Here is a 110,903-nt window from a genome sequence, read left to right as displayed (position 1 = left end):
TAAAAAGAATATTCAACGGAACAAACCGAAGCAGAAGCCTACAATTATCAAATAAAGAAACAAAACTCAAAAATACAATCCACAACATCTATCGATCAACTCAAATTCAATAAAAATGAGGATTTCTACAAAGCCAAAATAATAAAATTACATCCTATTTTTTAATGAGATTTATTTCATAGTTAACGAACAAATATTACTTGTCAAATGCTCTCACACTAACAAAATATCTATGAAATACTAAAGTAAACATTAAGATGACAAACATTGGGGAAATTAATTATTATTTACAAAAGTCTCCAATAAAAATATCAAAAAATATATAATAAAAAACTCCAAAAGTCTCCAATAAAAATATCAAAAAATATATAATAAAAAACTCCAAAAGTATATAATAAAAATATCAAAAAGTCTCCAATAAAATAATAAGTTGATTGAAATGGAAAGAAAATACTTAAAGCGTTACATGGATGATGATTTAGAAAGATACCTTAGAATGATTGGTGCAGTATTAATAGTTGGGCCAAAATGGTGTGGAAAAACTACAACTGCAGAAAGACATGCCAAAAGTGTGATAAAATTACAAGACCCTAAACGAAAAGAAACATATAAAATATGGGCAGAATTTGATCCTAACAGATTATTAGAAGGTAATAAACCTAAACTAATTGATGAATGGCAGATGGCACCTATTCTATGGGATGCAGTCCGAAATAGTGTTGATGAAATAGGTGGTGAAGGATTATACATCCTAACAGGTTCAACTGTAGTTGATGAATCAAAAATAATGCATTCAGGCACTGGAAGAATACACAGAGTCCTAATGAGACCAATGAGCCTATATGAAAGTCTAGAATCAAATGGTAAGATATCATTAATGGAATTATTCGATAATCCTAATTTAGATATTAATGGAATAACTTCTGATTTGACAATTGACAAGTTAATATTTGCTGCATGCAGAGGCGGATGGCCAGAATCTGTTGTGAAAAAAGATAAAGAAGCACAATTATTTGTTGCCAAATCATATGTTCAAAATATATGTAATACAGATATTTCCGCAATTGATGGAGTTAAAAGAAATCCTGATAAAGTAAGAAGCCTCCTAAAATCCCTTGCAAGAAATAATTCAACACTCGTTAATGATAAAACAATAATGGCAGACATTAATGTAAATGAAAAAATAAGTAATGGAACATATTACTCTTATATCAAAGCATTGAAAGACTTATTCGTCATAGAAGAGATAAAAGGATGGTCCCCAGACATCAAATCAAAAACTTCCATGAGATCAAGAAACAAAAAAATATTTATAGACCCTTCAATCGCAATTGCCTCATTAAAAATGAGTCCTGAATCATGTGCTGATGATTTATTATTATTTGGATTTTTATTTGAAAACCTCTGCATTAGGGATTTAAGCATTTATACAAGTCCCCTAGATGGAAATATATATTACTACCATGACAAATCAGATATTGAAATTGACTGCGTAGTACATTTAAATGATAATAGATATGCATTAATTGAATGTAAATTAGGTAGTGAAAAAATTGATGAAGGTGCAAAAAACTTATTGAAAATCAACAAATTAATAGAAAAAAATTATAAACTAAATAATCCAAGTTTTTTAGCTGTTTTAACGGGAGGAGAAGTTGCATATACTCGCCCAGATGGTGTTAAAGTAATTCCGATAGGATGTCTAAAACAATAATCATTGCCTAAATTAATTTCTGTTGATAATCAATATAACATTGCTCATTGACATCAACAACACATCATCTTTAACTTCCCCAATCAGCAATGGGAATTAGGATTATGCAATTTATGATTATATCATACAAACAATGAATAAAATCAAAATTTAATAATTTAGCCAACACTCAAAGCATTAAAAAAAAAAGCAAATGAGAGATGGCCTCTCATTGTTTTTTAATATTATTGTTTTTTATCCGCAGCGTTATAATTAACATAGCTGCTAACACGATGGCTAATCCATACATTACGGTTGCCATTGCATTCTGAATAATTATATCTGCAGTATTCACAACAATACTATCTTGTCCCTCTATAGTGTCTAATTTTTGGAAGTAGTCATAGACCTCCTGATGGAATTGTTCATCTCCTGAATAATCAGGCGCATAGGTATCGACTGCAGTACTAATACCGCCCATAACTCCAAGAATTAGAATTATTCCAATGATTGCTGTACCCAATGAGGAACCTAATGTCTCACCAGTTGTAATAATACCAGATGCATTATTTTGGCCTTCAGCAGGAACATCGAATAATGCAACATCCGCTGCTAAAGCCATCATAAAACCAATACCTGTCCCAAGTAAAAACTGCCCAGGAATTAAATCCAGCATATTTACATTTAATTTAAATTGATAACTTAAAATCAAACATCCTACAATAGATATTATACATCCTATTGCCATGAGTGTCTTGTGATTCAGTTTTCCTATTAGATTTGGAGCGGTCAATGAAAAAATAAACAAAGCCATAACAAATGGAAGTGAAGCCAAACCAGTATCGAATGGATTTAACTGCAATACACTTTGGAAAAACAGAACCATTACAAAAAATGTTCCTGATATTACAATATTATATAATAACTTAATAGATGTACCTATACGCAAATTTTTGTCTCTAAATAATTCAACATCAAGCAATGGCACCTTGCCTGACCTTTTTCTTTTGAGTTCAAACCATATAAAGATTGCTAAGACTATCAATCCCAAAATTATCTCAATTATGCTGGTAGCAACATCATTAGTCAGAGTCAAAATACCAAGCACAAGCAAAAGAAGACATATACCGGAAAATATAGCACCAATAATATCAAGATCGCTTTTAGATTCAGTAGGCTTAAAATCAGGTATTTTATTTTGCATTACTAAAATAAATAAAATGAATATTAATTCAAATGCGAAAGTGTATCTCCAGCTGAAAAAAGTTGTAATAAGCCCACCAAGGAGCGGAGCTAAAATATCTGCAAGTCCTGCCATTACCCCGAGAGTTGCCAAAGCAATTGTACGCTTTCTGCCGGAATATATTCCGCTTATTATTGAAACTATGGCAGGCAGCATTAATGCCGCAGCAACACCTTTAATCGCTGCCCATCCGACAAAAAACATTGTAACACTTGAACTTAATACTGCAGCAAATATTCCTATACCAAAAAGTGCAGCACCAATTACAAACAGTTTCTTTTTACCAACTATGTCCTGAAGTTTGGTACTGAACAGTATAAACGCAGCAGTGATAAGAGTACAAAACGACACAATCATTTGAATAGTACTAACATCAGCATTCAAATCAACAACAATTCGAGAAATGCTAACATTCATGAAGAAAGAGTCCAACACTATAATAAATGAAGCACAAGCCACAACTATTAACGGAAACCACGAATTTTCGTTAGCCTTTTCATTCATACTTATTAATCCTCCAACATATTATCTTAAAAAATATTTTAACATTCAAACTTAAACATGAACTTAATTTTATATTTGCTTTCCAAACGATTAAATTTTTGGATGGAATTTTTACATAATACTGCAAGAACACCACAATTCTGTAAGATTGATTTTCAAATGCATTCTATGAACATCAAATATCAAAGGCCTAACTAAAAACTACATCAATCTAGTTTGAGCATCAATATAGCTAGGTTCATTAACTTCTTTTACAACATCCCCATCTTTAACATCCCCAATCAGCAAGGGTGAATCAGGATTATGAAGCCTGAAATTCATTTTAACAGACTTAGTCGAGAAATTTGCATAACAGTATTTGCATCCATGAAGGCAAGTGTTATATGCTCCAATATCCCTTCCGAATATGCAATCACAATCTCGAATTCTGTATTTTCCCTTAGGAATCTTTAAATTATTCCCAATTGCCTTTTCAATAACTTGCTTGGTCATGCATCCGGATGAGTCAAATCCAAACTGGTCAAGCAATGTTCCTTCAACACATGTTTTCATTTGGATATCATATTTTTTAGCTATTCTAGAAAACTCATCACCAATTATTAGCCGCTCTTCAGTTGTAACCTCACAAGCATCCGGAAAATTCCTTAAAACCTTTGCATATAAATCAATGAAACTAATTGTGCAGTCATTAGTGAAATCTGACAATGGGGATGCCAACTCTTCAAACATATCAATATGAAAATCCAAATCATACTTTTCGGTTATGAAAATCGGATCATATCTCCAAGAGACTTTATTAACTCCCAAAGTTTGTGAAAGTTCCTTAAACGATTTTATAACCCTTTTAAAACTAGGAACATTGCGTTCAATGTCCTTTCCGTAAGGCGTTATCGTAACAAACCAAAACTGATTGAAATCATTTAATTTATCCAAATTCCTAAGTAACGGCTTTGGATTTTTAGTGCAAAAGCACAAGCAGTCGACAATCTTGGAGTCCAATGGATACCTATAGATATCCTCATTATAGGGATTTCTAGTGCAGACAAAACCCTCATCTATTCTATTTAAAAACCAGTCACTAAAAAAAGCGGGAATGTCAGTTCTTGAGCCTGTATTAATTATCATGAAAAAAAAGAAAAAGTAAAAGAGATTTATAAATCTCTTCCGAAAATATGCACTGCTGCAGTACCTCCGGTACCTCCAATGTTGTGAGTCATACCGATTTCTGCACCATCCACTTGACGTCCGCCGGCTTCCCCTCTAAGCTGCCATACGATTTCAGCAGCCTGGGCAATGCCTGTAGCACCCAATGGGTGTCCACGTGCCTTGAGACCACCTGATGAGTTAATTGGGAAATCACCATCGATTTCTGTTTGACCTTCTTCAATAGCAATTCCGCCCTTACCTTTCTCAACAAAGCCCAAGTCTTCAACTGCCAAAAGTCCGTTGATTGAAAAACAGTCATGCACTTCTGTCACGTCAATGTCTTTTATGTCTACTCCTGCCATTTCATAAGCCTTTCTGGAAGCTACTTTGGTGGATTCAATGGTGGTAATGTCTTTTCTATCATGTAATGTTAATGTTCCAGAAGCCTGTGCAGAAGCTCTTACATAAATTGGAGTGTCTGTGTATTCCTTGGCCTTTTCAGCAGGCACCATCACAATGGCTGCTGCCCCATCAGTGACTGGAGAACAATCGAGCAATGTCAATGGGTCTGCCACCATGGTTGAATTTATAACTTTGTCCACTGTGATTTCAAATGGGAACTGCGCATTTGGGTTTTTGGATGCGTTCTTGTGGTTTACAACTGAAAATTGCGCCAGCTGCTCACGGGTAGTGCCGTATTCATGCATGTGCCTTTTTGCAATCATTGCATATAATGACGGGAATGTAGCCCCTTGCTGTGCTTCCCATTCCTGGTCTGAAGCGGTGGCAATAGCCGGAGTGGCATCGACAACATCTGTCATTTTTTCAACACCTGCAGAAATCACCACATCATGAAAACCGGATGCGACTGCCATGATTCCCTGCCTTAGGGCCAATCCACCGGAAGCGCAGGCAGCTTCAACCCTTGTGGTTGGAACCGGATTAAGACCCACGTGGTCGGAAATAAGTGCGGCAATGTGTTCCTGTTCTACGAATAGTCCTGAAGACATGTTCCCCACAAACATCGCTTCAATATCATTACCATCAATTTCAGCATCAACCAAAGCTTTTATACCTGCTTCAGCAATCAAATCCCTAAATGAAGAATCCCATAATTCACCAAATTTGGTTTGTGAAACTCCTATAATCGCAACATCTCTCATATTTAAGCCCCCTTACATTTTAATTTTGCCCTTGAATTTAGCATAAACAGCATAATCAACGTATGTCTTATCATCGATTATTTCCTGTGTTTTTGGAGCCAATTCTCTACGTTCGACAATTTCATCTTTTACTGTTATTGTAAATCCGTCACTTCCCGCACCTGATCCGTATGAGATGACAAATATTTTATCTCCAGGATTAGCGACATCCAGAATATTGGACAATGCCAAAGGCACAGCGCCGGAATAAGTGTTTCCAATATTAGGAGTTAAAAGACCCTGTTTTATCTGTTCGGATGTGAATCCTAATTTTTTACCAGCCCTTAGGTAAAACTTACCGTTAGGTTGGTGGAAACAAGCGTAATCATAATCTTCAGGTTTTGAATCAGTTTCATCAAACAGCATTTTGGCCGCACTTAAAACATGCTTGAAGTAAGCAGGCTCTCCTGTAAAACGGCCTCCATGAGACGGATAGTCCTGACCTTCCCTTCTGTAGAAGTCAGGAGTGTCTGTTGTGAAACTGCATGTGTGATCTATATCAGCTATTGTGTTGTCCTTACCTATTACATAAGCTGCACCGCCTGCAGATGCAGTGTATTCAAGAGCATCTCCAGGTGCACCCTGTGAAGTATCAGCACCAATAGCCAATCCATATTCTATCATTCCAGACTCGACAAGACCCATATTCATTTGAATTCCTGCTGTTCCTGCCTTACAGGCGAATTCCAAATCGGCAGCAGTCAATTTTGGAGTTGCGCAAACAGCTTCGGCAACAATGGAAGCTGTTGGCTTTACTGCATAAGGATGTGATTCGGAACCAACATAAACAGCACCTATCTTGCTTGGGTCAATTTGAGCTCTTGCTAGAGCATATCTAGCAGCAGTAACTGCAATAGTTGCAGTATCTTCATCAGCAGAAGGAACGGATTTTTCATTAACAACCAATCCATTTGACAAAGCCACAGGGTCATCACCCCATACCTTTGCAATTTCCTCTACCTTAATTCTATATGATGGCACATGTGCCCCATATCCTACTATTCCTACCATTAAATCACCTTAAATAATAATCTTGAAAGACATTAAAAATTAATTTAATTATTACTATTATCTATTTATTATTATATAAAATTAACTAAAAAATAGCTATTTTTTAAACAAAATAAGAATTTTAAAAAAAGTATTTTTTGCAAATGCAGTTGCCGGGATTCGAACCCGGGTTGTAGGCTTGGAAGGCCCAAGTAATAACCAGACTATACCACAACTGCAAAAAAGTGCGGCGTCCGGGATTTGAACCCGGGTCGCTAACGTGGCAGGCTAGAGTCTTAACCAGGCTGGACTAACACCGCATAAAAACTAACAACAAATTAACTTATGTTTTAATATTATATAAAGTTTTGCATTATCTTCCAATTATCTGTTTAATTATCAATTTGTCATCCTGATCAACTGTTCTGATTAATAGAATAACAGCAAAGTAGACCACTATTGAAACCGGCATTGCAACCCACATATTCAAATTGAGGACATATAAAACAATTCCCAAAACACCTGATGCAACACATATTTTAATGACATCGAAAACAAGATGCCTGTCCGGAAGCTGGTTGATCTTTCTGAGCATGTAGAATTCCAATATCAATATTAGAATTTCACTCAAAACAGTCGCAACGGAAGCCCCATAAACATCATATTTAGGTATTAAAACCATATTCAGGCAAATGTTGAAAATGGCCGCTGCTGTATAGATTTTTGTTACTGAATACTCCTTGTGAGATGCATTTAAAACCATTGAACATGCCCCATTGATAAACAGGAAACAGACTGTCCAAATCAATATCTTTAAAACACCACCTGCCTCAATATATTCAGCGCCGTAAATCGCAATGATGTCATAGCCGTAAAATATAGTGAAAACGGCAATCGGTATCGTGATTAATGACAAGTATTTGATAGATTTGACAAAACTGAAATTCAACAGATTTTTTTCATCGACAAACATCTTACTCATGACCGGGAAAATTACAGAAGTGTAGATTGTATAAAACAATGATAGGACCGTGATTAGCTTATATGCTGAGTTATAAAGCCCTGTTGCATAAGTTGTTGAAAATTGGGTAATCATGACCAAGTCAATTGAGTAGTATATTGTATAAAACATTCCAGTTAAAGCAAATGGAAGGCCCGCTTTTAATAAAACTTTATAAAATTTAAAATCAAAAGACAGATTCGGCCTGACAGTATACTTTTCAAGAGCATAAATCTCATAAAGCAAGGCAATGAAGTTGGCAAAAATATAAGCAAAAACTATTCCCATCAATGCAAAGTCTGTGAATGTAACCAAAATAATGAATATCAATGTCAGGACATTTAGGACCGTATTGGTGATTGCCTGATATTTCATCTTCTCGTGTGCCTGGAATGAAGAAAACAGGACAGCATGATAAGACTTGATTAGATTTTCAAAAGCAACCAACAAACAGATTATGATTAGCTTACTTTCCCATCCAAGAACTAATAATGCAATGTATACCGCCGTAATATACAAAACAGAAAGGAACAGCTTTAAAGAAACTGCATTGTCCATATACAAATGTTCATTTTCAAAATCCGTGGAAATGGCTCGAACAAGATAAGTTGGAAGACCAAAATCAATTATAATACCAAAAAGTGCAGCAAAAGAAACTGCAGCACCAAAGGCACCATAATCAGAAGGACCCAAATACCATGCTGTGACAATTGTCCAGACAAATGCACAGACGCTGGCTATGATTTGGGAAACCATCATCCAACCCATATTTGCAAATGCAGTTCTAACCTTATTAGCCATATTATTACCTTAAACTTTTCTAGCTAAAATACATATCCAATCATTATCTTCATCAACATAAGCTTTAAAATCTTTAAAACCTGTTTTTTCAAGAGATTCCTTCAAGACATCTTCGGAGTATATTTTCATGTCAAGAAGTTCTACCAAATCATCATATTTTTCCATTTCACCTTCTCTGTAAACCGCTTCATTACAGAAAAATACCAATCCATCTTTTTTAAGAACCCTATTGACTTCTTTTAAATCATTGATAAAATCCGGCCAGAAGTATATTGTTTCAAAACCTGTCACAATATCAAATGTTTCGTCGTAAAACGGCATGTCTGAAACAGAACCCTGCAATACATTGACAATACCCTCATCAATATACTGCTTGTTTAGATTCTGGGACTTTTCAACGCTGACTTCAGAATAGTCAATGCCCACAACTCTGCCGTTTTGGGAAATTTGGCTTGCAAAGCGCTGAATGTTCCTTCCACCACCACAACCGACATCCAATATTTTGCTGTCTTCATCAATATCAAAATGACTCACACCCCATTGGGCCATCGCCTCATGGGATTCGTTCATCCTGTCCAATATCTGATGACCTAATTCGCCAACAGGCTTTCTTGCATTTTTAATAAGCTCCTTATCTTCAATGTGATGGCCTGTATCAACCTTATCATTTTCACCCATAATATCACTTTTTCATTCCTTTACGTGTTTTGATGGCCTGTCCAGTCTGGAACTGCTCTATTTCACAGGCGCTTAAAAGAGATTTACCATAAGCAAGCAATTGATCTTCCTCAGATACAATCAGAACTTCATCCTTTGCCCGTATATTTTCATCACATTCAGTGACGAATTTGCAGAATACGCTTTTTCCATCGAGTGCAAAAGGCACGGAGTCCTCGTTTACAACAACCCTATTTTGAGGATAAGGCATTGCATTGTGAAGTCTTTTTGCACCTTCTTTTGATAAAATCAAATAAGAATCGGATGCCCTCATGTTTACAATCAACACTTTTCCGTCATATATATGTCTGATTTTTCCTGTCTTTTTACTTTTCTCTATGTTAATGTTGCCTGTAAATAATGCATCGCCTGCTCCAGCACCAAACTGGTAGTCTGCAATGGCCTTGACTTTTTTAATGTCATCCTTTTTGAACCTGATTTCATCTGAACATTTGCATTTGTTGTAAAGACCAATTTCCAAGTCCTTGACAACCCTTGAATGGATGAGGACCTGTTCATAGTACTCTGCAAATTCTGAAATGAAATCTTCCAAAAATTCAATGCCATCCACATCACGGGTTTTAGGAGCATCATTTTGACTTAATGGATAAACTTCATCAATCTCTAGAGGAATCAATCCGAATGGAATATCTAAAACCATAAAATCAGTGTTTTCCAAATCCAGCTCTTGTTGTGCGCCATAAATAAAGAATTCACCTAATTTGCCTGAAACAAATTTTGAGTAAGGCTTTCTTGTAGGCGGCAAAATCACCAAATCCCTTTTTTTAGGCATTTCCCTTAACTTTTGCATATGCCTTAAGACTTCCGCCCTGCACAATGACTCAGGACCAGTGTAGAAAAACGCTGACTTTTTACTCCTTGGATCATATTTTTCCAAATCTTTGGAGTAATTTCCAAGCTGCCTTACGGCTTCAAGAAGTGAAGGATGAGCACGGCAACGCTCTTCAACAAGCTCCATTAGATTTCCATCATAAATGGCCTGCCTGATTAACCTCAACTCTGCAAATGACACATGCAAGTTATGTTGAGCAATTAAATCCCTTCTTTTCTCTTTTGGCATTGTTCTTAGGTCCTCTGGAGTGTATTTGGTACATACTTCACATGAACACGGCATTTCCTGCAGGTTTTCCAATTTATAGGTGCCTCTTGTTGACAATAACCTGTCATCTTCCGCATATAGAATATAAGCTGCTGAATCAAAAAGGTCGCAGCCCATTGCAACACAGAGTGCAAAAATCATAGGATGGCCAGCTCCCATCAAATGGCGGGGAACGGTATCCGATAGCTCAGACATTGAATTCATCACGACATCAACCAAATCCTTATAGTGATATGACTCCATCAAAGGAACAACTGCACCTATAGGATACAAATCAGCATCAAGCTTTGACAGCTCACGTGCACATTCACGCCTTAAATCCAGATAAGTTGAACCCTGAACTACTGAATTTAAAAGCATTTCCATATTTTGCTCTTTTTTAAATTCAACTGCTTCTTTTGCACGTTCCAATGTAATTTCCAAATCTTTTTCTGCTTTTTCCCTCTCAACAAAAGGAGCTGTTGGAATGTCCAGGCTTGTTCCGATATCAGTTTTGATCAATTCCTGAAATTCGATTACCTCTTTGTTTGTAATTTCAACATCACCGTAAACGGACAACTGAAAAGACCCAGAATCGGTCATGATAGGGCCATCAAAGTGAATCAATTCATGCAATCCTTTCTCAACAGCCTCTTTTTTTAGCTCATCATCCTTGTAAATCAAGTATGCATTGGTAATTACAATATCCGCACCGTATTTGCCAACATCGATTGCCTGTTTACGCGGATGAATGACCGGCATTAAAGCTGGAGTTTTAACATCACCATGTTTAGTTTTTAAAACACCAACCCGCCCCATATTATCTTTAGCTTTAATTTCAAACATTTATTTAACCTTAATTAATTAATTTAATTGAACTTAATGATTCATTAAAAACTAGATTATATTAAGTTCGCATCAAAAATTACCTCCAACGAATTCCTTGGAGTTTAACAATATCTAAATAAACATTAAATTAGAAATTATATAAATCTTGCTCAACCTGAAAATTAAAAATTAAATTAACATGTTGAAAATTAGTTTTCGTGTGAAATTTTAACTAAATCGAAAAATGAAAATATAATGTTAATTTATAACAAATAAAATCCAAAAATTAAACCTAGATAAAATGACTTACGAGAATGATGCAAGAATAATCAATGATGACATATTTGATTTAATAAACCAATGTTTCGATGAAGAAAAAAGTAGTCGAAATAATGAAAGCAGACTTAATTTTTTTGACACTTACAACAATTACTTCGTTTTAACTGATGATGGATCTTATTCTATTAATTCAAAAGAAATAAATCACAAAGTTGAAACATTACATACATCTACAGGTGCAATAAGCGAGTCGTTTGAGAAGTTTATCAAACCGATGAAATTCAACTATGATGCGGACATTGCAATTTTGGACATTTGTGCAGGAATAGGTTACAACACATCAGCCGCCATTGCGGATTTCATGAAAAATGGCAACGATTCAAAATTGACTGTTGATATGGTGGAAATATCCAAGGCAACACTTGCCTGTGGACTTTTGGTTCCATCACCCATCAAAGAGCATGACATCACCAAAAAAGCCATTGAAGAGGAGCTCATTAGACAGGATTATGCAACCTTGAGTTTGGAAACCTGTGAAATTCCAGAAAACATCAATATCAACGTTTACATTGAAGATGCAAGACAGACCGTTCAGAAACTGAAAGACAATAGCTATGATGCAATTTTTCTAGATCCGTTCAGCCAGAACATGGCTCCCGAACTGTTTTCAGTCGAATTTTTCAGGGAATTCAGACGAGTGATTAAATATGACGGCATCATAGCAACTTACACATCTTCCGCTCCTGTAAGAGCAGGGTTTATAGAAGCGGATTTCTACATTGGCCAAGGCCCGATATTTGGAAGAAAGCAGGGTGGAACACTGGCCAGTCCAAATCCATTGATGCTTGATACATCCCTTCCGAAAAATGATGAGATAAGAATCGCCCTGTCTGATGTAGGAATTCCATTCAGGGACATCAATTTGAACAGTACCAGCGAGCATATTCTAGATGAAAGAACAGAAGAAAGGCATGAAGCTCGCCACAACACTAAAATTTCATCTGCAGTCAAAACACCGATATTTCTGGCTTGTGAAATGGATGATGAAAAACTGAAAAGGCGTGTCGAGCGCAACCTGGCCAAGATGAACATTCCATCAACAACATCACCCGAAGCGGAATATATCGTTGAATGCGAAACTGATTACTCAAAAAAACAGGATATTGAAAACAATTCCAGAACTAGAATCCTAGAGATGGAAAAAAGATTAAAAAAAGTAAAAACAGGAAATTATGGAGATACATAAGTTCCGCTTTTTAAAGTGTAAGCATCCGCTTTACTGCAAGAGTGAGTACCGGTAACAACAGTCAAATCGCCACCAGTTCCTCCATGATTGTGTCCAAATACGGACCAGTCACTGTCACATTTTGCACATAGCACTGCTCCTTCAGCGCTACTGCCCTCTTTTTTACCTGTTGCAGGGAAAACGCCATAATTTGCAGTTTCACTGCCTGCCCAGAAAATGCTCCAGTAAAGCTCATGGCTGCCACAGTATGGGCAAGTTCTATTGAATTCTGTTGCATAGAAAGTGTAGCCATATGTGTAATATTCACCCGCAGCGGAAGCCCTTCCAATAGCTAAAATGGTTAATCCGTCCTCTGAAACACCATATTGATTATATGATTTTCCAGTATCTAATGGATAAACGGTTATTGTCTTATTTAATATGAAACCGCTAGCCAAATCTTTACAAGTAACCACATATGTACCCACATCAAGATTGAACTCAAGAGTTGCAGCGCCATTGGAATTGGTCCTGACTTTATGAGTCACATTATTGAGCGTAATTTCCATATCCTTATTTTTCGCAAGGCTTCCATCCGAATTCAAGAGAGTTGCGGTAAATACTGAAGTCCTATTTGATGCTGCATAGGCATCACTTGCTTTAATGGAAGCGCATTTAACAACAACTGAAGTATATATTGAGGATTTGGTATAAGGATCATAAGACTTGAAACTGTATGTTCCAGCACTCAATTTGAAATTGACGCTGGCGATACCGTTTGCATCTGTTTTAGCAACCTTTTTTACCCCATTAATATAGACATGCACATTTGCGTTTTTCACCAATTTATCGTCTTTGTAAAGCTTAACTTTGAATGTTGATGTTTCATCTGAAAATACAGTCATCTTTTCTGCCTCCATGGTTGGTGAAATCTTAACTGTATTGACTGCTTTTTCTCCTGTCTGCGGATTTATTGAATACATCTTAAAGGTGGTTGGCTTTGAAATAATCTTTAAGGTCGCAACACCTTTGGAATTTGTCTTAGCTGTAAAGTAGTTTCCATGCGCATAAAATTTGACATATTTATTGGCTAAAACCTTACCGTTCTTGCCATAAAATGTAGCTGAAAATACTTTGGAACTCAAATAATGTTTTGAAACGTCAGATGCAATAACGGATGTCTTGATTGTGATGTTTCGAGAAACCTTGTATCCATTCGGATGGACAATGTCAATTTTATAAGTTCCTACTTTCAAATCAACGCTTAAGCTTGCCACTCCTTTAGAATTGGTTTTCTTGGTATATGTCTTGCCATTCAATATAAATTTAACGTTAGTATTTTTCAACGGATTTCCTTTATTGTTTAAAAAAGTGGCGGTGAACTGATTGGTATTCTTATATATCTTAGTTAGATCATTTGCCTTTATTGTGGAAACTACTTTTACCGTATTAGAGTTAAAAGCATTCTCATAAGATGCAGAAATAGTATAGCTGCCCGCATCTAAATTCAAAGGAAGTGTAGCCTTACCGTTTGCATCAGTAGTTTTTGTATAATCCAATCCGTTGACGTTAAAATTAACAGAAGCTCCCTTTACGGGCTTATTGTCTTGAGTTAGAACAACATTATAATCATATCCGCTGTAGTATGTTTTTACATTACTGCTAGTCAGCGTATAATTGGAATCAGAATCAGCAGTTAAAGTATCCCCATCTACAGAAATTGAGTTGGCACTTCCCGAAGGAGGCTCCTCATCAACTTCTCCAGCAAGCATGTCATCAGTTGAATTTACATCTGCTGCAGAAACTGCAGAAATTGATAACATGAATACTAGAGTTATTAAAAATAAACTCATTTTTTTATCAAACATAAGTTAACCCCATTTAACCGTTTGTGATAATAACTTATTTTACTTTATGTATAAAAAGCTTTTGATTTTTGAAAAAAGTACAAATAGATTTAATTTGGTTAAAATAAACATTTATAAGTTTATAAATACTTTAAAAAGATTAAATTTATTGAAATTGATAACAAAAGAAAATTTTCAAATGAAATTCAAATTTTTATAATTAATAAAAGCCAACTAAACATCCATTTAATTAGTAATACTAGTTTATAATAACAAAAGATTTAGTTAAATGCGAATAATAACAATAGGATTTAAAGTTGAAAACAAATAAAAAGCTAACTAAAATAGCTTAAAACAAGATTTAAAGCAGAAATAATAAAAAAATAGAAATTGTAAAAAAAGGTTGAAAACACCTTATTCTACAGTTACGCATTTTGCCAAATTCTTAGGCTTGTCAGGGTCATGACCCTTTTCAAGAGTAATGTAATAGGCAATCAATTGCAATGGCACCACATAAACCAAAGGTGCAATGATTTCTTTAACATTATCATTTATGCCAATGACCGCATCAACTTTACTTTTAAGTGACTCGTCATTTTTTGAACCGATGGCCAATACATTTGCCCCACGGGATTTGACCTCTTCCAGATTACTCATGGTTTTTCTGTAATTGTCTCCAGGAGGTATTATTACAACGACAGGGATTCCTTCATCTATCAAAGCCAAAGGACCGTGCTTTAGCTCACCAGCAGCATATCCTTCACCATGAATGTAAGTGATTTCCTTAAGCTTCAGGGCTCCCTCAAGAGCTGTTGGGTAGGAATATCCCCTTCCCAAATAGAAAAAGTCACGGGCATAGTTGTATCTTTTGGAAAGCTCTTTGATGTATTCGACATCTTCCAAAGTCTCATCGATGAAATCAGGCACATTATCAAGTTCCTTTAGCAATTCAATGTTTTTGGAAAGCAATGCTGCAAATAAATAGATTGAAGTCAGTTGTGCCACATATGTTTTTGTTGCTGCAACTCCAATTTCAGGGCCTGCTTGGGTCTGAATAACATAATCCGCCCTCCTTGTGATGGATGATCCTGCAACATTAATGATTCCTAAAGTCTTTGATGTCTGATTGGCCACATCCAAAGCCTTAAGTGAATCTGCGGTTTCACCGGATTGTGATATGAAAATGACTAATGTTTTGTCATCCAAAGTATTTGCGGAATATTTGAACTCCGAAGCGAGAATCACATCGGTTGGAATTCCTGCAAGGGATTCTATCAAGTATTTGCCTGTCAGTGATGCATGATAAGAGGTTCCGCATGCAACAAAACAGATTCTTTGAATATCATCAATATCATCGATAATTTCCTGAATGTTGTCTTTTTGAGTCAATGTATTTCTAACGGCAGTGGCCTGTTCATTGATTTCCTTTATCATGAAATGATCATAGCCTTCTTTTTCAGCCATTTCAGGAGTCCAGTTAATGGTTTCGATTTCCTTGTTAACAACATTATCGAATTCATCGTGAACAATGACTCCTTCCTTGTCCACAATCACTATTTCTCCCTTTTCAGGATAGATTATGTCCTTTGCATATTTTAAAATCGCGGGAGAATCAGATGCTAAATAATAGCCGTCTTCACCAAGTCCTACTATCAATGGAGAGTCCTTACGAGTTGCGACAATCTTGTTTGGTTCGTTTATACTGATTGCAGCAATTGCATATGCTCCCTCGATTATTTCAATTGTTTTCCTGACTGCATGTTCAAGGTCGAATTTTTCAGCCATGAATTTTTGAATCAAGTGAGGGATTACCTCAGTGTCTGTATCAGACTTGAATACATGCCCTTCGAGAGTTAACTTTTCCTTAATTTCAAGATAATTTTCAATGATACCATTGTGAACTACAGCAACGGTATTCTCTTCATCAACATGAGGGTGCGCATTCAGCTTAGAAGGGTCACCATGGGTTGCCCAACGAACGTGAGCTATTCCAAAATTACCTGGCATGTCTGTTAAATCCAAACTTCTGTTCACTTCATCTATTTTTCCCTTATCCTTTTTGATGTGGATTTTTCCATCTGAAAATGTCGCAAGACCTATCGAATCATAACCCCTATATTCCAATTTAGAAATACAGTCAAAAAGAATAGGCGCTACATCCTCATCATCTTTCAATATACAACCTACAATTCCACACATCTAATCACCTTGATAATCATAAATGTCCTTATAAAGCTTTACAACATCCCCAATAATTAAAATAGCAGGAGTGTTGATTTTTTTATCCGAAATATCACGCAATGTACCGAAAACTATATTTTCATCAGGCAATGTTCCGCTTTCAATGGCACAAACCGGAGTGTCGGCTGAGCGATATTTCATAATTTCAGCAGTGTTCTCCTTGATATTTCCAATTCCCATTAAAATAATTAATGTATCTGCAGTATAGTCCCAATGAACTTGACTTTCTGCTTTTGTTGGGTCCTCATGACCAGTTACAACAGTGAGTGATGTTGCAACTGCCCTGTGAGTTACAGGTAGCCCTAGTGAAGTCGGCGCTCCAATAGCTGAAGTCACTCCAGGAATTACTTCAAATTTGATATCATGTTCCATTAAAGCCAATATCTCTTCACCGCCACGACCAAAGACAAAAGGATCTCCTCCTTTAAGCCTTACAACATTTTCATGGCTTTTAGCCTGCTCGATGATTAATTCATTGATTTCATCCTGTGTCTTATAATGTTCGCCCGCTTTTTTACCGACATATATTCTTTCTGCACTATCGGGTGCATGGGCCAATATTTCCTCATTAGCCAAATAATCATACAAAACGACATCAGCCTTGTTCAATGCCTTTACAGCTTTAAGTGTTATTAAATCAGCATCCCCCGGACCTGCACCAATTAAATAAACTACCATCCAAATCACTTATAAAAATCCTTTAAAGAAGTTTAAACCATCATCAGAACCAAACAAGTCTTCACAGGCTCTTTCAGGATGAGGCATCATTGCACACACCAAACCAGATTCATCGCATACGCTTGTGATAGCTTCCATAGAACCGTTAGGGTTTTTGCCTTCAAACTGCAAAACGATTTGATCCTGGTCTTTCAACAAATCAATGTCTTCTGTGTAAAATCTTCCTTCAGCATGAGCGATAGGAAGAGCGATTGTTTGATTTGTTTTGAATGCCTTTGTAAATGGAGTCCTTGAAGTTGCAACCTTCAAATCAACCCATTCGCAATTGAATTTGGGATATTCATTAGTGATGAAAATGCCTGGAACAAGACCTATTTCCCCTAAAATTTGAGCCCCGTTACAGATTCCTAAAACTGGTTTTTCTTCTTTTACAAGTTCTTTTATCCCATCAATTACTGGAGTAATGGAAGCCATTGCGCCTGCTCTCAAGTAATCCCCATATGAAAATCCACCAGGAATAACAATGCCGTCATAGTCTGTTAACTTTTCCTCGCTCCACCAAATGTATTCTGGAGTGAGGCCCGCTAGCTCAATAGCCTGTGCAACATCCCTGTCACAATTAGTTCCCGGAAATCTGATTACGCCAATTTTCATTTTCTCACCTTATTTGCCGCAAGCCATGTTTTGCGGAATGACATTGATTTTATAATCATGAATTACCGGATTACAAAGTAATCTTTCACACATGTCAATTACATTTTCCCTGATTACTTCCCTGTCTTCCCCTTCCATTTGGAATTTGATAATCTCAACAGTCTTAACATTGTTTACATCATAACCAAGCAATTCAAGGGACCTTTCAATGGTTGTTGCTTCAGGGTTTAACATACCGCTTTTAAGAGAAATTTTTACTTCAATATCAAATAACATCTAAATCACCTTCTCATCATCTGGAATAATTCTATTATATACTTCTACATAAGCAGCCATCACTTCATCATCTTTTCCTTTTCTGAATAACTCCTTATCCAACATGTCGAGGGTTTCGCTATCCCATAATCTGCATCCATCAGGAGATATTTCATCACCTAAAAGAATGTTTCCATCCTTATCCTTACCGAACTCGACTTTAAAATCAACCAGGATTATTCCAGCATCGGCAAGGAATTCTGTTAAGACTTCATTGATTTTCAAAGCCTTTTCAACTAGAATGTCAACTTCCTTTTGGGTAGCTATTCCTAATGCATCGATAAGAGAACGATTGAGCATTGGATCATGATATTCATCATCCTTATAATCCATTTGAACGATTGGAGGGTCTAATTTAGTACCATTTGCAATCGGATATTTGCGGACTAAGCTGCCTGTGGCAATGTTGCGAACAATCACTTCAATCGGAATCATTTCAAGTTTCTTTGCAAGCATGACGTTAGGTTCCGGAAGGTCAATGAATTGGGTCTCAACGCCGTTTTCCTCTAAAACCTTGAAAATTTTTGCAGAAATTACAGCATTGTAAGCTCCTTTATTGTTCATCACTTCCTTTCTTGCACCATCGCCTGCAGTCATGTCATCCCTAAACTCAATAATGACCTCATCATCATTTTCAGTGGTGAAGACACTTTTTACTTTTCCAGAATTAATTAACTCTTTTTTGTCCATGATATCAACAAAATTATTAAATTATTATATTATAATTTTTGATTAAAATATTATATAAAAGTAGTTAAAAAAAGAGCTGTTTTTACAATTCATTAATATATTTCACATCACTTTGTGTCTGTCCAAACTTCATGCCATTCAAGGAGCCGTTCGGAAGCACGGACATTATGATGACAGGATAGTCATCACCCGGTTTTATAAACATCTGGTGAGTGACATTCTGACGTGTTGTGACTTCAATTTTATACTCCTTGCCTGTTTTTGAGAAATCACCATCCAAAAAGACCTCGTTGAACGTTTGATTTGACAAATAATCTGGAAATTCTTCAATTATTTTAAAATGTTCTAATAAATCTTTAAAAATCATGTTTATCCATTCCATGTATCCTAAACTGCATTACAATAAAGCTTGCAATATTTCAATTCATTTAAGCTTTCTTTTAGTATATGAAAATGAGCGTTGAAATACTTTTCTATTAATTTATATATCAAAAAAATCAATATTATAAATTATGAATATGAAAGATACCGTGATACTTCTCATGTTTTTATTATGTATTTTAGGTTTAATTGCTGGGGTTTATTATAGCGAAAGTATTGAGCCTACCTTAAAAACAAACAACAGTAACGGAGTTCATCAAGATTCAAACAATACAACCAACAGTAGTGTAGTTCATCATGATTCAAACAAAACAAACACCACTCAATTAAATCAGCAAAATAATGAATTTAATTTTGATAATTTTTTACCTAAACTAATACCTATTTTCCAAAATCATAAATAGTTATATTATATTTTTATATCTAATTTATGTAATATAACTAAAAAAAATGTTTTAAGGTTAGAACATGCCTAACCATTTTAAAAAAAAATATTATTCAACAATGAAAAATTTATATTGTGTTTCTGTATGATCGCTTAAATCTTTAAATATGTCATCTGAAAAAATATTATTGCAATTCAATTTTTTAAAAACCTCAATGTATTCATCTTCAGTTCTGTAAATAGCACTATAATCTGATTCCAAACCTTCAGAATAGAAATCCTTAAGAGTCAGTCTTGTTTCCATACATGAAATTGGTTCCATTGCAAATATTTTCATGTTTTCAGAACCTATCTTATTGACTTCCTCCATTATCTTTCCAATGTCTCCATCATTAATGTACATCAGAAATCCACTGAAAATAACTACATCAAAAGGGGGTTCAATCAATAGCTCATCAACTTTAATATCAGTGGCTGACATTACCTGGAACTTACAGTTACCATAATTTTGTGAATTATTAGCTATTTCAATGAGATCTTCCGAGAAATCAAGGCCTAAAAATGACTCACACTTATCATGTAATGCCTCAGCCCATCTGCCGATTCCGCAGCCGATTTCAATGACTTTCTTGCCAGCAATGTCAATGTTTTCGAACAATAATTTTTTCTCTTCCTTGTGCCTTTGTTCGGAATTCTCCTTATCTTGGAATAATACAATAGATAAATCACTATCAAACTCTTTATTTGCTCTTTTATTGAAGAAATCTTTTACTTTATCTGTATTGATATCTTCCTTATCTCCATATAATCTAGACATAATCTCTCCACCGAATGTTTTTAATAACCTATATACTATGATATTGACCATTAAAATTATTTAAATATTGTTGATAAAGATAATTTACAATAAACTTATCAAATTAATATTCACCAAAATCTATTTCATTTAAAACATGCGCAACCCGTTCTTCTTCAGGAGGAAGTTGCATATAATCACCATAAATAGGATTTAAAGTATTGAAATCATTATTAGGAATGTAACTATTTAGATTTTCAAATTTAATTTTTTTTGGAGGTTTATAATCATCTTTTTTAAAAGTTACCCTTTCCATCAAGGTTAAATCAGTGACATATTCTCCACTACTACTTTCATATTTTCTAAATAACCTAGATAATTTTTTTTGGAAATAACCGGGAGTAATATTAATTAGATTTAATAAATTATGTGCGCAATTTAAAATAAAATTCATTCCTTTTGAATAATTATCAAATTTCAAAACAGAAATAGAATATAATCTTGCTAGATAATAACATCTTTGAATAAATAATTTTCGTTTAAACTTATTATCTGGCAAATTATCCAAAATAAATAAATCTATATGAATCCCCAATTTAAAAGATACCTGTTCATCCCAATACTCTGCCCAATATGTATCATTCAAGGACATTCTACCAAATTGAAAGAAATATTCACTATTATATCTTGAATCAAAAATTGTATATTTTTCATTAGGATTATCTTCCATTACATTTAGAAATTTTTCATAGTCTTTCCTAAACAAAAGCACATCAACATCATCATCCCAAGGAATGAAACCCTGATGTCTAATTGCACCAATTTGGGTTCCATAGATTAGATAATATTCAATATCATTTTCATCACAAATTTTTGAAAAATCACTCAAAATCATTAATTCAACATCTTTAATATGTTGAAGATTATCCCCATCACCCATCTTATCGCCAATGTCAGTATTTCTTAATACTATTTACATCATTATTTTCAAAATCTTCCATTATCTTGCAAATTGCTTTTGAAACTTCAAAATCTATGTATGCATTACTTTTTCCAATTTCAATCGATTTTGCAAATGCCACAAGCTCATATCTTATTCCTTCACCATCTAACTGGTAGAAATACTTTTTATTGTCTTCTTGGTTTTCATACCTTAACTCAAAATAATCTGTTTTCCACCATGGAGCAGGAACATAAGCATACCCCTCAGAACCTGAGATTATTAATTCTCCTTCGGATTTTACGCCATTTGCAACTTTAATTGATGCAACAGCATTTTCATATTGAAAATCAATTTTTGTAAATAAATCAAAATTTGGTTTATCTTCTAAAATTAATGAGTTAATTGATTTATTCTTATAATCAGTGCCTAAAATTTGGAAAATCGGTAAAAGTGCTGTTGGCGCCCATGCTGTGATACTACTCCAAGAATTATCATCATACTCCCTTAAACTTGTACATGTTGCATCAATAGAGTAAACGTCACCAATTTTTCCACCTTTAAGCAACAACAACAATCTATTATATGCAGTAGAGTAAGCAGTTTTAATTGAGTCCATCAATATTAAATCATTTTTAAAAGCTAAATTTTCAAGTTCAATATACTCTCCCTTTTTTAATGCAAAAGGAGATTCGCATAAAACATGTTTACCTTTATTTAATGCTTTTTTAATTTGTGCATAATGTTTAGTAGGATGAGAAACAATATAAACTGCATCAACAAGGTTTAACAATTCATCATAATCCTCAGCAAATGTTAAATCATCGTTTTCATAGCATTTCCTTTCCTCTTCATTATCCATTAGAATTGCATTTACTCCAATTCCATTAACAAATTTAGATTCATCATAAAATTTTTTCAAGATATTTCCTTCACCAACAAGACCTAAATTAACACTTCTGTTCTTGGATCTGATATCCGAACTTGAAACACCTTCAGTCCTATCAAGATAAACCACATCACAATATTCTTTAAGATAATCAAAGTGTCCAACCCAATCAGACCCGACAGTGAAAATATCTACTTCAAATCTTTTTATATCATCAATTTTCTGGCCTTCATATTCTTCAATGACAATTTCATCGGCCAACCCTGTTGCTCTTACAGATTCTATTCTTTCCATCAATGATTGTTTTACATTGATTTTACCTCTTTGCTTGTCAAAATCATCTGCAGTAACACCAACAATCAAATAATCCCCTAATTCCTTTGCTCGTTCCAGCAATCTTTGATGTCCATAATGGAACAAATCATATGTCCCATATGTTATAACCTTAATCATGAAGTATACCTCGTTTTTCTAAATCATGTAACGCATCGATTAATTTATCATTATCATCAATTGTTAAATCACCAATATGCCCCACTCTAAACATTTTATCTTTAATATCTCCACCATTTGGATTTACCCAAATATTATACTCTAATTTTAATTTATCCACAATCACAGAAGCATTTTCACTTTTACAAAAGATTGCAGTAACTGAATTGGATAGAGATTCTGTTTTAATCTCCAATGGCAAATCAGAAATCCTATCTCTAAAATCTTCAGCTAGACTTTTTATCCTTTCAACCTCCGATTCTACACCACCTTGAGATTCGATTTCTTTTAGTCTTTGATTAATTTGCAATAATATACCTACTGCAGGAGTAAATGGAGTTTGACCCCTTTCACCATTTTTTAACATGTCTTTTATGTCAAAATACATTGATTTGACTTGATTATCTTCAACCCTTTTTAAAGCATTGGGGCCCAAAACAATAATAGAAACACCCGGAGGGCAAGCCAAAGCTTTTTGAGAACCTGTAATGACAACATCGATGTTTTGTTCTTGCATGTTTAATGGATTGGCCAAAAATGAGCTAATAGCATCAACAACCAAGAAAATGTTATTTTCTTTGCAAAAATCACTTATCAAATCCAAATTATAATATACTCCGGAGCTAGTCTCACAAATGTTAACTAAAAATCCAGTATATCCTTTATCTGAATATGAATCAAGAATTTCTTTTGTAATATCACTTCCAAAATCGAGTTTTATCTCATCGTTTGCAATATTGTGAATATTACATAAATCAACAAATCTCTGACCAAAACCCCCTCCATTAACAATTAAAACCTTATCATTCTCATCAAAGACATTCATAACCGTGGTTTCCATAGAAGCGGTGCCAGATCCAGTAATGAATACTACTCTTGAATCATCACTAGAATATACAAACTCTTTCATCAGTTCTTCATTTTCAATCATTACTTTTGAAAATTCATCGTTTCTAAAATAAGGAGTCTGTTCACCTCCAATTTTTCTAACAGACTCACTACTCATTACAGGACCAACAGTGAAATTTAACATAAAATGACTTCCTTAATACATTAAAAAAAAATTTATATTATTTTATATAGATATATTCTAAAAAAAGAAATATTTAAAAATTTCCAATAATAATTTAAATTATTAAAATTTAATTTAATCAATAAAACGAAAAATAGAAGGAACATAATATGATTAAATCAAAACGATACGATGACGAAACATTGAAACATTTACAACAAGTCGAAATGAAACTTTTTAAATATTTCATTGAAGTTTGTGAAGAACACGATTTAACCTATTTTATGTATGCCGGGAGTTTGCTTGGAACTATAAGACATCAAGGATTCATTCCATGGGATGACGATATTGATGTAATCATGTTTAGAGAAGACTTTGAAAAATTAAATAAGATTTTTGAAAAGAACATTGATGAAAAATATGGATTTTTTAATGTTTTAAATGAGGAAACATACCATTATACCTGGGGAAGATTAACGCTAAAAAATACTCTTTTTAAGGAATGGTGGGCTGACCAAGTTGATTATACGCCAAACATCTTCCTTGATATTTTTATTTTGGATAATGTTCCAAATAACAAATTTAAAAAGTTCATCCATAGATGGACATGTTTTTCATTAAACCAGTTAACAATGTATTCCATACTTAAATTTAAAAACAATTCTAAAATAAAAGAACTAGTTCAACAGACAATATATTATACATTAAAGATAATTCCTATCTCACCATCCACAATAAAGAAAAAATGCGTGAAATCATTTTCCAAATACCAATATGAAAACTGTGAAGAGGTATGCGATTTCCCATCCGAAAATTTGATGCCCATTTCTTTTAAAACCGATTGGTTGCCTATAAAAAAAGCAAAATTCGAAGATTTAGAAGTGAACATACCTAATAATTATGATAAGATATTAAGGATGGATTTTAACAATTACATGGAGTTACCTCCAGAAGAATCCAGATTTAATCCTGCTCCAGAGGAAATTGATTTTGGAAAATACTAAAAATAGAAAAATGTATCCCACTACATCATTTAATACATTTATTTAGAAGCATGTGAATTTTTAAAAATAGCTTCTGCTAAGGTAATATCAAAAGGACGAGTTATTTTAAAATTACCTTGATCACCCCGAAATAACTTCACATCCGCATTTCTTAAATAGAAAAGCATCATTGCCTCATCTAATTTAGCAATTTCATCCTCAGATAAATCTGTGTAAATTTCTAAGAATTTATCAATATTAAATGATTGCGGAGTTTGTGCATGAAGTAGATATTTCCTTAATGGAATATCAGTGAGTTTTCCTTTTTCTTTAGATTCAAATATAACATCTGTAGCAGGTATTACTGCACTAGCCGCACCAACTTCAATTGCATATTTAATACTGTCTTCAATTAGTTTTTCAGATACAAATATCCTTGATGCATCATGAGTTACTAAAATAGAATCTTTTTCGCAATTTTGGTCTTTCATATACTTAATAGAATTCAAAATGGTTCCATTACGAGTTAAGCCACCTTCAATAACTACAAGTTTATCATTTTTTGGGAAATGTTCCTCAATTAATTCTTTTGTTTCACCAATAAACTCTTTTGGAGAGGAAACAATAATCTTATCAAATTTTGCAACATTTAAGAATTTTTCTACTGAATGAACAAGGATAGGTTTATTATTAATATAAACAAATTGTTTAGGTTTCCCTTGTTCTAATCTAGTTCCTATTCCTCCCGCTAACATGGCTGCGCAAATCATTAAACATCCCCCTTATAATTTATCCCAAAACTTTACAAATGCTTTTTTTGGATTAATTCTATTAATAATTACATCATAAGTAAAATCAACTGTTGCACAATCAATATTATATTGTTCGCATAATTCTTTCATTATAATGATTGTGTTTTTTCCTTCAAAAAGAACTCCTGATTCCTTCTCGTCAATAACAATTTTTTGACCATATAAAACGCCTAAAGTATGATTTCTACTTACATTTAAAGTTGAAGCTGTAATAATATCTCCAAAACCGCAGTAATCATCAACAGTACTGCGATTCCCACCAAATTTTTCAATTAAATCTTTTGTTTCATTATAAGTTTTTGTAAATACTGAAAAACGTGCATTATCATTTATTTTCATTCCTTCACAAATCCCTTGTGAAATTGCAATTACATTCTTAATAACACCACAATATTCTACGCCAATCACATCATCACTCGCAGAAACTTTGAATTTAGAAGTGGACAATGCTTTATTAACTTTTTCAAGGTATTCTTTATTTTTACATGCAACAGATGCGGAAGAGAATGTCCGTTCAACCATTTCAGAAGCAATATTGGGTCCAGACAACACTGCAGCAGACCTGCCAATTTCTTCTTCAATAACCTCACTCATTCTTTTTTGAGATCCTTTTTCCAAACCTTTTGCTGTATTAACAAGAACACAATCATCAGAAATAATATCCTTTAAATTACGGGAAACTTCCCTAATCGTAGATGAAGGTAATGTTAAAAAGATTAATTCAGCATCTTTTAACTCTTTTAAATCATTAATAGCAATAATATTTTCTTCTAAACGAATATTTGGAAAATAATCCCTATTAAAATGAGTTTTATTTATTGAATTAACAATTTCTTCCCGCCTAGCATATAATAAAACATTTTGAGTATTTTCACAAATAGTTTGGGAAATAGCTGTTCCCATAGCACCTGCACCAACAACACCGATATTCGAAAACATAATTTATAATTTGATTTTTAAAATATAAAAACTAATACTCCCCAAAATCTAGAATTTCAGGAGCTGCATTATACCTATCTTCCTTTGGAGGAACTTTCATATAATCCCCATAAATCTGAGTTAGAATTTTATCATAATTTTTTGGAATTTTAACTTCAAAATCTTCAAATTTAGCTTTGATTGCGGGTTCAAAATCATCTCTTTGATAAGGCATATATCCTGCTAGATTAAAACAATCCACAACTCTTTCAGTTTTTTTATTGTTAAAAAAAGTCATTTCTTTTGTGAGTAATTTCTTCCAAGTTCTACGATTTATTGGGATAAAATTTAAAATATCATAAACTGCATGATGCAATTTAGTTCTAAATTTAGTGTACATATCCACCTTAATACATGAATTAATAACAAATTGGTAAAAAAAGATATATCCATAATGATGCAATTTGCCTAAAAAGTCACTTTTAGGAATATTATCCAATATAAATAAATCGATATTAATTCCCAGTTCATATTTAACATACGAAGTATACCAACGGCTAAAGGTAGTATTTTTTAGTGAGACTTTTGCAAAGGAGCCAAAGCAATCCTCAATGTAATCCATTTGAATAAGATCGTATTTTTCAGGTAACTCATTGTAGAGGATATCTAACGCTTTATCAAAATCATCTCTAAATAAAATGATATCAATATCATCATCCCAAGGAATAAAACCTTTATGTCTAATGGTTCCTAAAAGAGAACCTCCATACATATAATATTTTAAATTATGTTTATCTAAAATACTTACAACATCTTTGAGAATCATTAATTCAATTTCTTGCAAATGCTTTATTTCTTCATCAGAATACTTTTTAAATTCCCCTACACTCATGAATTTTTATCTATTCAAAATCGTATATAAAGATAAAGGATAAAACACAACTCTAACTTAATTTTTGTTATTTAAAAGATTATACAAGATTAATGAGTTTCAATATAAAAACAAGAAAAATCAACGATGAATGTTAAAGAACAGGATTAAAAAAAATCCCAAATAACATTTACCCCATTGAATTCTACTGTCTAAATCAAACGTAGTTTAGAAAATAGGATTTAAAGCATTATATCAAAAAAAGATATATAAAATATATACACTATATATAATATACACCATAACATGACTTCAATTAGATGAAATATTATAATATTCCATTTGAGAATAATAATTCCACGTTTGAACGATAATCATCTAATTTAAAATAACATAAGAACAGCTATTGAATTACAATTTTAAATAAAAATGGGGAAATAATATGGATTTTAGTAAACTCTATAAAAAATTACCTAAAAAAATTCAAAAATCTGAAACTCTTTTATTATATGGCATGAGACTTGCAAAATTTGCACATTCAAAAAGTAGTCCCAGTTACCCGAAACCAAATGAAATGTCAAATTTTCTAATTAAACATACGAATATAAAAGTTACAGGTACACTTAAAGATGTCCAATCATTATATGTTGAATTATTAAGATTTATTGACAATATATGTAAAAAATATGATATGGAATATTGTTTACTATATGGAACTCTTTTAGGAGGTATTCGTCATAATGGTTTCATACCATGGGACGACGATTGTGATATTTTAATGATGAGATCTGATTACAATAAATTAATTGAGATATTGCCTAAAGAAATTAGCAAACATGAATTCTTTAAAGAAAATTGTACTTTAACTAGATTAATTAATCGTGAAGAAAATTATTATAAAGATTTTCATAGTGCATATGATAAAGAAGTTGGACATGATAAATTTTTTAATCAACCAGGGTTAGGAAGGTCTGCATTTTTACAGTTAGGTTGGTTAAAACCTATGGTAAAATTAGATATATTTCCATTTGACTATATAAAAGAAGAATCAGTAGATTATTATACAAAAAATTACTTAGGCCACAAATATTATCTTAGAAATTTATATTATGAAAAGGATTTCTCTTTTGAAAAAGAATTTAATGAAAGATATGAAAAATTAGGATTAACACCACATAAAACAAATTTCATTGGCGAAGGATTAGATGGATCCTACATCGAAGATGCTGGTGTTATTGATTCCAATGTCATATTCCCTTTGAAAACTACAAAATTTGAAGGATATGAGTTAAAAATTCCAAATAAACCTATAGAATTCCTTAAATTATGGTTCGGGGAAGATTATATGAATATTCCCGATAACATTGTAATGCACCATTATAGTGAATATAACCAAACATTATTTGAAACACAAGAAGAACTAGATTTGGAATTTAAAAAGGTCATTGCTTATTTAAAAGAAATAAATGATAATTTTGAATAAAATTTGTCAGTGAAAAAAAATAGCTTATTATTACCCTGCCCAAAAAAGGAATTTAGATAAATTACAAAGTCGACTAAAATTGATGATTTATTGAATAAAGAACAATGATTAATATAAATAGTAGAAATATAAAAAACTATATTAATCATTAAATTTTATTGTTTATGGCAATAAATAACTCTAAAAAAAGGTTTTGGAGAACAATAAATGGATTATAAGATTAGTGTCATAATTCCAGTTTATAATGCTGAAGAAACATTAAAAACAGCTATTGAATCTGTTATTAATCAAAGCATTGGTTTTGATAATATCGAATTAATCATAGTTAATGATAACTCTAGAGATAATTCAAAAAAGGTCATTGATTCATATTCTGAAAAATATGAAAATATTAATGGAATTCATTTAGAAAAAAATTCAGGATTTCCAGGTAAACCTCGAAACATTGGTATTGACAATGCTCATGCCCCCTATTTAGTATTCTTAGATGCAGATGATGAGTATCTGCCAAATGCATTTGAAATCTACTACAACACAATTACTAAAGAGAAATCTGATTTTGTAATGGCTACTCATTATTGGAATCTTGAAAACGACAAAGTTAAAGTTAATATCTTACATGAAAGTGATGAAGATTATGATTTAATTAACTTTGACCCTTTATTAAATGAGGAAAATTTTAGAAAAACAACTTATTACCATGTGTCTCCTTGGGGAAAAATATTTGACAAAAATGTAATAATGAAAAATAACATTAGATTCCTTGAAGATTCATTATCTGAAGATGCCTATTTCTATTATAAAACGTTAATAAACTCTAAAAAAATTACATTCTTACCAAATGATGCGCTCTACATATATAATATTGCTGATTCAAACGACTCAATTATCCATTCACATAATTTAAAAACTTTCGATGCATTTTTAAAAGGATTTGAAGAAGTATTAAAATTACTTGAAGATGTGCCATTTAAAAAAACACATCCAATTCGAGCAAGTGTTCAAAGCCTGATATTATTATTTTCAAATTTGACTATAAAAGAAAAAAAAGAGAATATTCATAGAGTATATGAACTAGAATCGACCATTAATGAAGAAATTTATTTGCCTTTAAGAGAAGTAAAATTATTAAACGATGAAATCTTAAAGCAGCATTATACTCGTGCAATAATCCTTTCAGAAATATATTCAAAATTATACAACAATAATTTTATAAGAAAATTTTACAGAAAATTCAGATATGCAATCAAACATTTATTACATTTATAAACCTAAATAGATATTATGAAGACTAAAAAAGAGCGAATTTTTTATTATGATTTCTTAAGGGCATTTGCAATAATTGCAGTTATCGTTTGCCATGTGGACCTTTTTTTAGGTCCGCTGACAACTCAAGCCCAAATCATTGGCCAGATGACATTCCATGACCTTGGAAGAGTCGGCGTCCCTATCTTTTTAATGATTAGCGGAGCATTGCTTTTAAATAGGGAATATGACCTCAAGGATTTCTTAAAAAGAAGATTTGCCAGAATCGTTTATCCGTTCATCTTCTGGATCATACTGATAATGGCTCAGCTTTTGTATTTGCATACCAGCCGTGAGGGAATGTGGAACACATTCATTGGACATCCCTCAATAACATGGTATTTCTGGACTCTTATCGGAATTTACCTCTTCATACCAATCATCAACACATTCATAAAAAAATATGGAGAGAAAGGCTGCAAATATTTCCTGGCCATCTGGTTTTTCACAATCATCCTGAAAACATTCAGCTCTTATCCGCTGTTTCCTGATTTCAACCTAGACTGCTTTGCGGGATACGTTGGATATCCCGTCTTGGGCTATTACCTGAATACCAAGGAATTCAGACTGTCCGATAAGAAGATGTGCATTATCGGATTGGTTATGCTAATCATTTCACTGGCCGTATTCGTCTATCTGGATTACCGCAAGATGAGCTACATCTCACTCATCTATTTGAATGTACCTATAGTGTTTATGGGGTCTGGAATGTATCTATTCGTCAGATACCTTGACAGAATCACCTCATTTAAGCACATCAAGGACAATTTCATAGGAAAAATGATCGTTTCGATAAGCATTTGCAGCTACGGAATGTATTTCTCCCATCCAATAATCATAAGAATCCTGGAGTCATTCGAAATCAAATCAAACCTGCTGTTCCCAGTGATGTTTGTCCTGACAATATTCCTGTCATGGCTGCTTCCATATGTCTTCTCAAAAATTCCATACATTAAAAAGGTTTGTGGAGTATAGATTATTCACCTTTTTGCTACATTTTAAGTAGGATATTCAAAAATATTAAATATCACATCTAAGTTACTAGTTTTTATGAACAGGAAAATTTTAATTGCCACTATCGCAATTGTGATAATCATAGGTGCCGGCGTATATGTATTTACAAATGAGTCGTCGCAAACCCGCCAAATAAATATTGATGCAAATGCACTTGAAGACAGAGGAAACCTTGTCGTTGACTCAGAAAGTCTGGATGAAAACAATGGATTTTACCACACGGATGCCAGTGACAATAACTCCATTTTAATTAGAAATGGAGGAAACCTAAAATTAGCTAACTCCATTGTCAACAAAAGCGGAGATACTGCTTCATCTGGTGATGATGCTGACTTTTATGGCATTAACTCAGGCATTCTGGTTAACACAAATGGAACATTAGACATTTCAAATGTGGAAATCATCACAAACTCTGAAGGATCCAACGGCATTTTTGTCACTAATGCCGAAAGCTCTAGCTCCGGCAGTGAAGATTCACAGCAAGAAAATCCTCAAGGACAACCTCCAGAAGCTAATGGGAATGCATCCAACCAAGGCGGTGAAGGAGGACAACCACCTGAAGCACAAGGTTCCGGCGATGGCGGACAAGCCCCCGGAGGTGATGGTGGAAGCCAACCCGGTTCAAGTACAGTTGAAGGAACAACAGAAGCCACCATCAGCAATGTGAAAATAACAACACACTGCGATAAATCAAGGGGTCTTGATGCCACATTTAATGGCAAGATTACCGCTTCATATGTTGTAATCAACACTGATGGGCAAAGCTGTGCTGCTCTTGCAACAGATCGTGGAGAGGGTGAAGTGCATGTGTCAAACTCTGAAATCAACACTGGTGTAAGCGGAGACAGCGGCAGAGGTTCGCCTTTAATCTATTCGACCGGAAACATCACTGTGGAAAATACGCAGGGTACCGCTTACGTGTCACAAATTGCATGCATTGAAGGCAAGAACTCAATAGAGCTTACAAACTGTGACCTTAAGGGTTACGGTGAAGGAAACAGGCAAGATGGAGAGGAATATGTTGATCTGGGCGGAGTGTTCATCTACCAGTCCATGAGCGGAGATTCCGATGTTGGAACATCACTCTTCACCGCCACCGACTCCAAACTAACAATCCCTTCAGAGTCTCCAGTCTACAAAGAAGCTCCGATGTTTCATGTGACAAACACTGCCTGCGTGATTAATCTAGACAATACCGAGTTAAGCTTTGGAAGCGGCATATTTTTAGAGATTGCAGGTCAAAACCAATGGGGAAATGAAGGATCCAACGGCGGAACAGCCGAAGTAAACACAGACAATGAAAACATTGAGGGCGACGTCATCGTTGATTCTATCAGCTGCCTGAATTGGACCATGAAAAACACCGACTTCAAAGGAGCCATCAATTCAACCGGAAACACAACCATTAATGTTGCAGACGGTTCAACATGGACCTTGACCGGTGACTCCACAGTTTCCAATTTAGTCGTTTCAGGAAACATTGACTATGGGGAATACACATTAACCGTTGATGGCAAAACCTATGACAGTTCAAACCCGTTTAAAGAATAGGAAAGAGTGATTTCTTTCCTAATTTTTAATTTTTTAATGAATTCTGATAATCTTATCGACTTTATCAAAATCACTGCCAAAACCAACTAATTATGAATTTTCAATATCTAAATTAATTTTCAGCAATTCTACAATCCCAAATCAATTTTTAAATTAAATCAAATTGACAAACATTATAAACCAATAAAAACAAAATATAATACATTATAAATTAATGAAGGTAATATGAAATGTCAAAACCTGTAGTTGCAATAACAAGGCCAAAGGATAGGGCAAAAAAGGCTTGTGATATTGTTGAAAACCTAGGTGGCGAAGCAATTCTTGCGCCCACACTTGATTTGGAACCAATCAACAGCGAATCCTTAAAGGAATTGGTCGAAAGGAAAGATGAGCTTGACTGGATTGTATTCACATCACCGACAACAATCGTTTCGCTGAACAAATTCTACCCAGAATTTTTAAAGAATTTAGATTGTAAATTGGCCGTTATTGGAAATAAAACTGGGAAACTAGCTGAAAAAAATGGCTTGACTGTTGATTTGATGCCTCGAGATTTTACGGCTGAAGGACTAATCGAAGAGTTTAAAAACCTCAATATTACTGGAAAGACCATTGGAATTCCAAGAACTGCCTCTGCAAGGCCGATTTTGCCCGAAAGTTTAAGGGAACTTGGAAATGAAGTGATTTTAGCCGAAGCATATAAGTCATTATTTCCGATGGATAAAAAAGCGGTCAAAGAGCTTATCGATAAAATCGAAAGCAAAGAAATTGATGCGATTACATTTACAAGCCCTCTGACTGTTGAAACCTTCTTTGAAATAGCTGAAGATAAACAGAAACTAGCTAAACTTTTAAACGACAATTTATTGACAGTCTGTATTGGTCCGATTACTGCAAGGGTTCTGGAAAAATACGATATTGCCTACATTTACCCTGACACTTACACCGTTCCCGACATGATGGAATTATTATTTAAGACATGGAGAGAAGAAAATGAATGATAAGATAAGCATTATTTTGCCAATTTTTAATGTTGGAGACCATCTCAAAGGTGGAATCGACTCTCTTATAAATCAAACTATTGGAAACGAGAATCTGGAAATCATAATGGTCAATGATTGCTCAACTGATGGATCAGGAGACATCATTGATGAGTATGCTGAAAAATACGATTGCTGCGTTGCAATACATCACGAGACAAACAGCGGCGGAGCGCACACCCCCCGCAACACAGGTATTGAAGCATCAACCGGTGACTACATCATGTTTTTAGACCCCGATGACAGATACACCCCTGATGCCTGTGAAACATTATATGATGCGGTTAAAGAATATGACGCTCAAATGGCATTCGGACGCTTCAGGAGAATATTCGAGTATGGAGGATATGTCCAAAAGTCATACTCCCCCTACAAGGACGACCTGGAAAGCACATATCCTGATGAGACCTTTGAGTCTGCAAACTTCCTGGACATCCCCGATGTGGTTTGGGACAATGTCGTTGAAAGAGTTTTATACGGCAAAACATTGGAAGTCACCTACCCTAGAGACAAGCCGCTGGATGTAATCCATGTCGACAATATCGAACAGGAACCTGACCTGTTGAAAATGCAGCCATCCGTATGGTGCAAAATCTACAAAAGGGAATTGATAATGGACAATGACATACGATTCAAGCCATACGTTTCAGGAGATGACATGGCATTTACCCTGGAAGCTCTCCTAAACGCAAAGGGAATCGTGTATCTGAACAATTTCATTTCCTACGACTATTACATTCGTGACTTGCCTAACGACAAGTCAATCACAAATAACGTTAACGTGAGGCTTTTGGATGAACTGATGGAAGCCTACATCTATTGCAGAAAGAAAACCGAAGGATTTTCAAAAGAGGTGCAGACAGTGTCCGTCAATCCTCACCTGCTTCACTGGATGCACACCTGGAAGAATTCCCCTTTTACAAAAGAGGAAAACAAGCTGTTGCTTAAAAAAGTGAATAGGCTTAAAAAAATCCATAAAAGCGACTTGAAAACCAGAATGCTGCTAAGTTCAATGACAACAGCATTAGAGTCCAAAATAATGACTTCAAAGGAGTAAAGACATGTCTGATTATAAATATGTTATCGTTGGAGCTGGACTTTCCGGCCTTACGATAGCCGAAAGAATTGCTAACGAATTGGATGAAGAGGTATTGGTTATCGAAAAGAGAAAGCACATCGGCGGAAACGTCTATGACTTTTATGACGATGGATTATTAATTCAAAAATACGGGCCTCACATCTACCACACCAATGAAAAGAAGGTCCATGATTATCTCTCACAGTTTACCGAATGGAACGACTACGTTCACAGGGTCTTAAGCTACGTGGATGGAAAGCTCGTTCCAATGCCTATCTGCATTGACACCTTGAATGCCCTCTATGACCTTGATTTGGATGAAGAGTCAATGAAGGAGTGGATTGAAGAGCACAAGGAAGACATCGATGAGGTGAAATCATCAGAAGATGTTGTCTTGAAAAATGCCGGCCGTGACATTTACGACAAGCTGTTTAAAAACTATACTGAAAAGCAGTGGGGAACTTCAGCGGCTAATCTGAGCTCCAGCGTCATTTCAAGAATCCCATTCAGATTCAATCACGATGACAGGTACTTTGCAGACACATATCAGGGAATGCCCAAGGAAGGATTTACCAAAATGTGCGAAAACATGATCAAATCAGACAATATACATGTCGGGCTGAATTCAGACTACAAGGACTATATCGACAAGATTGACTATGAGACATTGATATATACCGGCCCTATCGATTACTTTTATGATTACAAATATGGAGAACTTTTATACAGATGTTTAAACTTCGTATATGAAATCTTAGATGAGGATTCATATCAGGATGTTGCGGTTGTCAACTATCCGAATGACCCCTACTTCACAAGGATTACAGAATTCAAAAAACTAACTTGGCAGGAAGTTAAAGACAAGACCGCAATCATGAGAGAATATCCCGGATTCAATGGCGAGAAATGCTATCCTTATCCGACACAGGAATATCTCGACAAGTTCAAATTATACAAAGCGGAAATGGAAAAAGAGGAAAATGTCATCTTTGCCGGAAGACTGGCCAAATACAAATACTACAATATGGACCTAGTCGTTAAAGATGCATTGGAAATCTTTGAAAATCAGATTAAATAGGTGATGATATGATAACTATTTGGCCACAATACTTAGATAAAAACTTAAGCCTTTCCGAAGGCCGCAAGGTCTCAAAGGAATATGCCGTAGCGGATCCTAGCCTTTCAGATATCGAAAGGGCACTGAAAAGACTTGGTTTGCAATACAATATTGATAGAGAAAGAGCATATCCTGGAAAATGGTATGAAAAATCAGGCAGAATCCTTGTTGAATGGGAAGGCACAAAATTGGAATTGCTTAAGGAAGTTAGCCTAAAGATTAAGGAAATTAGAAACTGATTATTATGCAGATACCACCATTAATGCACGAACAGTACTGGAAAGCATGTGAAATCATAGAAAATGCCGAAGACATCAAGATATATTCCCACATTGACTGCGACGGAATCTGTTCAGGTGCAATATTATCAACCACACTTGACAGACAAAATAAGACCCATGAAATCGAATTTGTCAATTTGGATGTCCTGGATGATATCGAACTAAATCATGAGCTTACGATATTTTCCGATTTGGGTTCAGGCCAACGTGTCGACACCAATGCCAAAAAAGGGCAAAAAATCATCATTCTGGACCACCACCCTCCCTTAAGAGACCTTGACTATAATGAGGGCAAAGATTACACTTACCTGGAAATCAACCCAATGCATCATGGAATTGACGGATCATATTACGTTTGCGGCGGAGGACTATGCTATTTTCTTGCAAAAGAATTTGGATATAAGGATTTGAGCTGGATTGGAGTCCTATCAGCCATCGGAGATATGCAGAATACAAAAACAGGCCATTTTGAAGGATTGAATGAAATCATTCAACAGGATGCAATCGATGAAGGTTATCTTGAAGTTACCAAAAATGACATTAACATCTATGGAAGGAACACAAGACCGCTATTCGTCGCCCTTTCCTATTTCAGTGACGTTAAACTGCCAATCACAAACAACACTGCAGAAACCATGGCCATTCTAGAAGAATTGGGAATCGACGAGAAGCACAACAGGAAAACATTGAATGAGCTGACAATGGAAGAGAAAGGAAGGCTTTTCCAAAGGCTTGTTGAGATGATCTCAAAAGTGGTTCCCGGAAAATATGTGAGATACATTCCTCAATTAATAATCGGAGATTCATACACATTTCTCAATGAAGACGAAACCAGCTTTTTAAGGGACGGTTCCGAGTTCTCAACTGCCATGAATGCATGCGGAAGGAACCGTGAAGAAATTGTAGCCATGGAAGTTTTAAAAGGAGATAGGATTGAAGCATTGGACCAGCTTGAAGCAATCAGCAAAACCCACAGATACAACTTGGCCACATCAATATCTAAAATTACTGAAAATGATGAGGCAAACATCATTGAAATGGAAAACCTGCAATATTTTGACGGGACAGGAATCAAACCAGAAATCGTCGGAACAGTAACAGGCATGATTTTAGGACACTGCAACTGGAAAAAGCCAATCATAGGATTTACGCAAACTGATGAACATGGCCTGAAGGTTTCCCTCAGGTGCTCCAGACTGCTTTCATATGACGGAATTCATTTTGGAAGCATTATCCGTGAAATCTCATCGGAAGTCGGAGGAACTGGCGGAGGCCACGCAATGGCATGCGGTGCCTACATTCCACTTGATAAAAAATCAGAATTCATTGAACGATTTAACGAGGAATTAACTGGAAAATTAACAAACTAATATTTATATAAGATAAATTAAAAATATAAAACATATCAATTTAAATTGAGGAATGAATATCATGAAAGCATTTAAAAAAAGAGGTGCGCTTACACATTTTCAAATATTGAGTGAAATATCAAAACAAGACCCTCACCTCAAACAAAAAGATTTGGCTAATACTTTGGGAATTACAATACAGGCTGTTTCAGAAAACATTAAAACTTTAATTGAACAGGGATACATCACATCCAAGGATGGCAGGTCCCCTTATAAAATAACTCAATCAGGCATCGACAAAGTTAAAAAAGATGCTATAAGCTTAAGGAAATATTCAGATTCTGTTTTGGAAACCATGAACCACTATAAAACAATCTGGCCGGCAATTGCCAAAGAAGACCTTAAAAAAGATGAACTTGTTGGTCTTTTTATGGAAGATGGAGTCTTATATGCTCATAAAAAAGAAGAAAATGCAACAGGCATAGTCTTGGAAGATGCTGAAGAAAATATGGATGTTGCCTTAAGCAATCTTACAGGACTTATAGACATGACCGTGGGCGAAGTCACCGTCATTAATGTGCCAACAATCAAAGATGGCGGATCCAAAGCATGCGATTTAGACCTGATTAAAAACGTTTATGATAACGGAACCAACACCGGCGAAGCAATAGATAAGGTTGCCGTTGCAGGAACCGTTTCCCGTGCAGTGGTTAAAAAACTGGGTTTGCCTTTGGATATTGAATATGCCGCACCCCAAGCAACTGCAAATGCAGCACGCAAAGGATTGAATGTGCTTGCAATCTGCGTTGGGGATATGAGCAAGGCATTCACACGCGAACTTGAAAACGAAAAAATCAAATACAACATTATTGATGGCGGGAAATAACTAATTTTCCCTCACTCTCTTTAATAATGCGGCAGCTATTTCTTCACTGCTTAAATCTGAAGATGAATTCTTTTTTATTATTTTAATATATTTTTCCAAATCACCATTCCTAACCGAATTTTTAACCTCATCCATAACCAGATTATTTTTGATATCTTCGATTTCCTCATCTGTCGGGATCCTTTTCTCTTCAATGCCCGTCTTGTTCTGCCTTTTAATGTTATCAAAAGCAGGGATATCCTGAAGAGTAACCAAAGTCAATGCATATCCGGAACCACCTGCTCTAGCGGTTCTTCCAATTCTGTGAATATATGCATCATGATTTTGGGCAACATCATAATTAATTATAAAATCCAGATTCAGGATATCCAAACCACGGGCGGCAACATCCGTTGCAACCAAAAAGTCAACATTACCGTTTCTGAATTTATTCATTACCTTATCCCTTGTCTTTTGGGTCATGTCACCGTGCAAGGCCTGACAGGAATAACCATTCTTTTTTAAATTTTTAAAAACAAAATCAACACCTTTTTTGGTATTGCAGAATATCAATGCTGATTTTATGCCATAAATATCAAATAGCTTGCATAAATCATCAAACTTATGCTCATGGTTAGTTTTAAAAGAGTATTGCTTGATTTTAGGAATGTTTTTCTTTTTGTTTTCAATTTTTATAAATTTTGGATTGTTTTGATAATTTTTAGCTATTTTCCTTATTTCCTGAGGAATTGTCGCTGAGAAAAGTAGTGTTTGCCTCTGGCGAGGAGAAGCATTTAAAATCTGTTCAATATCCTCCCTAAAACCCATGTCAAGCATTTCATCAGCTTCATCCAAAACAACAGTCTCTATCCCAATCAAATCCAGATTGCCCCTTTGGATATGGTCAATTACACGGCCAGGAGTTCCGACAACTATATGAACTCCCTTTTTCAATACCCTGGTTTGTTTTCCAATCGGTTGACCGCCATAAACAGCTAAAACCTTAAGTTTCTTAACATATTTGGCCAGCTTATCAATTTCACCGGCAACCTGCATGCATAATTCCCGTGTCGGGCATAAAACGATAGCTTGAGGAGATTTGTCAGGAATGAAAATCTTTTCAAGAACGGGAATCGAAAAAGCAAAAGTCTTTCCGCTTCCAGTGTGAGCCTGAGCCGTAATGTCCATATTTTTCAGTGCTATTGGAATCGCCTTATTTTGAATTGGAGTCGATTTTTTAAACCCCATCTCACCAATAGCTTTTAGAATGTCATCTGAAATATCAAAATCCTCAAAATTCATCATATTAATATATAAAAAAACAGATATTTAAATCAATTTAGTCTGATAGGTTTTCTGCGGAAATTCATGCAGATACTTAAAAATCTCATTAGGGTTATTCATGATGCTGTTTTGGGAAGTTCTCCTTTTAAAGATATCCATCAATTTTTTATCCCGAGAGGATGGGATTGAATAGCTATTCCCATATTCCCTAATGTATTTCTCTTTTAAGCCAGGGAAATGCTTATCTAAATTTTCATAATAATACTCACGATTGCCCTCTCTGAGAGTCAAGCCCATTCCATAACATATTATGCCCTTAACCTCAGATTCGATGCAATAATCCAGAATGGAATTAATGTTGTCTTCACTGTCATTAATGTAGGGCAAAATTGGACACAGCCACACGACAGTGGGAATCCCCTCTTGATTTAGCCTTTCAAGCACTTCCACACGCCTTGAAGTGGGGCAAACGTTCGGCTCCAAAATGCCGCACAAATCATCATCTGCAGTTGTCAGTGTCATCTGCACGACAGCTTTCGTTTTTTCATTGATTTTTTTAAGCAAATCCAAATCCCTTAAAACCAAGTCGGATTTTGTAATGCAAGTGAATCCGAAACCGTAATCATTAATTAGCTTCAAAGCGTTTCTTACATATTTCAAATTTTTTTCCAATGGAACATATGGGTCTGTCATTGCACCGGTTCCAATCATGGAAGGGGTTCTCTTTTTGAGTTCCTTTTTTAAAAGCTCCAAAGAGTTCTCTTTAACCTCAATATCTTCAAATTCATGATCCATTCCATAGATTTTGCTTCTGGAATCACAGTAGATGCAGCCATGGCTGCAACCCCTATAGAGATTCATCCCATTATTTTTGGACAAGATGCTTTTTGCGGTAGAATAGTGCATGAATCTAGTTTATCGAAATCAATATATAAAAGGCTTCCTAGAGCATATGTTAAGTATTATAAATTACAGATTAAAATCATGCAACAAAAAAACATTACCGGATATGAAACAGAACATGAAATTAAACAACACCCTTCCATCAAAGGCCTTCAAATAATAGACGGCAAAAATAATTTCCCCATTAGTTGGCTCAACCAGCAAGGATATTGCGAATACCAGCTATATCTTGAATACATGAAGGGCATAGAAACTGCACCAACTCCCGAAATGACACACGGCAGTGAAATCCACAACCAGCTTGAAGACATTTTCAAAAAGGATTCGACACCTTCAACCTTTGAAGATGCCGTTGAAGCGTCTAAAGAGACCGCATCCATGTCAAGAGAATGCTTTGTGGTTGCTCCAGAGTTCGGAATCAGAGGATATATCGATGAAATCTGGATGAAACCCGATGAGATTGTCATAATCGATGACAAGCCTGGACGTACACCATACCAATCCACAATGAACCAGGTGAGAGCCTACAGTCTTGCATTCAAAAGCATGACAAATGATAAAAGAAAAATCAAATCGGCACTAAGGGAGCGCGGAACAAGCAACCTATTCTGGATTGAGGTATTCACTCCAGAAATTGAAAAGGAAATCAAATTCACAATCAATAGAATGCACGGCTTGTTTGATGGATCAAAACCGTTTATTCCAACAAAAAATCCGAACAAATGCAACTCCTGCAGGTACAAACGCTACTGTGAACACTACAAAAAAATATAATACAATATAAAACAAAATTTAAATACGACCATAAAATAAGGTGAATAAAATGCCGGCAGAACAAACAAACTTAAAATGTCCAAAATGCGGAGCAGACATACTGGAAGACTCAAAATTCTGCGGAACATGCGGAAGCGATGTTTCAAACATTCCAAAAACCCAAGAATCATCCAAATCAGACAACAAATGTCCAAAATGTGGAGCAGACTTACCAGAAGGTACAAAATTCTGCGGAACATGCGGAAGCGAGGTCACTGCAACTGCAAAAGTCATGACAGCACCTCCAACCAACTCTCAAAGCTATAACTCCACCACTGTCGGAGGAGTAAGATTCAATCTGCCAAATGGGTTTTTCCAAACTTCAAAGGAGGATAACCAATACAGAAAGTCCAGTGGCGCAAACGTATATAAACACATATACCAGAGAAAAGATGAAGTCGTAACCATTGACGTTGCCACATATGAGAATGCCTTCGTTGATGACGAATTCGTTAGAAGAAATGGTGAACGCAATGGAATGAGTAAAACTACCATAAACGGTGTTGAAGTATACATGCAGGAAAAAACAGGCAATGTGACATCATACACACTTATCTACACACAGTTGAACAGATATATTGTTATAACATCAAATTGTGAAGCTGCTAAAGAATTCATAGCCGTTAACACTGCTGCAGATTTCCAAAACCTGCCTCAGGCGCAATATAAAACCCCTCCAAACAAAGGAAAATTACTTTATGGAATAGCGGGTTTAGGAGTTACATTATTGCTCATGTATCGTTCATTAATACACCATAATAACATACTCGTTTTTATATGGATTGCAATCTTATTTATAGACTTTTACTACATATACAGAGCATATAAAGGATCTATTTAATACTATGGTGATTATAGGGTTCGTTGAATACATTAAACAACCCTATTTAAACCTAAATAAATCTTGTTTTTCTTATACACCTTATCCAAAATTTCATTCCATTCATCAACAGTGATATGCCCTTTATTTGGAATCATATTATCAAGTGACGATTCGTTTAGGTTCAAGATATCCGCTAAAACAAATGACAAGGTCCTGCCGGTCAAAGACAAATCATAAGGGTCGTAACCTGTAACGGCCAAAACCCACATATTGTCTTCAGATGAACTATTGTATTCTCTCCTTAATGAATCAAACCAGCTGGCAATTTTTGCACCATCATCAATGGAGATATAGTAGTCTTCACCTGAAAACTCGATATTGGCTTGTGCTTTTTTTATCTTGTCTTCAAGTTCGGGAGACCCAATCTCCAAGTCAAACTCGTTATTTGTGATAGTATCAGACAAATAGTTTTCAATTTCTTTTTTATTTTTAAAAAAACCTAGAGGCTCCAATCTATCCGGATCCCTATCACACAAATCAAAAATCAAGTCCTCATCAACATCACAAATCTCATAGCCATCAAGCTTATGAGACTTATATTCCTTAAAGTCAATGCAATAATTTTCCAAATCTTCCTTATTTAGATACCAAAGGACTTGAACTTTTTTAATCATATTAATCAAAAAAAATAGCCATTTAAGCCATATTAACAACTACAGTTTTTGTTATCTTTCCAAATAATCTATCTGTATTCATAAACCTGCCAATAAGCCAATCAAATAAGATAGGTATCCAATAGATTTTGGTTAAATTTCGAACAATTGCCTGTGGCCAATTAATATGAGCCCCATTTCTAGACCTAACTTCCAAATACATTATTGCCTTACCAATGGTTGCGCCTTTAGTTTTTTCAAGGAATACGAAGTAAACGAATCCTAAAATCGGAGCTATATATGGGAATGCCCCATAAACGTAATTAATATCCAAAGGACTGAATACTAAAGATAATAAAAATGCTAAAATCCACATCACTGCGGAGACAACAAAGAAATCTAAGATATAAGCAATAATTCTTCTTGAGAAAAAACTTACCATTCTATCACCTAACAAACTCTAGGAACTGGATCTGCAATAGGGGCTTCAAGAATTCTTTCACCACCAATAGGAGTGTTTACAACAACATAGTCTCCTTCTACTACTTCTCCAATTATTGCTGCATTTTCACCATATTTTTCGCTTTTAATTGCATCGAGGACTTCTTCAGCCTTATCGGCCTTAACTCCCATCACAACCTTTCCTTCGTTAGCTACTTCAAATGGGTCAATACCTAACATTTCAGATACTGCATGAACCTCTTCCCTAATAGGAATTGCAGTTTGCTCTAAAACAACTCCAACACCTGCTTTTGAAGCCATTTCATTGATGGCATTTGCAAAACCACCACGAGTAGGATCTTTCATAGCAGTAACTCCCCCAACATCTAAAGCTTTCTTGATAATATTCCACATAGGAGCCACATCAGATTTCAAATCAGTGTCAAAACCGAAACCTTCCCTAAATGACATCAAGCTCATACCATGGTCACCCAAACTGCCGGTGACAATAATCTTATCGCCCACTTTTAAAGTTGAATCGCGAATTACTTCTCCTTTTTTGGCAATCCCGACACCAGTGGTTACCATAACAATACCTTCAAGCTTGTCTTGAGGCATCACTTTAGTGTCACCAGTAATTACGGCCACATCAACTTCCTGACAGGTTTCGTTTAAGGATTTCATAATCTTATCCAAATCATCTATAGGAAATCCTTCCTGCATGATTATCGCATTAGAAATAGCCAATGGACGTGCACCCATTACAGAAACATCATTAATGGTTCCTGCTGCAGAAATTCTGCCAATGTCTCCCCCAGGGAAAAATAACGGATCAATAGTATGGCCGTCAGTTGTTACAACAATTTCCCAATCATCGATTGGAATAGATGCTCCATCATCCAATGCATCCAAACTAATACCACCATTTACGCTCTTTTTAGTGATATTATCTAAAACAGTGCTAGCAATCAAATTAGCCATCACTTCACCACCAGCACCATGATTCATACTAATTTTATCGTCTGACATTATATCTCCTAAACAAATTATCAATATAATATCTATGTTAAAACAAGTATATAATTATTAAGTAATACTAAAAAATTTAAAAAAAAAGAGAGTTTAAAGATGAAAATCTTTAAATTAAAATTCCGTTAATAACACCGTCTTGACCTGGTCTGGAGGTCACTTTGGCATTACCTTCAGGAGTTTCCACAATAGCCCCTTTAGTAATGATGTTCCTTCTTACGTAGTTAGGGTTTGCGGTGTTTTCAATTACTCCAAGAATGTCTAAAACTTGGGTTTTACCGTTAGCATCAGTGACGTTGATTTTATCACCAGAAGCTAATCTGAGCTTTTCATTTCCGCCACGGGTTCTGATTTTCCTTAATTTTTTTTCGTCTAATCTGGTTTCAGCAGGGTCTCTGCCTAATTCAGATTTTCTTTTTCCACGGTTTGCAACATTTCTTGCACCGGATGGACTTCTAGTTGATTTTCCTTGAGAAATTGCCATTATTTCACCTAATAAATATAAATTAATAATATAATAATCGCAGTCAATAAGCCTCTTTTCAATTAAAACTATATGCAAGATAATAAATAGCTTAATTTTTGAGAGCAAAAAAGAGCCTTAAAGAATAATGATAATAAAATATTACTTTATCATTATATATAAATGTTTTATTTTTAGCTAAAAATTAGGGAAAATCAGGATTTATTTTTCAAAATAAAATCATCAACCAACTTATCAAAATCTTCCTCAGAAATATCTTCATCAGAAGCCGCCTTTAAAATTTTCTGAATTTCATCTTCGCTAACATCTTCGCCCAGCAAATCTATCAACAATACCCTCAATTCTTCATCATCAATGTAAGCTTCACCATCCATGCCCATGGGGCGAGACTGTTCGTCTTCATCAAAAACATAATAAGGAATCTTTTCCATAAACACACCTAATCAAAATCTGGAAACTCATAATAGACAATTTTATACGGATCATCATTAAAATACCATTCATTTGGTTCTGCAATCTCTTCTTCCTCATCCAATATAAAATCATCGTCGATATCTTCACCTTCAATTTGAATGACAATATTAACCTCTTCACCCAGTGATTCTAAGTCAATACCTAATTCATCAAGATTTATTTCTATTTCATCATCTTCCATTGCACTTTCCGGCAAGACAATAACAATCTCATCTCCCGGTTTAACATTAACATCTCGATTGGTCAAAACATCATCCCCTATTTTTATATTAGGACACTTCACATTTTATTATTAATCTTATTTAAAGTTAGTCAAATAGAAAGTAACTAATAGTTACTATCTATTTTAAAACTGATATTTGGAATTCCATATTTGTTTTTACATCTAATAGAACAAATCTGCAGATTTTCAATGAACATTGTGAAATATAGGCAGATTTTGTCACAATTAATGTCAATTTCAACATTGGAATTTTCCAAAACTTTTTTAGAGATGTTGAACACTTTTGAAGCATTGTTGACTAAAACGGAAGTCGGAATATTGTTTTTGTCTATGCTTAAAAAAATCCCTTCTGAAATGCTGTAATCAGCACAATATCCGTTTTGCCCATCAATTTTACCTACAAATGTATCGTTTACCTCATCATAACTTGATATCAATCTTTGTTTTTCCATGTTATCAACTCCATACATACTATACTTTGAATACAATATATAAAATGTCCTAGAGCATTTGAAAAGTAATATTTGAAGTTTAATAAGTGAATAATACACTATCCAGACAATAAAATTGACTTTGATTAAGAAAAAAGATATAAAGCCATAAAAATAATATATGAACAAGGTGTGAAAATGCAAGAAAGCCCAGAACAATTAGAACTTGAAGCTGAAATTAAAGCACAAGCTCAAAAATTTATTACTTACCTTAACTCAACCCTTCCGGAAAGTATGGAACTGGAATATGAGGGATTTTACAGAAGAGGATTTTTTGTAAGCAAAAAAAGATATGCAGTTATTGAAGATGGAGAAATAATTGCAAAAGGATTGGAATTGGTTAGAAGAGACTGGGCTCCAATTGTTAAAAAAACACAAGAAGAAATTTTAATGGCTATTTTAAAAGAAGGGGATTCTGATAAAGCTATCAAAGCCATAAAGAAAGTTTTAAAAAGGATTAAAAATGGAGAAGTTGACAATAAGGAACTGATTATCCACACACAAATCACCAAGCCGCTTGACCAATACAAACAGGTCGGCCCACATGTCGTTGCTGCAAAAAAAATTGAGGACCATGGCATTAAAGTGACAAGGGGCACCATCATCCAGTACATTATCGTTAAGGGAAAAGGTTCAATTAGCCAAAGAGCGGTTCCTTACGAGTATAGTGATGGATATGCATATGACAAGGATTATTACATCAACAATCAATTGATTCCTGCCGTTGAAAGGATCATGAATGCATTTGGATATTCCAAAAAAGACCTCCAGGACATGGCACGTGGAGAAGTTCAGCAAAGTCTAGATGCATTTTTCTAAAAAAATTTAAATAACTATAAGATTATAATAAGATTTATATGATGAACAATGATGACCGTGTTGTTTTTTTCGATATAGATGGCACATTGCTTGACACCAGCAATTTTGCCGAAACCGCCAGAAAAGCGGCAATTGGAATAATGGTTGATAATGGCCTGCCATTAGATAAGGATGAAGCATACGGTGTTTTAAAAACAATAATTCGTGAAAAAGGATCCAATTACGGCAAACACTTCAATGTATTGACACAGGTTGTTTTAGGCCATGAAGATCCTATGCTCGTAGCGCTTGGAATGACAACATACCACAACGTCAAAATGGCTCTCTTAAGGCCGTTTCCGGAAACACTTGACACATTAATTTACCTTAAAAGCCAAGGATATCGCTTAGCCGTTATTTCAAATGGAATCACAATAAAACAATGGGAAAAACTTATAAGACTTAACATCAACTCATTTTTCGATGCAGTCATAACATCTGAAGAAGTAGGCCGAGAAAAACCCGAAAAACTGATTTATGATGTTGCGCTAAGGAAAATGAACGGAAATCCTGAAAAATCGGTAATGGTTGGAAATAAATTTAAAGCTGATGCATTAGGTGCAGTCAATGCCGGATTAAGTGCAATTTTAGTTAATTCCGATGTTACTGAAGAGGACCGAGAATACATAAAAAAAGAAAAATTGGACATTACCATTATTGAAGATATTGGTGATATTAATACTATTTTATAATCACCAAAATAACTATTTTTTTAAAATTCTAGCTCTAAAGTTACAGGACAGTGATCAGAGCCATAAATGTCAGATAAAATTTCAGCTGCTTTTACATTATCTTTCATCTCTTCATTCACATAAAAGTAATCCAGTCTCCAACCGGCATTTCTTTCACGTGCACGGGTCCTATAACTCCACCATGTAAAGTTATTCTCGCCTTCATCAAACATTCTGAATGTATCAACAAAACCCTCATTTTCAAGCTCATCAAGCCATGCCCTCTCTTCCGGCAGATAACCTGATTTTCCTTCACAATTCTTAGGATTATAAACATCTATCGGATTGTGAGCAATATTATAATCTCCAGTAATTACCAAATTTTTGCCTTGATTTTTAAGCTCCACCAACTGACTCAATAAAGCATTGCAGAAATCAACCTTAAAATCAAGTCTTTTTGCATTCATTCCACTATTCGGGAAATATATGTTGTATAAAATAAAATCAGGATATGTGATTTTTAAGACCCTTCCTTCCCCATCAAGGCCTTCAACTCCAAGGCCTTTGGAAACATCAACAGGCTCTATTTTAGAGTAAGTTCCTACACCACTATATCCTTTCTTTTCAGCTTCATTGAAAAATTGACAAAAACCGTCAACATCAGCTAATTTCTTTGGTATCTTATCCTTATCGGCCCTTACTTCCTGAAAGTTGATAATGTCAGCATCAGTATTTTCGAACCAATCCCAAAATTCATCCTTTTTTGAAACTGCCCTTATGCCGTTTACATTCCAAGAAACAAGCTTAATTGACATTATAATTCGACTCCATTATCAACAGGCAACTCGCGAAGCCATTTGATATCGCTTTTATAAAGCATACGAATATCTTCCACATCATATCTTATCATAGCCAATCTTTCAATACCCAAACCGAAAGCCAAAGCAGGTTGGTTGATTCCAAGAGGTTTCAATACTTCTGGCCTGAACATTCCAGCACCTCCAAGTTCAATCCAACTTTCTTTTTCCTCCAAATAGATTTCGGTTTCAGTAGACAGATAAGTGTAAGGGAAATAAGCAGGTCTGAATCTTACTTCAAAACCTAATTTTTTATAGAACTCCTTTAAGGTTCCTAAAAGATTTTGATAGCTGATTCCTTCATCACATACAAGTCCTTCAACCTGATGGAATTCTGGCAAGTGTTTGTAATCGAAAGTTTCTCTTCTGAATACCCTGCCGACAGAAAACATCTTGATTGGAGGCTCATGTTCAAACAAGTGTTTTGTTGAAATTCCAGTTGTATGAGTTCTTAAAACACTCTGGCGTGCAATGTCCTCACTCCAATCATATTTCCAACCGATTGAACCTGTATCCGCACCGGTTTCATGGGTTTCGGCTGTGAGCCTTACTAATTTTTCATCAGGTAAATCACAGGTTAATGGATTTTTAAGATAAAATGTGTCCTGCATTTCACGGGCAGCATGATCCTGTGGCTGGAAAAGTGAATCAAAGTTCCAGAATGCTGATTCGACAAATTCTCCATTATCCTCTGAAAAGCCCATATTCAAAAAGATTTCTCTTATTTCATCAATGATGACCCTTAAAGGATGTTTTTTACCTGCAAATACTATTGGTGCTTCAGCATTAATGTCATAAGGACGATACTGTAAACTTTTCCATTCTCCATCTTTTAATTGCTGGTGTGTTAATTGAGTGGCCTGCTCCTGAATGGTGAACCCTTCCTTAAGTATGGCTTCACCTTTAGGCAGTAGTTTAAAAGAATGTGAGGTTTCTTTTTTTACGTTTAAAATGTTTTTCCTACCTGTTAACTTTTTAAAACCATCCATTATGTCATCAGTGAAAAGTTTGACTCCATCAACATTAGCCTTGAGGTAGTCCAATGCCTTTTCATCAACATCAATTTTGGATACGAAATCTTTACCAAAATCTGTGATGATTACAGAACCCTTTTCGATTTGAGCCCAATTTTTACGGCGCAACCATCCAATTGCTATATTTGCCTCTTTTTTATCAATGCCCGCTTCCTCAGCCAAGTTTTTCATTTCAATTTGGTCCTTATCGGCTAAAACGTTCAATATCCTACGTTCTGGAAGCCCATGCTCGGCATATTCCAGCCCGTCATCTGTTAAGGAATATGTTTCCTGAACCTTCTTGTCAACTTCAATTATGTCCTTTGATGCAAGAGAACCTGCAGCACTCATGACAGCCTTAATATTCATATCACAATTTTCGGCAATTTCTTCTGGAGTCGCTTCCGGATTGGCCTCCAGCTCTTTTAGAAGTTTCTTTTCATAAATATGTAATTCACTAATGGTTTTTTTAATATCCTCACTCATTTAAACACCATATATTTTAAGATTTAATAATATCATAATATATGTTTGAAATTATTTATAAATATGATGTTAAAATCAAAAAAATAAATTAATTTAATATGATTAAAAAAATATTAATTATGAGTGAAATTAACGAAGCAATCAAATTATTTAAAAATGGTTACAGGTGTTCGCAAGCAGTATTTGCAGCATTTTCACCTAATTTAGGGCTTGAAAAAAAACAAGCTTTAAAAATTGGAGCATGTTTTGGAAGTGGAATGCGAAAAGGAGAAGTTTGTGGAGCGTGCACTGGTGCTTTAATGGCTTTAGGTTTAAAATTTGGTGAAAATAAAGCCAAAAGTGATGAATCCTGTGAAAGATTTTTAGATGAATTTAAAAAAGAAAACGGGTCATACATCTGCAATGAATTACTTAATTGTGATATTACAACACAAGTAGGAGTAAAATTTGCCGTTGAAAACCATTTATTTAAAGAATTTTGCCCAAAAATGGTTGAATCGGCTTCAAAAATTACAAAAGAAATAATTAATGAGGAATAGATTACTATTCCATCAAACACATTATTCAAAATTTGATTTCAGATAGCTAACAAAGATTGATGCTGCTGTCAAATCAGCTGTGGTTCCAGGATTATACTTGTTTTTGAATAGATAATCATCGAATTCCTTAAGTCTTTCGTCAAAATCTGGCTCATCTCTTAAGTTAAGCAAATCCCTTGTCATCATGGAGATTTTCAATGCCTCATCCGAACCATATTTTCTAGAAATCAATGTATCTGGAACCTGTGACAATATTGTAAGGAATGTCAAAACGCAGGCATCATTCTGGGACTTCTCCTGCTTCAGTTCATGGTATGTGGGATAGCCAATTTCAAAAACGGCGGGCATGTCTGAAGTCATCTCGCGGGCCAGCATATCCCATGGAGCGGAGATTTTCAAAACATCAAACATTGTCTGATTGTTGTCCCTCAACTCCTTTTTTGCATTGTCACTGGCCACATCATATTCATCCTGGTCTCCCATTCCTCCGGCATCGGCGATGTTTATCGCATCATACAAATCACATGCATCATCAACAGAAGTTTTAGACATCAGCAACTTAATGTTTTCCCTTATTTCATCAAAATCATCACTTATGGCCGCTGCAACAGCAATAGGGGTTGTCATCATTACAATACCAAGGTTGGTGTTATTCTTAATCCACCTGTCTGTTTCAGCCACTGCCTGCAGGATGTATTTACCCAATTTTGGATTTTCAATATCGACATCCGTGCACGCTTCACGAATGGTGTCACCAATTACAATCCCACTGATTACAAAGTCTTCAAACTCCATATCATCATAATCACGGGTCCTGTGGACATTACCCGGTTTTGGATAACCACTTACTTCCAGTGCAGAAGCGATTTGTGCGATTTTTGCAATTTCAGATGCTTTCATTCTATCAACTCGTTGAAAAGCAGGTAAGGTGCAAAGTTAGTGATAATTAAATCTGCTCCAGCTCTTTTGATTGAAAGCAAAGATTCCAAAATAGCTCTTTCAGTTAAAAATCCTTTTTCGATGGCTGCCATAATCATGGAATATTCTCCACTCACATTATATGCAACAAGAGGCAACATGAACTCATCTCTGACCATGCGTACAACATCCAAGTATGGAAGTGCAGGCTTTACCATCAAAAAGTCGGTTCCCTCAATTACATCAAGTTCACACTCCCTGATTGCTTCTAAGGAATTTCCAGGATCCATCTGATAGGATTTCCTATCGCCCAAATGAGGTGATGAACAGGCCGCAACCCTGAACGGTTCATAAAATGCTGATGCATATTTGGCCGAATAGGACATAATCATTACATTTTCATATCCTTCATCATCCAAGGTTTGCCTGATGGCTCCAACTCTGCCGTCCATCATGTCTGAAGGTGCAACAATGTCTGCTCCAGCTTCCGCATGAGACAAGGCAACCTTTGCAATGTATGGAAGTGATTCATCATTCAATATTTCGATTCCGTCATCAGTATCGTCATTTTCCCTAATCATACCACAATGTCCATGAGAAGTGTACTGGCATAAGCATACGTCACTGATAACAACCAAATTAGTCTCTTTTTTAAGCTTTCTGATGGCTTTTTGAACAATGCCTGTTGCGGAATAATCTGGAGAGGCTATTTCATCCTTTGTTTCTTCTTTCGGTATTCCAAAGACAATAATAGATTTTAAGCCTTTATCTTCAAGTTGCTTTGCAAATTCAACGCCTGCATCAAGAGAATATCTGAACTCACCTGGAAGGGATGAAATTTCTTCCTTTTCCATTTCCTGAAGCTCTTCCTTAAAATAAATCGGATATATCAAATCTTCTTTTTGAAGTTTGGTTTCGCGTACAATATCTCTGATTTTAGCATTTTTCCTTAATCTTCTCATTCTTGTAGTTGGAAATTCCATAATTATCACTTAATAAATAATTTTGATTTTGAAATTATTTAAAATTTTTACTAAATATATATAATTTAAAAAATATATAATGCAATTAGTTATTAAAAAGAGGCTAAAAATGTCAAATTCAATTGGAGAAAAATTTAAAATAACAAGTTTTGGAGCTAGCCACGGAAAAGCTGTTGGAGCCATTGTTGACGGATGTCCAGCCAATCTTGAATTGAGTGCTGAAGATATCCAAAAAGAACTGGATAAAAGAAAACCTGGAACCAGTAGTGTTACCACTCCTAGAAAAGAAGCAGATGAAGTGGAAATACTTTCTGGAATTTTTGAAGGGAAAACTGACGGGACACCTATTGCAGGAGTAATTTTCAATAAAAACCAGCACTCCAAAGATTATTCCATGTTTAAAAACACCCCCCGCCCATCCCATGGAGATTTTGGATGGATGAGCAAATACGGCAACTACGACTACAATGGAGGAGGTCGAGGCAGCGGTAGAATAACTATAGGGCACGTTATCGGAGGAGCAATAGCCAAAAAGCTCTTAGAAACACAAAATATTGAAATCATATCACATGTAGTTCAAATTGGAGACATTAAATCAGAGCCTCAAGATTTTAATACCATTAAAGAAAATGTTGAAAAAAATCCAATTCGCTGCGCTGACCTGAATGCGGCAGAAAAAATGGAAGAGCTCATATTAGATAAAAAACAGCAAGGAGATTCAATTGGCGGGATTGTTGAAACAATAGCTGCTGGAGTTCCAAAAGGTCTTGGAGAGCCTGTCTTTGAAAGGCTTGATGGTGACCTTGCAAGAATTTTAATGAACATCGGTTCTGTCAAGGGCGTTGAAATCGGACTTGGATTTGATGTGGCTAACAAAACCGCATCAGAAATCAACGACGAATACCAAATTGAAAATGGTAATGTCACTACCAAAACGAACAATTCTGGAGGAATTATTGGCGGAATGAGCAATGGAATGCCAATAATTTCAAGAATTGCAGTAAAACCAACGCCATCAATTTCCAAATGTCAAGATTCAGTTAATCTGGAAAAAATGGAAAATGAAAAAATAGAAATCAAAGGAAGGCATGACCCCTGCATCTGTCCAAGAGTGACAGCAGTAGCCGAATCAAGTACTGCAATTATCCTTGCAGACCATATGATTCGCTCAGGATTCATCCATCCAACAAACTTGGAAAAACAGATCTAACGTTTCTTCATGAATGAAACTTCATCAAATTCATTATGCTTAAAAGCCAATTGATAGGAGTTTCTCCTCTCATTTTTAAACATCTTATGATTAGTGCTGTGACTTGGAGAATCCACATCCTTTAGAGAAATAATTCTGAATCTCCTAGGGTTGTTGTAATTTACATTAAAAGACAATCCGTCAAATGCGGCGATAGTCTTAACGCCAGTCTGTTTTGAAATCTTCTTGGCTTCAGTGACAGGATTGTTTGAAATCATTTTTAAACCCAAATGAGTCATTACAGCAACTTTTGGTTTCACTTCATTGATTAAATCTATGAAATCGCGAGTGCACATATGCCCATTGATTGATTTGTTGCCCGGCCTTAAAACACTGGCTATCAAAATATCGGAACCATCATGATACTCATGCAACTCATCGAAGTATCCAGTGTCAGAAGTGTATGAAACTTTAAATCCATTATAATCTATCTGAAAACCAGAGCCAGTTGGGTCACCATGTTCTGTTTTAGTGCCCTTAACCTTAATGTTATCTAATTCAACAGTTTTGCCAGGTTCTAAAAGTACCCTATTAGACTTTGACTGGTGATATTTTGATATGCAAGGACCCCAAGATTCAAAACCATCCAAAACACTTGAACTTCCAAATATAGTTCCGAATTCTCTTGTCATTCCCCTAGTCATGGCTTCAATAAGAATTTCTGCATCATTATAATGATCAGTGTGCGCATGAGTGATGAAAACACCGCTTAAATTACGAGGATCAAAACCGAACTGATAAGACCTCACGAGAGCTCCTGGACCTGGGTCAATATGATAATTTTTTCCACCCAAATTATCAATACGGAATCCCCCTGTCATTCTTCGCTGTGAAATGGCGGAAAATCTTCCACCTCCACTACCTAAAAATGTTATCTTCATTTAAATCCCCGATCACAATGAACATAAAATTATATCGCATTTTAGAGGTGACTTATCTTTTTTAAGGCAAAGGTTCTCATCTTCGATGATAACTTTATCCCCAATTTTAACATCACCATTATCAGTAAACATCAATACATTTTGACCAGGCGCCGCCTTCTGTTTCCAATTTCCATCCATTGCCTGTGTCTTATCATTAAGCTGGACAAAGAGCATGTTTCCATCAACGGAAACAACTTTACCTACTTCACCTTTTTCAATGATTTTATTGGCCATGTCAATTGCGATATTTTGCTGAACTAACTGTTCTGTCAATTCCTGTCTGAATTTAACCAATACCTTAATGTCATTATCAATTGTCACATTAAGGTGTCTTTGAGCTTCGGAAGCATCATATTTAGGCTGTTGAAGCAATGTGTCAAACTTATCACCGACTGTTGGTGTTTTAGAAGCGACTTCGGCCAAAATATCCTCGAATACTTCCCCCATGTATTTCAAACTTTGACTAGCTTTCCATTTTCTTTGAATGAGAGTTTGAGCCAATTGTTTTGCATAATTGTTTCCAAAAATGATTATGCCTTTTTCTCCAGAATTACGTGATTTTGTCTCGGAACCTAATAATTCAACAATTTGATAACCATTAGTTGTTCCGTATATTCTTCTGCGTTTTGTCTCAAAAGTTCCTTTGGTACTTACTTCGCCCCTTACTGTATTTCCAACAATTTTTAATTTGCTGGCATCATCAGTAATTTTGAGAGAAATCCCCAATTCGCCGGCCCTATTTTGAAACTCATCATCATCTTTTATAGTTCCATCATACAATTCTTTTTCTAAAATTTCTAAATTCTTTTTATCACCAAAGTATCCAATCTTTCTTTTATCTCCAGCCATCACACATCCTTTTTTACCTATGTAAGCAATAATTAAGCTCATTAATATTCCCCTAATTAGATATTTTAAAATATCAAAAATTTATTAATTATTATATAATTATATTAATCATCTATTAAATAGTTTAACCGAAAAACTGTTTTAAAAGAAAAAATTATTAAAATCAATTTTTAATTATACCAAATTAAATATTTCAATTAATATAAAAAAGAATAAACAAGCATGGAATTTATTTAATAAGAATTTAGAATGATGTTTAAACAATATATTTAAATATTCAATATAACAATAAATATAATTATAATAATTGTTAATTATTTATCATTATAAATATAAATAATGTTAACAAAAATTATAAGGAGAAAAACTTATGAAAGACCTCGAAAGAATGTTTAAACCTGAATCCGTGGCGGTCATTGGTGCTTCCAATACCCCTGGAAAAGTAGGATACATTATTGTTGATAATCTCATCAATGATGGGTTTGAAGGCGAAATATATCCAGTAAACCCAAAAGGTGGAGAGATTTTAGGTAAAAAAGCATATAAGAACATAACTGAAATTCCTGGAGATGTCGATTTAGCAATCATAACAATTCCTTCCCCATTTGTAAACCCTACCGTTAAAGAATGTGGTGAAAAAGGCGTTGAAAACATGGTAGTAATTACCGCAGGATTTAAGGAAATAGGCGGAGAAGGAGCTAAATTAGAAGCTGAGTTAACAGCACTTGGTGAAGAATACGGAATTAACATTATCGGACCAAACAGTTTAGGAATTACCGATTCCCACACTCCTTTAAATGGATCATTCTCACAGATGATGCCTCCAACAGGAAACATTGCATTCATTTCACAAAGTGGAGCAATGATGGTTGCAATTATTGACTGGAGTGTGACATCAGGTATTGGATTCAGTAAAGTAATTAGTTTAGGTAACAAAGCAGGCGTAAACGAAATTGAATTGTTACAATACTTGGCAGAAGATGATGAAACTGCCGTAATCATCTGTTATCTTGAATCTATCTCAGATGATGAAGACTTTGTAAGAACAATGAGAGAAACAGCTGTTAAAAAACCAATCATTATCCTTAAATCTGGTTCAAGCAGTGCTGGAGCAGAAGCCGCATCATCACATACCGGAGCCCTTGCAGGCAGTGATTTGGCATTTGATACATCATTTAGACAATCTGGAATCATGCGTGTGGAAACTATGGCAGAGTTATTTGACTTAGGTTTAGCATTCTCCAAAGCACCACTTCCAAAAGGAGATAATGTAGCCATTATCACTAATGCAGGTGGTGGAGGAGTACTCACCGTAGATGCAATGGAAAAAGTAGGTTTGCAACTTGTTCAATTTGACGAAGAAACTACAGCAAGACTAAAAGAATGCGTTACAGATGAAGGTAGTGCTAAAAACCCTATTGACGTATTGGGTGATGCACCAGTAAGCAGATACAAAGAATCCTTAGAAATCGTACTTGCAAATGAGGATGTTGACAGTCTAATCATTATGGTTTGTCCTACTGCATCAGCCGACCCTGATGGAATTGCACAGGCAATACTTGAAGAGCGAAAAGAATTTGACAAGCCAATTATCGTTGTAAATATGGGAGGACCATCATTTGAAGCTGCAAATGAAGCTTTAAGAGCAAACGGCGTTCCAACTTATGTATTCCCGGAAACTGCAGTAACCGCACTTGAAGCAATGACAAGATATGCACAATTGCCTGCCAGACAGTATGATGATGTTGTTGAAAAAATCGATGACGTCGATAAGGATGCTGTAAAAGCAATATTCGAAAAAGTAACTGCAGATGGAAGAGACACCTTACTTGGTAGTGAAGCTTACGCTGTAGCTGAAGCATATGGAATCTCAGCAGCACCAATCAAGTTATCAACCAGTGCTGATGAAGCGGCCAAACTTGCCCGTGAAATGGAATTTCCAGTCGTGCTTAAAATCGCATCCGATAAAATTTTACACAAATCAGACATTGGCGGTGTAAAGGTAGGAATCGAAACAGAAGATGAAGCGAAAGCTGCATATGATGAAATCATTGCAAATGCAAAAGCTGCACATCCAGATATCATACCGGACGGCGTGGAAGTTCAAAAGATGATGGATTCCGGCGAAGAAGTGATTGTCGGTATGATCAAAGACAAGCAATTTGGACCGATGATTGCATTCGGTATGGGTGGAATCTATGTAAACCTCATTGAAGACGTGTCCTTCAATTTAGCAAAAGGATTATCCTCACAGGAAATTGATGAGCAAATTGAAAGCACTAAAGTGTCCAAATTACTTGAAGGATACAGAGGAGAAGCACCTTGTGATATAGAAGAAGTTAAAGAAGCTATCAAAAGGGTAGCAAGATTAACTTTAGACTTCCCAGAAATTACCGAGTTAGATATTAACCCAATCTTCGTTTATGAAGAAGGTTCAAGTGCACTCGATATTAAGATCAAATTATAATTTCTCTAATGAGAAATTATCTCTTTTTTTATTTTTTATCCAATTTAATATACTTTCAAAACATTTATATCATAATACTACATAACTTTTATTTATGAAAAATAACTATTGTTATATAAAATTTAAGAACAATGTATTTTTCAGATATATTATTTAATAAACCTTAAAATCAAACATATTAGATATAGTTAACTTGATTTAAATGTTGTCATTGAATATTTAAAGAGGATAGAATGAACCTAGAAGAGAAAATTAATATTGTAAAAGATATTTTAAAGGACAAAAAAGTAGTTATTGGTTTTTCAGGCGGTGCCGATTCTACATTAATAGGGTATCTATCTTCCCAAGTAGCAAAAGACACATTGGCCATAACTATAGATAATCAATTGATGCCGAAAGGATTTGTTGAAAATACTAAAAAACTTGCACAATCATTTGGAATAAAACATGAAATATTCGGAATTGACTTTAATGATTATGAATATTTCCTAAGCAATGATTCAAAAAGGTGCTTCAATTGCAGAAACCTAATGTATTCAAAAATTGAAGAGATTGCCAGTGAAAATGGCTTTGACTTTATTTGCGATGGAAATAACATTAGTGATCTGGTAATTGACAGGCCGGGAATTCTTATAACATATGAAAAGAACTTTAAAACTCCATTCATTGAAGCGAAACTAACTTCCAAAGAGATACACAAATATTTAAATGACAATAATATTCCATACTCCAAATCAACAACTTGCCTTGCAACTAGAATTCCGACAAATATGCAGATTACCCCTGAAAAAATCGAAAGGATCAGCTATTGTGAAAACTATATCTCGGCAAACACTGATTGTGAAATCGTCAAAGTTAGAGATTTAGGAGAACTTGGTATTATTGAAGTAGATAAAGTAAATGAATTATTAATTGATGATAAATATAATAACATTAATGATGAATTAAAAAGCAAAGGATTTGAAAAACTCGCTTTAAATTTATCACAAATCGATGATGATGAAAGCATTGACATCGACTATGAAAACAATTCATTCACATATCAACTTCCATTTACAATAAACCTTGAAAATACAAAAAAACAGCTCAAAGGAGTTATTTTTGATAGTGGAGAAAAAATTGAACTTGAAAATATTTCAATATTTGAAGATGGACTTATTGAAGGTCATGATTTAGAAACTTATGAAATTGCTTTAAACAAATTTATGGAAATATTGCCAAAACTTAGAAGAAATATTTAGGTGAAAAAATGCCAACAAGATACATAGGAGACGGATATTGGGAAATAGCTTCCCGTCAAATGAGCATAGTAACAAGAAGCGAACAAGAAAGATTTAAAGATGCCAAAATCACAGTCATTGGCTGCGGTGGAATTGGTGGGGAAACAATTGAAATGCTTGCAAGAATGGGAATTGGAGAACTTGTTTTAGTTGATAAGGACGCATTTGACTTATCAAATTTAAACAGACAGACTTTAGCTTTGATAACTGATTTGGGCCTTGACAAAAGCGCAGTAGCTAAGGAAAAAGTAAGATTGATAAATCCTTATGTCAATGTCACTACATTCAACGAACATGTGGACCAGACAAACATTGATAAGGTAATTGGAGATTCCAACATCGTTATCGATGCGCTGGACAATGTTCTCACAAGAGTTATCGTATCAAGAGCTGCCAAAGAAAAGGGAATTCCATATATCCACGGTGCAATTCATGGAACTTTAGGCCAAGTTACAGTATTTTTGCCCAACAGCGAAAAGACATATGAAGAAATGTTCAACTTGCCATCATTAGGAAAAGAGCTGAATGAAGAAACATTTGACGCCTTAAAAAATGTAACTTCAGGCGTTCCCCCAGTCATTGGACCTACTCCAAATCTGATTGGTTGTCTTGAAGCGTTTGAAGCTTATAAAATAATTACTGGAGTTGGAAAGGTTACTGTAGCTCCAAAAATATTGACATTTGATTTATTGGATTTAGGTTCATTCTCACTGGATGAACTCTAAACCATCTATTTTTTTAGATTTACTCGTTCCGGAGAAGTATAGACTGTAAATCTATTGTCTCTGACAAAACCGACCATCGTGATATTGCCTGCTCTAGCCACATCAATTCCTGATGATGCAGGTGCGGCATTTGAAATAATTATCGGAATTCCAACACGTATCACCTTTATCAACATGTCCGCAGGCATTCTCCCACTATATGAAATGTATGATTTAGAAAAGTCATAACCTTCTTTTGCGGCCGCTCCGATTACCTTATCAACAGCAACGTGACGGCTGACATCTTCACGTATGATAATGTTATCTTCATATTTTAATTGTGCAACATGGACTCCGGCAGTTTTTTGCCAAATCTTAGCTTCATCGGTTAGGTGTTTAATATCCCTAATAATTTGAGTTGCATCTATATTTAATTCTGAAGTATTGGGTTCGATAGTTTTTAGTTCAGATCTGATTCCTCCGGCATTATCTGAATTTACCCCCTGATATTCAAGCAATCTACATACACAGGCATGTTCACAGTTTCCTTTTCTCTCCTGAACAATGCCATCCTGTTCTAAATCTTCTTCTGGATTGTGGGTGAGTTTTGTTGTGACAAGAACATTTGTTCCATCCAATTTGATGGATTCGATATCAGAATAATCTTTAATTAAACCTTCTCCTAAACAATATCCGATTGCAAAATCTTTCAAATCTTTTGGATAAGTGGAAAACTTTCTTGGAGGCAAATAATCAATAAACAAATAAGTATATTCATCATCAACGCTGTTTTCTTTAATTGTTTTATATTCACCATCTTTCCATTGAATAACATCACTCTGTCTTAGAAATTCCATAAATATCACACAATTAATAATATTAACAATTGTTATATTTAAGTTTATAACAAAAAAATCAAAATTAAAAAAATTAAAAAAAAGAAAGCTCAACAATACGAGCTTTAAATTGAAGAATTATAACAATTCTTTTCTTAAATCGATAGTGTCTTTTAAATCAGGACCAGTTGAAATTATAGTTACTGGAACGCCAGTTTCAGTTTGAATATCTTCAATGAAAGCTTTGGTTTCAGCTGACAATTCACTATAGTCCTGAACACGTGCACAATCGAACAGCCTGTCAACACATGTTAAAGCTATTTGGGTTGCGCCATTGATTCTGCAAGATTCTTTAGCAAGTTCCATATCAAAGTAACCAATACGACGTCTACGTCCAGTTACAACACCATATTCTTCAAGGCCTTTGCTTTCTGCTTCTTCTTGAGTCATTTCAGTTGGGAACGGGCCTTCTCCAACACGGGAAATATAAGACTTGAATACATTAATGACTTCATCGACTTTAGTTGGTCCAACTCCTACATCAGCAGCAAAGGTGGATGCAGTAGTATCTTTACTGGTTACAAACGGATAAGATCCATAATAAAGAGAAAGGGCAAAACCTTGTGACCCTTCGATGAATACATCTTCACCATCATCAATAGCCTCATTTACTGCAAGGGATACGTCAGTGATATAGTCTTCAAGTTCGGGAATGTCACGGGCTAAATCAATTGTTCTCATTACGCGGTCTGAATTTGCCGGTCCGCAGCCAGATCCAGTACTTCCAATTTTTTTAGCCAAATGTTCTGAATTTACATCTCTTTCCATATGATTCGGTGAGATGATTGCACATCTAGGGTCGACGCACATTCTTTCTTTTACATTATACTTTTTTAAATCTTCAAATTCTTTAAATAATACATCTGGATTGACTAAAACTCCTGCTCCTATCATGAGTTTAGCATCAGTATGTACAAAACCTGATGGGGTTAATCTTAAACCATACTTCTCTCCATTAAATTCAACGGAATGCCCTGCATTTGGCCCTACTCCTGCACGAGCAATGATATCTGGCTTATCAGCGTCACAAAGGTAAGTAATACATTTTCCTTTACCTTCATCACCCCATGCTCCACCAACTAAAATACTACAAGTCATTTAATAACTCCTTTAAAATGATTATTTATTGAAAATTTTATAAAATTTCCATAACATTATTATTTTATAGTTTATTATTAAAAAAGCTTTTGCAATACTGTTAAAATCAAATTCCAAAATAATTCATATAATTATAAATATTATATTTAACAGAAATATAATTCATATTAAATTATAAACTTAGGTAATTCACATGCATATTGAAAGACAATATAGAGAATTAGAAGAAATTGAAGAAGTGAGGGTTTATAATGCTGATAAAAACGAAATTTTTAACGATGTTCCCCCCGTTAAGAAACCCAAAAAGCTTCGTTTAAGCAATGTCATGAAACATGTTCCCTCTGACATTAATGTATTCCTACCTCTTGAGGACAGTGACGATTATATTGTTGAAAGAATAGGATGGAACTTGCTTGAAAGATTAAACTTAAAGCAGGAGGATGTTACTGGACGTAAATTTAGCGAAGTTTCACCATTTTATTATGAAATATTTAAAGATTCGCTAAAAGAAGTTTATGAAACCGGAAAAACAAAAGCAATGAGAATCTTTTACTATCGCAGCGATAAAATTCAAACACTTGCAAACATACATATAATCTGCGATGAAGGAGAGCTCTTTGCAATTTCCGATTTGAAAAAAGCAACTTCAGATGCTAAAACTCCTGAAGAGCAGCAAAAGGAAGATGATGAAAACAAAGCAACTTTAATTGAATATTTCTCACAAACCGGAAGCTACTATAAAACTCGCGATGAGTACACTTGGACTCCAGGAATCTACAATATCATTAATCGTTCCAAAGAAGCGGGCGACTCATTTTATAATATCATTTTCGATTTGGTCATTCCAGAAGATAAACCTCTAGTTGAAGAACTGCTTAAAACAATGAGTCCTGAAACAGATACTTATGAAAACATCATTCGTATTAAAACACCCGGGGGTCATATGAAATATTTGGACACATATCTCTACTCTAAATTTGATGAAAACGGTGAAGAGGTAAGCCAATATGGATTATTTAAGGACATCAGTGTTGATTCACACAAACACATGACCAGGCCGGTTGACTTCATGTTGAATGGATTCAATCACAATTCAAAGCTATCCTTGCTTGTGGAACCTTTAAGCAAAAGGTATGAGTTTAGTGAAGGATTTTATAAAATGATTGAAATCCCAAAAAACGAATATATTCACAGTGAAGAAATTCTTGAAAACATAATAGAGACTGATGTTAAAAATGACATCAAAAGGTTAAATGCCGGGGAAATAAATGAAATAAACAAAGTATTTACCTATAAAGTCAATGGAGATGAAGAAAACTTAAAAATATGTGAATTATTTATTGAACGGTTTAAATATGGTAATCAGGAACACAGCATTGGCTTTTTAACTGACATTACACTTTCACGCAGAAAACAACAAGAACTAATAAAATCAAATGCGACTAAAAACATTTTGATTAAAGAAGTTCACCACAGAGTCAAGAATAACCTGCAAGTATTGAACAGTTTTCTAAATCTTGAAAGAAGAGAATACGGAGACAATCCAAATCGTATTTTGGATAATATGCAAGCCCGTTTATCTTCACTTGCGCTACTTCACGAAAAAACATACAACACTGAAGATTTCATTAACATCAACCTTGAAGACTACATGAAAGACCAAGACGAATCCCTACACATGCTATTTAGAGCAAAAGATATCAACTTTACTTCAGATGTTAATCCTGAAATCCATCTTTCAATGGATGTAATTACCCCATTGCTTTTGATAGTTGATGAATTAACCATGAATGCAATCAAACACGCATTCCCCGACCCGGATATGCCTAACAAAACAATATCCAAAAAGATTGATTTTATCGACGATTACATCTGTGAATTGATTCTTAGAGACAATGGAGTCGGACTGAAAGATCCAGATGCATTAATCAACCATAATCTGGGTTGGGAGATAATTAACAGCTTAACAAGACAGATTAATGGAGAACTTGAGATTTTAGACTGTGATGTGGGAACCGGATTCAAAATAATTTTCCCAGTGAATTTTGATCATACCCTTGAATACCACCTTGGAGATAAAGGAGGTGAACTCGAATGAGAATTGAAAAAACATACCGTCAGCTTGAAGGAATTGAAGAAGTCAATATCTATGACATTACAGAGAGCGAGCTGTTCCAGCAGGTCCCTAAGGAATTTGAAGTGCCTTTCACACCTTTTGAAAAAACATTGAAACATTTAAGTAATGACTTGGATATTTTTGTGCCATATGATGATGGTGAAGATTTTATTGTCCATAGATTAGGTCTGAGTGCTCTTATAAGAGGCCATATAGAACAAAACGATGTAGCCGGACGTTTACTTAGTAAAACATCCCCTGGTTTTTATAAAGTTTTAAAAGAACCATTCCAAGAAGTTTATAAAACACATGAAACTAAAAAGATGAGGTTCTATTACCATTTCCATGAAAAATTGGCAAGATTTTCAAATGTTAAAATTATCTACGATATGGACAGAATCGTTTTGATTTCAGACCACAGGGACAATCGTGGAACCAACTTACATGTTTCTGATGATGAAGGATTTGATGAAAAAGCAAATCTAATTGAATACTTCTCTTTAACCGGAAGCTACTATAAAATCAATGACAGATATACTTGGACACAGGGAATCTACAACATAATTAACCGTACAAGAGAAGAAAACGATGAATATTACAATATTGTTTTTGATTTGGTCATTCCAGAAGACAAGCCAATAATTGAAAAAATGCTTAAAGTCATGGACCAAAAAAGAAGCAACTACGAATCGGTTATCCGAATCAAAACCAATGATGGAACATTGAAATATATCGAAGTGAGCCTCTATTCCAAATTCGATGAATATGGCAATTTAATAAATCGTTATGGTTTAATAAAAGATGTGAGTACTGATTCAAGCAGGAAAATGACAAGGCCTGTCGATTTCTTGCTGAAAGGTTTTAAAAACAATAAGAACTTGGCATTGCTTATCGAACCCCTAAACCCTAAACAATATGAATTTTCAGAAGGATTCTATCAGCTCATCGAAATTGAGCCTGAAGACTATCGCCACAGCCGTGAAGTTGTTGACAATATCGTTGAAGAGGATGTTCAATGTAAGCTAAAGGAATTGATTGATGGCGAAGTCGACGATATTGATGTGGCATTCACATATGATGTGGGCGGAGACCCAAACCATCAAAAGATGTGTGAATTGTATATTGAAAGGTTCGAATTCAATTCAGAAACCCACAGTATTGGGTTTTTAACCGATGTTACTCATGAAAAAATTAAACAACACGAATTGATTGAAGCGAATGAACATCAAAAAATATTGATTAAAGAAGTTCACCACAGAGTCAAAAACAACCTGCAAGTTCTTAACAGTTTCTTAAACTTGGAAAAAAGAGCCTATAAAAACAAGCCTAACATAATCATCGACCACATGCAATCCAGGTTGTCTTCACTTGCAATTTTGCATGAAAAAACCTACAATACCACTGACTTTAAGAATATTAACTTAAAAGAGTATATCGTAGACCAAGATAGTCAATTAAGAGGTTTAATTGGTCTAAGAGACGGCATTGAGTTTGTATCTGAAGTTGATGAAGATATAAATCTAACCATCGAAGTCATTACACCATTATTGTTGGTTATTGATGAATTGACCATGAATGCAATCAAACACGCATTCCCAGACAAGAGTGTTCCTAACAAAAAAATATTTAAACAGATTACTAAATTAGATAACTCAACTGGTCAGCTTATTCTCAAGGACAATGGAGTGGGTATAGATGACCCTACAAAAATAACTAAAAATCTGGGATGTGAAATTATCAAAAATCTCACAAAACAACTTGATGGAAAAATCGAATTGATACAACACGAACATGGAACAGGGTATAAATTAACATTCCCATTAGACATGGAACATACCATTGAAGGATGAACTAATGTGACAAGTTAAAATTTAAATAATATGAAACATAAAGAAAATATATTGTAATGGAAGGTATAAAATGAATGAAAGAATTTTAATTGTAGAAGACGAAGCAATAACAGCACTTGATTTGAAATATAGTCTAGAGGAATTAGGTTACGAAATTGTTGATACAGTTGATACTGGCCAAGATGCAATTGATACTGCAGCAGAAAAAGTACCTGATGTCGTATTAATGGATATCAAATTAAAAGGAGACATGGAAGGTATTGAAGCTGCAGAAGTTATTTCAGAATTAAGAATCCCTATAATTTACTTAACTGCAAACACAGACACAGACACATTCGAAAAATCAAATGTTAAAGGATCATATGGATTTGTTTCAAAGCCTTATGACATCAACAAATTAGATAAAACACTTAAAATCACTATTAACAGGGCAAAACTAGAAGAAAAAAGAATTAACGACGCCAGTGGTTTTACAGAATAAATGATTATCTATGACTGAGTTTCAATTAATTGAAGGTAAGCCAAAAATATTTGCTATTAGTGCTCAAAAGGAATTATTGGGCTTTATTCAGGAATATGTCGAAAATTATGACTATGATTTTGTCGGCTCAGCTTCTAAGACAGAAGACATATTTAGAAAAGTCGATGAATTAGAAGCTAATCTAATATTTCTAGATTCAGAAATCCCCAATATAGATTTAATAGAACTCACTGAAGATTTAGAGCTTTTTAATGTTCCAATTATAATCATAGTTGGAGATTTATTCAATGAAACTATTGATAAATTACTGATGAGCAATCCCTATGGCTATTTGCTTAAACCCCTTGATGAAGATGAACTTCAAAGAGCAATGGCAGTAGCCCTTAGGAAACATGAACAAAATATTCAAAACGTTAAGGAAGCCCAATCTAAAGTAAAAGAGAAAAGTACCGAGCTTTTAATTGAAAAATCAGACTCAAGTTTACTTCTTATCTTATGCATTTCATTAATTATAATAGCTGTTCTATCTAGAAATGCTACTTGGCTTCAATGGGTTCTTTTAATCCCAACAGGGGCCATGCTTATTAACTCAATTATCAGTATCAAAAAGCAAAAGATACCAAAACCACACGAAAAGCTTCCTTTTGTAAGTATTTTCATCCCTGCACACAACGAAGAGTACACCATAGGGGAAACCGTCAGAAGCGTTTGTGGTATTGACTATCATGAAGATGATGAACCTCAATACGAATTAATCGTTGTTAATGACGGATCAACTGACAATACCGGAGAGATATTAGCTGATTTGAAAAAGGAATTCCCTCAGGTTAAAATTGTAACAAGACACCCTCCAAGGTCTGGAAAAGGGAAAGGATTTGTTTTAAACGATGCATTAACTTTATCCCGAGGAGAGATAATAGGTGTTTTTGATGCAGATACTCAAATTAAACCCGATTATTTAAAAACTGTTGTTAAATATATTAATGATGACATTGACGGCGTTCAGTCAAGGGTAAAAATGTTCAACAAAAATGAGAATTTTTTAGCTCGTATGCAGCATGTTGAATTTTCTACATTCGGAAATACATTAATTGCTAAAGACAACTTAGGCCACACTGGATTTTTAGGTGGAAATGGCCAGTTTGTTAAAAAACAAGCCATTATTGATTGTGGAAGATGGGACGGATTTGCAGTAACTGAAGACTTGAATTTGGCTATAAAAATAATTCTCCAAGGTGGAAAAATTAGTTATTGTGGAGAATGTGCAGTATATCAAGAAGCAGTTACCAATTGGAGAGCATTTTTTAGACAAAGAACAAGATGGGCTATTGGTAACTTTGAAACCTTATTTGTTTACCTTCCTCAAATTTTAAGGTCAAATATTCCTTTATTCAAAAAGTTCAATGTAATTGAACATATTTCTTTTTACAGTTTTAATTTATTAATCTTTTTTGGATTCGTAATTACTATATTAAATGCAATTTCATGGTTCTTCTTCCATAATGTTACATTGATTAGGATGGAAGCTCCTCTTATTGTAGGAATATTATCTGCAATTGCATTTTTCCCAGGAATGATTTTAGCCCTTTTAAGAGACAAACTGGGTCCTCTTGATTTTATTAAAGACTTAGTTAAATATTATATTTATTGTTTCCACTTAATTCCATTGTTTTTCTTAACAATGCATTCAATGATGACAAGAAAAGAAAGAAAATGGGCAAAAACAGTGCATAAAGGAGGAAAAACTAAATGAGAAAAGAGGACATGGTGCGTGGATTCATTATTGCAGTCTTCATCATATTTATTGCTTTAAACATTAATGGAATTAATAGCTTTTTAAGCTTTCATACAGATAAAACCGCCGAATTCGGACATAGTATAACCGTCGTTCCACAAGCATGGAACACTACTGATGAATTGAACTTGACAAATATGTCCAAGACTCCTCATGCGATTACCAATGAATATGTCTACATTGACCATTGGGATGATTGGCCGGAAGACCATATTACATCAATATCGGAAGCTAAATTCAGGTCCATGGAAGATGGAGGATATAAGGTTCTTAAAAATGAGAACACTACCCTATGTGGATTTGCTGTTTCAAAACAATATTTCTCAAACCCATCAAGAGACACTGATGACAATTGGGACCATATAGGAGTAAATTATGTATTCTCTAAAGAGGATACAAATTATGCAATACAAGTTCATTACTTCACAAGCCAGGATTACAACAACACTACTTTCATAAAAGAGATTGATGACCGTATCGAAGATGACATGTCCAACATTCACAACAATGAATTCAATGGATTCGTATCTGCGATTTGGCATGTTGTTGATATTATAACAAGTAACTTTTCGTAGTGGACAAGTAAACTAAAATAAGAAGGGTTATATTTAATAGATATTTGAAAAATTAATATCTATTAAACTAATTTTTTAATGATAAACTATTTTTTAGGATATTTCAATGGATGATTCTCACACATTGGATCTTTAATAATGAGATTTCTTTTCAATTGATATTTTAAAAAGTAAAGCATCCATTGATTGGATAGCTCTCTAAGAGATGAATCATCTAATTTTTCATATTTGGTAAAGAAATCCATTTGATTCCCGCCAACGACGACGGCTATTTCCTTTGTTTTGATTAACATGAAAAAATCATTGCGAATATTATGGATATTAAAATCATCTACAACAGAAATTGTTTTCTCTTTTTTATAATCATGGAAAAATGTGTTAAGGTATTCAAAATCAATGAATTTAACTTCTTCAATATCAAATAAAACATCTTCACTCAATAACTGATTTTTAAAATCATATTTGGCTAAAAAATCAATATCCCAAATATTATCATAGAAAACTGTGATAAAAGAATCTACAGCAAAGCGAACAGTAAGGAAAAAATTTTCAGTTTCTTTAGGAACTCCCAACTCAACATCGTTAAAATCAAGGTAAACTGAATCTTGAGATATTTCTATAGATGTCCATTTACCTGAATTAATCATTACCTCTCTAATCAATTTTAGTGAACGAGTATTCATTTTAACACCTTCTGTTTATAAAAACTTCATATGCCCCTTCGATTTCATAGTCTTTATCGCCATCAAAGGATTTGTCCCATTTAAAAGGATTAATTTCGATTTGATTATTTACAGTTCCATCCCAGATTATTGAAAAATTTTCTGCTTTAAGATAATCTTCCACAATTTTTCCAATTTCCAGGGCTTTTTCTTCACTATTCTCAAAATCTCCAAAAGTTATTTTTAATTTTTCATCCCATATTGAGTACTCAATATCCTCAAAGGAATAAAAACAAAAACCTTTAGGAGAGAATTTATTATTTTTTAGATGGACATAAAGTTCAAAAGCATCGCCAACTCCTTCATCTAAATCATAACCGCAATTATGAATCGCTACAATATCTTCACTGGCCAATGCTTCGAAAACTCTTTCAAGCCTATTAAAATTAATGTTATCTGAATCATTTAAATAAATATTGCGCTTGGAAAAGTCAATCTCTTCTTCTATAAATTGATCTTCCAATATTTCCCTGATCTCTTCAACATCAAAAAATCCAGATTTAACAAGCAAATCTTTTACGTACTCGATTTCTTCTTCTAAATCCGGATTCATAATATCACTAATCGTCTTCTAAAAGCATTTGAATATGGGTCACGTTTCCTCTTTCAGTGAAGCCGACGATGATTCTGCTTTCTCCGATTTTTGCAACTGCAAAATCGTCATGAGGTTTATATACATATCCTTTGAGTTTTGTATATCCTTCAAATGCGATTTTAGGGTAAACGTTGAAGTTCTTTTGGAAAATTGCATAATTTGTTCTGAATTTTTCAACAGAATCGTTTTCCTTAATTAAATCTGAACTAACGGCTACAAATATGGCCAAATCATCTTCAGATACTGCATAATAACCATCCAAATCTAAAACGGAAGTTGCCACCATTGCAAAATTATGGCAGGTATCTAAATCAGTCATGATGACAGGAGAAGTTAGCTGAGGAATATTGAATTCATCGCCGATGGCCTTCATTTGGCGAGCTGATTGAATGAAACTGTCATCAAACCCTATATCATCATTGTCCCATGCCCATGACCATTGATTTAACTCCTGTGTGAAAAATCCTAAAATTTGTATTGGCAATTCAATGTCATCAAATGTAAGAGTTCCTTTTTCCAAATCCAAATCACCGGTTTTATCGCCGATTAAATCTGATAAATTCTCTTGTTTATCTAAAGCAAGGGCGCCATATTTAGATAAAATTACCTTGAATGTATCTCCATTCTCTATTTGAATTGGTTTTTCAAATTTATCTTTCAAATTACATCACCTAAAATTCTAATTTTGAAATTCTGTCCATGGCTTCCTTAGTATTTTCTAAAGTATTAAATGCAGTTAATCTTAAATATCCTTCTCCACTTGGGCCGAAACCGGAACCTGGAGTTCCTACAACTTTTGCTTCATTTAACAATAAATCGAAAAATGTCCATGAATCCATGTTATTTGGAGTTTTTACCCAGATATAAGGTGAACTTACACCGCCATAAACTTCAAGACCGATATCGGTTAGGCTTTCCCTTATGATTTTTGCGTTTGCCATGTAATAGTCAACGACTTCCTGAATTTGTTTTTTACCCTCTTCAGAGTAGGTTGCTTCAGCAGCCTTTTGCACTGGATAGGATGCACCGTTGAATTTGGTGGTCTGTCTTCTGTTCCATAACGGATTAATGTCCACCTCATTACCTTCGCTATCATATCCTTTTAACTCTTTAGGAACAACAGTATATGCGCAGCGTGTTCCTGTAAATCCTGCGGTTTTTGAATAGCTCTTAAACTCAATAGCCACTTCTTTTGCACCTTCAATTTCATAAATACTGTGAGGAACATTATCTTCATTGATGAATATCTCATAAGCTGCATCGAATAATATAATGGCTTTGTTTTCTTTTGCCCAATCGACAAACACTTTTAATTGGTCTTTAGTAAGGGTAGTTCCTGTAGGGTTGTTTGGATAACATAAATAAATTATATCTACAGGTTCTGATGGAAGTTCCGGAACAAATCCGTTTTCAGCATTGCATTTTATATAAGTTAAACCTTCATACATCCCATCGTCCTTCATTTCTCCAGTTCTTCCGGCCATCACATTTGTATCAACATATACAGTATATACCGGATCGGTCACTGCAATCTTATTATCTATGCCAAATATCTCTTGAATATTACCTGTGTCACATTTTGCACCGTCACTGATAAATACTTCATCTGCATCAAGTGAAATTCCATATTTGTTATAATCATTTTCAATGATGGCTTCAGCTAAAAAGTCATAACCTTGTTCTGGACCATAGCCCATAAAAGTATCTGCATTTCCCATATCATCAACTGCATCCCTAAATGCTTTTACAACAGCGGGAACCAGCGGTTTAGTTACATCTCCAATTCCCATTTTAATAATATCAGCATCAGGGTTTGCTTTTGCGAATTCTGCTTCTCTTCTTGCAATCTCTACAAAAAGATAACTGCTTTTTAATTTTAGATAATTTTCATTAATTTTAACAACCATAATTAATCCTCATAAATATTAATCTAATTTATATTATATTTTAAAAATATATAAATTGAATGTATTCAAAAAAATTGTTATTTTTGGTCAAATTAATAGATTAATTGATTTTTAAAAAAACAGCGCATAAAAAAATTGTATTTATACAAACCATAGTCTTTCAGATAAGATAAACAAAATTTACTAATCCCTTTAATTTAAATGGATAATTAAACAACATATGCTCCATAACTGGAAAACTATGAAAATATTTAAATTAACTTTCTAACATAAATATATTATACTATAAACATAGGATTGAGTTGGGAAAAATGAACGGGATGACAATAATACTTTGGTTAACCATATTTATAATTGGTGCAATTGCAATAATAGCTGTTAAATTGCATTATAGAGGCGACGAATTAGAAGAAGATGAAGAATCAATTATTTCAAAGGATTCTATAGATAGATTTCTCTCAAATAATAAAAATAAAGCATCAAACAAAAATGATACTCCCAAAATAAACACTCGGCAAAATCCAGATTATAGCCTCAACCAAAGAACAGAAGAAGATAATTACGATGTTTATATTCCTAAGGCTGAAGAGAACAGTTATCAGAATATAGAATATGAATCTCAAAATCAAGTACTTATAAATTATGAAAAGGAAGTTAAAAAATTCCAGGAACCAATGAACGAAACTCAGATTGATATTATGACACCTAATAACGACCAAAATAATGAAAAACATGAATTAAAAGATTTATTTACAATTGATGAACTTATCAAAGAATCAAAAAGAAAAGATAGTGAAAGGGAAAAAGAATCTCAAAGAATTAATAAAGAGGAAGAGGATACAACTGAAATCAAAGAGAGTATCCGAAAAAGACAGGAAAATGAAGATTACGAAGATCAACTTATTGAAGAAATCTTGGCTGATGAAGACATAGGAGAAATCCTTAACGGCACACAGGAAGAAGAAAAAGTCGAAACAATCCAAGACATAATTGATAAAGAAGAACCTAAAGAAGAAACAATACCTGATATCATCAATGAAAATGAAGCAGAAGAAACCGTGCAGGATGTTTTGGCTGTTGAGGAAACTAAACCTGCGGATGATGTTGAACCTATCGCAGAGGTAAGTGAAGAAACTGAAATTCCAAAAACAACACAAAAGGATATCCAGGATGCGATTACTACCGCTTCACAGGAGATTGAAGAAGAAAAAATTGAAAGCATATCCGAAAGTGAAGGAATTACAGATGCTTTATTAAATACTGAAGAAGAAATCAAACAACCTACATTAAAATCACCTACTAAAATCGATGAATCTAAAAAAGAGGACATTGAACCACCAGCTGAAGAGGTTGAAAATGACCTTGATTACAGGAAAGATTTAGCTAAAATCACTAATACAATCAAAGGTTCAAGGATTTTCCAAGATGTAAAAGAAAAACTAAGACCGGAACCAGAAGAAGAAACCGACCCTCTTGCCGATTTACAACCAGATTACATCAGAAATGTCAGTGAATTTGAATCTGAATATGAAGATGATTTTGAAGATGAATATGCTCCAATCATCAATGAAACACATGACGAATTTGGTGAATATTACGAACCAAACTATGAAGATTCAATAAGACAAGAAAATACTCGCAAGTTATTTAATAATACTAGAAATTCACTAGAACCTGAGAGGGTAGAACCGAAAATCAATACTATTAAACCTAAACCTGCTAGAGACAGTCTTAAAATGCAACTCAACAATAATGATGTTGTACTCAAAAAGGGAGATGAAATCATATTCAGACATGATGGAGAAACTTACTCCAGTCAAGTCTATGCAATCAATGGTGATGAAATCTCTGTAAGATACAGACGTAAAAACATTAAAATTAAACCAGAAGACGTGAAAAAGATATATTAAATATCTTTTTTACCAAACACCACATAACTTATTTTAAAAAAAGAAAGAAGAATTATTCTTCTTTATTTAATCTATAGCTACCGTTTTCAACTATATATTTTGGAACAATGATTTTTAGGGAACGAATTATGTTTAAATAAAAATCATCCAATTCCCTATCCGCATAAGGATATGTATATTCAAAAATGTACAGATTGTCATCCTGCACATATAAGAATTCGTTTCGCCTAATTTGGTTTTCACCATCTGAAAATGAAGAAACAACCATATAGTAAAGAGATTCATTAATTACAATGAAATCTGAAGTAATCAAATCAATTTTATCATTGCTTTTTAAATTTTCCTCAATTCCGCTCATTATATCGGGAAGCCCTGATAATGTTGGAGTTGTTGAAAACTTAATGGACATTGGAATTTTGGTGTTTACCAAATACAAATCTGTAAATTCATCTTTAGGAGGAATCTGATCAAAATCTTCAGGCATCTGAAGGGTGACAAACCCATTTGAAAACATTACCATTTAATCACCTATTTGTGGGCATAGTAAAATATCAATTCATCGTCTGCAATCTCATCAAGACGTGCGAATCCTACCCTTTCAAATTGAACAACATTTCCAACTTCCAAATTGCGCAGTGCTCCTTCACCAAGACCTGTTTTAGTTGATGCATCATCCATGATGATTTTCACATTTACATTGTCATCTGCAGGCACCCATTGAATGATTCTAGCTTTTACTTCACGGGCATCTTCAAATGATGTGGAATGATAGGTTATTTCATCCCCATTAATGTTAACATTAACAGCATCCATCAATCTAAATATTCCATCGTTAATGTCATTTTCAGCCAAGTAAGCTTTTCCATCAAACGGCAGGACCCTGTTACCCCTATCGAGGTGGTCTGCATGTAACGGTCTTTCAATGTTGACTTTACCGTCTTCATATCCTCCAACTTCAATTAACTGAGGATTTTCGCAGAAGAAGTATCTATTGGCTACAGGTTCCAAGAAATTGCGGTTCAAACCGTAAATCTTTTTCCAACTGATGGCTGAATCTGCCATTTTAACACCGATTTCAGTAATTAAGTTGTAGATTGTTCTTGGGTCAATTCCACGTCTTGCAATAGCCCTTAGGGTTCCAAGTCTTGGGTCATCCCATCCGGAATATGTTCCATCTTCAATACCTGCCATTGCCTTTGAGGTACTTAGTGCAATGTCTTCCATTTTAAGTCTGCCATAGTGGATATATTCCGGTTGGTCCCATCCCATATGGTCGTACAAGTATTTTTGCTTTTCAGTATTCGCCAAATGGTCTTTTCCCCTTAAAACATGAGTTAAGCCCATTAAATGATCATCCACTGCAACTGAGAAGTTCATCATTGGATATATTCGGTATTTTGTACCTAAACGAGGGTGCTCTTCATCAACCAACCTCATTGCAACCCAATCACGAATCGCAGGGTTTTTGTGATTAATATCAGTTTTGACTCTGAGTACTGCTTCACCGGCGTCCATCGCATCGAATTTATCCCATAGCTCCAAATTCTCCTCAACAGAATTATCTCTACATGGGCAAGCTTTACAGTTGTCCTTAAGCTCTTTGAAGGTTGCCCCATCACAAGTACACATGTAAGCTGCACCTTTTTCAATTAGCTGTCGAGCATAATCGTAATATGTTTCAAACCTGTCTGATTGATAAATCATTTCATCTGCCTTGATTCCCAACCATTCCAAATCCTCTGGAATCATTTCATAGGCGGGTTCATATACTCTTTTTGGGTCTGTATCTTCAATTCTCAAAATTAACTTACCCTCATGTCTTTTTACATATTCCGCATTTGGAACTGCCGCTCTTGAGTGTCCTATATGAAGCGGTCCGCTTGGATTTGGAGCGAACCTTAAAACGATATTTTCATGGGTCCCCGGAAGCTCTTGAAGTCCAACTTCCTTAGCTTTAGGTTTTTTTGTTTCAACTTCAACACCCATCTTTTCCATTTCAGCTTGTTGCTCTTCAGGACTTAAGGCATTTACTTTTGCTACAATTTTACCAGACATTGGCCCAATTTCTTTAGCTTTACTTCTAAGTTCAGGTTCATTTGCCATTATTGAACCCATTACAGCTCCAGGATTTGCACTTCCCTTATGTTTGGCTGCATTTAATAAAGCATGTTTATAGATAATCTCTTCTAAATCATTCATTTAATCATCACAATTTAATTATTTCAATAAAAATAAGCAATATTATTTATCTATCTAAAAATATATAAATATAGTGAGAGTAGTTAAAAAAAATCGGAGCTTTATAAAAAAAATTAGGTTGATATAAATGAGTGATGCTATTTTAAAATCAAAACAATACATTGAAGATGATGATTTTAAGGAAGCTCTTATGTTAGCTCGAAAAAGGCATGGAAAAGACGACACAGAATCCTATTTATCAATTTTAGATTTGCTTATTGACAGTGAATATTTGCCCGCTCTTGAAGAAAAAGGAATCTATTACCAATATTATGATGAAAGCCATGACAATGGAGATTATGGTGAAAAATATTTCGATGCATATCTGAAAAAACAACCACGTTCTGTTAATGTGCTTTGTGATAAGGCCATGTCTAGATTTAATAAAGGCAATGTCGATGATGCTTTAGAATACATGGACAAGGCGCTTGACAAATACAAATCATATTCCAAAATAGAAGAGCCAAGATTATCTAAAAAAGAACTTATCATGGCAAGAATCGAACTTCTGATTAAAGCTAAAAAATATGACGATGCCCTTCGAAGCCTTGACAAATATGAAGACCAATTTGGATCAACTCAAAAATCTGACCTGTACAAGGGCCAAATGCTTCAAAAAACAGGAAAAAACAGGCAAGCTTTAGAGTATCTGGACAAATCACTTTCAGAAGAAGATACAATCATAGCTTTAAATGCTAAAGGTGATGCCCTATATGAACTTAAAGAATATAAAGAAGCTTTAAAATCATATAACCAATGCATACCTTATGAAAGCAAAATTGAAGATGATTTGGAGCTTATAACCAATTTCAACTATAAAGCAGCATTTTGCTGTGTTAATCTTGGAGATGACCAAAAAGCTGTGCAATACCTAAACAAGACAATTGGCATGTTAAATGAACACGGCAGACTTCCAAAAGACATCGAAGCCATTTATCAGAAATGCTCATTTGAAAAAGACCGCATTATGAGGCAGGGAGATGTTGAAGATAAGGAATTTAAACAAACCAAATTCCTATCGGCCAAACATGCCCTTATTGCGCTTTTAATCATTTTAATCTTATATCTCATATTGAAAATGAATGGGTATTAATTTTAAGGAAATATTAAACTTTGAGGAGAGTTTTTTAAAATGAGACTTGGAAAAACAAATTTAGAAGTGAACAAAAATGGATTCGGAGCACTTCCAATTCAAAGATGCAATATGGACGAGGCAGTCGAAATACTCAAAAAAGCATATGACAATGGAATAAACTTTTTTGACACCGCCCATTTTTACACTGACAGTGAAGAGAAGATGGGAAAAGCATTTGAAGACATTCCTCGTGAAAAGATATATCTTGCAAGCAAAACCGCCGCTGAAACTCCTGAAGACTTTTGGAGTGATTTGGAAACTTCCCTTAAAAGTTTAAAAACAGATTATTTGGATTTATATCAATTCCACAACATTTCATTTACCCCCAAAGCAGATGACGAACTGTTCAAAGCAATGGTTGAAGCAAAAGAAAAAGGAATGGTTAATCATATTGGAATCACCACCCATAAAATCACATTTGCCCATGAGGCGCTTGATTCTGGAATTTATGAAACATTGCAATATCCCTTTTCATACTTAAGCGGTGATGAAGAAATAGAACTGGTTGAAAAATGCAAACAATTGGACATCGGTTTTATTGCAATGAAGGCAATGGGCGGAGGATTAATTAAAAATTCAAAAGCAAGCTATGCATTTCTAAACAATTTCAACAATGTCCTGCCCATCTGGGGGATTCAAAAACTTGAAGAACTTGATGAATTCCTATCATACGATGAAAATACCGTTTTAACTGACGAACTAAAAGCAGACATCCAAAAAGATAAAGAGGAACTTGGAGAAAACTTCTGCAGAGGCTGCGGATACTGCATGCCCTGTCCTGAAGACATCAATATCAGCTTATCTGCAAGAATGTCCCTTTGGATTAGGCGCTTTCCAGCTGAGCCCTACCTAACCGAAGAGTATCAGGAAATGATGGAACACACCACCGACTGCATGGAATGCTATGCCTGTGTGGACAAATGTCCATATGAACTTGATATCCCTGAACTTCTAAAAGAAAACTATGAAGATTATCAAAACGTATTATCCGGGAAAACCAAGGTGTGAACATGAGGCAATGCATTGAAAACCCGAATGATGTGGAGTGGGCAGAATATTGGAGAGAAAGGCTTGAAGGCAAGAAAAATAAGGACTGGGATAAAGCAGCTCCAGGATTTTATAAAAGAACTCACAAGGAAGACTATAATACTGCATTATTTGACATGCTAATCTTGGATGAAAATGACACTGTCCTTGATGTTGGTTGCGGTGAAGGATCAATTACAGTACCCCTTTCAAGAAAAGTCAAAAAGGTAATCGGGCTTGATTCATCACATAAAATGCTAGAATATCTAGAAAATAGAGCCAAAGACAATGATGCAAATAACATCGAAACAATTTTAAAGCCGATTGAAGAAATCAGATACCAAGATATTGGAGATGTTGATGTCGTTGTTTGCTCAAGGTCTCTAAATGCAATAAAGCCAATTGAAGAAGTGTTATCCGAATTAGATAAAATTGCGAATAAATATGTCTTTGTAACCATTTTCGGACCTGAAAATAAAAAAATCGAAAGGGACTTTGAAAAAGAATTGGGCAAAAAAACAGAAGACTTCCCCGATTACAACTATTTCTTTAACATCCTATTTAATATGGGCATTTATGCCAATATCCAACGTTTTGACTTAAATAATTATCGCGAATATGATAGCATTGAAGAAGCTATGGACAATGGCAAATTCAGACTTGATTTATATTCAGATGAAGAAAAAGAGCTTTTAAAAGATTACTTAAAAAGAATATTGACCTATGATAGTGAAACCAAAAAATATTATAATGTTAAAGACAAAGCCGACTGGATTATGGTTTGGTGGAAAAAATAGCATCTTATGATCCGTATTTCTAATTATGATTTTAGTAAAAAAAAAAGAAAAGAATATAAAATGAAATCAATCACTTTTTATTAAAGTTTAAATAGCATTTTAACCAAATATAATTATTGGTTACGGAATTCATTTCATCCTTCCTGGTGTCTTGTTTTTTATGTAACCAGTGTTTGTAGATAGGTTAGATGTTGCAGCATCGCTTGACCCTATCCATCAAACACAAACAGTTACACAAACAATAATCTTAAACACTCTTTTTCTTTCATATAATATTTTATTTACTCATAACTTTATTATAATTCCTTTGTGATTCTAACATTAGGAAATATACTAAATATAATCTATTAACAAATCCATATTCCCCACTGTTTTTCTTTCCAATTGGTTCGAGAATACCTAATTGTTTTGCTTTTTTCAAGAATCCTTCAAAAGATCTTCTCTCTTCAGAATTTAAATATTGTCTAAATTCTGATTTTTTAAAAGTCATCCATCCATTCACAGCTAATTTAATAAAAATATTAATATAAGTTTTACTTCTTATTTTATTTAACTTAGATTTTAATTGTTTTTTATTTAATTCTTCAGTAGCATCAGTAATACCTAAAAATACAACATCTTTATTAATTTTTAAACTATCTTGAGCATTCCAAAAAACAGAATCACCAATTAACTGCATTATTAAAGGCATACCATAAGAGAAAAATATCATAGGTTGTAATGATTCAACTCCATCTTCAAATTCAATACCCACTTCCCCAAAGGAAGATTCAAAGAAATCTGCAATGTCTTTATCTTCCAAGTTATCTATTTCAATTAGATTAAATATTCTAAAAAATGATTCATTCAAATCACATAATCTTTCATATTCTTCAGGATAACTAATTAAAGTAAAAATTATAGGGAGATGATATTCATTGAAATCCATAATTTCAAAGAACCCTTTGTACCAATTTGTAAATTCCTCATTTTCTGATAATCCATTAAGATCATCAATAACAATGAAAATACCATAATCTTCAGGTAAATCTTCACAGGTTTTTATTAAAAAATCCGCAAAATGATTTTTAATATTCTGAATTAACTCATTAGTATTTTTTAATGAAACACCCGTTCCTGCAACTTTAAATTCCTGAATAGTATTTAAAACTTTATCAACAACTTTCTTACCCAAATAATCTTTCTTAAATTCCCTAACTAATGCATCAAGTAATTTTTGTATCAATTCATCAACAGTCTTACCTCCACTATTATTAATATGAATAGGAATCATATGATACTCATCCTCAGCCACTCTTGAAACATAATTAACAAAAGAAGTTTTACCCATGCCCCGTTTTCCAGTGATAAAAAAATGCTCTGCTCTACCATGTTTAATAACATGAGGTATTCTTCTTAATATTTTATCTCTATCTTTTACCCTACCTTTAAATTTTTCATGAGATACAGGTCTCCAAGGTTCAAATGGAGAATCTGGAAATACTTCTTCTAACGGCATAATTTAACCCCTACAACAATATGTTACACAATACTTATTTTTAATCATTTACTATTTTTAACTATTTCTCCTAAAAAGTCATTCACCTACAAACAACAATGTTACACTAAACAATAATACTATTTTTTTCTTAATTACTCATTAAAATATTTCTCATAATTCAAACAAATTTTTCTAATCCTATTTCTATTTTCAATTTCATTACTACGTTTAAAATAACACTCAGTGAAATAAATCACATGATGTTTTCTACTTAATATAAATATAAACCGGAAACCAGATCTGTTCCCCTTAGGAATATCTTTACACCTGAATTTTTTAATTTTAAAAACAGGAAAAGGAACATTTAATCTCTGAAGTTGAAGGTACTGATCATCAGGCAAATAATGGTCTCCTGTTTTTAAATGAAACAATAATACATTAGTTAATCTTTCAAAATCTTCTTTAAGTGATGGGCATTTTTTCATCAATTTATTGACTTCTTTATCAAATTTTGGATGATATTTAATTATATATTTCTCTGTCATAGTCCCTCACTGAATATTCTTGGTCTCTATAAAAAACATATTCATAATCTAATACATCATTGTCTTCTGCAATTTTCCAAGGCAAGTCACCATGAGAATATTTACTGGCTTTTCCTGCAGACCAACCTCCAATTTTATCAATAACATCATTAATTACCCTTAATTCATCAGTATTTAATAAAGATAAATCAGGAGCTTCTTTAAGATAATAATGATCCTGAGGGTAACCTCCATAATTTTCTGATTTCCATTCAATAATACCATTATCAATCATTTCATCAAGTATTTCATTAATATGAGATGGAAATGGACCATGTTCATATTTGAGATATGTTTCATCAGTTATAGATTTTTCATGTTTTTCATAGTAATTAAAATCAGAAAAATATAATAATTTACATATTACTGTTTTTCCAACATTTGGTTTGTTTTCACATCTATTGATAATGTATAAAAGAACTGCTTTGAATTTTTCTTTGTTTAATCCATCACTTACAACTTCCCATGCCATGTTTGCTATACCCCCTTTTATGTTATTTATTTTTTCGTATAATTTTTACTAAATGAAAATTAACTGATTTCACAACCCTCTACAATAACATGTTACACTAAACAATAATTCTAATTTTCACACTATAACAACTTATCTAATCACTCTCAGCAACTCATAATCACTTTTATCTCTTTTATCAACTGATTCTTCAGTAATATTTTTAAGCTCAACACATGCTTCTTTATTAAGTTTAGATGCTAAAATCTCTTCATCTTTTTTATTAAAATCACTTTTAATAACTTGTTTCCTATTTCCATAATGGGACTCTATTTTAAATTTATAATCATCTAAATCAACTGCACGAATTACTCCTTCAACAGTTTCAGTAGTTTCCTCATGTTTTTTATTATTTTCAAATGATTTAGCTATTTTTAAAGATTTTAAAGCATCAATTGAAAACACTAATTTATCAGACCCGTTATGTAAAGGTTTTTTTACTTCAAAATCTAATTTCATATCTGATAAAGATTTAACAAAATTTCTATAAAGAGCCATTTGTTTTTTACCAACATTCTCTTTATTATTGAATTCGTTTAAATCCCCCTCATAATTAGAAATTTTATTTAATTTTATCATTGCTTCATTAATAGGACTATGAGATTCTTCAGTATCTAATTTTGTTTGTTCAGAAAGTAATAATACTCTTAATGAACCTGAACATGACCCTGCAACTAATAACCTATTTTCATTATAAGGTAAAGGTTGATTAAGATTTAAAGGATCTGAAGATAAAGAGGTTATCAAATCTTGTCCATTTATCAATAATTCCCCATATTCTTTCATTGGGATAAAACCATTTTGAACCATATTTCCTTTGAAACACCATTCCCAGGTTTCTCTTTTTTTATTAACTTGTTCTTGTTTTAATGCTTCATACATTTCAGTTTCTAAATCTCTAAGAGATTCTAAACCTAATTGTAGTCCAAATTTTTTTTCAGGGTATTTTTCTTGTAGATATAAATTTTCTAATATTAAACTTTGAACTTCTTCAAGTTGTTGTTTAATGGATTTATGGTTATTTTTTACCATAGTTATCATGCCCCTATTTCATGAAGATCATCTTTATTGAAAACTATGAATCCCTTCTTTTTTTCATCATTTATGTTATTTACTCTATCAATAGTATGATTTCCCCACCATTCTAAAAATGAATTTTTATAATTCTCCCAATGTTCTTTTTCTTCATCAGAATCTGACTCATCAGTGATTTTCGCATAAAAAACATGTATTTCATATTCAAATTTCATTCTTGGTTGATTGAAAATGATTTTTGCATAATCATTAGGAATCCCATTACCATCAGTTACATCTTTTTCAACGAATGTTATTAATAAATCTATATCTCCGGGTTCTTCTTTGTTTCTAACATAACTTCCATCTAAATAATGTTCTTCGATTCCTTTTGCTTCATTGCATAGTTTTGTGAATTTTTGGTATTTTCCAAATAATTCTTTTCTGCGTTCAGTTACTTTTACGAATCTTTCCATGAAGTCTTCTATCGTTGGATTGTATATTCCTTCTGGTAAGCATCCTCTTTTGTCAAATGGTGGTAGTTTATCTTTTGCCATACCCTTTTATCTCCTAAATTAAACTGCTTTAAAATTTTTTTCAACCTTTAATTAATAATAATTTATTTGTTTTAAAATTATTATGTTTTTAGGTTGATGGTTCCTGTTTTATACATTTGGTTGATTGTATATTTAAACCTTTTTATATAATAAAATTAAACAATGTTCACTAATACAATAATAATAATAATTAATTGTCAAGCGAAAACAACAAAAACACATAGCGTATCTTTCCAAAAATTACTTGAAAAAATAGTGAAATGTACAAAAAAAATTAAAAAAAATAGAAAAAATGAAAAGATTAAAAAGTAATCTCTTCATGAGTATCAATATCCCTAAACACAAAATCAAAACCTAATTTGTTAACTTCCTCTTCAAAATCCTCAAAACTAGAAACAAAATCCAAATCAACAATAAATCGATTTTGATCCAAAAGTCTAACGGGTTTAGTAGCATCCAATATTTCTGTAGACCCCGCAGGAATCAACCCATAATCATTGATGACCCTTAACAGGGATTCTTCATTTCCACTGCTTAGTTCTACTAAGCACCTTTTTTTATCGTACATATTATAATTTAATAGTTTTTACGAAGTTAAATACCTTTTGGTTTAAAAAAAAAGAAAACCAATCAATATACAAAATATTAAATGTTTAAAATAATTTAATGGAATTTTTAAGACAATATTAATGAAAAAAATAAAAAATATTAAATATCCCCTACCGAACTCTCATAATAATCTCTGAAATCACGTTTATCCCTAACCAATCTTAAATACTCATTCTCTTCAATATTCTGTCTAGAACCTACAATCTGATTATGAGATTGGATAATCTCATGAACATCTAAAGAATTCTGTAATTTATCAACATCAGTAGTCCTTCTATAATAATCACAACCATCACAATTACATAAATGAGTTTCAACAAAAGTTTGAGAACCTTTATGAATTCCCCAAGAATCTTCAGTATACATTCTTAAGTTAATTTCTTGATTACCATTATTGCCATTTCTAGCATCAGTAACCCCTGGAATATATCTCCCTTGAGGAGTGACTCCAACAGTATCAATACCCCAAATTGTAACTGCATGAGGATTATAAAAAGTCTTCTTCGCCTGATTTCTAAAAGCATCAAAACCATGAATCCAATATTTTTCAAATTTATCAGACATGTCCCTAAGAACGTGCAAATTGAACTGGGAACTATAAACTTTACAAGATATACCTAACAATCCAAAATCTTTTTTCGGATTCAAATGTTGGTCTAAAATATAATCCAACTTATTTACAAAACGGTCTTTATTAGTTTTAATACCCACAATAGGCATTATAGGTTTTTCATTATCCGAAGCTTCTAAAAATTTAATAGAAGTTTCTAAATTATTAACAAAGTCTTCATAAGTAGAATTATAGTAAGGTTCAGGAATAACAATAACATCAACACCTGCTTGTAATTGTATTTCCATTAAAGCAGTCATATAAGGAGTTTCAATTTTATCTTTTTGAGTAATCTTAGGATAAATTAACTTAAGAATGTTCTTATACTCCTCTTCTTCAAGCATATTTTTTGGAGTATTTACAGTAGACCTTACAGCATTTATCTTATTACGTAAACCATTTATCCCATCAATATTACGCCTAACTTTGGGAGTATACTCCAAAGGTGTTTGGTAAATTTGCCAATTAAATTCTTCTTCAACAACATCAAATGGTCCTGGAGGTTCATCTGCCCTGTTTCTCATACCTTTTATTTTATTGATTTCTGAAGTAGAAATTGCCCTGTTAGGAGTTTCAATATCACTTTCAGAAGTTTTAATAGTAATTGCACGAGTATTTTCATCAACATTATCTAATTTAATACTTTTAATTTCCATATTTTTCACCAAAGGATAACACATTATTATAATTTTCATCAATAATTTCAATTTTATTTGATATCTCCGAAACGACTTTTCTAAATTTGAGATACACTTTAACTAATTCAAAGCACAAATATACTATTATTATAATCAACACATACGTTATTAAACTGTTAAAGAAACTTACTGAAACACATATTATACAAAATACAAATAGAACAGCGAATAAACTAGTTATTTTATTTTTCAATGAAACTAAGTCCATGTAAAAAAGTTTGATTTCTCTTTCAAAAGTTCTAAATCTTATTGAATCTATTATTCCTAAAAAAAATATTTTATGAGCTTCAATTAAATTAAATGATTCTTCATCATCATCATTACCTTGATTTTCTTTTGTATGGTCAATTATTTCTTCTAAATTTTTAGAAATTTCTTCTAAATTTGCCCCTATAATTTTTTCTAATTTTGATTCATAACTCTTTTTAAAAGTATCCCAATCATTAGGAATATGTAAATTATTTAAATAAGCATCAATAATTTTGTAAATTCCTGCCGAAAAAATAGTTGAAATCAATCCTCTCCATAAATCAATATTTTGAACAATAGTATTCCAATCCATTATGATTCTCCCAAAACATCATCTTTAATTTTTGAATTTTTTGTATATTTAGGATAATTAAAATAAACATAACGTAATAATCCTTTATATCCTAATTTATTTGACCCAATTTTAAGCCGATTAACTTTTTTAATGATATCCTTTGGAAAATCAATTTTATTAAGGTATTCTTCACCTTCAGAGGTAATTGAATATTCATTACCATCAAAATCTTCAAAAGTAATTAAATTATCTTTTTTAAGATTTTTCAGAATATTAACTAAATTAAAACTATATGGTCCATAATTATAAGGGATAAAATTTAATTCTTCCCGTAATTCAGGATAAACTTCTTCAACAATTAAGAACATTTCTTTTTGGAAAAATAAATTTCCTTTTATCGGTTTTTGATTATCTGAATTTAATAGCAGTAATATAAACTCTTTTGCTGATAATTTTGTACCCATAATTAGTGACCCTCCATTTTTAGTTAATTACTTATATCTTTGCGAGTCATATTATAAAAAAATATACATTATAATAATAAAAATACATTGAAAAAAAGAATGGGGGAAACTTCACTCTAAAACATTCCCTCCACGAAATAAATTATTTTTAGATACCCATTACATTTATTCGTTCTTCTCTTTTGAATTCATTGTCAAAAGTGACAAGATAATCAATATCATACTCCAGCACAGTTACAATCATACTTGAATCAGTATAACTTAATTTGCCGTTGAACTTGTTAAATACTTTAATTGTCTTTGTATTGTAATTTGATATCTCATGTTCATTTATAACTTTAAAGTTATCCATCATGAAGTAATAAATAGTTTCTGCTTTATTAGCATCCCCTTTGAGGTTAACAACATTCACAACTTCTTCTATTACATTGTCTCCAATGTAACACTCTTCAGATAATAAATCTGTAAGTTCCAAAGCTTTGCTTTTATTACTGTCATTATCTAACGCTAATGCAATTATAAATGAACTGTCAAAGAAATATTTACTCATTTTAAATAAACCTCTTTCTTTAATTGCACACTATTTGTAACTTCCTCTGTTTTTACAATACCAATAATATCATTTAATTTGACTTTGTTTCTGAAGTTAACTTCTGGTTGCCCATCATCAGTTATACCCCATTCCACAATTGTATCATTATTAATATCAAAAGCTTCTCTTACTTCTTTTGGTATAGAAGTTTGGAAGTTTTTGTATATTTTGGTATTTGCAATCATCATAGGTTTTTCTCCATTTTTATATCATTTTTCATATTTTTTAATCACTCTTAAATTAAGGTTTTTTTACACCGAATAAATATAAACTCTGCTTCATACATTTTTTTATCATCTTTGGCATTAAAACAAAAGGAAGTTGTTTTAGTGCTAATTGTTACTTATATATTCTGTTGTATATAAACTTATCTGTTAATAAAAAATTTTATGATAATATATATAATAACAGAATTTTAAAAAAAATAATAAAATCACAAAATATTATATTCTTTCCCCGAAAGAAAAACATAAACCACAATAGTAAACTCCTGATTAACCACATCAGGCTCATCCAAATTATAAATCATCACATTACTCATAGCAGACTTATAAATCCTCTTCAACTTATCAGGATTAGTCTTAATATAAGTAGAATGAACATAATTCTTACTACGACCTTGCAACTCGTCAATATATTCAGCAGCCAAACCAATATTACTAGCATGAAACTTCCGGAGAGTATGAGCACGGAAAAAACGATATTTTCCCTTGAAACCCCAACCCATACGGTCATTAATCTCTTGAAACTTATTCAACAAACCAGAAGCGGTAAAATCAAACAACTTATCATCCAAACTCCAATCTTTACGTGACTGCAAATACTTCACAATATACTTAGTGGCCTCAGGAATGCAGAAAGTATAATAATACTTATCAGTCTTAATACGTCGAAGATAAAAAGTTGGAACAACATTTCTTTTGTGAGACAAAGTTTCAAGTATCACTTCTAATGATCCCCCATTGTGGTAAGATGAAGTTCCTTGAATAAATTGATTTACATTAAGACTTAAGGTTTCGGCCTTGGCAGTTCCTGAAGGGGACATGAATAATATAACCGCCTTAAGGTCTACAGTACATTATCACAAGCTTTACGAATATGTTCATAAGTAGGTAAGTCAAGATAATTAGTTTCATAAAGTTTATTATATTTAGCATCAGGTAAATGAGGAATTTCAATATCAAAATGAATATAAAACGTTTTCACTTTTGTAAAATATGTTCTAACTGTGTTTGGTGAACAGTTACTCTTAAGAAGATAACTTCGGTAATTCAACAAACGTTTTTTAACGTTACGGTCTTTTAAAGGTATTTTATTTTCCTCATCGGTAATGGCTTCCTGCATTAATTCATCAATAGACTTCTTATGGAATTTCAAATAATGTTTTAATGCAGATTCATAACCATTGGCCGTTGATTCTTTTAAATTTCTTTCTTTTACAAATCTTTTGAATAATTTATTTTCAAACATTTAATTATGTCTGTTTTCTTCTTGCAAATAAACTGAGTATATCCTCGTCACTTAACTCATCTACATTTGCAAACATTTTTTCAACGTTTGATAAACGTTCTTCCATATTATTGATTGCATCATCTTTATTCTGCACTTTGGATTCCAACTCTTTATTTTGTGATTGCAATGCTTCAATTTTAGCTTCCATCTCACGTCTTACTTCAGAGGTATAAGTTTTAGTTTCAGTATTTTCCAAACTTAAATCAGGAATAGCAGATAGATACGCTTCCTTGATTTCAGTAACATCTATTTCAATATAACTTCCATCAGTTTTAATTGGACTAGTATGACCTTCAAGAATAGCGCAAATACGGATATTTCCACAATTTTTAGCAATCATTGAACTGAAAAACTTTCTGCAACTATGGGCATGAAACTTAGGAATTTTATCAATCATTTTGTCCCTGTCTTCAATACTTAACTCGCCCTTTTTTATTTTTTCATCAATCATTGCAATATGATGTTTTCTTAATTTAAGGTTTTTCTTATATAGGGTGTCTGAAACTGAATCTTGAGTTAAGTTTCTTTTGAAATATGCTTTTTGAGAACCGAATAAAGCATCATCTTTAGATGGTTTTAGATTCAATCCTTTTTCTTGATTTTTGTTTGGATAATATTCGTCTTTTAATTTTCGTAGATGTTGTAAAATTAGATTGTTGGATTCGGGATCATTAAATGTTTGGCATTCAATGTTGAATCTTTGTGTTTTTCCAGGATTGAATTTCCAGTATCCCATCATATCTGCAGGGGCGTTATCTATGAAATCTTCAACTGTCACATAATCATGATATTGTGAGGTTGCGTTCATATAATCTCCAATGCTTAAACTTAATGCGTCGCTTAATCTCATTCCTGTACTCATTAGGAATTTGATTAATCCTGCGTACATTAATGAGCAATCATTTATTATGAATTTGAAATCTTCTTTGGATAATAAATTCCATTTTGAGGGTGTTCTGTCAAATTTTTCAATGTCGGGTAATTTTATTCCGTAGAATGTTAGTATTGCTAGGATTTGTGTGAGGTAATTATTAATGGAATTGGTTTTGATGTTGGTTTCTTTGCAGTAATTTATGAAAGTGTTGATGTAGATGTTGATATATGATTCTGGGCTGTTAACATCAAATGTCATTACCTGTTTTTCTATTATCTTGTTTCCTTCTGAATCAGTACCCTGAGAGATGGTTTTCTCGATTACTCTGTCCTGTTGGGATTTACAGTTTTCGATTATGGTTTGTAATGGTTGTTGTACTGCTTTGTAGAATTTGGTTAATGCTGCTTTGTAGTGTGTTTTTGTTGCTTCGGATATGTTTGGTTTGCTTCTTATAAAATTTGTGAATAGTATGTCTTCTGTGATGGTATAGTCTTTCATAAAAAAATCACCTATAACTGTATTTGTTATAGGTGATTATTATATTTTTTGTTAAAATATGATTTCAGTCTGATTTAATCATAGTTAAAATCATCTTATATGGGCTATTTTCGGCTTGCAGTGCGTGAGGTTCATTTGCAGGCATGATAATAATCTCGCCAGCTTTAACAGTATTTTTTACACCAGAAATTGTGATTTCCGCTTCACCGTCAATAACCTGAACCATCGCATCAAAAGGAGCAGAATGTTCTGATAACCCCTGACCTTGATCAAAGGCAAAAAATGTGACTGTTCCCAACTCCTTTTTAATTACTTCACGACTTACAACACTGTCTTTTTGATAATCCAATAATGAATGGATATCTAAAGCTTTGGCTTTAATATCCTCATTCATAAGTTATTCCCCCATGATTGTTTTTATGTCTGCAATTGCATCTCCAGTGGTTGGAGTCAAATTGTAGTTTTCTACCAAGACATTTAAAATGTCTTCGTTTGCCCATGCAGGAAGTACCGGTCCGATCCACATGTCGGTTTTTCCAAGGTAAAGCAATGCCCAGAGTACTGCAGCGGCTTTCTGTTCCATCCAACTGAGCACAATAGTTAATGGCAATTCGTTCAATTCCATTTCAAATAAATCACATAAAGCTAGGGCCACATCAACTGCAACAATGGTATCGTTACATTGACCCACATCCAGCAATCTTGGAATTCCTTCAATGTCTCCTAAATCCAAGTCATTGAACTTGTATTTGCCGCAGGCTAATGTCAATATGACTGTGTCTTCAGGCAAGTTTGCAACAAATTCCCTGTAGTAGTCATTGTGTTTAGCTGCCTTGTCACATCCTCCGACAACAAAGAATCTCCTGATTTTACCATCCAGAACCAATTCCTTAATCTTATCGGCATGCTCTACAATAGCTCCAGCGCTCCATCCGGTAGTGATTGTGGTTAACTCTTCAGCTTCAAGGCCTCCAAGAGATTTTGCACATTCAATTACTTCGGAGAAATCATAATCTTCAACTGTTTTTACGCCTTCAAGTTTTGCTACATCCATTGTGAACATTCTTTCTTTATATGAGTCAAGTGCTGGCAATACGCAGTTACTTGTTCCAACGATTGCCGCATTGTATTTTTTGAAGACTGCTCTTTGGTCATGCCATGCTCCGCCCAATTGCCCTGCCAGGTTTTCATATTTGTTCAATCCAGGATATCCATGAGCTGGCAACATCTCAGAGTGTGTGTAGACTTTAATATCTGTTCCTTCCACTTGTTTTAATAGCTCTTCTAAGGCTTTCAAGTCGTGACCTGTCACGATGATTGCCGGACCTTCCTGTGCTCCGACTTTAACATCTACAGGTTGTGGTTCCCCATATGCTTCAATGTGTGCATCCTTGAGCAATCTCATTACGTCCACACTTGTTTTACCCGCTTCAAGAGCAAGTGCAACTAAATCCTCCACATCAAAGTTGACGTTGGTCAATGTGGTGTACAATCCCTTGGTTAAGAATGCATCGATTTCAGGGTCTACTTTTCCTAAAACATTTGCATTGTAGTTATATGCACTGATTCCTTTCATAGTGAAGATCAAGTTATCTTGTAATCTTGCCACTGTTGGTTTCTTACCGCAAACTCCACTTACTGTACAACCGGTACCATGAGCGGTTTGGGAACATTGATAACAAAACATATCTAATCCATCTGCCATTTTAATTACCTCTTTTTTAGTAGTTAATTAAAATTATATTTAAAGAGTATTTAAAGATTTTGTCACTATCCAAGGGTTAAAAGTAGTAATACTTTATATAATATGAAGATTAGAATAATATCATGGATGAGAATATAGCTATACTGAAAGGAATTGGACTTACAATGTATGAAGCACAGGCATATGTAACGCTGACATCACTAATTCAGGCCACGGCATTTGAAGTGTCTGAAAAATCAAGCATTCCTCGAAGCAAAATATATGATGTGCTAAAGAAGCTCAGCGAAAAGAATTTCATAGAAATTGAAGACGGAAGGCCACTGACATATATCGTCAAATCCCCAGTTGAAGTTTTAAGCCGTGAAAAAGAAAAAATTGACTCTGAAATTGATGATACGATAACAAGACTGACCAATGTTTATGAAAACGGGATGAGTCAGGTACAAGCCCCAATCTGGAGAATATACGGTGTTGAAAAAATCATAAACCAGGAAATCGAAATAATAAAAAGGGCAAAAACTTCAATCAACATGAGAATAGGTTTCCTATTCGAAGGAGAGGGCGAAGCGCTAGCAGGCGCACTGAAATACAGGAAAGACCTGGAAGTTAACATCTTGGCTTCCCCAACATGTTACATCAACGATGAAAAATTTGAAATAATCGAATTTTTCAAAGAAAACAAAATCAACATTCAAAAAGCAGACATCCCCTTTGTCAAAGTGATGATTTGCGATTCAAGGGAAATGCTGCACACATACACTAAATTTTCAGAAGACAAAAGAAACGTCATTCCCGAAACTGCCATTGGAATATGGAACAAATACGAAGAGATAGCTAAAAACTATGATGACCGCTTTATGAATCAGCTGAAAAAGCTAAAGAAAAAATCCAAAAATTAAAGAAATTCTTCTTCAAACTCAATCAAAACATTCAAAAGCCTATAATCCAAGCGATGAATGGATTTATATGCAATATCTCTAGGAATATCCCAATAAGCTGATGCAATGCTTCCCGCAATGGCCGCTTGAGTATCGGCATCACCACCTAAAGAAACAGCGTTTCTAATCGTGTCCTCAAAGTCACCGGCTTCAAGAAAACAGATTATTGATTCGGGAACGCTTCCAGCACAGGATACATCAAACGAATAGTAGGGTCGTATCTCATCCAAAGACCTGCTTAAATCATATTGGTACCTAACCTCAACATGGTTTTTGATTTCATCTTTGCTGGCCCCTATGCGAGCCAGATAGATTGCATCGGATGTTGCAAGAGCTCCCTTAACTCCTTCTGGATGGTCATGAGTTACTATTGCAGACAATTCAGCCAGCTTTTGTGCTTCTTCCAAGCTTTCAGCAGCCCATGCGCATGGTGAAACGCGCATTGCCGAACCGTTAGCCCAACTTCCATAACCTTCAGGTGATTCCTGGGAAAGCCACTTTTTAAACATTCCCCCATAGCCAGCATGAGGATATTGATTTCCGAAATACTTTAAGTTTTTAATCAAAACATCCCTCGAATCTTTATCCTCACATAGCCACTTTGCGATAGCCAATGTCATTATTGTATCATCAGTGAAAATGGATTTTTTTGTAAAAAGATTAAAATCCTTAGTCTTTATAGAATTAAATTCTCTTGTTGAACCTATAATGTCTCCGCAGATTGCACCTAAAATACCTTTCATGAAATTAATTTGTGTAAAAATAGTTAATAAAATTTACCCAATAAGGAGAAATTTACCCAGAACCGCAATATTGTCCCTATTTTGAAAAATTGTACTAGAAACAAATAAAAAAAGATATATAATGCTTTAAACATAATCAGTAACGATAATACGCGTTATTATCAAAAACACGGAAATTTCTACATGTATTCTTTCAAAACATTCATAGACTCACTTCTTTGAATTAAATTCATATACTATCGTTGCTTTAAACATGTAGAAATTTCAAGCGATTACTTCACAAAAGCTAACATAAAATTGATTCCAGAGAAATCTGGAATCAAAAAACAAAATTAAATAACTTTCCTAATTAAAACAGAAGTGTTGTTTGTATTACCGGTTGGAAGAACCATTACCTCTTTATGGAATCCTCTAGTATCCTTATCAAGAACCGGAGCATATAAAATAGCCCTCATACCAGTATATGTCCTATAAATTACAGGCGTGCTCGGATCCACATACTCCCAGATGTTAGAGAACACTCTTTCTTTAGGCTCTGCAAGTGCTGCAACCATTAAAATATCGTAATCCAGTGATTCTATAACGGTTTCATCGCCAACGACAATTTCAATATCCTTATCAAGACCTAATCTTTTTAGCACCTTCCTTGATAACTCAGCAACATTTTCTTGCATTTCTATTCCAATGCATTTGCATCCAAATACCTTATTAAACATTATCAATGTTAATGGAAGAGGGCCTGAACCTAAAAATACAAAGGTCTTTTGGTCATTAAACTTGGCCAATTGACGTTCGTTTTCAATTAAACCAATGTATCTATCATAGAAATGGAATGAGTCTAATGTTTCAGTCGGATTATCTGATTCTAAAATTTTTAGAGCATTTTCAGTTTCAAGTCTGGCACCAACATAAACATAAAATTTCCTAATTAACTTTAATGCCTTATTCATCTTCTCATCATCAAGAATATGCTTTGCTGAGTCAAAATCAATTGACTTATCATGCGCAATGATTTCAACATCATCCAATATCTCAATAATTTCATCAAGATTCACATCATCCAATGCAGAATCCCCATATTTATCCAAATCACCATATGATGACAATTTATCTGCAATTTCCTCGAGTTTGCCCCAATATTTCCAACAACTCATAATTTCACCTTAACTTGATTACACATTAGTTTAACATTAATCCTTATTAAACTTATCTAAATTTAAAATAGAATAATAAAAATCAGTTATATCTTATTAAACTCGATTAAATCAAAAATAGGTAATAAGAGCTATGTGAAAAGTATTATAGCTGAAAAAAAATTAAAAATGACTCAAGATAACAAAAAAATTAAAAGAAATGAGAGAAATTATGCACTTCTCTCAAGTACAAAATCAGCAATGTTTGCAAGTACCTGTTTAGATGAAGAATCAGGCAATATTTCAAGTACTTGTTTTGCTTTCTCTACAGATTCTAGTGCCAAATTGCGAGCATATTCAATAGCACCACAATTTGTTAAAATTTCAATTGCTTCAGCTATATCATCTTCAGAATTATTTTCATCTTTTAACAATTCCAGCAATCTGCCATCATCATCACTAGCCAAACCTTTAATTGCGATTATTGTCATCTTGCCTTTTCCAATGTCAGATCCAATCGGTTTTCCTAATGTCTCTTCATCTGAAGCCAAATCAAGGTAATCGTCCTGAATCTGGAAAGCTAGACCAATTAAACGACCATATTCATACATCGCATCAATGACTTCATCTGATGCACCACCCATGATGGCACCAGCTTTAGTGGCAGCCGCTATCAATGCACCGGTCTTTTTGAAAATCATTTCCATATATTCATCTTCGCTTACGTCAAATCTATCTTCAAATCCCATGTCTGAAGCTTGACCTTCACAGATCTTAACGCATGCATCTGCAACTGTAGCTAATGCTTTATTGTTTTGATCAGAAGTTGTTCCCTCAGTTCCGATAATTATTTCAAAAGCCTTTGAAAATAAAGTATCCCCTGCTAGGATTGCTACATCTTCACCCCAAACCTTATGAACAGAAGGCATTCCTCTCCTCATATCATCATCATCCATGATATCATCATGAATAAGTGAAAATGTATGAATCAATTCAATAGCTGCAGCAGATTTTAGTGCAGATTCACGTTTTCCACCAACAGCCTCAGCAACAATTAAAGTTAAAGCCGGTCTAAGCATTTTTCCACCAGCTCTTGTAAGATAAACTGATGCTTCTGCAAGATTATCAGGAGTAATAGTTGCCAATTCGTCTTCAATAGTTTTTGTAATGTCAGTTGAATAATTTCCTAACACTTCTTTTACATCACTCATCATATCCCTCGTCTAACCTTTAAAAACTTGTGCTTGAGCATTTCTTAAGATATGAATATCATATCCAATTCTATAACCTTCTTCTTCAGCAAGTTCAGCGTAAGCCGCAAGCATTGATAAGTCCCCGTGTGCTGGAATGATGTGTTGCGGTTTTAACATTCGCAAGAATTCCCTGTGGTCTTCTCTTCCAGCGTGTCCGGAAACGTGAGCATTCGGATAAATTCTAGCACCCTTTAATTTTAATCTCCTCTCCATAATATGCCTGTTTGCAGCATTGGTTGGGTTTGGAATAATCGGTGCAGAAATGATTACATTATCTCCTTTTTTAATATTGAATGGAGTTCTGCCATTAGCTATTCTTGGGAGTAATGCATCAGGTTCACCTTGGTGACCTGTAGTTACAAGTAAATAATTTGCCCTGTCTTCATCAGCTCTCATTAAAGCTTTATTTACTGCTTTTGGAGAACCGAAAATACTGGCATTTTTTGGTAATTTCAGTATTCCTAATTTTTGAGCAATACCGCAAAAACGCTCCATGGATCTGCCTAAGAAAAATATTTCCCTATGGCTTTTCTTTGCAATGTCTGCAATGGCCTGCACACGTTCAACATGTGAAGAAAATGTTGTAACAATCATCCCGGTTCTCTCTTGGAGAGGTCCTTTCATCACATCTTCCAATATGTTTTTTGCAATACGCTCCGAATGGGTTTTAACCTCATTGTAATTTATGGCATTGGTGGTTTCAACAATTAATGCAAGCACTCCTTTTCTTCCAAGCTCTCTTAATCTTTTATAATCTGGAGGTGGAGAAACTTTTTGATGATTATCAAACTTGAAATCCAATGCATAAACAATTACTCCTTCCGGAGTATGTAAAACCGGAAATACTGCCTGTGGAATACTGTGTGTTGATTGAACAAATTCCAAAGTAATGTCCTTTGACAATTTCATTTGACTTCCAGGGTTAAGTGGCCTAATCGGATTAGTTACCTTGAATTTGCGTTCTCCTTTAATCTGTTTTTCGATTAAAGCGGCAGTATATGGTGTTCCGATTAACGGCGCATCATATCTATGAGCTAATTTAGCTACCGCACCAATGTGGTCCAAGTGACCGTGAGAGAATACGATTCCCCTTACTTTACCGTCCACATCCTTCATCAATGTATCATCGGGAATAACCCCTCTTTCAATTAAATCTAAGCTATGCATTCTATCAATGTCAGTATCTTCGTGCATGCTGATTCTGTCAAGATGAATTCCCATATCAAATATTATAACGTCTTCGCCGATTCTAACAGCAGTCATGTTTTTTCCGACTTCCTGATATCCTCCTATAGCGATTACTTCTACACTCATGTTTCATCTCCTTGAATAATTTTTTGTGTTAATTCCTCTCTCATTTAACCATTCCCTTGTTTTTCCTCGAATGACTAAATTAGATTGTTTTAGCTCTTCAATGTTATTAGCCCCTACTAAAAACATTGCGATTCTAAGTGAATCATTAAATTTGTTAATAAGTTCATTAAGTTGTTCTTGTGATGTGCAATTTTTCAAAAATGGCAATGCCATACCCACGGCATCTGCTCCAAGAGCAATAGCCTTTGCGGCTTCAAGACCATTTCTAATACCTCCGGATGAAATGACTGGTACATCAACTGCATTTGTCACTTCGACAGTGCTAATTGCAGTAGGGATTCCCCAATCCCAAAATATTTCACCGAAGTACTTGTCTTCAGCCCGGTATGTTTCAACTGCGGCCCAGCTGGTTCCTCCAGCACCTTCAATATCAATGAAATCAATGCCCGCATCAACTAATGTTTCAGCTGATTCGGCTGATATTCCACAACCGGTTTCTTTTGCAAGCACTGGAATATCTACAGATTCTGTAATCTGGCTGATTAAATTAGTGTAACCTCTTGCATCCAAATCGCCTTCAGGCTGAATTGACTCTTGAAGAGGATTTAAATGAATTGCTAATATATCTGCATCCAACATTTCAACGGCTTTTTCTGCCAAATTAAGTTGTGGTGCACCTATATTTCCGACAAGCAAACAATTTGGAGCATTTTCCCTAACAACAGTGTATGTGTCTGCAAGTTCAGGGTGTTCGCATGCAGCCCTTTGAGAACCTACTCCTAAGGCAATATTATTATTTTCAGCAGCAATAGCCAATTGTTCATTTATAGATTTTGCGGCAGGGTGGCCACCAGTAATTGCTGTTATAAATAAAGGAGAGTCTAATTTTTTGCCAAATACGGAAGTTGATAAATCAATTTCGTTTTTATCTACTTCAGGCAATACATTGTGGATTAATTCAATATCTTCAAATCCAGTTGTTTTATTTTTAAACTCCACATCATAATTTTCACAAATTAATAAATGCTCTAATTTTCTATCTGAAATCATTTTCCTAATTTCCCCTTGAAATTACGGTTCCTTTGACCTTTTCATCTTCCAATACTTTAAAAATATTATCATTAACTTCAGCATTTATTATTTTAGATTCAATTCCCAAATCTGCTAAATATAAAAGTTCTTTGATTTTTCCAACCATTCCTCCAGTAACATCCACGTTTGTAGTTCCTTCCAATGTATCCAAATCTTCAAGTGACGAAAATCTATCAAAAAATATTGCATCTTCATGTGTTTTAGGGTTTTTACTGTAAACTCCATCAACATCTGTTCCTAAAATAACCCTATCCGGATTAAGATTAACGGCCAAATATTGGATTAATTGGTCTCCAGAAATAACGCAAATTTCTAATTGACTATCTAAAACAACATCCCCATATATTACAGGAATGAAACCTTTATCCAAATATTTTTTAAATGAACTCAAATTTCCATCAGTGATTCTTTTATTTGTGGCTGTCATGAAACTTGAAGCAGGGATGGCCACTACAGGCAGGCCTTCTTCAATAAAAGCTTCACAAATAAGCATGTTTAATTTCTTAACAGCATTTTGAGTTTTGCAAAATCCTATCCTTTTTTGAGGATACTCATCTTTTTGAAATGGCTCGCCAATTTTATATTCCTTAGCTGGCGGATGTCCAAATGATCCGGCACCATGAACAATGATTAATTGTTTGTCTGACCTGTCAAGAGAAGACTTAATCTCAGATGCTATTCTTTTAAGAGATTTGCTGTCAATTTCACTTTCAGCCGAATCTTTATTGGTCAGAATACTTCCACCAATTTTTAAAATTATCATAAAATCACTTATAAACTCTTGAAGAAACTCCTTTTCGAGTGAAATGGATTTTTAAAATATTATCATCACGTTCAATAGCTTCAGCCACTTGTTCAACCTTGCCCGGGCAAAGTGCAATAATGCTGCCTCCACCACCGGCACCTGTAGTTTTAGAACCAATAGCACCGGCTTCCCTTGCATTATATACCATCCTGGACAATTCCAATGTATTAACACCTAAAACATCTAAAAATCCATGGTTAATATTCATTAATTCTCCAACCTTATTGAAATCCCTTTTTAAAATGGCCTGTTTTGCATAATTAGTCAGATTGCCCATGGCAGTTATTACTGGATTTATAATTTTTGGATTTCTATTTTTAAGATTTCTTACATCCTTTACCATTTTTCCAGTATTTCCATGCTTAGTAGTATAGCCTACAACAAAAGGAACATTGAAGTTTACGTTGAAATGCTCAACTTTTTTGTTGCGGGACAAATAAACAAGTCCCCCATAAGTAGAAACTAAAGTATCTAACGGACTAGCAACCCCCTGAACGGCTTGTTCAACCATATGGGCATCATGAGCTAGAGACTTTTTATTAAAACGAATATTATGATAACGGTATAATGCGGCTAAAGTAGCAACTGTAACTGCCGCAGATGATCCAAGTCCAGAACCAATAGGAACATTTGAATGCAATGTAATTTCTATTGGAGTATGGTCATGTACTCTATAAAGAGATTCTAAAATATATCTAATAATACCTGGTTTTCCTTTCAATAAAATGTATTTTTTCTCTCTTGTAAGCAATTCAGCTTCAAAATTTATATTAGGAGCTCTAAAAATAGACCTATCACATTCAGATTCCTTAACAGTAACATATGCCCTTTTATTTACTGCTCCAGCTATAGCTGGTTCATCATAAACAACTGAATGTTCCCCAAATAAAATTGCTTTAGCGGGAGCTGAAGCTTTAGCTATCATTGATACACCTTATTTAAAAATACCTGAAGCATACCCTACAACAGAAGTGAAATCCCCTGTAACATCTCCACTGGTTTTATATTCCAATATTTCACAAGCATTCTTATCAGACATTTTTGAAACTAGAATAGTTGTCATTACCGGACCATAGCCACACATTGTAATATTATACTGAATAACTTCCTCAAAAAGTTTAAATTCATTCATTTCAGCGATATCCTCCAAAACAAATCCATCGACTTTATTGGCTTTTTCTTGATTGTTGAAATGGGACAAATCAGTGCTTGCAATAACACAATAAGATTTGTTTAATTCATTTCCTGCCTCAAAAATAGCCTTTGCCAAATCGCTTGAAGTGGAAAAATTTTGAGAACCTATGGTTATTGGAACTATCTTAAAGTCACTTGAAAAATATTGTAAGAAAGGTAGCTGAACTTCAATGCTGTGTTCACGAATATGGGCTGAAAAATCGGCAGTCGCAATATCAGATTTGGAAATCAAAGCGTCTGCAAATTCGCTGTCAACTTCAACACTCCCCAAAGGAGTATCCCACTGACCTTCATTGAACACGGAAATTTCACTACCAAAACCCGTATGGTTAGGACTTAATATAATAAAAACTTCAGGAAAACCATTTTGAACTAACTTGCAGTAGCTATGACTTGCCACTGCACCTGAATATCGATAACCCGCATGCGGAACCATAACATTAATAGGATAGTCTACACCATCAAATTTGCCCATATCGGGTATTTTGCCAACTCCGAAATCATCTAAAAAACAATTTTCAATAGTTTTTATCAGCACTTCGGGGTCGGCTGGATAAAATGCTCCAGCAACAGCAGGTTTTCTTATCATTTAACTCATTTAGAATTTAAGTTCAAAGTCGGTTGCTTCAATATCTAAGTCACCATCTTCTGGGATGTCGCCTCTTTCTCTTAAGATTTGTCTTGCAAGTAACCAGTAAACTAATGCAATAGCTTTTCTACCTTTGTTGTTTACAGGTACAGCAATATCAACAAAACTGAGTAAGTTTTCAGTATCGCATAATGCAACAACAGGAATACCATTTTGTTTGGATTCTAATACTGCTTGTGCATCTGATCTTGGGTCAGTTACGACAATGATTTTTGGTTCAATAAATTTAGCATAATTAGGGTTTGTTAAAGTTCCAGGAATAAATCTGCCAGGAATAGTTTTAGCGCCAGTTATTTCACCGAATTTTTTAACAGGAGCCTGACCATATTGTCTGGTAGCTACTACTAAAATGTCTTCAGGGTCGTATTTTGCTAAAAGTTTTGCAATTTGTCTAATTCTTTCATCAGTTTTTTGAATATCTAAAACATATAAACCGTCAGATCTTACTCTGAATATGTATTTTTCCATATCGCTTGTTTTTTGTTGGGTTCCGATATGTAAACCTGCTGCTAAATAATTGTCTAAGTCTATTAAAAGTTCGTTAGTCATTAATAATCACCTTTTTTATTATATTTAATCTTCATCTTCAATGTTTACACATTCATTAGGACATACGTCCATACATACTTCACAATAACTGCAATCTTCTGGATTGTTGATTGTAATTTTATCCCCTTCGAGGACTAAAACTTCCATTGGGCAAACGTCAGAACATTCTGCACAGTCAGCACCATCACATTTATCGTAATCAATAGTTACTTTTGCCATTAAACTCACTCCCTTAATATTTCTAAAAGTTGCCCATTTGAGGATTTGAAAGTTCTTCTTCGATACGGATAAGTTCGTTTAATTTTGCTATCCTTTCGCCACCAATAGCTCCGGTTTTAATCATAGGAGATGAAAAACCAACGGCTAAATGGGCAATAGTTTCATCAGTTGTTTCACCAGACCTGTGGGAAACAACAGGCACGACATCATTTTCTTTTGCTAGCTTTACAGTAGCATAAGTTTCAGATAATGAGCCTATTTGATTAGGTTTGATGATAATAGCATTTGCAGCATTCATTTCAATGCCCTTAGCCAATAATTCTTTATTGGTTACAAACAAATCATCGCCGCAAATTAAACATTTATCCCCAACTTTTGAAGTCAACTCTGTAAATCCTTCGAAATCAGATTCATCGAATGGGTCTTCTACATAAAACATTTTATAAGTATCAATGATATCCTTTACGAAATCAATTTGATCTCCGGTGTCCCTTTTAACACCATCTTGAGCATAAACATATTTTTGCTCATCTGCATTCCACAATTCAGAAGCTGCCATGTCTAAAGAAGGTCTAATTTCAATACCTAGTTCATCACCAACCTCTTCACATGCCTTAGCTTGAATTTCCAAAGCGGAATCATTGGTAATGTTTGGCACCCATCCTCCTTCATCTCCTTTGCCACCAGTAAAATTGGCATCTTTAGTTTGAATTAATACTTTTAATTTTTTATGAACGGCAGCATTTGCAAAGATGGCTTCACTAACACTAGTGGCTCCAATTGGAACAACCAGGAATTCTTGAATATCTGGTGCATTTACGCCCGCATGTGCTCCGCCATTCATCATATTTCCTAAAGGAAATGGCAATTCATTGACTAAATTTCCACCAATGTATTTGTATAATGGCATGTTATAAGATTCAGCAGCAGCTTTAGCTACAGCCATGGATATTGCTACAGTAGTGTTACCACCAATAGCTGCCAAATTATCAGTACCATCGATTTCCCTTAATACTTCATCGATAGTAGTTATATCTTCAGCATCCATACCAATTAATTCAGAAGCTATGAAATCTTCCATTTCACGGACTACTAAATCCACTCCGCCATCTGGAAAAGATACAACTTCCCTAGAGCCAGTACTTGCCCCACTTGGTGCAGCAGCTCTACCAAAACCATTCCAAGTAACTACATCTACTTCAATAGTTGGGTTTCCTCTGCTGTCCAAAATCTTACGAACTTGGACATCTTCTATTACACTATCCAAAAAAAACACCTCAGTGTCAATTAATTTATTACCATATAATCTATACTCCTTAAAAAAATCAGTAAGTTTCTTTATAGAGTTATATTGGTATTTTTTATTTTTGTTAAATAATTATGAGAATAAATAGAAAAACTATTTATTCATCCCTAATAACATCTAATGGTAAAACTCCAGCTTTGAACTCCTCATAAGCTATATCAATTGGATCTAATGATTCTTTAATATCAACTAATGGTTTAGCACCCATTGATATTTGAATTGCTCTAGCTCCAAGAAGTCTAGCCCTTTCAAACCTTGTAAATTTTTTTTCAACATTCATGAATATTACTTCCATTATTAGGCATATTTTACCAAGATTATACTATTATAATACAATATCCCTACGCTTTTGAATTATTCCCAGGTTTCAACATGGGAAATTAACATTCTTCTACAACAGTATCTAGTTAAACCTAAGTCATCCAAAATATCTTTAGGATCCTCTTCAGGATAAGTACCACGTAATCCTAAGTCAGACAAAACCTCTTTAACTTCTTTTCTTTCAATAATCAATTGATCCATAAAATTACTAGTTAAATCACGGTCTTCTAACTCTTCATATAATCGTTTGCCGCCAATTTCTCTAATTTTATATTCATTAAAGTAAGCTGATATTGGTTTTCCACAACTTAAGCATCTAATAGGAATCATTTATATCATCTTTTTAATTTAAATAAAATAAAATTACAGAGTAATTATCTGTAACTTTTTTGTTTACGAGCTCTTGCTCCAGGACCACCATATTTTTTAGGTTCTGAACGTCTTGGGTCACCAACTAACATGGTTCTGTCATATTGTATGAATTTTTCTTTTAAATCCATGTCTTGAGACCATTGAACAAGTCCTTTTGCAATTACCATACGTGCAGCTTCAGCTTGACCCATTACTCCTCCACCAACAACCTTGATGTTGATATCAACTTCATTAGCTAAGTCTCCAGCTAAGGTTAATGGTTCTTGTAATTTTAAGTTTGCAAGCTCAGGAGAATAAAGTTCTAAAGGAATTCTGTTAATTCTTACTTTACCAGTTCCTTCTTGAACAGTACCTCTTGCGATAGCTGTTTTACGTTTTCCACTTGTATGAATAACTTTAACCATAATCACACATCCATTTATCTAAAAGGTAGCTCCTAAAAGTTTGGAGATTTCCCCTAATTCAATACCTTTTTTAATGTTTTCATATTCTGCTTCAGGAACTGCAGTGAGTTCAGCATCTGCATATTCAGCAGGCACACCAACAAAAGCTTTTAAACCTTTATATGCAGTTTTACCTTTAGCTTTTTTGAAAGGTAACATTCCTCTTACAGTTCTTCTAAATATATCATCTGGCCTTCTAGGATATTTTGGACCTAAATCACGAGGGTTAGAGATACTAGCCCTGTCAACTCTTTGCTTGTATTTAGCATATGCCCATTCCTTGTTACCAGTTAACATGATTTTTTCAGCATTAAGAATTATTACTTCTTCGCCTTCTAAAAGATTTTTACTAGTTACACTAGCTAATCTTCCTAAAACGCATCCTTCTCCATCAATAATCATAATAACACCCTATTTATTCCATGATCCTAATGTTTGATCCTTTAGGATTTGATTCGATTATCTCATCAATTGAGATGCATTCTCCACCAGCACTTTCGATTTTTTCTTGTGCTTTAGCTGAGAATTTTAATGCTACAACATCTACTTTTTCTTCTAAATTACCGTTTGATAAAACTTTACCTGGCACTAAAATAGTTTCACCGGCTTCAGCATGTCTTGCAATATCAGACAAATTTACTTCAGCAGTTCTTCTATTTGACCTTTCAAGTCTTTGTGCAACATCTTTCCAAATAGCTGCATCTTCTTTTCTTGATTGTTCATAAAGTTTATTAATAAGTTCAATAAGGTTAGGATTTGTTTTTACTACTTTCTTAACCATTATTTACTTCCTCCTTCTTCACTAAATTTGATAAACTTATCCGCTTTTTCACCTAATACATCACAAGCTTTTAATAAAACTTCTTTAGGAGGCATTGCCCCATCTGTTTCTATTCTGAATATGAAGTCATTTTCATGATATCCCACGTTAATGTATCCATTTGAAGAAGCTCTAACGCAGCTTTTACACATGGAACAGTTTTCAATATCCAAAATTTTAATCTTTTTAGATCTCCTATCTGATTTTAAAACACCGCGAGGACATGCCAAAGCACAATCATAATCAATTTCCTTGTCCTCATTAAAAGTTATTTCAGGATACTGTTTGTATGCGCATACAATAGTTGGCATCCATTTGGCATGTTCCTTTCCATATCCAACTTTCGCAGAAGCTTCAATTATGATTTCTTCATTTTCTTTAAGTTTTACTAAAGGAATTGTGTCGTATACTGGTTTAATTTTTGAGTCTGAAGATATTAAATCCTTAGAATAAACAACTTTAGGTCCCACTTCATGTAATTTGAATAAAATTCCATTTTCGAATTTATCCCAATCATCATCTTCAGGTAATGACATACCTTCAATAGCATCAAGATCAGAAACTAAAGGAGTTAAACCAAGCCTATGAGCAAGCACCTCATTAAACATTGCAGAGTCATTTCTAATAATATTTACATCTTCAATAGCTATTTTTGGCACATTTACCATTGCGCATCTTCTAATAGCATTAATAAAAGGCACTTCTGCATCACGAACAATGAATACCATTTCATTATCGTTTTGACTTTTAACTTCTATCTCCATATTAAACCCTTCCACTTAAACTCTTCTTCCTCTTTTACCACCAGGTCTTCCAGTACCATCGTGAGGAATAGGAGTAATATCTTCTATTTTTCCTATTTTAATTCCAGCTCTTGCTAAAGCACGGATAGTAGCTTGTGCACCAGGTCCTGGACTTCTAGGTCCATTTCCACCAGGAGCTCTTACCTTAATATGTAAACCGACAAATCCTTTTTCTTTAGCATCATCAGCTATTCTGGTTGCTGCAGCCATAGCTGCGAAAGGTGAAGCTTGTTGTCTGTCTGCACGAACAACTTTTCCACCGGACCATTGTGAAATAGTCTCAGCACCAGTAATATCTGTCACAGTAATAATAGTGTTATTAAATGATGAGTAAATATTAGCTATACCCCATTTTTCATCTTTTGCCATAGTTACACCCTTTATTCCTCTGTATTAGCTTTATTATCCTTATTTTTGTTGTACTCTTCTATTTGTTTTGCGACAGGTGAAGAACGATAGAAACCGATTTCATCTTCTTGACCTTTTAGCACCACATAACTTGGTGAGTTGATTTTTTTACCGCCTAATGCGATGTGGCCGTGTACAACAAACATTCTTGCTTCTTTAGGAGTACGAGCTAAACCTTTTTTGTATACAATAGTTTGTAATCTTCTTCTTAAGATATCTTCAACATTCAAGTCTAAGATTTCTTCAAGAGCAGCACCTTCTGGCAAAACACCGGTTCTAGCTAAGTGTCCTAATAATTCTAATTTTTCTTCTTGCATTTGATCAGCAGAAAAACCTAGTAAGTATCTTGCTTCCCTACTGTATCTTCTGACTAAAGTATCAGCTTTCCAAATTTCTTTTTTATTTTTTAAACCGTATTTAGTCATTAATTTATTTTCATTTTTAATTCTTTCCGCATTCCAAGGATGTGGTGGTGTATTATACTTTTTCCTTGATTTTCTAGGTTGTCCCATTAAAACATCTCCTTATAAAATTGAATTTAAATATTTAATTTATAAAAAAAGCTCTTTGCTTATCCGCGTGAACGTTTTACACCAACTGAAGAACTTTTTCTGAAAGTAGATTTGGTTCTTTGACCTCTAACAGGTAAACCAACTTCGTGTCTTCTACCTTTGTAACTTCTGGTCTTTTTCATTCTGTTCAAATCATCCCTTAATGTCATGTCAAGGTCAGATTCAATCAAGTGAATGTCATCACCAGTTTCATAGTCTTCCCTACGATTTAACATCCAAGCAGGAATGTCAAATTTTTGCGGGTTTTCCAAAATTTCTTCAATTCTTAAAACATCTTCGTCAGCAATGTATCCAATTTTAGAGTCTAAATCTAAGTCTAAAGTACGGCACATAGTTTTAGATAAAGATATTCCAACACCTTTAATTTCAGTTAAAGCTTGTTCAATGGTTTTATTACCATTTACATCCTTTCTTGAAATACGCACTAAATGCTTAAAATCGTCTTCCATTAAATAACCTCCATTTATAGAGCGAATCTACGAGACGTAAAATTATAGATTCGAATGTTTTGAAATTCAAAACACAGTTCTTTCAACAATGTAAAACTTAGTTTAAAAATTAAACTAAGAGTGCATAAAAATATCAGTTTAACAAGTATTTTAATAGTGATAAAAATTAAAAAACTAAGTTAAAAACTAATAAACGCCGAGACTGGGATTTGAACCCAGGAGGGCTGAACGCCCACGAGATTTCCAGTCTCGCGCCTTACCAGGCTAGACTATCTCGGCATAGTCATTAGCAATACTTGCCTATCATATTAACTAGTATAATATGATAAGATAATATATAAACTTCCCCATATATAAAGGTATTGTTTAAATGAGACTTTTTTAAAAAATAATTATTTTTCAACAAATAAAAATAATTTGAAACCAAAAGACAAAGTATATGTCCTAAATTAATATAATATATAATTAAAGGTGATATGATGGATCTCATTTTAATAATTGTATTAGTAATTCTATTTGCTTTCATTGCATTTACAGTTATACATTCATACAACAGTTTAGTGAAACTCAGAAATCGTGTGAAAAACAGCTATTCACAAATTGAAGTTCAACTTAAAAGAAGGAATGACCTAATCCCGAATCTCGTTGAAACCGTGAAAGGATATGCTGACCATGAGAAAACAGTGTTTGAAGATGTTACAAAAGCAAGAAGCAATGTCATAAATGCTTCAAATATACAAGAGACATGTGATGCTGACAGCCAATTGACCAGTGCATTAAAATCATTGTTTGCAGTTGCGGAAAACTATCCTGAACTAAAAGCAAATTCCAATTTCCAACAATTGCAATCAGAATTGACAGAAACAGAAGATAAAATTTCATATTCAAGACAGTTCTATAACGATGTGGTATTGAAATACAATAATGCCTGTGAGCAATTTCCAACCAACGTCTTTGCAGGCATTTTCAGATTCAAACCAGCAGAATTTTTTGAAGCGTCTGAAAGTGAAAGGGAAGTTCCGGAAGTTGAATTTTAAATAGAACAGGTGAAAAATTATATGGATGCTAAAAAGACATTTTGTATAATTTTATTATTATTAATTTTATTTTCAGCCCTGAGCGCCGTATCTGCAGACGATGACCACAAATACGAGATTGCTCAGGCATTCGTTGAATTGACTATTGAAAATGATGGTCTGCTCCATGTGGATGAGATATATGACTATAAATTTCAAGGCGAATTCAATGGAATCTATAGGGACATACCCCTGAAAGATGGGGAAATAGTGGACAACATAACTGTCAACACTACCGGAGCTTATTCCGAGCTTAAAGTGACCGATGAGGATGGGCAAAAGCATTTAAAGATTTATCTATATGAAGATGAAGCCCACAGCCAGAAAATATCAAATGCGGAAGTCTATGTCTACATCAGCTATGACATGAAAAATGTGGTCACTCTCTATGATGATGTTGCGGGACTCCAGTATAAACTTTGGGGAGAAGACTGGGACGTGGGAATAGATGCCCTGACAGCAATAGTTCATCTTCCTGGAAACCGAGATAACGTTTATTACCTAAATCCTCAGGAATACAATTCAACAAGCTATTTGAACAACAATACAATAACATTAACATCCAAAGCGATTCCATCTGGTGAATATTATGAATTGCTCATATTGATGCCATTGGATGACTTTGACAATGCGACTTATGCAAAGCAGGTACATGAAAATGGCCGTGACCAGATAATAAAGAACGTCGAAGACAGCGCCAACGGAAGGGCATTCTGGAATACTGCATACATAATATTGGGATTAATGTCCCTTATCAGTCCGATAATTGGAATATTCGTATACCTCAGACTTGGAAGGGAACCGAAAGTGGACTACGATGCAATCTATGAGCGAGACCTGCCAAGCGATGATCCGCCTGCAGTGGTCAATGCCCTAATTGATAACTCCCATGACATCGGGACACCTAACATGAAAGGGTTTGAGGCCACAATTCTAAATCTGATTGACAAAAAGGTCATCGGACTTGAAACCAGAACCGATGAGCATACCGACATGAATGAGCTATTCTTAAAGCTAAACAAAAACGGCAATGCAAAATTGGCAATTCATGAACAGACCGTCATAGACATCCTGTCAATGTTTGCAAGGGATGGTGTTGTAAACCTATCAAATCTGAATACTGATTTGTCATATGAATCAAATGCGAAACTCTTCATGAAAGAATTCAATGTCTGGCAACAGGACGTGAAATACGAGTATCTTGACAGCGACAATCTCAAGAAATACTTCAACAACAAGGGAGCTTCACTGATGAAAAAAATTTCGGTTATAGGATTGATAGCTGGAATAGCGATTTTCTCAATGGGATTGATGACACATCTAAGCAATGGCATATTTTCAATAGGCGGAGGAATCGTCCTTGCAATATTTTCATTTATCGTTTTCCTGATACCCGAAGATATCTTTGGACAATGGACCAAAGATGGCAGGCTCCTATATCTAAAATGGAAAAACTTCAAGAAATTCCTAAAGGACAACAGTTTAATCAACGAGCACCCTCCTGAATCTATAGTCATCTGGAAAAAGTACCTGATTTATGGTACTGCCCTTGGAGTAGCTGACAACGTTTACAAGTCCATGAAACTTCAAGAAAGAAATATCTCTGAATTCGATGATGACATATTCCTATACCATCATTATGGAGGATATTATATGATGCATCATGCATTCATAACTGGCCAATCTGCTGCAAATCCTTCATCTGATGCAGGCAGCTTCGGAACCATGGGAGGTGGATCCGGCGGCGGAGGTGGAGGAGCATTCTAGCTTCTTCATTAATTTATTTTTTTTTGATTTATCAAAATATCTTCATAATCTGGATTGATATATACTAGAAAATTACAATGCAATGGGCAAGTTAGTCAACATAGCAATACTTTAACGAAGGAAGCATGAAATTATGCAGGAAATTTAAGAGTTGCAGGATAATCCTGTCTAGGTTAATGATTTGATAGGAAAAATAGTTTCAAAAAATAAAAAGTAAGCAATTGCCGAAGCAATCACTTAACTGTAATTTTCACATTCTTAGTCAATTTGTTGTAGTAAGAGTTGCCCTTGTATGTGACAGTTGCTGTGTATTTGCCTTTCTTGGTTAGCTTGGTGATTTTGAAGGTAGCTACACCTTTGCTGTCTGTTTTTGCAGAGTAAGTCTTACCATTTACTTTTAATGTGATTTGAGTGTTTTTCATGACCTTGTTCTGATTGGTTTTTAAGGTGACTGTGTATTTTTTGGTTTTTACTGATTTTTTGAATGTCATTGCGTTGGCAGTCATTTTTGGAGTTGCTTTTTTAACAGTGATTTTAACGGATTTGACTGCTTTTTTATAGAAATCGTTTCCGGCAAAAGTTATTGTTGCAGTATATGTTTTTGGTTCCAGACCATCTGTAGACATTTTAACCCGACTTTTTTTACCAGTATTTTGAGTTACTGTTTTGCCGTTGGAAAGTTTAATAGTGATATTAGCGCCAGTTATTGGAAAATCCTCAATATCTTGTAAATCAACAACTAAATATTTTCCACCATTATAAACAGTAGTGAGTGTTGAATCAGCAAATATCACACTAGTATATTTTGCAGTTTCGTTTTCAACAAATTTATCTTTAAAATTACATTTTATTACCTTCAAATAACCTTCTATTTCACGATCAAATAAATCAGTGAAATTACAATAACTTACACTACAATTAATGGTCTGATAATTGAATATAGACCAACCCAGGCTGGAGGAAGAGTCAATGAAATTACAAAAACTTACACTGAAATTAGCACCGGTATGAAAATCAATACCACCCTGAGAATTAACGATAGCGTTAGCGCCGCCAGAGCAGTCAATAAAATCACAAGACCTTACACTACAACCCTCACCAGAATTGTGGATAGCACCACCAGAAAAAGCTGAACAGTTAATAAAAATACAAGAA

The 110,903-nt window shown here is 34.1% G+C and carries 116 protein-coding genes and 3 tRNA genes (1 of these 119 only partly in view); 35 read left to right on the top strand and 84 right to left on the bottom strand.

Annotation, left to right across the window (positions count from 1 at the left end; genetic code table 11):
* Positions 1–439 precede the first annotated feature (439 nt).
* Positions 440–1,714 carry an ATP-binding protein gene (locus IJE64_RS09100; protein WP_292785042.1) on the top strand — a complete coding sequence of 425 codons (1,275 nt, stop codon included), beginning with the start codon at positions 440–442 and terminating at the stop codon, positions 1,712–1,714.
* A 208-nt stretch (positions 1,715–1,922) separates the two neighbouring features.
* Here IJE64_RS09100 and IJE64_RS09095 read toward each other — a convergent pair whose 3' ends face one another.
* The 9 genes from IJE64_RS09095 to tgtA form a co-directional block, all read right to left on the bottom strand.
* Positions 1,923–3,440: an MFS transporter gene (locus IJE64_RS09095; RefSeq protein WP_292785040.1), complete on the bottom strand. Its 1,518-nt coding sequence runs from the start codon at positions 3,438–3,440 to the stop codon at positions 1,923–1,925.
* Positions 3,441–3,641: 201 nt separating this feature from the next.
* Complete coding sequence (locus IJE64_RS09090; protein WP_292785038.1) at positions 3,642–4,565, bottom strand: DUF1848 domain-containing protein; 924 nt, start codon at positions 4,563–4,565, stop codon at positions 3,642–3,644.
* A 26-nt stretch (positions 4,566–4,591) separates the two neighbouring features.
* Complete coding sequence (locus IJE64_RS09085) at positions 4,592–5,749, bottom strand: thiolase domain-containing protein (RefSeq protein ID WP_292785036.1); 1,158 nt, start codon at positions 5,747–5,749, stop codon at positions 4,592–4,594.
* A 12-nt stretch (positions 5,750–5,761) separates the two neighbouring features.
* On the bottom strand, positions 5,762–6,799 hold the full coding sequence (locus tag IJE64_RS09080; RefSeq protein ID WP_292785034.1) for a hydroxymethylglutaryl-CoA synthase: 1,038 nt from the start codon (positions 6,797–6,799) through the stop codon (positions 5,762–5,764).
* Between the two features lie 144 nt (positions 6,800–6,943).
* Positions 6,944–7,017 (bottom strand) — tRNA-Gly (locus tag IJE64_RS09075).
* Between the two features lie 7 nt (positions 7,018–7,024).
* Positions 7,025–7,098 (bottom strand) — tRNA-Gly (locus IJE64_RS09070).
* 53 nt (positions 7,099–7,151) lie between these two features.
* On the bottom strand, positions 7,152–8,579 hold the full coding sequence (locus IJE64_RS09065; protein ID WP_292785032.1) for a flippase: 1,428 nt from the start codon (positions 8,577–8,579) through the stop codon (positions 7,152–7,154).
* A 9-nt stretch (positions 8,580–8,588) separates the two neighbouring features.
* Positions 8,589–9,257 carry a class I SAM-dependent methyltransferase gene (locus tag IJE64_RS09060; RefSeq protein ID WP_292785030.1) on the bottom strand — a complete coding sequence of 223 codons (669 nt, stop codon included), beginning with the start codon at positions 9,255–9,257 and terminating at the stop codon, positions 8,589–8,591.
* A 4-nt stretch (positions 9,258–9,261) separates the two neighbouring features.
* Positions 9,262–11,241, bottom strand: a complete 1,980-nt coding sequence (tgtA, locus tag IJE64_RS09055; RefSeq protein WP_292785028.1) for a tRNA guanosine(15) transglycosylase TgtA — start codon at positions 11,239–11,241, stop codon at positions 9,262–9,264.
* A gap of 283 nt (positions 11,242–11,524) precedes the next feature.
* Between tgtA and IJE64_RS09050 the strand changes: the two genes are divergently transcribed.
* Complete coding sequence (locus IJE64_RS09050; protein ID WP_292785026.1) at positions 11,525–12,748, top strand: MnmC family methyltransferase; 1,224 nt, start codon at positions 11,525–11,527, stop codon at positions 12,746–12,748.
* On the opposite strand, the gene IJE64_RS09045 is transcribed toward IJE64_RS09050, so the two are convergent.
* From IJE64_RS09045 to IJE64_RS09015, 7 genes are all read right to left on the bottom strand, one after another.
* Positions 12,733–14,595 carry a hypothetical protein gene (locus IJE64_RS09045; protein ID WP_292785024.1) on the bottom strand — a complete coding sequence of 621 codons (1,863 nt, stop codon included), beginning with the start codon at positions 14,593–14,595 and terminating at the stop codon, positions 12,733–12,735. The genes IJE64_RS09050 and IJE64_RS09045 overlap by 16 nt on opposite strands.
* Before the next feature lie 393 nt (positions 14,596–14,988).
* A complete protein-coding gene (gene glmS, locus IJE64_RS09040) occupies positions 14,989–16,773 on the bottom strand; it encodes a glutamine--fructose-6-phosphate transaminase (isomerizing) (protein WP_292785021.1) in 1,785 nt (594 codons plus the stop codon).
* A complete protein-coding gene (gene cobA / locus IJE64_RS09035) occupies positions 16,774–17,493 on the bottom strand; it encodes a uroporphyrinogen-III C-methyltransferase (protein ID WP_292785019.1) in 720 nt (239 codons plus the stop codon). It lies immediately after the preceding gene.
* A 9-nt stretch (positions 17,494–17,502) separates the two neighbouring features.
* Positions 17,503–18,147 (bottom strand): phosphoribosylformylglycinamidine synthase subunit PurQ, encoded by a 645-nt coding sequence (gene purQ / locus IJE64_RS09030; protein ID WP_292785017.1) that lies wholly within the window; start codon positions 18,145–18,147, stop codon positions 17,503–17,505.
* A 9-nt stretch (positions 18,148–18,156) separates the two neighbouring features.
* A complete protein-coding gene (purS, locus tag IJE64_RS09025) occupies positions 18,157–18,423 on the bottom strand; it encodes a phosphoribosylformylglycinamidine synthase subunit PurS (RefSeq protein WP_292785015.1) in 267 nt (88 codons plus the stop codon).
* Entirely contained in the window at positions 18,424–19,152 is a 729-nt protein-coding gene (gene purC / locus IJE64_RS09020) for a phosphoribosylaminoimidazolesuccinocarboxamide synthase (protein ID WP_292785013.1), read from the bottom strand.
* An 82-nt stretch (positions 19,153–19,234) separates the two neighbouring features.
* Entirely contained in the window at positions 19,235–19,519 is a 285-nt protein-coding gene (locus IJE64_RS09015) for a hypothetical protein (protein ID WP_292785011.1), read from the bottom strand.
* Between the two features lie 145 nt (positions 19,520–19,664).
* Here IJE64_RS09015 and IJE64_RS09010 point away from each other — a divergent pair, with 145 nt between their 5' ends.
* Positions 19,665–19,937: a hypothetical protein gene (locus tag IJE64_RS09010; RefSeq protein ID WP_292785009.1), complete on the top strand. Its 273-nt coding sequence runs from the start codon at positions 19,665–19,667 to the stop codon at positions 19,935–19,937.
* Positions 19,938–20,027: 90 nt separating this feature from the next.
* Here the strand turns inward: IJE64_RS09010 and IJE64_RS09005 are convergent, their stop codons facing one another.
* The 4 genes from IJE64_RS09005 to IJE64_RS08990 form a co-directional block, all read right to left on the bottom strand.
* Positions 20,028–20,735 carry a class I SAM-dependent methyltransferase gene (locus IJE64_RS09005; RefSeq protein ID WP_292785007.1) on the bottom strand — a complete coding sequence of 236 codons (708 nt, stop codon included), beginning with the start codon at positions 20,733–20,735 and terminating at the stop codon, positions 20,028–20,030.
* A gap of 103 nt (positions 20,736–20,838) precedes the next feature.
* Positions 20,839–21,654 carry a phosphorylcholine transferase LicD gene (locus IJE64_RS09000; protein ID WP_292785005.1) on the bottom strand — a complete coding sequence of 272 codons (816 nt, stop codon included), beginning with the start codon at positions 21,652–21,654 and terminating at the stop codon, positions 20,839–20,841.
* 13 nt (positions 21,655–21,667) lie between these two features.
* Entirely contained in the window at positions 21,668–22,996 is a 1,329-nt protein-coding gene (locus IJE64_RS08995) for an adenylyltransferase/cytidyltransferase family protein (protein WP_292785003.1), read from the bottom strand.
* Complete coding sequence (locus IJE64_RS08990; protein ID WP_292785001.1) at positions 22,989–24,068, bottom strand: alanine--glyoxylate aminotransferase family protein; 1,080 nt, start codon at positions 24,066–24,068, stop codon at positions 22,989–22,991. Before IJE64_RS08990 ends, IJE64_RS08995 begins: the two co-directional genes overlap by 8 nt.
* A 149-nt stretch (positions 24,069–24,217) precedes the next feature.
* Here IJE64_RS08990 and IJE64_RS08985 point away from each other — a divergent pair, with 149 nt between their 5' ends.
* A complete protein-coding gene (locus tag IJE64_RS08985) occupies positions 24,218–25,051 on the top strand; it encodes a phosphorylcholine transferase LicD (protein ID WP_292784999.1) in 834 nt (277 codons plus the stop codon).
* Between the two features lie 38 nt (positions 25,052–25,089).
* Here IJE64_RS08985 and IJE64_RS08980 read toward each other — a convergent pair whose 3' ends face one another.
* The 3 genes from IJE64_RS08980 to IJE64_RS08970 are packed head-to-tail and all read right to left on the bottom strand — an operon-like array spanning position 25,090 to position 27,652.
* Complete coding sequence (locus IJE64_RS08980) at positions 25,090–25,800, bottom strand: 2-C-methyl-D-erythritol 4-phosphate cytidylyltransferase (RefSeq protein ID WP_292784997.1); 711 nt, start codon at positions 25,798–25,800, stop codon at positions 25,090–25,092.
* A gap of 12 nt (positions 25,801–25,812) precedes the next feature.
* Complete coding sequence (locus tag IJE64_RS08975) at positions 25,813–26,781, bottom strand: NAD(P)H-dependent glycerol-3-phosphate dehydrogenase (protein WP_292784995.1); 969 nt, start codon at positions 26,779–26,781, stop codon at positions 25,813–25,815.
* 31 nt (positions 26,782–26,812) lie between these two features.
* Positions 26,813–27,652 (bottom strand): phosphorylcholine transferase LicD, encoded by an 840-nt coding sequence (locus IJE64_RS08970; RefSeq protein ID WP_292784993.1) that lies wholly within the window; start codon positions 27,650–27,652, stop codon positions 26,813–26,815.
* A gap of 421 nt (positions 27,653–28,073) precedes the next feature.
* On the opposite strand from IJE64_RS08970, the gene IJE64_RS08965 reads away from it, so the two are divergent.
* From IJE64_RS08965 to IJE64_RS08920, 10 genes are all read left to right on the top strand, one after another.
* Entirely contained in the window at positions 28,074–29,114 is a 1,041-nt protein-coding gene (locus IJE64_RS08965) for a phosphorylcholine transferase LicD (RefSeq protein WP_292784991.1), read from the top strand.
* Positions 29,115–29,321: 207 nt separating this feature from the next.
* Positions 29,322–30,383, top strand: a complete 1,062-nt coding sequence (locus IJE64_RS08960) for a glycosyltransferase family 2 protein (protein WP_292784990.1) — start codon at positions 29,322–29,324, stop codon at positions 30,381–30,383.
* Between the two features lie 15 nt (positions 30,384–30,398).
* Positions 30,399–31,394 (top strand): acyltransferase, encoded by a 996-nt coding sequence (locus IJE64_RS08955; protein WP_292784988.1) that lies wholly within the window; start codon positions 30,399–30,401, stop codon positions 31,392–31,394.
* A 75-nt stretch (positions 31,395–31,469) separates the two neighbouring features.
* Positions 31,470–32,984 (top strand): hypothetical protein, encoded by a 1,515-nt coding sequence (locus IJE64_RS08950; protein ID WP_292784986.1) that lies wholly within the window; start codon positions 31,470–31,472, stop codon positions 32,982–32,984.
* Positions 32,985–33,214: 230 nt separating this feature from the next.
* Positions 33,215–33,985: a uroporphyrinogen-III synthase gene (locus tag IJE64_RS08945; protein WP_292784982.1), complete on the top strand. Its 771-nt coding sequence runs from the start codon at positions 33,215–33,217 to the stop codon at positions 33,983–33,985.
* Positions 33,978–35,081 carry a glycosyltransferase gene (locus IJE64_RS08940; RefSeq protein WP_292784980.1) on the top strand — a complete coding sequence of 368 codons (1,104 nt, stop codon included), beginning with the start codon at positions 33,978–33,980 and terminating at the stop codon, positions 35,079–35,081. The genes IJE64_RS08945 and IJE64_RS08940 overlap by 8 nt, the downstream gene beginning before the upstream one ends.
* Positions 35,082–35,085: 4 nt before the next feature.
* On the top strand, positions 35,086–36,180 hold the full coding sequence (gene glf / locus IJE64_RS08935) for a UDP-galactopyranose mutase (RefSeq protein ID WP_292784978.1): 1,095 nt from the start codon (positions 35,086–35,088) through the stop codon (positions 36,178–36,180).
* A gap of 8 nt (positions 36,181–36,188) precedes the next feature.
* Positions 36,189–36,458 (top strand): signal recognition particle subunit SRP19/SEC65 family protein, encoded by a 270-nt coding sequence (locus IJE64_RS08930; protein ID WP_292784977.1) that lies wholly within the window; start codon positions 36,189–36,191, stop codon positions 36,456–36,458.
* A 2-nt stretch (positions 36,459–36,460) separates the two neighbouring features.
* A complete protein-coding gene (gene recJ / locus IJE64_RS08925) occupies positions 36,461–37,870 on the top strand; it encodes a single-stranded-DNA-specific exonuclease RecJ (protein WP_292785050.1) in 1,410 nt (469 codons plus the stop codon).
* Between the two features lie 61 nt (positions 37,871–37,931).
* Positions 37,932–38,735 carry a winged helix-turn-helix transcriptional regulator gene (locus tag IJE64_RS08920; RefSeq protein ID WP_292784975.1) on the top strand — a complete coding sequence of 268 codons (804 nt, stop codon included), beginning with the start codon at positions 37,932–37,934 and terminating at the stop codon, positions 38,733–38,735.
* Here the strand turns inward: IJE64_RS08920 and IJE64_RS08915 are convergent, their stop codons facing one another.
* A complete protein-coding gene (locus IJE64_RS08915; protein ID WP_292784973.1) occupies positions 38,736–40,019 on the bottom strand; it encodes a DEAD/DEAH box helicase in 1,284 nt (427 codons plus the stop codon).
* A 24-nt stretch (positions 40,020–40,043) separates the two neighbouring features.
* Positions 40,044–40,904, bottom strand: coding sequence for a radical SAM protein (locus tag IJE64_RS08910; protein ID WP_292784969.1), 861 nt, complete (start codon positions 40,902–40,904; stop codon positions 40,044–40,046).
* A gap of 78 nt (positions 40,905–40,982) precedes the next feature.
* Here IJE64_RS08910 and cas4 point away from each other — a divergent pair, with 78 nt between their 5' ends.
* Together cas4 and IJE64_RS08900 are read left to right on the top strand one after the other, a co-directional pair.
* Positions 40,983–41,675, top strand: a complete 693-nt coding sequence (cas4, locus tag IJE64_RS08905; RefSeq protein ID WP_292784967.1) for a CRISPR-associated protein Cas4 — start codon at positions 40,983–40,985, stop codon at positions 41,673–41,675.
* A 49-nt stretch (positions 41,676–41,724) separates the two neighbouring features.
* Positions 41,725–42,555: a zinc ribbon domain-containing protein gene (locus IJE64_RS08900; protein ID WP_292784965.1), complete on the top strand. Its 831-nt coding sequence runs from the start codon at positions 41,725–41,727 to the stop codon at positions 42,553–42,555.
* A 32-nt stretch (positions 42,556–42,587) separates the two neighbouring features.
* Here the strand turns inward: IJE64_RS08900 and IJE64_RS08895 are convergent, their stop codons facing one another.
* The 7 genes from IJE64_RS08895 to IJE64_RS08865 all read right to left on the bottom strand — a co-directional run bounded on the left by IJE64_RS08895 (position 42,588) and on the right by IJE64_RS08865 (position 46,293).
* The gene (locus tag IJE64_RS08895; protein ID WP_292784963.1) at positions 42,588–43,211 is read right to left on the bottom strand and encodes a hypothetical protein; all 624 of its coding nucleotides are present in this window, start codon (positions 43,209–43,211) and stop codon (positions 42,588–42,590) included.
* A gap of 22 nt (positions 43,212–43,233) precedes the next feature.
* Entirely contained in the window at positions 43,234–43,632 is a 399-nt protein-coding gene (locus IJE64_RS08890) for an RDD family protein (protein WP_292784961.1), read from the bottom strand.
* Positions 43,633–43,640: 8 nt separating this feature from the next.
* Positions 43,641–44,660 (bottom strand): hydrogenase expression/formation protein HypE, encoded by a 1,020-nt coding sequence (hypE, locus tag IJE64_RS08885; protein ID WP_292784959.1) that lies wholly within the window; start codon positions 44,658–44,660, stop codon positions 43,641–43,643.
* Positions 44,661–44,769: 109 nt separating this feature from the next.
* Positions 44,770–45,144 carry a 30S ribosomal protein S8e gene (locus tag IJE64_RS08880; protein ID WP_292784957.1) on the bottom strand — a complete coding sequence of 125 codons (375 nt, stop codon included), beginning with the start codon at positions 45,142–45,144 and terminating at the stop codon, positions 44,770–44,772.
* 194 nt (positions 45,145–45,338) lie between these two features.
* Positions 45,339–45,575 carry a hypothetical protein gene (locus tag IJE64_RS08875; RefSeq protein WP_292784955.1) on the bottom strand — a complete coding sequence of 79 codons (237 nt, stop codon included), beginning with the start codon at positions 45,573–45,575 and terminating at the stop codon, positions 45,339–45,341.
* Positions 45,576–45,583: 8 nt separating this feature from the next.
* Positions 45,584–45,865, bottom strand: coding sequence for a hypothetical protein (locus IJE64_RS08870; protein WP_292784953.1), 282 nt, complete (start codon positions 45,863–45,865; stop codon positions 45,584–45,586).
* An 80-nt stretch (positions 45,866–45,945) separates the two neighbouring features.
* Positions 45,946–46,293: a hypothetical protein gene (locus IJE64_RS08865; protein WP_292784951.1), complete on the bottom strand. Its 348-nt coding sequence runs from the start codon at positions 46,291–46,293 to the stop codon at positions 45,946–45,948.
* Positions 46,294–46,470: 177 nt separating this feature from the next.
* Here IJE64_RS08865 and IJE64_RS08860 point away from each other — a divergent pair, with 177 nt between their 5' ends.
* Together IJE64_RS08860 and IJE64_RS08855 are read left to right on the top strand one after the other, a co-directional pair.
* The gene (locus IJE64_RS08860) at positions 46,471–47,151 is read left to right on the top strand and encodes a DNA polymerase domain-containing protein (RefSeq protein ID WP_292784948.1); all 681 of its coding nucleotides are present in this window, start codon (positions 46,471–46,473) and stop codon (positions 47,149–47,151) included.
* 38 nt (positions 47,152–47,189) lie between these two features.
* Positions 47,190–47,882, top strand: a complete 693-nt coding sequence (locus IJE64_RS08855; protein WP_292784943.1) for a TIGR02253 family HAD-type hydrolase — start codon at positions 47,190–47,192, stop codon at positions 47,880–47,882.
* A gap of 20 nt (positions 47,883–47,902) precedes the next feature.
* Here IJE64_RS08855 and IJE64_RS08850 read toward each other — a convergent pair whose 3' ends face one another.
* Together IJE64_RS08850 and IJE64_RS08845 are read right to left on the bottom strand one after the other, a co-directional pair.
* Entirely contained in the window at positions 47,903–48,676 is a 774-nt protein-coding gene (locus IJE64_RS08850; protein WP_292784941.1) for an exodeoxyribonuclease III, read from the bottom strand.
* Positions 48,676–50,217, bottom strand: coding sequence for a phenylalanine--tRNA ligase subunit alpha (locus tag IJE64_RS08845; protein ID WP_292784938.1), 1,542 nt, complete (start codon positions 50,215–50,217; stop codon positions 48,676–48,678). The genes IJE64_RS08850 and IJE64_RS08845 overlap by 1 nt, the downstream gene beginning before the upstream one ends.
* A 98-nt stretch (positions 50,218–50,315) precedes the next feature.
* Between IJE64_RS08845 and IJE64_RS08840 the strand changes: the two genes are divergently transcribed.
* A complete protein-coding gene (locus IJE64_RS08840) occupies positions 50,316–50,756 on the top strand; it encodes a C-GCAxxG-C-C family protein (RefSeq protein ID WP_292784935.1) in 441 nt (146 codons plus the stop codon).
* 21 nt (positions 50,757–50,777) lie between these two features.
* On the opposite strand, the gene IJE64_RS08835 is transcribed toward IJE64_RS08840, so the two are convergent.
* Positions 50,778–51,656 carry a triphosphoribosyl-dephospho-CoA synthase gene (locus IJE64_RS08835; RefSeq protein WP_292784931.1) on the bottom strand — a complete coding sequence of 293 codons (879 nt, stop codon included), beginning with the start codon at positions 51,654–51,656 and terminating at the stop codon, positions 50,778–50,780.
* Complete coding sequence (gene hemB, locus IJE64_RS08830; RefSeq protein WP_292784928.1) at positions 51,653–52,657, bottom strand: porphobilinogen synthase; 1,005 nt, start codon at positions 52,655–52,657, stop codon at positions 51,653–51,655. The genes IJE64_RS08835 and hemB overlap by 4 nt, the downstream gene beginning before the upstream one ends.
* A 109-nt stretch (positions 52,658–52,766) precedes the next feature.
* Between hemB and aroC the strand changes: the two genes are divergently transcribed.
* Positions 52,767–53,867 (top strand): chorismate synthase, encoded by a 1,101-nt coding sequence (gene aroC / locus IJE64_RS08825; RefSeq protein WP_292784925.1) that lies wholly within the window; start codon positions 52,767–52,769, stop codon positions 53,865–53,867.
* On the opposite strand, the gene IJE64_RS08820 is transcribed toward aroC, so the two are convergent.
* Together IJE64_RS08820 and IJE64_RS08815 are read right to left on the bottom strand one after the other, a co-directional pair.
* Complete coding sequence (locus IJE64_RS08820; RefSeq protein WP_292784922.1) at positions 53,864–54,787, bottom strand: MBL fold metallo-hydrolase; 924 nt, start codon at positions 54,785–54,787, stop codon at positions 53,864–53,866. The two genes, aroC and IJE64_RS08820, sit on opposite strands and share 4 nt — an antisense overlap.
* A gap of 12 nt (positions 54,788–54,799) precedes the next feature.
* The gene (locus IJE64_RS08815; protein WP_292784919.1) at positions 54,800–55,720 is read right to left on the bottom strand and encodes a DUF2121 domain-containing protein; all 921 of its coding nucleotides are present in this window, start codon (positions 55,718–55,720) and stop codon (positions 54,800–54,802) included.
* Between the two features lie 328 nt (positions 55,721–56,048).
* Between IJE64_RS08815 and acs the strand changes: the two genes are divergently transcribed.
* The 3 genes from acs to IJE64_RS08800 all read left to right on the top strand — a co-directional run bounded on the left by acs (position 56,049) and on the right by IJE64_RS08800 (position 60,150).
* Positions 56,049–58,145, top strand: coding sequence for an acetate--CoA ligase alpha subunit (gene acs, locus IJE64_RS08810; RefSeq protein WP_292784916.1), 2,097 nt, complete (start codon positions 56,049–56,051; stop codon positions 58,143–58,145).
* Positions 58,146–58,378: 233 nt separating this feature from the next.
* Positions 58,379–59,386: an ATP-binding protein gene (locus tag IJE64_RS08805; RefSeq protein WP_292784914.1), complete on the top strand. Its 1,008-nt coding sequence runs from the start codon at positions 58,379–58,381 to the stop codon at positions 59,384–59,386.
* Positions 59,387–59,394: 8 nt separating this feature from the next.
* Entirely contained in the window at positions 59,395–60,150 is a 756-nt protein-coding gene (locus tag IJE64_RS08800) for a HesA/MoeB/ThiF family protein (protein WP_292784911.1), read from the top strand.
* Between the two features lie 5 nt (positions 60,151–60,155).
* Here the strand turns inward: IJE64_RS08800 and fdhD are convergent, their stop codons facing one another.
* Together fdhD and IJE64_RS08790 are read right to left on the bottom strand one after the other, a co-directional pair.
* Positions 60,156–60,986: a formate dehydrogenase accessory sulfurtransferase FdhD gene (gene fdhD, locus IJE64_RS08795; RefSeq protein WP_292784909.1), complete on the bottom strand. Its 831-nt coding sequence runs from the start codon at positions 60,984–60,986 to the stop codon at positions 60,156–60,158.
* 117 nt (positions 60,987–61,103) lie between these two features.
* Positions 61,104–62,123, bottom strand: a complete 1,020-nt coding sequence (locus tag IJE64_RS08790; protein ID WP_292784906.1) for an adenylosuccinate synthetase — start codon at positions 62,121–62,123, stop codon at positions 61,104–61,106.
* A 193-nt stretch (positions 62,124–62,316) separates the two neighbouring features.
* Here IJE64_RS08790 and IJE64_RS08785 point away from each other — a divergent pair, with 193 nt between their 5' ends.
* From IJE64_RS08785 to IJE64_RS08765, 5 genes are all read left to right on the top strand, one after another.
* Positions 62,317–64,221: a histidine kinase dimerization/phosphoacceptor domain -containing protein gene (locus tag IJE64_RS08785; protein ID WP_292784901.1), complete on the top strand. Its 1,905-nt coding sequence runs from the start codon at positions 62,317–62,319 to the stop codon at positions 64,219–64,221.
* Positions 64,218–66,089: a histidine kinase dimerization/phosphoacceptor domain -containing protein gene (locus IJE64_RS08780; protein ID WP_292784897.1), complete on the top strand. Its 1,872-nt coding sequence runs from the start codon at positions 64,218–64,220 to the stop codon at positions 66,087–66,089. The genes IJE64_RS08785 and IJE64_RS08780 overlap by 4 nt, the downstream gene beginning before the upstream one ends.
* 70 nt (positions 66,090–66,159) lie before the next feature.
* Positions 66,160–66,570, top strand: coding sequence for a response regulator (locus IJE64_RS08775; RefSeq protein ID WP_292784893.1), 411 nt, complete (start codon positions 66,160–66,162; stop codon positions 66,568–66,570).
* Positions 66,571–66,580: 10 nt separating this feature from the next.
* Positions 66,581–68,323 (top strand): glycosyltransferase, encoded by a 1,743-nt coding sequence (locus tag IJE64_RS08770; RefSeq protein WP_292784890.1) that lies wholly within the window; start codon positions 66,581–66,583, stop codon positions 68,321–68,323.
* Positions 68,320–68,940 carry a hypothetical protein gene (locus tag IJE64_RS08765; protein ID WP_292784887.1) on the top strand — a complete coding sequence of 207 codons (621 nt, stop codon included), beginning with the start codon at positions 68,320–68,322 and terminating at the stop codon, positions 68,938–68,940. The genes IJE64_RS08770 and IJE64_RS08765 overlap by 4 nt, the downstream gene beginning before the upstream one ends.
* Before the next feature lie 86 nt (positions 68,941–69,026).
* On the opposite strand, the gene IJE64_RS08760 is transcribed toward IJE64_RS08765, so the two are convergent.
* The 4 genes from IJE64_RS08760 to IJE64_RS08745 are packed head-to-tail and all read right to left on the bottom strand — an operon-like array spanning position 69,027 to position 72,164.
* A complete protein-coding gene (locus IJE64_RS08760; protein ID WP_292784885.1) occupies positions 69,027–69,623 on the bottom strand; it encodes a hypothetical protein in 597 nt (198 codons plus the stop codon).
* A gap of 1 nt (position 69,624) precedes the next feature.
* Positions 69,625–70,215 (bottom strand): DUF6891 domain-containing protein, encoded by a 591-nt coding sequence (locus IJE64_RS08755; RefSeq protein WP_292784882.1) that lies wholly within the window; start codon positions 70,213–70,215, stop codon positions 69,625–69,627.
* 7 nt (positions 70,216–70,222) lie between these two features.
* Positions 70,223–70,918: a DUF6882 domain-containing protein gene (locus IJE64_RS08750; protein ID WP_292784879.1), complete on the bottom strand. Its 696-nt coding sequence runs from the start codon at positions 70,916–70,918 to the stop codon at positions 70,223–70,225.
* Between the two features lie 10 nt (positions 70,919–70,928).
* Entirely contained in the window at positions 70,929–72,164 is a 1,236-nt protein-coding gene (locus tag IJE64_RS08745) for an LL-diaminopimelate aminotransferase (RefSeq protein ID WP_292784876.1), read from the bottom strand.
* 311 nt (positions 72,165–72,475) lie between these two features.
* Here IJE64_RS08745 and IJE64_RS08740 point away from each other — a divergent pair, with 311 nt between their 5' ends.
* A complete protein-coding gene (locus IJE64_RS08740; RefSeq protein ID WP_292784874.1) occupies positions 72,476–74,074 on the top strand; it encodes an ATPase in 1,599 nt (532 codons plus the stop codon).
* A gap of 52 nt (positions 74,075–74,126) precedes the next feature.
* Here the strand turns inward: IJE64_RS08740 and IJE64_RS08735 are convergent, their stop codons facing one another.
* Both IJE64_RS08735 and IJE64_RS08730 read right to left on the bottom strand, forming a co-directional pair.
* A complete protein-coding gene (locus IJE64_RS08735; RefSeq protein WP_292784871.1) occupies positions 74,127–74,594 on the bottom strand; it encodes a hypothetical protein in 468 nt (155 codons plus the stop codon).
* An 8-nt stretch (positions 74,595–74,602) separates the two neighbouring features.
* Entirely contained in the window at positions 74,603–76,273 is a 1,671-nt protein-coding gene (locus IJE64_RS08730; protein WP_292784869.1) for a glutamate--tRNA ligase, read from the bottom strand.
* A gap of 127 nt (positions 76,274–76,400) precedes the next feature.
* Here IJE64_RS08730 and IJE64_RS08725 point away from each other — a divergent pair, with 127 nt between their 5' ends.
* The 3 genes from IJE64_RS08725 to IJE64_RS08715 are packed head-to-tail and all read left to right on the top strand — an operon-like array spanning position 76,401 to position 79,270.
* Complete coding sequence (locus IJE64_RS08725; RefSeq protein WP_292784867.1) at positions 76,401–77,405, top strand: tetratricopeptide repeat protein; 1,005 nt, start codon at positions 76,401–76,403, stop codon at positions 77,403–77,405.
* Between the two features lie 39 nt (positions 77,406–77,444).
* Positions 77,445–78,455, top strand: coding sequence for an aldo/keto reductase (locus IJE64_RS08720; RefSeq protein WP_292784864.1), 1,011 nt, complete (start codon positions 77,445–77,447; stop codon positions 78,453–78,455).
* A gap of 2 nt (positions 78,456–78,457) precedes the next feature.
* Entirely contained in the window at positions 78,458–79,270 is an 813-nt protein-coding gene (locus IJE64_RS08715; protein WP_292784861.1) for a class I SAM-dependent methyltransferase, read from the top strand.
* A 277-nt stretch (positions 79,271–79,547) separates the two neighbouring features.
* Here the strand turns inward: IJE64_RS08715 and IJE64_RS08710 are convergent, their stop codons facing one another.
* The 16 genes from IJE64_RS08710 to hcp form a co-directional block, all read right to left on the bottom strand.
* Positions 79,548–80,768 carry an ATP-binding protein gene (locus tag IJE64_RS08710; RefSeq protein WP_292784857.1) on the bottom strand — a complete coding sequence of 407 codons (1,221 nt, stop codon included), beginning with the start codon at positions 80,766–80,768 and terminating at the stop codon, positions 79,548–79,550.
* A gap of 134 nt (positions 80,769–80,902) precedes the next feature.
* Positions 80,903–81,295: a hypothetical protein gene (locus tag IJE64_RS08705; protein ID WP_292784853.1), complete on the bottom strand. Its 393-nt coding sequence runs from the start codon at positions 81,293–81,295 to the stop codon at positions 80,903–80,905.
* Positions 81,273–81,806: a Panacea domain-containing protein gene (locus IJE64_RS08700; protein ID WP_292784851.1), complete on the bottom strand. Its 534-nt coding sequence runs from the start codon at positions 81,804–81,806 to the stop codon at positions 81,273–81,275. Before IJE64_RS08700 ends, IJE64_RS08705 begins: the two co-directional genes overlap by 23 nt.
* 132 nt (positions 81,807–81,938) lie before the next feature.
* Positions 81,939–82,877, bottom strand: coding sequence for a hypothetical protein (locus IJE64_RS08695; protein WP_292784849.1), 939 nt, complete (start codon positions 82,875–82,877; stop codon positions 81,939–81,941).
* A 5-nt stretch (positions 82,878–82,882) separates the two neighbouring features.
* Positions 82,883–83,416: a DUF6932 family protein gene (locus IJE64_RS08690; protein ID WP_292784845.1), complete on the bottom strand. Its 534-nt coding sequence runs from the start codon at positions 83,414–83,416 to the stop codon at positions 82,883–82,885.
* Positions 83,417–83,717: 301 nt separating this feature from the next.
* Positions 83,718–83,984: a hypothetical protein gene (locus IJE64_RS08685; RefSeq protein ID WP_292784842.1), complete on the bottom strand. Its 267-nt coding sequence runs from the start codon at positions 83,982–83,984 to the stop codon at positions 83,718–83,720.
* Between the two features lie 140 nt (positions 83,985–84,124).
* Entirely contained in the window at positions 84,125–85,291 is a 1,167-nt protein-coding gene (locus IJE64_RS08680; RefSeq protein ID WP_292784840.1) for a hypothetical protein, read from the bottom strand.
* Complete coding sequence (locus IJE64_RS08675) at positions 85,281–85,895, bottom strand: hypothetical protein (RefSeq protein WP_292784837.1); 615 nt, start codon at positions 85,893–85,895, stop codon at positions 85,281–85,283. The genes IJE64_RS08680 and IJE64_RS08675 overlap by 11 nt, the downstream gene beginning before the upstream one ends.
* Positions 85,895–86,341: a hypothetical protein gene (locus IJE64_RS08670; RefSeq protein ID WP_292784834.1), complete on the bottom strand. Its 447-nt coding sequence runs from the start codon at positions 86,339–86,341 to the stop codon at positions 85,895–85,897. Before IJE64_RS08670 ends, IJE64_RS08675 begins: the two co-directional genes overlap by 1 nt.
* Before the next feature lie 148 nt (positions 86,342–86,489).
* Positions 86,490–86,891 carry a type II toxin-antitoxin system VapC family toxin gene (locus IJE64_RS08665; protein WP_292784832.1) on the bottom strand — a complete coding sequence of 134 codons (402 nt, stop codon included), beginning with the start codon at positions 86,889–86,891 and terminating at the stop codon, positions 86,490–86,492.
* On the bottom strand, positions 86,888–87,121 hold the full coding sequence (locus IJE64_RS08660; protein WP_292784829.1) for an AbrB/MazE/SpoVT family DNA-binding domain-containing protein: 234 nt from the start codon (positions 87,119–87,121) through the stop codon (positions 86,888–86,890). Before IJE64_RS08660 ends, IJE64_RS08665 begins: the two co-directional genes overlap by 4 nt.
* 245 nt (positions 87,122–87,366) lie before the next feature.
* Entirely contained in the window at positions 87,367–87,978 is a 612-nt protein-coding gene (locus tag IJE64_RS08655; protein ID WP_292784826.1) for a hypothetical protein, read from the bottom strand.
* A gap of 23 nt (positions 87,979–88,001) precedes the next feature.
* On the bottom strand, positions 88,002–88,403 hold the full coding sequence (locus tag IJE64_RS08650) for a phage integrase SAM-like domain-containing protein (RefSeq protein WP_292784822.1): 402 nt from the start codon (positions 88,401–88,403) through the stop codon (positions 88,002–88,004).
* A gap of 4 nt (positions 88,404–88,407) precedes the next feature.
* Entirely contained in the window at positions 88,408–89,817 is a 1,410-nt protein-coding gene (locus tag IJE64_RS08645; protein WP_292784819.1) for a hypothetical protein, read from the bottom strand.
* 64 nt (positions 89,818–89,881) lie between these two features.
* Positions 89,882–90,211, bottom strand: coding sequence for a cupin domain-containing protein (locus IJE64_RS08640; RefSeq protein WP_292784815.1), 330 nt, complete (start codon positions 90,209–90,211; stop codon positions 89,882–89,884).
* Between the two features lie 3 nt (positions 90,212–90,214).
* Positions 90,215–91,522 (bottom strand): hydroxylamine reductase, encoded by a 1,308-nt coding sequence (gene hcp / locus IJE64_RS08635; RefSeq protein WP_292784812.1) that lies wholly within the window; start codon positions 91,520–91,522, stop codon positions 90,215–90,217.
* A gap of 122 nt (positions 91,523–91,644) precedes the next feature.
* Here hcp and IJE64_RS08630 point away from each other — a divergent pair, with 122 nt between their 5' ends.
* Positions 91,645–92,421 (top strand): TrmB family transcriptional regulator, encoded by a 777-nt coding sequence (locus IJE64_RS08630; RefSeq protein ID WP_292784809.1) that lies wholly within the window; start codon positions 91,645–91,647, stop codon positions 92,419–92,421.
* Here IJE64_RS08630 and IJE64_RS08625 read toward each other — a convergent pair.
* From IJE64_RS08625 to IJE64_RS08525, 21 genes are all read right to left on the bottom strand, one after another.
* Positions 92,418–93,203, bottom strand: a complete 786-nt coding sequence (locus IJE64_RS08625; RefSeq protein WP_292784804.1) for an ADP-ribosylglycohydrolase family protein — start codon at positions 93,201–93,203, stop codon at positions 92,418–92,420. The two genes, IJE64_RS08630 and IJE64_RS08625, sit on opposite strands and share 4 nt — an antisense overlap.
* 332 nt (positions 93,204–93,535) lie before the next feature.
* Complete coding sequence (locus IJE64_RS08620; RefSeq protein WP_292784800.1) at positions 93,536–94,357, bottom strand: nicotianamine synthase family protein; 822 nt, start codon at positions 94,355–94,357, stop codon at positions 93,536–93,538.
* Between the two features lie 209 nt (positions 94,358–94,566).
* Positions 94,567–95,547 (bottom strand): short chain isoprenyl diphosphate synthase IdsA, encoded by a 981-nt coding sequence (gene idsA, locus IJE64_RS08615; RefSeq protein WP_292785048.1) that lies wholly within the window; start codon positions 95,545–95,547, stop codon positions 94,567–94,569.
* 12 nt (positions 95,548–95,559) lie between these two features.
* Positions 95,560–96,903: an RNase J family beta-CASP ribonuclease gene (locus tag IJE64_RS08610; RefSeq protein ID WP_292784797.1), complete on the bottom strand. Its 1,344-nt coding sequence runs from the start codon at positions 96,901–96,903 to the stop codon at positions 95,560–95,562.
* Positions 96,904–96,906: 3 nt separating this feature from the next.
* Positions 96,907–97,953, bottom strand: coding sequence for a type 2 isopentenyl-diphosphate Delta-isomerase (fni, locus tag IJE64_RS08605; protein WP_292784795.1), 1,047 nt, complete (start codon positions 97,951–97,953; stop codon positions 96,907–96,909).
* Between the two features lie 4 nt (positions 97,954–97,957).
* Positions 97,958–98,758, bottom strand: a complete 801-nt coding sequence (locus tag IJE64_RS08600) for an isopentenyl phosphate kinase (protein ID WP_292784792.1) — start codon at positions 98,756–98,758, stop codon at positions 97,958–97,960.
* 4 nt (positions 98,759–98,762) lie between these two features.
* Positions 98,763–99,725, bottom strand: a complete 963-nt coding sequence (gene mvk / locus IJE64_RS08595) for a mevalonate kinase (RefSeq protein WP_292784788.1) — start codon at positions 99,723–99,725, stop codon at positions 98,763–98,765.
* Between the two features lie 9 nt (positions 99,726–99,734).
* Positions 99,735–100,583: an AmmeMemoRadiSam system protein B gene (gene amrB / locus IJE64_RS08590; protein ID WP_292784786.1), complete on the bottom strand. Its 849-nt coding sequence runs from the start codon at positions 100,581–100,583 to the stop codon at positions 99,735–99,737.
* A gap of 9 nt (positions 100,584–100,592) precedes the next feature.
* A complete protein-coding gene (rpsB, locus tag IJE64_RS08585) occupies positions 100,593–101,192 on the bottom strand; it encodes a 30S ribosomal protein S2 (protein ID WP_292784784.1) in 600 nt (199 codons plus the stop codon).
* A 24-nt stretch (positions 101,193–101,216) separates the two neighbouring features.
* A complete protein-coding gene (locus IJE64_RS08580; protein ID WP_292784782.1) occupies positions 101,217–101,411 on the bottom strand; it encodes a 4Fe-4S dicluster domain-containing protein in 195 nt (64 codons plus the stop codon).
* Positions 101,412–101,433: 22 nt separating this feature from the next.
* Positions 101,434–102,678: a phosphopyruvate hydratase gene (gene eno / locus IJE64_RS08575; protein ID WP_292784781.1), complete on the bottom strand. Its 1,245-nt coding sequence runs from the start codon at positions 102,676–102,678 to the stop codon at positions 101,434–101,436.
* Positions 102,679–102,814: 136 nt separating this feature from the next.
* Positions 102,815–103,012 carry a DNA-directed RNA polymerase subunit K gene (locus tag IJE64_RS08570; RefSeq protein ID WP_292784779.1) on the bottom strand — a complete coding sequence of 66 codons (198 nt, stop codon included), beginning with the start codon at positions 103,010–103,012 and terminating at the stop codon, positions 102,815–102,817.
* 59 nt (positions 103,013–103,071) lie between these two features.
* Positions 103,072–103,368 (bottom strand): hypothetical protein, encoded by a 297-nt coding sequence (locus tag IJE64_RS08565; protein ID WP_292784777.1) that lies wholly within the window; start codon positions 103,366–103,368, stop codon positions 103,072–103,074.
* Positions 103,369–103,412: 44 nt separating this feature from the next.
* Positions 103,413–103,814: a 30S ribosomal protein S9 gene (locus tag IJE64_RS08560; protein ID WP_292784773.1), complete on the bottom strand. Its 402-nt coding sequence runs from the start codon at positions 103,812–103,814 to the stop codon at positions 103,413–103,415.
* An 18-nt stretch (positions 103,815–103,832) separates the two neighbouring features.
* Positions 103,833–104,255, bottom strand: a complete 423-nt coding sequence (locus IJE64_RS08555; RefSeq protein WP_292784770.1) for a 50S ribosomal protein L13 — start codon at positions 104,253–104,255, stop codon at positions 103,833–103,835.
* A gap of 13 nt (positions 104,256–104,268) precedes the next feature.
* Positions 104,269–104,634 carry a 50S ribosomal protein L18e gene (locus IJE64_RS08550; protein ID WP_292784767.1) on the bottom strand — a complete coding sequence of 122 codons (366 nt, stop codon included), beginning with the start codon at positions 104,632–104,634 and terminating at the stop codon, positions 104,269–104,271.
* A complete protein-coding gene (locus IJE64_RS08545) occupies positions 104,634–105,437 on the bottom strand; it encodes a DNA-directed RNA polymerase subunit D (protein WP_292784764.1) in 804 nt (267 codons plus the stop codon). Before IJE64_RS08545 ends, IJE64_RS08550 begins: the two co-directional genes overlap by 1 nt.
* A 15-nt stretch (positions 105,438–105,452) precedes the next feature.
* Positions 105,453–105,845, bottom strand: a complete 393-nt coding sequence (locus IJE64_RS08540) for a 30S ribosomal protein S11 (protein WP_069574667.1) — start codon at positions 105,843–105,845, stop codon at positions 105,453–105,455.
* A gap of 11 nt (positions 105,846–105,856) precedes the next feature.
* Positions 105,857–106,396, bottom strand: a complete 540-nt coding sequence (locus tag IJE64_RS08535) for a 30S ribosomal protein S4 (protein WP_292784761.1) — start codon at positions 106,394–106,396, stop codon at positions 105,857–105,859.
* Between the two features lie 59 nt (positions 106,397–106,455).
* Positions 106,456–106,905 carry a 30S ribosomal protein S13 gene (locus IJE64_RS08530; RefSeq protein ID WP_292784758.1) on the bottom strand — a complete coding sequence of 150 codons (450 nt, stop codon included), beginning with the start codon at positions 106,903–106,905 and terminating at the stop codon, positions 106,456–106,458.
* Between the two features lie 194 nt (positions 106,906–107,099).
* A tRNA-Ser gene (locus IJE64_RS08525) sits at positions 107,100–107,184 on the bottom strand.
* Between the two features lie 200 nt (positions 107,185–107,384).
* Here IJE64_RS08525 and IJE64_RS08520 point away from each other — a divergent pair.
* Positions 107,385–107,942, top strand: coding sequence for a LemA family protein (locus IJE64_RS08520; protein WP_292785046.1), 558 nt, complete (start codon positions 107,385–107,387; stop codon positions 107,940–107,942).
* 21 nt (positions 107,943–107,963) lie between these two features.
* Positions 107,964–109,748 carry a DUF2207 domain-containing protein gene (locus IJE64_RS08515; RefSeq protein WP_292784755.1) on the top strand — a complete coding sequence of 595 codons (1,785 nt, stop codon included), beginning with the start codon at positions 107,964–107,966 and terminating at the stop codon, positions 109,746–109,748.
* A gap of 233 nt (positions 109,749–109,981) precedes the next feature.
* Here the strand turns inward: IJE64_RS08515 and IJE64_RS08510 are convergent, their stop codons facing one another.
* On the bottom strand, positions 109,982–110,903 hold the 3' end of the coding sequence (locus IJE64_RS08510) for a hypothetical protein (protein ID WP_292784752.1). Its footprint extends 1,205 nt past the window's final position; only the last 922 of its 2,127 coding nucleotides appear in the window; its start codon lies beyond the right edge, outside the window — the gene reads right to left on this strand; it ends in the stop codon at positions 109,982–109,984.

Origin of the sequence: Methanobrevibacter sp. (assembly GCF_017409525.1) — an archaeon.
In the GTDB taxonomy this organism is placed as follows: Archaea; Methanobacteriota; Methanobacteria; order Methanobacteriales; family Methanobacteriaceae; genus Methanocatella.
This window is presented reverse-complemented; position numbering and strand designations above follow the sequence as displayed.

What these genes read in the sequence shown, in the direction of transcription:
- IJE64_RS09100 (WP_292785042.1), top strand. Translation starts at nt 440, where the DNA reads ATGGAAAGAAAATACTTAAAGCGTTACATGGATGATGATTTAGAAAGA.
- IJE64_RS09095 (WP_292785040.1), bottom strand. Translation starts at nt 3,440, where the DNA reads ATGAATGAAAAGGCTAACGAAAATTCGTGGTTTCCGTTAATAGTTGTG.
- IJE64_RS09090 (WP_292785038.1), bottom strand. Translation starts at nt 4,565, where the DNA reads ATGATAATTAATACAGGCTCAAGAACTGACATTCCCGCTTTTTTTAGT.
- IJE64_RS09085 (WP_292785036.1), bottom strand. Translation starts at nt 5,749, where the DNA reads ATGAGAGATGTTGCGATTATAGGAGTTTCACAAACCAAATTTGGTGAA.
- IJE64_RS09080 (WP_292785034.1), bottom strand. Translation starts at nt 6,799, where the DNA reads ATGGTAGGAATAGTAGGATATGGGGCACATGTGCCATCATATAGAATT.
- IJE64_RS09065 (WP_292785032.1), bottom strand. Translation starts at nt 8,579, where the DNA reads ATGGCTAATAAGGTTAGAACTGCATTTGCAAATATGGGTTGGATGATG.
- IJE64_RS09060 (WP_292785030.1), bottom strand. Translation starts at nt 9,257, where the DNA reads ATGGGTGAAAATGATAAGGTTGATACAGGCCATCACATTGAAGATAAG.
- tgtA (WP_292785028.1), bottom strand. Translation starts at nt 11,241, where the DNA reads ATGTTTGAAATTAAAGCTAAAGATAATATGGGGCGGGTTGGTGTTTTA.
- IJE64_RS09050 (WP_292785026.1), top strand. Translation starts at nt 11,525, where the DNA reads ATGACTTACGAGAATGATGCAAGAATAATCAATGATGACATATTTGAT.
- IJE64_RS09045 (WP_292785024.1), bottom strand. Translation starts at nt 14,595, where the DNA reads ATGTTTGATAAAAAAATGAGTTTATTTTTAATAACTCTAGTATTCATG.
- glmS (WP_292785021.1), bottom strand. Translation starts at nt 16,773, where the DNA reads ATGTGTGGAATTGTAGGTTGTATATTGAAAGATGATGAGGATGTAGCG.
- cobA (WP_292785019.1), bottom strand. Translation starts at nt 17,493, where the DNA reads ATGGTAGTTTATTTAATTGGTGCAGGTCCGGGGGATGCTGATTTAATA.
- purQ (WP_292785017.1), bottom strand. Translation starts at nt 18,147, where the DNA reads ATGAAAATTGGCGTAATCAGATTTCCGGGAACTAATTGTGACAGGGAT.
- purS (WP_292785015.1), bottom strand. Translation starts at nt 18,423, where the DNA reads ATGTTATTTGATATTGAAGTAAAAATTTCTCTTAAAAGCGGTATGTTA.
- purC (WP_292785013.1), bottom strand. Translation starts at nt 19,152, where the DNA reads ATGGACAAAAAAGAGTTAATTAATTCTGGAAAAGTAAAAAGTGTCTTC.
- IJE64_RS09015 (WP_292785011.1), bottom strand. Translation starts at nt 19,519, where the DNA reads ATGATTTTTAAAGATTTATTAGAACATTTTAAAATAATTGAAGAATTT.
- IJE64_RS09010 (WP_292785009.1), top strand. Translation starts at nt 19,665, where the DNA reads ATGAATATGAAAGATACCGTGATACTTCTCATGTTTTTATTATGTATT.
- IJE64_RS09005 (WP_292785007.1), bottom strand. Translation starts at nt 20,735, where the DNA reads ATGTCTAGATTATATGGAGATAAGGAAGATATCAATACAGATAAAGTA.
- IJE64_RS09000 (WP_292785005.1), bottom strand. Translation starts at nt 21,654, where the DNA reads ATGGGTGATGGGGATAATCTTCAACATATTAAAGATGTTGAATTAATG.
- IJE64_RS08995 (WP_292785003.1), bottom strand. Translation starts at nt 22,996, where the DNA reads ATGATTAAGGTTATAACATATGGGACATATGATTTGTTCCATTATGGA.
- IJE64_RS08990 (WP_292785001.1), bottom strand. Translation starts at nt 24,068, where the DNA reads ATGTTAAATTTCACTGTTGGTCCTGTAATGAGTAGTGAGTCTGTTAGA.
- IJE64_RS08985 (WP_292784999.1), top strand. Translation starts at nt 24,218, where the DNA reads ATGATTAAATCAAAACGATACGATGACGAAACATTGAAACATTTACAA.
- IJE64_RS08980 (WP_292784997.1), bottom strand. Translation starts at nt 25,800, where the DNA reads ATGATTTGCGCAGCCATGTTAGCGGGAGGAATAGGAACTAGATTAGAA.
- IJE64_RS08975 (WP_292784995.1), bottom strand. Translation starts at nt 26,781, where the DNA reads ATGTTTTCGAATATCGGTGTTGTTGGTGCAGGTGCTATGGGAACAGCT.
- IJE64_RS08970 (WP_292784993.1), bottom strand. Translation starts at nt 27,652, where the DNA reads ATGAGTGTAGGGGAATTTAAAAAGTATTCTGATGAAGAAATAAAGCAT.
- IJE64_RS08965 (WP_292784991.1), top strand. Translation starts at nt 28,074, where the DNA reads ATGGATTTTAGTAAACTCTATAAAAAATTACCTAAAAAAATTCAAAAA.
- IJE64_RS08960 (WP_292784990.1), top strand. Translation starts at nt 29,322, where the DNA reads ATGGATTATAAGATTAGTGTCATAATTCCAGTTTATAATGCTGAAGAA.
- IJE64_RS08955 (WP_292784988.1), top strand. Translation starts at nt 30,399, where the DNA reads ATGAAGACTAAAAAAGAGCGAATTTTTTATTATGATTTCTTAAGGGCA.
- IJE64_RS08950 (WP_292784986.1), top strand. Translation starts at nt 31,470, where the DNA reads ATGAACAGGAAAATTTTAATTGCCACTATCGCAATTGTGATAATCATA.
- IJE64_RS08945 (WP_292784982.1), top strand. Translation starts at nt 33,215, where the DNA reads ATGTCAAAACCTGTAGTTGCAATAACAAGGCCAAAGGATAGGGCAAAA.
- IJE64_RS08940 (WP_292784980.1), top strand. Translation starts at nt 33,978, where the DNA reads ATGAATGATAAGATAAGCATTATTTTGCCAATTTTTAATGTTGGAGAC.
- glf (WP_292784978.1), top strand. Translation starts at nt 35,086, where the DNA reads ATGTCTGATTATAAATATGTTATCGTTGGAGCTGGACTTTCCGGCCTT.
- IJE64_RS08930 (WP_292784977.1), top strand. Translation starts at nt 36,189, where the DNA reads ATGATAACTATTTGGCCACAATACTTAGATAAAAACTTAAGCCTTTCC.
- IJE64_RS08920 (WP_292784975.1), top strand. Translation starts at nt 37,932, where the DNA reads ATGAAAGCATTTAAAAAAAGAGGTGCGCTTACACATTTTCAAATATTG.
- IJE64_RS08915 (WP_292784973.1), bottom strand. Translation starts at nt 40,019, where the DNA reads ATGATGAATTTTGAGGATTTTGATATTTCAGATGACATTCTAAAAGCT.
- IJE64_RS08910 (WP_292784969.1), bottom strand. Translation starts at nt 40,904, where the DNA reads ATGCACTATTCTACCGCAAAAAGCATCTTGTCCAAAAATAATGGGATG.
- cas4 (WP_292784967.1), top strand. Translation starts at nt 40,983, where the DNA reads ATGCAACAAAAAAACATTACCGGATATGAAACAGAACATGAAATTAAA.
- IJE64_RS08900 (WP_292784965.1), top strand. Translation starts at nt 41,725, where the DNA reads ATGCCGGCAGAACAAACAAACTTAAAATGTCCAAAATGCGGAGCAGAC.
- IJE64_RS08895 (WP_292784963.1), bottom strand. Translation starts at nt 43,211, where the DNA reads ATGATTAAAAAAGTTCAAGTCCTTTGGTATCTAAATAAGGAAGATTTG.
- IJE64_RS08890 (WP_292784961.1), bottom strand. Translation starts at nt 43,632, where the DNA reads ATGGTAAGTTTTTTCTCAAGAAGAATTATTGCTTATATCTTAGATTTC.
- hypE (WP_292784959.1), bottom strand. Translation starts at nt 44,660, where the DNA reads ATGTCAGACGATAAAATTAGTATGAATCATGGTGCTGGTGGTGAAGTG.
- IJE64_RS08880 (WP_292784957.1), bottom strand. Translation starts at nt 45,144, where the DNA reads ATGGCAATTTCTCAAGGAAAATCAACTAGAAGTCCATCCGGTGCAAGA.
- IJE64_RS08875 (WP_292784955.1), bottom strand. Translation starts at nt 45,575, where the DNA reads ATGGAAAAGATTCCTTATTATGTTTTTGATGAAGACGAACAGTCTCGC.
- IJE64_RS08865 (WP_292784951.1), bottom strand. Translation starts at nt 46,293, where the DNA reads ATGGAAAAACAAAGATTGATATCAAGTTATGATGAGGTAAACGATACA.
- IJE64_RS08860 (WP_292784948.1), top strand. Translation starts at nt 46,471, where the DNA reads ATGCAAGAAAGCCCAGAACAATTAGAACTTGAAGCTGAAATTAAAGCA.
- IJE64_RS08855 (WP_292784943.1), top strand. Translation starts at nt 47,190, where the DNA reads ATGATGAACAATGATGACCGTGTTGTTTTTTTCGATATAGATGGCACA.
- IJE64_RS08850 (WP_292784941.1), bottom strand. Translation starts at nt 48,676, where the DNA reads ATGTCAATTAAGCTTGTTTCTTGGAATGTAAACGGCATAAGGGCAGTT.
- IJE64_RS08845 (WP_292784938.1), bottom strand. Translation starts at nt 50,217, where the DNA reads ATGAGTGAGGATATTAAAAAAACCATTAGTGAATTACATATTTATGAA.
- IJE64_RS08840 (WP_292784935.1), top strand. Translation starts at nt 50,316, where the DNA reads ATGATTAAAAAAATATTAATTATGAGTGAAATTAACGAAGCAATCAAA.
- IJE64_RS08835 (WP_292784931.1), bottom strand. Translation starts at nt 51,656, where the DNA reads ATGAAAGCATCTGAAATTGCAAAAATCGCACAAATCGCTTCTGCACTG.
- hemB (WP_292784928.1), bottom strand. Translation starts at nt 52,657, where the DNA reads ATGGAATTTCCAACTACAAGAATGAGAAGATTAAGGAAAAATGCTAAA.
- aroC (WP_292784925.1), top strand. Translation starts at nt 52,767, where the DNA reads ATGTCAAATTCAATTGGAGAAAAATTTAAAATAACAAGTTTTGGAGCT.
- IJE64_RS08820 (WP_292784922.1), bottom strand. Translation starts at nt 54,787, where the DNA reads ATGAAGATAACATTTTTAGGTAGTGGAGGTGGAAGATTTTCCGCCATT.
- IJE64_RS08815 (WP_292784919.1), bottom strand. Translation starts at nt 55,720, where the DNA reads ATGAGCTTAATTATTGCTTACATAGGTAAAAAAGGATGTGTGATGGCT.
- acs (WP_292784916.1), top strand. Translation starts at nt 56,049, where the DNA reads ATGAAAGACCTCGAAAGAATGTTTAAACCTGAATCCGTGGCGGTCATT.
- IJE64_RS08805 (WP_292784914.1), top strand. Translation starts at nt 58,379, where the DNA reads ATGAACCTAGAAGAGAAAATTAATATTGTAAAAGATATTTTAAAGGAC.
- IJE64_RS08800 (WP_292784911.1), top strand. Translation starts at nt 59,395, where the DNA reads ATGCCAACAAGATACATAGGAGACGGATATTGGGAAATAGCTTCCCGT.
- fdhD (WP_292784909.1), bottom strand. Translation starts at nt 60,986, where the DNA reads ATGGAATTTCTAAGACAGAGTGATGTTATTCAATGGAAAGATGGTGAA.
- IJE64_RS08790 (WP_292784906.1), bottom strand. Translation starts at nt 62,123, where the DNA reads ATGACTTGTAGTATTTTAGTTGGTGGAGCATGGGGTGATGAAGGTAAA.
- IJE64_RS08785 (WP_292784901.1), top strand. Translation starts at nt 62,317, where the DNA reads ATGCATATTGAAAGACAATATAGAGAATTAGAAGAAATTGAAGAAGTG.
- IJE64_RS08780 (WP_292784897.1), top strand. Translation starts at nt 64,218, where the DNA reads ATGAGAATTGAAAAAACATACCGTCAGCTTGAAGGAATTGAAGAAGTC.
- IJE64_RS08775 (WP_292784893.1), top strand. Translation starts at nt 66,160, where the DNA reads ATGAATGAAAGAATTTTAATTGTAGAAGACGAAGCAATAACAGCACTT.
- IJE64_RS08770 (WP_292784890.1), top strand. Translation starts at nt 66,581, where the DNA reads ATGACTGAGTTTCAATTAATTGAAGGTAAGCCAAAAATATTTGCTATT.
- IJE64_RS08765 (WP_292784887.1), top strand. Translation starts at nt 68,320, where the DNA reads ATGAGAAAAGAGGACATGGTGCGTGGATTCATTATTGCAGTCTTCATC.
- IJE64_RS08760 (WP_292784885.1), bottom strand. Translation starts at nt 69,623, where the DNA reads ATGAATACTCGTTCACTAAAATTGATTAGAGAGGTAATGATTAATTCA.
- IJE64_RS08755 (WP_292784882.1), bottom strand. Translation starts at nt 70,215, where the DNA reads ATGAATCCGGATTTAGAAGAAGAAATCGAGTACGTAAAAGATTTGCTT.
- IJE64_RS08745 (WP_292784876.1), bottom strand. Translation starts at nt 72,164, where the DNA reads ATGGTTGTTAAAATTAATGAAAATTATCTAAAATTAAAAAGCAGTTAT.
- IJE64_RS08740 (WP_292784874.1), top strand. Translation starts at nt 72,476, where the DNA reads ATGAACGGGATGACAATAATACTTTGGTTAACCATATTTATAATTGGT.
- IJE64_RS08735 (WP_292784871.1), bottom strand. Translation starts at nt 74,594, where the DNA reads ATGGTAATGTTTTCAAATGGGTTTGTCACCCTTCAGATGCCTGAAGAT.
- IJE64_RS08730 (WP_292784869.1), bottom strand. Translation starts at nt 76,273, where the DNA reads ATGAATGATTTAGAAGAGATTATCTATAAACATGCTTTATTAAATGCA.
- IJE64_RS08725 (WP_292784867.1), top strand. Translation starts at nt 76,401, where the DNA reads ATGAGTGATGCTATTTTAAAATCAAAACAATACATTGAAGATGATGAT.
- IJE64_RS08720 (WP_292784864.1), top strand. Translation starts at nt 77,445, where the DNA reads ATGAGACTTGGAAAAACAAATTTAGAAGTGAACAAAAATGGATTCGGA.
- IJE64_RS08715 (WP_292784861.1), top strand. Translation starts at nt 78,458, where the DNA reads ATGAGGCAATGCATTGAAAACCCGAATGATGTGGAGTGGGCAGAATAT.
- IJE64_RS08710 (WP_292784857.1), bottom strand. Translation starts at nt 80,768, where the DNA reads ATGCCGTTAGAAGAAGTATTTCCAGATTCTCCATTTGAACCTTGGAGA.
- IJE64_RS08705 (WP_292784853.1), bottom strand. Translation starts at nt 81,295, where the DNA reads ATGACAGAGAAATATATAATTAAATATCATCCAAAATTTGATAAAGAA.
- IJE64_RS08700 (WP_292784851.1), bottom strand. Translation starts at nt 81,806, where the DNA reads ATGGCATGGGAAGTTGTAAGTGATGGATTAAACAAAGAAAAATTCAAA.
- IJE64_RS08695 (WP_292784849.1), bottom strand. Translation starts at nt 82,877, where the DNA reads ATGGTAAAAAATAACCATAAATCCATTAAACAACAACTTGAAGAAGTT.
- IJE64_RS08690 (WP_292784845.1), bottom strand. Translation starts at nt 83,416, where the DNA reads ATGGCAAAAGATAAACTACCACCATTTGACAAAAGAGGATGCTTACCA.
- IJE64_RS08685 (WP_292784842.1), bottom strand. Translation starts at nt 83,984, where the DNA reads ATGTACGATAAAAAAAGGTGCTTAGTAGAACTAAGCAGTGGAAATGAA.
- IJE64_RS08680 (WP_292784840.1), bottom strand. Translation starts at nt 85,291, where the DNA reads ATGGAAATTAAAAGTATTAAATTAGATAATGTTGATGAAAATACTCGT.
- IJE64_RS08675 (WP_292784837.1), bottom strand. Translation starts at nt 85,895, where the DNA reads ATGGATTGGAATACTATTGTTCAAAATATTGATTTATGGAGAGGATTG.
- IJE64_RS08670 (WP_292784834.1), bottom strand. Translation starts at nt 86,341, where the DNA reads ATGGGTACAAAATTATCAGCAAAAGAGTTTATATTACTGCTATTAAAT.
- IJE64_RS08665 (WP_292784832.1), bottom strand. Translation starts at nt 86,891, where the DNA reads ATGAGTAAATATTTCTTTGACAGTTCATTTATAATTGCATTAGCGTTA.
- IJE64_RS08660 (WP_292784829.1), bottom strand. Translation starts at nt 87,121, where the DNA reads ATGATGATTGCAAATACCAAAATATACAAAAACTTCCAAACTTCTATA.
- IJE64_RS08655 (WP_292784826.1), bottom strand. Translation starts at nt 87,978, where the DNA reads ATGTCCCCTTCAGGAACTGCCAAGGCCGAAACCTTAAGTCTTAATGTA.
- IJE64_RS08650 (WP_292784822.1), bottom strand. Translation starts at nt 88,403, where the DNA reads ATGTTTGAAAATAAATTATTCAAAAGATTTGTAAAAGAAAGAAATTTA.
- IJE64_RS08645 (WP_292784819.1), bottom strand. Translation starts at nt 89,817, where the DNA reads ATGAAAGACTATACCATCACAGAAGACATACTATTCACAAATTTTATA.
- IJE64_RS08640 (WP_292784815.1), bottom strand. Translation starts at nt 90,211, where the DNA reads ATGAATGAGGATATTAAAGCCAAAGCTTTAGATATCCATTCATTATTG.
- hcp (WP_292784812.1), bottom strand. Translation starts at nt 91,522, where the DNA reads ATGGCAGATGGATTAGATATGTTTTGTTATCAATGTTCCCAAACCGCT.
- IJE64_RS08630 (WP_292784809.1), top strand. Translation starts at nt 91,645, where the DNA reads ATGGATGAGAATATAGCTATACTGAAAGGAATTGGACTTACAATGTAT.
- IJE64_RS08625 (WP_292784804.1), bottom strand. Translation starts at nt 93,203, where the DNA reads ATGAAAGGTATTTTAGGTGCAATCTGCGGAGACATTATAGGTTCAACA.
- IJE64_RS08620 (WP_292784800.1), bottom strand. Translation starts at nt 94,357, where the DNA reads ATGAGTTGTTGGAAATATTGGGGCAAACTCGAGGAAATTGCAGATAAA.
- idsA (WP_292785048.1), bottom strand. Translation starts at nt 95,547, where the DNA reads ATGAGTGATGTAAAAGAAGTGTTAGGAAATTATTCAACTGACATTACA.
- IJE64_RS08610 (WP_292784797.1), bottom strand. Translation starts at nt 96,903, where the DNA reads ATGAGTGTAGAAGTAATCGCTATAGGAGGATATCAGGAAGTCGGAAAA.
- fni (WP_292784795.1), bottom strand. Translation starts at nt 97,953, where the DNA reads ATGATTTCAGATAGAAAATTAGAGCATTTATTAATTTGTGAAAATTAT.
- IJE64_RS08600 (WP_292784792.1), bottom strand. Translation starts at nt 98,758, where the DNA reads ATGATAATTTTAAAAATTGGTGGAAGTATTCTGACCAATAAAGATTCG.
- mvk (WP_292784788.1), bottom strand. Translation starts at nt 99,725, where the DNA reads ATGATAGCTAAAGCTTCAGCTCCCGCTAAAGCAATTTTATTTGGGGAA.
- amrB (WP_292784786.1), bottom strand. Translation starts at nt 100,583, where the DNA reads ATGATAAGAAAACCTGCTGTTGCTGGAGCATTTTATCCAGCCGACCCC.
- rpsB (WP_292784784.1), bottom strand. Translation starts at nt 101,192, where the DNA reads ATGACTAACGAACTTTTAATAGACTTAGACAATTATTTAGCAGCAGGT.
- IJE64_RS08580 (WP_292784782.1), bottom strand. Translation starts at nt 101,411, where the DNA reads ATGGCAAAAGTAACTATTGATTACGATAAATGTGATGGTGCTGACTGT.
- IJE64_RS08570 (WP_292784779.1), bottom strand. Translation starts at nt 103,012, where the DNA reads ATGGAAGTAATATTCATGAATGTTGAAAAAAAATTTACAAGGTTTGAA.
- IJE64_RS08565 (WP_292784777.1), bottom strand. Translation starts at nt 103,368, where the DNA reads ATGATTCCTATTAGATGCTTAAGTTGTGGAAAACCAATATCAGCTTAC.
- IJE64_RS08560 (WP_292784773.1), bottom strand. Translation starts at nt 103,814, where the DNA reads ATGGTTAAAGTTATTCATACAAGTGGAAAACGTAAAACAGCTATCGCA.
- IJE64_RS08555 (WP_292784770.1), bottom strand. Translation starts at nt 104,255, where the DNA reads ATGATTATTGATGGAGAAGGATGCGTTTTAGGAAGATTAGCTAGTGTA.
- IJE64_RS08550 (WP_292784767.1), bottom strand. Translation starts at nt 104,634, where the DNA reads ATGGTTAAGAAAGTAGTAAAAACAAATCCTAACCTTATTGAACTTATT.
- IJE64_RS08545 (WP_292784764.1), bottom strand. Translation starts at nt 105,437, where the DNA reads ATGGAGATAGAAGTTAAAAGTCAAAACGATAATGAAATGGTATTCATT.
- IJE64_RS08540 (WP_069574667.1), bottom strand. Translation starts at nt 105,845, where the DNA reads ATGGCAAAAGATGAAAAATGGGGTATAGCTAATATTTACTCATCATTT.
- IJE64_RS08535 (WP_292784761.1), bottom strand. Translation starts at nt 106,396, where the DNA reads ATGGGACAACCTAGAAAATCAAGGAAAAAGTATAATACACCACCACAT.
- IJE64_RS08530 (WP_292784758.1), bottom strand. Translation starts at nt 106,905, where the DNA reads ATGGAAGACGATTTTAAGCATTTAGTGCGTATTTCAAGAAAGGATGTA.
- IJE64_RS08520 (WP_292785046.1), top strand. Translation starts at nt 107,385, where the DNA reads ATGGATCTCATTTTAATAATTGTATTAGTAATTCTATTTGCTTTCATT.
- IJE64_RS08515 (WP_292784755.1), top strand. Translation starts at nt 107,964, where the DNA reads ATGGATGCTAAAAAGACATTTTGTATAATTTTATTATTATTAATTTTA.